The organism is Cereibacter sp. Soil_C_27, from assembly GCF_057657095.1.
Genome location: NZ_JBDGJD010000001.1, coordinates 1,319,978 through 1,407,813, shown reverse-complemented (window position 1 = coordinate 1,407,813; position 87,836 = coordinate 1,319,978). Strand labels below are relative to the sequence as shown.

Below are 87,836 nucleotides of genomic sequence, written 5' to 3'. Positions count from 1 at the left end.
TCCTCGGCATCAAGCACATTGCCATGCCTCTCCACCGGCAGCATCCGCCGCGCCATGTCGAGGGCCGTCTGCTTGGCGGTCTCCTCGGTGGCACTCTCGCGGGTCAACAGCGCGGCATGGGCGGTGGCATCGGCGACGATCTGCAGCTTGGTGCGCGCGCGCACCGCGTTGCCAACGTCGATGGCATAGCCCGAGAGCATCAGACAGGCGGTGAAGATGAAGAGCCCGAAGGCTGTCATCGATCCGGCCTCGTCGGCAAGGGCGGCCCTCATCGTCACGCCTCCGACAGATGTTCGGCAACGATGGAGAGCTGCAGCCCGGCGAAAGCCGGGATGAGCTGGGTCGCGCTGAGGTCGGAGGCGGGCAGGATCACCCGGCTGACGATCAGCCCATCGGTCACCGTCGTCTCGGCCGTCGCATTGGCGGTCAGCCCGCCGATCTGCTGCAGGATGAAGGCTTCGGTTTCCTCGGGCGTGCGGAAGCGGCCGATCGACAGCGAGCGGTTGGCATCCTGCACCACCCGCAGGATCCGCGCTTCGCCGCCGAAGATGATCGCCGCATCGGCCATCAGAAACAGCAGGAAGGCGAAGACGGGAATCCAGAGCACCGTTTCAACCGTCGCCGAACCATCCTCTTTGCGGACAAGCCGCCAGATCCTCGAGAAATCCATTCCTGCCATGCCCCTGCAGCCCCGAGTCTTCGGCTTAACTATGAAATTGGGGCACAAATGGGGCAGGCGCTCCAAGCAAGGCGCTGGAGCGGCGTTCGGCTTGACGCTGGGGAAGAGATACGCCCGGAGTGACAACGACCCGTCTGGAATGTAGGCAGCGGCGCTAGTCGGCGCTGAGGTTAGCGCTCCCCCTCCCCACGCGACCAGGCCGCGGCGAGCGGGCACATGTTGGCAAGCTCGGGGCTGTCGGAGAACAGGCGCTGCAGCGTGGCGCGGGTTACCGACATCGACACCTCGCTGCGCGGGTCAAAGGTGTAGAGCGCCTCGGAGATGCTGTTGATCGTCTTCAGCCGGGTCGCGTCATCCTTCAGGTCCCAGGCCCGCAGCGCGCCCGAGATGTTGCGGATCGCCGCCATCCCCTCCTGCATGATGTCGCAGCCCGTCTCGATCGTCCGACGGTCCAGCTCTTGCGTCATGGCCTTCTCCTCTGCCCTGCCCGCCCCGCGCGCGGGGCCTGCGGGAACAAGACCCGGCCCGCGCCGGAGTTCCCCCGCGACCGCCCGCGGAGGCGCGGCGGGCCCTGCGCAAAGCCCCCGAAGGCGTCCGGCGCAGCGAAGCCGGAGCCGCCAGACATCGAAAGGCTTGGCAAATCGGCGCAAATGCGCTACCTCCGCCTCATTCGTCTGGACCCGGGTGAGATCCCCGGGTGGCTCTTCCGGCCGCCGAACCGCCGGACCACCGTTCACGATCAACAAAAACATCTGCCGATCCCGCTTCCCTTCGCGAAGCCGTCGGTCAGGAACGGGACTTTCATGTTTTCACTCGCTACCTATCGTCAGGAGTGGCTCGGCAATGTCCGTGCCGACCTGCTCGCCGGGCTGGTCGTCGCTCTGGCGCTGATCCCCGAAGCCATCGCCTTCTCCATCATCGCCGGGGTCGACCCCAAGATCGGGCTCTACGCCTCCTTCTCGATCGCGGTGATCACCGCCATCGTGGGCGGGCGGCCCGGGATGATCTCGGCCGCGACCGCCGCGACCGCGGTGCTGATGGTCACCCTCGTGCGCGAGCACGGGCTCGACTACCTTCTGGCCGCCACCGTGCTGGCCGGGCTGATCCAGATCGTCCTGGGGCTGCTCAGGCTCGGCTTCGTCATGCGCTACGTCTCGAGATCGGTGATGACCGGCTTCGTCAACGCGCTCGCCATCCTGATCTTCATGGCGCAGCTGCCCGAGCTCGATCCGCGCAATGTCGGGCTTCTGACCTATGTGCTCGTCGCCGCGGGGCTCGCCATCATCTATCTCTTCCCGCTCCTGACCAAGGCGATCCCTTCGCCTTTGATCACCATCGTCGTGCTCACGGCGCTGACGCTCGGCCTCGGCCTCGACGTGCGCACGGTGGGCGACATGGGCGCGCTGCCCGATACGCTGCCGGTCTTCCTCATCCCCGACATCCCGCTGTCGCTCGAGACGCTGCTGATCATCCTGCCCTATTCCGTCGCCGTGGCTGTGGTCGGGCTGCTCGAAAGCCTGATGACGCAGAACATCGTCGACGACCTGACCGACACGAAATCGAACCGCAATCAGGAGTGCATCGGTCAGGGCGTGGCCAATGCTGCGACCGGCTTCATCGGCGGCATGGCGGGCTGCGCCATGATCGGTCAGTCGATGATCAACGTGAAATCGGGCGGGCGCGGGCGGCTCTCGTGCTTCGCCGCCGGGGTGATCCTGCTGTTCATGGTGGTGGTGCTGGGCGATCTGGTCAGCCGCATCCCGATGCCCGCGCTGGTCGCGATTATGATCATGGTCTCGATCGGCACCTTCAGCTGGTCATCGATCACGTCGCTGAAGACCCACCCCGCCTCCTCCTCGGCGGTGATGCTCGCCACCGTGGTGACGGTGGTCTACACCCATAACCTCGCCATCGGCGTGCTGGTTGGCGTGCTTCTGTCCGGCATCTTCTTCGCCGGCAAGATCGCACAACTCTTCCGCGTCACCTCGCATCTGTCGAAGGACGGGCGCGAGCGGACCTATGTGGTGGAAGGCCAGATGTTCTACGGCTCGGTCGAGGATTTCATGGGTGCCTTCGATTTCCGCGAGGCGCTGGACCGGGTGGTGATCGACGTGAGCCTTGCCCATATCTGGGATATCTCCTCGGTGCAGGCGCTGGACATGGCGGTGCTGAAGTTCCGCCGCGACGGGGCCGAAGTGCAGATCGTGGGGATGAACGCCGCCAGCGAGACGCTGGTCGACCGTCTGGCAGTCCATGACAAGCCGGGCGCGATGGACAAGCTGATGGCGCATTGAGGAGGATGACCATGACCAACCGCATACTCGCCCTCGTGGACGGCTCGGCCCATGCCCGCAGCGTCTGCCAGCACACCGCCTGGATCGCCGAGACGCTCGGCGCCTCGGTCGATCTGCTGCATGTGCTGGGGCGGCGCGAAGGAGGTGCCGTCACCGACCTCTCCGGCGCGCTGCGGCTGGGCGCGCGCAGTGCCCTTCTGGCCGAACTGGCCGACCTCGACGCGAAACGGTCCAAGCTCGCCCAGGCCAAGGGCCGCGCCATCCTCGACGATGCGCAGGCGCTTCTGACCGAGGGCGGCGTGGCCGACATCACGCCGCGGCTGAGACAGGGCGACCTGCTGGAAGCCCTGTCGGAGATCGAGCCGACGCTCCGCGCCCTGGTGATCGGCAAGCGCGGCGAGGCGGCGGGCTACGCTGCCGACCATCTGGGCTCGAATCTTGAACGCGTTCTGCGCGCCACCCGTGTCCCTGTCTTCGTCGCCGCCGAACGCTACCGCCCGATCCGTCGGGCGCTGGTGGCCTATGACGGCGGCGACAGCGCCCGGGTGGCGCTGGGGCGTATGGCGGGCAACCCGGTCTTCGCCGGGCTGGAGATCACCCTCGCCTGCGCCAGCGCCGGTGCCAGGGATTGCCAGAGCCGGCTCGACGAGGCGCAGGCCATCCTTGCGGCGGGCGGGATCACCGCGCAGACCGCCGTCGTCAGCGGCGAGCCGGACGTGGCGCTGCAGCGGATGGTCGACGAGGGCGGCTTCGATCTCCTGGTGATGGGCGCCTATGGCCACAGCCGCATCCGCAGCCTGATCATCGGCTCGACCACCACCGCGATGATCCGCTCGGCGCGGATCCCCGTTCTGCTCTACCGCTGAAACCGGCCGAGCCTACCCCCGCTTTCCGACAGAGCGGGCAACGCGGCCCGGGGCGCCTCATTCGCAGGCGCCCGACACAACCTATGGCAGTATCTTGACAAAATCGCCGTTCGCCGGTTGCCCCTTCGGGAAAATCCTCTACCTTCAAGATTAATCACCAGGACCCGGTGTGATTCCGGGTGGCTCTTCCGGCCGCCGATCCGCCGGACCACGTTCGACTTCTTGATGTAATCTGACGACGCGCAAGCGCTTTCCGATCGCTGTCAAAGCCGTAACGCCCTGATGACTCCGTCATTTGATCCCGATGGCTTTACACTCATGAAGCGTGAGGAAGGACCCTGCCGACGCATTTCGCATCACTGGTCGGGTCAGTTGGTTTATTTGTGAATTTTCATCAAGTTGACAGACGAATTTAATCTTGGACTGAATGAACGAACGTATTGAATCGCCTGACAAAGCCTCGGCATCGCCTCCCCCGCAGCCCGCATCGGAGCCTCCGGTGCAGCCACACCCGGTCTCGCCCGCCTTCGACGGCGACGAGGCTGCGCTGATACGGTCGATGGGCTTCCTGTCGATCATCCGCGAGGATTTCTGGCAGCACGAACGCCAACCCTTCCGGCCAGGGCTCCATGCGCTTTGGGTCCACAGGATCGGCGTGCATGCCGCCAACCTGCCCACGCCGCTGCGTCAAGTTGCGGGCGCGGTCTACCGTGTCGGGCAGGTGTTCTGCCGCAACGTCTACGGCATCGAGCTGGAGCGCAGCGTGCGCGTCGGGCGCCGGCTGCTGATCGGCCACCAGAGCGGCATCGTCATCCACCGCCACGCCACCATCGGCCATGACTGCGTCATCCGGCAGGGCGTGACCTTCGGCGCGGGCACTGACTGGGTCGAGGGCAAGGGCCCTGTGATCGGCAATGACGTGCGCTTCGGCGTCGGTGCGGTGGTGATGGGCAATGTCAGCATCGGCGACAACGTCACCGTCGGGCCGAACTGCGTCATCTCCAGCGACGTCGCCGCCAACTGCACCCTCTTCGTGCCGCCGCCGCGGGTTCTGCCCAAGGCCCGGCCCGAGACCGCGCTGCCAGCCTGACTGCCAGCAATTTTTATCAAGAAGAGAAGGATTTACCCCAATGTCTTATGATCAGGCCCAGATGCTGCAAGCGCTGCAGAACGCCGTCGCCGAGATGAACCTGACCCTGCCGGCCGAGCAGCGGATCTCCAGCGATCCCGACAGCGTGCTTTATGGCGAGGGCGGTCTTCTCGACTCGCTCGGCCTCGTGAACTTCGTCATGTCCGCCGAGCAGCACATCGGCGACGAGACCGGGCTCGACATCGTTCTGGCCTCCGAGGCCGCCATGTCGCGCCGCCGCAGCCCCTATCGCAGCCTGCGCAGCCTAGCCGACTACGCGACCGAACTGGCGACGCAGGCAAGCGCGGCATGAAGAAGGTCATCGCCATCACCGGCACCCGAAAGGGCATCGGCCGCTTTCTGGCCGAAGAATATCTCGATCGTGGCTGGTCGGTCGTCGGCTGTTCGCGCGACGCCAGCGACCTCAGCCACGACAGCTACACCCATTACGAGCTGGACGTGGCCGAGGAACGCGCCGTCGCGGGAATGATGCAGGATGTGCGCCGCAAGCACGGGCGGCTCGACGCGCTGTTGAACAACGCGGGCATCGCCTCGATGAACCATGTGCTCCTGACCCCGGCCAGCACGCTGCAGCGGGTCTTCGCCACCAATGTCATGGGCACCTTCCTGTTCTGCCGCGAGGGGGCCAAGCTGATGGGGCGGCACAAGACCGGGCGGATCGTCAACTTCGCCACGGTGGCGACGCCGCTGAAGCTGGAGGGCGAGGCGGTCTATGCCGCCTCCAAGGCCGCGGTCGTCTCGCTGACCGAGGTGCTGGCGCGCGAGCTGGCGCCGATGGGGATCACCGTCAATGCCGTTGGCCCGACCCCGGTGCCGACCGATCTGGTCGGCTCCGTGCCCGAGGCCAAGATGACCGCGCTGATCGCCCGGCAGGCCATCCCGCGCTACGGCACGATGCAGGACGTGCTGAACGTCTGCGACTTCTTCCTCCGCGACGAGTCGGATTTCGTGACCGGCCAGACCCTCTATCTGGGCGGCGTGTGATCGTGGCGGACTGCGTTCAGTTCCTGATCGACGGCTTCGCCGCCGCCGGTCAGAAGACCGCCTTCGTTGAGGCCGACGGGCGGGTCTCCAGCTATGCCGATCTGCTCGCGCAGATCGAAAGGGCCGAGGCGCGGCTGCTGGCCGCCGGTGTGGCGCCGGGCGCCTCGGTGCAGCTCGCCGGCGATTTCGGCTCGGCCTCCGCCGCATGGCTGCTGGCGCTCTGGCGCCAGCGGGCCATCGTCGCTCCGGTGGCGCCTTCCAGCGCCGAGAAGCAGGCCGAGTTTGCCAGTTTGGCCGATGCCGCATGGCGCATCGAGGCCGCGACGGGCGAGATCGCCCCCCTGCCCGGCAGCTCGGCCCATCCGCTGCTGACGCAACTGCGCGAGGAGGCGGCGCCGGGTCTGATCATCTTCACCTCGGGCACGACCGGCGCCTCCAAGGGCGCGGTGCATGACGTGCGGCGGCTGCTGTCGAAGTTCGCGAGACCCGGCAAGGATCTGGTCACGCTGGCCTTCCTGCTCTTCGACCATATCGCGGGCATCGACACGCTGCTCTACTCGCTCGCCAACCGCTCGACCCTCGTCTGTCTTCCCGACCGTTCGGCCGAGACGGTGATTGCCCGCATCGCCGCGCATGGGGTGGAGGTGCTGCCGACCGCGCCCTCCTTCCTCAACATGCTGCTCCTGAACCGCCTGCCGGAGCTGCCGAGCCTCAGGGTCATCACCTACGGCGCCGAGATGATGCCGCAGGGCCTTCTGGACCGGGTGGCCGATGCCTTCCCGGCGGCGCAGCTGATCCAGAAATACGGCACCTCCGAGCTTGGCGCCCTGCGCTCGCAATCTGCCGGGGCGCGGTCGCGCTGGCTGCGGCTCGATGGCGAGGGAGCCGCGTGGCGCGTGGTGGACGGGCTGCTGCAGATCCGCGCCACCACGGCGATGCTCGGCTATCTGAACGCGCCGAGCCCCTTCACCCCGGACGGCTGGTATCGCACCGGCGACCGGGTCGAGGTCGAAGGCGACCGGCTGCGCTTTCTGGGCCGCGACAGCGACATGATCAATGTCGGCGGCCAGAAGGTGTTTCCGGCCGAGGTCGAGAATGCGGTGATGCAGATCCCCGGCGTGGCCGAGGTCGCGGTCTTCGGCGCGCCGCATGCGCTGCTCGGCGCCGCGGTCTGCGCCCGAATCCGCATGGCCGATCCCCTCGCCCCGCCCGCCGCGATCCGCACTGCGATCCGGCGCGGGCTTGCCGGGGTGATCGAACCCTACAAGATCCCGCAGAAGATCGAGGTGGTGAGCGAGACGCTCGCCACCGCCCGATTCAAGCAGAAGCGGCTCTGAGCCTCGCCTCCGCGCCACGGGTGCGGAGGGGTTTTTCACAGATAGGGCGCGATCACCGCCCGCAGATCGACCCGCGCCTTCAGACGGCTCGCCAGCAGGAAGATCCCGCCGAACTTGCGCTGCAGGAACAGCGTGTCCATCGGCGGCAGCGGAAAGGCCCCGCGGTCCTCGGCGATTGCCATGCCCGCATCGCGCAGCCGCAGCGGCAGGTCCGAGGCGCCGAAGTCGAACGCCCCCTCGCGGCGCAGCGGCTGCATCGACAGGTCGAACATCGCCAGCATCGCCCGCTCCAGCCGCTCCGGCGTGGTCTCGGCCAGAAAGCCGATCTCCCGCGCCGCCGTCCGGATGCCATCGGCGTCCTCGGCCACCCCGGCCCGCAGCAGGCGGCGATAGCTCTCGGCCAGGTCCGGCGCAAAGGCCCGCGTCGCGCCGAAGTCGAGCAGGATCAGCTTGCCCGTCTCCGGCGCATAGCGGTAGTTGGCAAAATTCGGATCGGTCTGCATCAGACGGAACACGAAGAGCTCGCGAAACAGCAGATCCACGAGCAGCGTCACGATGCGGTCCCGCTCCGCCTGCGGCGCCTGCGCCAGATCGTCGACCGGCACGCCCTCCATGAAGCTCATGGCCAGCACGTCCTTCGTCGTCAGATCGGCCTGCAACACCGGCACGGCAAAGGCCGGATCGTCCTGCAGCAGGCCGCCGAACTCGGTCAGGCAGCGCCCCTCGCGCTGGTAATCCGCCTCCTCGTGCAGCTGCCGCTTGGCCTCCTCCAACAGCGGCGCAAGGTCGAGCCCGCTCGGCACCAGCCCCGACATCCGCATCAGCGCCGCCACATTCGTCACGTCGGAGTCGATGCTGCGCCGCACGCCCGGATATTGCACCTTGATCGCCACGTCCCGCCCGTCCCGCGTCAGCGCCCGGTGCACCTGCCCGATGGAAGCGGCCGCGATCGGGCGCACGTCGAACTTCTGGAACTGCCGCAGCCAGTCCGGGCCCCAGCTCGCCGCCAGCACCTTCTTCAACTGCCCGCCCGGCATGTGATGTGCATCGGCCCGCAGCCGCCCGAGGATCTGCGCCAGCTCCGGCGGCAGCATGTCGCCCGCGTCCATCGACAGAAGCTGGCCCACCTTCATCGCTGCACCGCGCATCTGTGCCAATTGGTCGGCCACCTTCATCGCATTGCCCGGCGTCAGCAGCAGGTCGCCCATCGAGGGCCGCTTGCCCTGCGCCATCTGCCGCACCCCCTGCACGGCCATGCCGCCCGCGATGCCCGAGGCGAGCCCGCCCAGCCGGGCGATCCGCGACAGGCGGGAACTGGGAACGGCGAGGGATTTCGGCTCGGGGCTGCGATGCGGCACGCGGTATTCCTTGCTGGAGGAGGATCGGGTTGCAGAAGGCAGATAGGCCGCGGCAGGCAAAGGGCGCCGCCGCGGCGCCTCGGTGACCGGAATGTGAAGCAGGGCTCAGTCCGCCAGACAGATCTCGTGCCGCCAGATGCCGAGCAGGGTGCGCAGGATCAGCCCCGCCACCACCAGCACGAGAAGCCCGAGCAGCCCCAGCCCGATCAACCGGTGCGGCGCCGACAGGGCGGCCCCGGCATAGGCGAAGCTCGCGATGCTCAGCGCCGCCAGCGGGAAGGACAGCGCCCACCAGGACATCGCAAACGGCATCCGCCGGAACTTCGCCGCCTGCATCGCCACGATCAGCGCGAAGACATAGGCGATGCTCAGCAGGATATGCCCGAAGGCGCCCACCTCACCCGTCAGCCGCAGCCAGGCGACGAAGGAGACGGCAGGCGGGGCGACGAGGATCATCAGCGTCGGCACCATCTTGCCCGGCAGCGGGTCGTGGAACATCAGCCGGTTGATGACCAGCGTCAGCAGCACGATCCAGAACACCAGCCCGCCCGAGAAGAACAGCCACGAAATCTCGGGATGGCCCAGCGGCACGCCCGCCAGCGGTACGATCACATTGCCCACCGCCGGGATGAACCAGGCGGGGGTCAGCTGGCCCTGCTGGAAGCTGCGATGTCCGATCCATGCCGCGATCACCGCCAGCGCCAGAAGCCCCTGCAGCGCCGTGCCGGCCATCCAGACCACCCGCGCCGCCTCGGGCCGCTCGCCGAGCAGCGCCACCGACAAAAGCAGCATGGAGATCGAGATCGCCGGGAAGAAGGCGATTCGCACCGGATGATGCCACTCCGCCGCCACCGCCGCCGGATGGCGCAGCGCCTTGGCCAGATAGCCGAGCGCCACCAGCCCCAGAAGCCCCAGCGCCCCCCCGAGCGCCGCGCGCGACACCTCGGGCTCCCGCCCGAAGGCGGTCTCGGCCGCATGAAGCGCGAGGGTCAGGCCCATCATCCCCATGCCGATGGCAAAGAAGGTGACCGGGTAATGCGCGAGACGGGCATCCCCGGCGGGGGCGGCGGATGGGAGGGAGGCGGAGGAACTGTGCATGGCGGAAACCCCGGCAAAGACAGCGGCAGATCGGCGCCGCCCGTCCCTCCTAGCGCGGCCCGCGCCGCCGCACCGTGACCTCGTCACACAGGGCCTACCGCGCGCGGCGCTTGACCTCACCAATCGGTGAGGCTAGGCAAGATCTGTCGGTTTCCACATGGAACTAACAGGGAATCCGCCACGGCCTCGGCCGTGAACCGGAACTGCCCCCGCAACTGTAGGCGGTTAGCTACGCTCGATTTTCGCCACTGGGGCCCACGCCCCGGGAAGGCCGGGCAAAGCGTCGATCCGCCAGTCAGGAGACCTGCCGACAGCAGAAACGTAACGCCGGGCGGGGTGTCCGGAGAAGGATGCGTATGACCTGTGTCTGGCTTTGCGGCCTGCCCTTGGCCGACCCGCGCTCTCCTGTGGAGGCGCCCCCGTCCGGTGAGCGATCTTCCCCTCATCGGAGACCCAATCCATGACCCTCAGCCGACTTCCGGGCGCCGTTGCCCTGTTCTGCCTCGCGGGCGGCGCGGCACAGGCCACGACCTATCCGCTGTCGATCGACAATTGCGGCCAGACCCTCGTCTTCGACGCGGCCCCGCAGCGCGTCGTGACCATCGGCCAGTCCACCACCGAAATGCTCTATGCCCTGGGCCTTGCCGACAAGGTGCAGGGCACCTCGGTCTGGTTCAACGAGGTCCAGCCCGCCTTCGCCGAGGCCAATGCCAAGGTGGAGCGGCTGGCCGACAACCATCCCGGCTTCGAGGCCGTGATGGCCAAGGAGCCGGAACTCGTCACCACGCAATTCGAATTCCACGTCGGCCCGCAGGGCGCCGTCGGCACCCGCGCCCAGTTCAACGAGCTGGGGACCGAGGTCTATGCCATGCCCGCCGATTGCGTCGGCAAGGACAACATGGTGGGCGGCGACGGGGCGCGGACGCAGGAATTCTCGATCGAGCTGATGTATCGCGCGGTGCGCGAACTGGCGCAGATCTTCGACGTGGAGCCGCGCGGCGCCGATCTCGAGGCCGAGCTGCGCGCCCGGGTCGACGCGGCGGCGGAGAAGGCCAAGGCTCTCGGCATCGAGGGCAAGACCGCCGTGGTCTGGTTCTCCAGCCCCGATCTGGCGCTCGACCCCTTCGTGGCCGGGCAGAACGGCATCGCGGGCTTCCTCCTCAAGACGCTCGGCCTGCGCAACGTGGTCGACTCGAACGAGGAATGGCCCGCGGTCGGCTGGGAGACCATCGCCAGCGCCGATCCCGACTACATCATCGTGGCCCGGATGGACCGCCGCCGCTTTGCCGCCGACGATTACGAGGTGAAGCTCGACCACCTCTCGACCGATCCGGTGACCAGCCGGATGCGGGCGGTGCGCGAGAACCGGGTGATCGTCATCGACGCGCACCAGATCCACGCCGGCATCCGCATTCCCTCGGGCATCGAGACGGTGGTGGAGGCCATCGCGGCCGAGGGCCCGGCCAAGTGATCTCCGCCGCGACAGGGTCGGTGCGGCTCGGATCGCGGAGCCTGTCGCGCGGTGCGCTGGGGCTGGCGGCGCTCATGGTGGCGCTGACCCTCGGCATCTCGGTGGGCGAGACCATCATCCCGCCCGCCGTCATCTGGCAGACGCTGGCCAACCGGCTCTTCGGCAGCGACTATCCGCTGCCGCCGATCCAGGAGGGCATCGTCTGGAACTACCGCCTGACGCGCGCCATCGTTGCCGCCGCCTGCGGCGCGGGGCTCGCCGTCTCGGGCGTGGTGCTGCAGGCGCTGCTGCGCAACGCGCTGGCCGATCCCTATATCCTCGGCATCTCGGCAGGCGCCTCCACCGGAGCGGTGCTGATCCTCGTGCTTGGCATCGGCGCGGGCACCCTGCCGCTCTCGGTCGGGGCCTTCGCGGGCGGGCTTCTGGCCTTCACGCTGGTCGTGCTGCTGGCGCGGGCGGCGGGCGGCAGCACCGGGCTGCCGCAGGCCGGGCTCATCATCCTGTCGGGCATCGCCGGAACCCAGCTCTTCAACGCCCTCACCTCCTTCGTCATCGCCCAGTCAGCCAGTGCCGAGCAGGTGCGCGGCGTCACCTTCTGGATGATGGGCAACATGAGCGGCGTGCGCTGGCCCGATGTCTGGCTGGCGGTGCCGGTCTCGGTCGCGGGCGTGCTGCTCTGCCTCGTGCAGACCCGCGCCCTCGACGCCTTCACCTTCGGCGCCGAATCCGCGCTCACCATGGGCATCCCGATCCGCCGCACCCAGGCGCTGCTGATCGCGGTGGTGACGATGATCACCGCCACCATGGTCAGCATCGTTGGCGCCATCGGCTTCGTCGGTCTGGTGATCCCGCATGCCGCGCGCTTTCTCGTCGGCGTGCGCCACGCCCGGCTGGTCCCTGCCTCGGCCCTGATCGGTGCGGTGTTTCTGGTGCTGGCCGATGTGGTCTCGCGGGTGATCGTGCCCAATCAGGTGCTGCCCATCGGCGTGGTGACCGCGCTCGTCGGCGCGCCGGGATTCGCCGTCATCCTGATCCGCGGCCGGAAGATGCGGTCATGATCCAGCTCTGCAACGTGGGCTGGCGCGCGGGCACGACCCCGATCGTCGAGGATGTCAGCCTCGAGGTGCGCCCGGGCGAGACCTTCGGGCTGATCGGCCCGAACGGCTCGGGCAAATCCACGCTGCTCAGGCTGACGGCGGGGGTGCTGACGCCTGCCAGCGGCGCGATCCGGCTCGACGGCAAGGATCAGGCCCGGCTCTCGCGGCGCGCCATGGCGCAGATGCTGGCCTTCGTCGCCCAGCAGTCCGAGACCGCCGACCGGGTCAGCGTGCGCGATGCCGTCGATCTCGGCCGCACCCCCTGGCTCTCGCTGCTCTCGCCCTTCGGCCCGGCGGACGACGAGATCGTCTCGCGCGCCATCGCCCGCGTCGGCATGACCGACAAGGCCGACCGGGTCTGGCAAAGCCTGTCGGGCGGCGAGCGGCAGCGGGTGCATCTGGCCCGCGCGTTGGCGCAGGAGCCCAAGATCCTGCTGCTCGACGAGCCGACCAACCACCTCGACATCCACCAGCAGCTGTCGATCCTGCGGCTGGTGCGTGGGCTCGGCGTGACGGCGCTGATCGCGCTGCACGACCTGAACCAGGCGCTCGACTGCGACCGGATCGGCGTGATGCAGGAGGGCCGGCTGGTGGCCTGCGGCACGCCCGAGGACATCCTGACCCCCGCGCTTCTGGCGCGCGTCTTCGACGTACGCGCCAGCGTGCTGACCGACCCCGCCGATGGCCATCGGCTGATCCGCTTCTCCCTGCCGGAGGTCTGAATGTCCCTGCCCCCTCGCCCCTCTGATCGCGACCCAGCCGCCGAGACACCGGCCATGAGCATCGCCCCCGAGACCGCCGCGGCGATGGCCGCGCATTGGGACGGGCGGGCGCAGCGCTTCGACGCCACAGCCTCGCACAACCGCCACCGCGACGCCTGGCGCACAGTGCTGGCCGCAGCCATCGGCCCCGCGCGGCGGCGGGTCGTCGATCTCGGCTGCGGCACCGGCGGCTGCGCGGTGCTCCTGGCCGGTCTCGGTCACCGCGTCACCGGGGTCGACGGCTCGGGCGCGATGCTGGCCGAGGCCCGCCGCGCCGCCGACCGCGAGGGCGTGCCGCTGCGGCTGATCCATGCCGACATGGACCGCTGCACCCTGCCGGAAGGCGCCGCCGATCTGGTGAGCCTGCGCAACGTGCTCTGGACGCTGGAACGCCCGAAAGAGGCGCTGCGGCTCGCCCGGCGGCTGCTGCGGCCCGGCGGCATGGTGCTGGTCTCCGACGGGATCTGGCGCCGCAGCCCCGACGCGCGGATGGCCGAGCTTGCGCCGCATCTGCCGCACGCCTGCGGCGTCACCGAGACCGAGGCGCGGGACTGGCTGGCGGAAGCGGGCTTTCACGGCATCGCGGCATGGCAGGACCGTTTCGGCGGTCACCCCTACGGGGGGCTCTACGACGAGCCCGAAACGCCGATCCCCTTCTTCCTCCTCACCGCGATGACCGACTGAAGCCGCGCAGGCCGGAGAGCATCCCCTCCCCGGCCCGCACGGCCCCTAGCCCGCCGCCATCAGCCGATCGATCAGGGCCAGCCGCGCGGCGTGGGCGGCGCCAATGACGCCTGCCCGGTTGCCGAGGCTGCTGATCCGGCACTCCGGCGGCATCGGCATACAGCGCGACAGGTGGTGCCGCGTCCGCTCCAGCACCTCGGTGCGCGAACCAATGCTGCCGCCGAAGATGACGAGGCTCGGGTCGAGCACCGAACTCACGGCAAGCACCGCCTGCGCCAGAAGCCGCGCCAGCCGCTCCACCGTCGCCTCGAAGGCCGGGTCGCGCTCGGTGGCAAGGAACAGCTCGCGCAGCGACCCGCCGCCTGTGCCGCCCCGCTGCAGGTAATCCGCCAGCAGTGCCCGGCTGGAGATCGCGGTCTCCAGCGCCCCTTCCTCGAAGGTCGCGGGGTCGAACGGGTCGGCGCCGAGAGGCAGCGCGGCGATCTCGCCCGCCGCGCCCTGCGCCCCGCGCAGAAGCGTGCCGCCCACCACCGACCCCATGCCGATCCCGGTGCCCATGGCGACGAAGACGAAGGTCTCGTGCCCCCGGCCATGCCCCAGCCAGCCTTCGCCCAGAGCCGCGAGATTGGCGTCGTTCTCGATGGCGACCGGCAGGCCCAGATCCTCGGCCAGGAGCGCCCGCAGGTCGCGCCCCGCGAGCCCCGCGACATTGGGCATCCGGTGGATCACCCCGGTCGCCGGATCCACGGCGCCCGGCAGGCCGATCCCCGCGGCCAGCAGCGGCAGCGGCTGCCCAAGCTCCGCCAGCAGCCGGTCGCGCTGCGCCCGGATCTGGCCCAGCACCGCATCGCCCCCCGCGGAGACGGTCGGCTCCTTCGTCTCGGCCAGCACCCGCCCCGCCAGATCGGTCAGCACCGACTGCGTCTTGGTGCCCCCCACATCGACCCCGAACAGCAGCCCCGCATCGGCGGCAAGCGCGCCTTCGGTCAGCCGCCAGCCGGCGGCGGCAAGCTCTTGCGCCTGCAGATCCGGGATCGCCGCGCCGGAGCGCAGCGCGCCGACAAGCGCCGCCCGGGCCGCGCCGGAGAGCGGCGGTTCAGTTTGAAGATCCCCCATCATCAGCGCCGCGGCAGGGCTTTTTGCGTGGTGGCGTCGAACAGATGCACCCTTCCCGGCTGGGCATGGGCCACGACCTCGGTGCCGATGCCGGGCACCAGACGCGGGGGCGCCGTGGCGATCACCGGCTTGCCCGCCACCTCGAAATGCACCAGCGTCTCGGGGCCGAGCGGCTCCACCGCCGTCACCCGCCCGGCAAGGCTCAGACTCGCCCCGGCCCCGGCCTCGCCCACCAGCAGATCATGCGGACGGATCCCAGCCAGCACCGTTCCCGGATCGGCGGGGCGCATCACGCCGCCCTCCTCGACCACCGGCAGGACGTTCATCGACGGCGTGCCGATGAAGCGCGCGGTGAAGACATCGACCGGGTTGTCGTAGATCTCCATCGGCGCGCCCGATTGCAGGATATGCCCGTCGCGCATCACCACGATCCGGTCGGCCATGGTCATCGCCTCGACCTGATCGTGGGTCACGTAGGCGATGGTGGTGCCGAGCCGCTGGTGCAGCGCCTTGATCTCGATCCGCATCTGCGCCCGCAGCTGCGCGTCGAGGTTCGACAGCGGCTCGTCGAACAGGAAGGCCGCCGGGTCGCGCACCATGGCGCGACCGATGGCCACCCGCTGCCGCTGCCCGCCCGAGAGGTCCGAGGGACGGCGGTCGAGCAGCGGCTCCAGCCCCAGCATCGCGCCGGCCTCGGACACTTTCGCGGCCTTCTGCTCCTTGGAGAGCGTCGAGGTGTAAAGCCCGAAGGCGATGTTCTGCCGGACGGTCAGATGCGGGTAGATCGCGTAGTTCTGGAACACCATGGCGATGTTGCGGGTCTTCGGGTCGAGCTCGTTCACCACCCGGTCGCCGATCAGGATCTCGCCGCCCGAGACCTCCTCGAGCCCCGCGATCATCCGAAGCGTGGTGGACTTGCCGCAGCCCGAGGGCCCGACGAAGACGACGAACTCGCCATCCGCCACGTCGAGGTTGATGCCGTGGATCACATCGGTCTTGCCGTAGGATTTGACCAGATTTCTCAGCGTAATGGTCGCCATCAGCCGGCCTCCACCAAAGAGTTGAAACAAGCGGCGAGCTCTTCCGCCGCGGCGCGCTCGCGGGCGGCGGCGGCGGATGCAGCCTCGGCAAAGCCTGCGGAGGCGGCCTTGTAGGCGGCCAGCGCCTCGGCCATCGGTTCGGGCGCCGGCCCGCCAAAGCGGGCGCGCACCGCGACGAAATACTCGGGCGAGACGATCTCGGCAAAGGCCTCGGCGCTCAGCACCGGTGCCGCCCCCGTCGCCGCCTCGAAGGCCGCGCGGAACGGGGCGTAGCCGCCGCTCGGCAGGTCGGTCCCGGCGGCCACCACAGCGCGGGCGACGCTGGCCGCGATCTCATGCGCCTGCCGGAACGACAGCCCCTCGCGCCGTACCAGCGTGTCGGCAAGCTCGGTGATGGTGATGCAGGAGCGGCGGATGTTCTCGGCCACCCGCGCCGGATCGACCTTGATCGCGCCGATGAAGGCGGCCAGCAGCTCCAGCACCCGGCCCGCCGAATGGAAGGCCTGATAGCCCGCCTCCTGGCTCTCGCCCTCGCTGTCGTTCATGTCGGTGAAGGGCGTGTTGTGCACGATGTCGAGCATCATCCGCGCCCGCCCGACCGTCTGGCTCGACAGGTGGCGCATATGCTCGATCGGCACCGGATTGCGCTTCTGCGGCATGATCGACGAGATCTGCACGAAGGCATTGGGCACATAGATCTGCCCGACCTCGAAAGCGGTCCAGAACTGGAAATCCTGGATGAGCCGCCCGAGGTGCAGGAAGGTCAGCTCCAGCGCGCTGTAGCTCGCGGTGATGTAATCCACCGCCGCGATGCAGCTGTAGGAATTGCGCTGCGGGCCACTGAAACCCAGCAGCTGCGCCACCCGCGCCCGGTCGATCGGGAAGCCTGAGGTGGTGATCGCCGCCGCCCCCATCGAGGACAGATCGACAACGGCCCGCGCCGCCTCGAGCCGCTCGATATCGCGGATCAGGATCTCGATCGCCGCCGACAGGTAATGCCCCAGCGTGGTCGGCTGCGCCGGCTGGCCGTGGGTATAGGCCACGATCAACGTGGCAGCCTCGCGCTCCGCCGTGGCGATCATCGCCTCCAAGAGCGCCAGCGCCTGCGCCAGCACCGTGTCGAGCCGCGCCTTCAGCGAAAGCTTGAACAGCGTGTGGTCGATGTCGTTGCGCGAACGCGCCGTGTGCAGCCGCCCCGCGTCATCGGGACCGAGGCGCGCTTTCAGCTCCTTCTCGATCAGGAAGAAGAAATCCTCGACCTCGCCGGTATAGGTCAGCGCGGCGGGATCGACCTCGGCCGCGATGGCCTCCAGCGCCCGGGCGATGCGCCCCGCCACGTCGCGCGGCAGGATGCCGGTCTCGGCCAGCATCACCAGATGCGCCCGGTCGATGCGCTGGAAGCCCTCGACATGATGGGTCTTGGCGCCATCGAACAGCGGGCGCAGCACGGTCTCCTTGTAGACCAGGTTCGGAAACACCGAGCTGTCGCTCTGGCGGGGATCGTTGGTCATCGTCATCCTTTCAGCCCCGCCAGCATGACGCCGCGCACGATGTAGCGTTGCAGCAGCAGGAACACGAGGAGGGTCGGCAGCGTCGCCAGTGCGGCGCCTGTCATGATCATTTCCCACTGGATCGCCTGTTCGACGGCAAAGCTCGAAAGGCCGATGGGCAAAGTGTAGAGCTCCTGGCTGGTGGTGACGATCAGCGGCCAGAAGAACGCCGTCCAGTTGCCGAGGAAGGTGAAGATGGCCAGCGCCGAGAGCGCCGGGGTGACCAGCGGCATCGCCACGCGCCACCAGATGGTGAACTCGTTCAGCCCGTCGATCCGCGCCGCCTCGAGGAAGTCGTCGGGGATCGTCTCGAAGAACTGCTTCATCAGGAAGGTGCCGAAGGCGGTCATCATGCCGGGGAACATGATGCCCCAGTAGCTGTCGAGCCAGCCAAGGTTCGCCGACATCAGATACCACGGGATCACCAGCATCTCGGTCGGGATCATCAGCGTCGAGAGGATCGCGATGAAGATCAGGTAGCGGCCGCGGAAGCGGAACTTGGCCAGCGTGTAGCCGACGAGGCTGTCGAAGAAGACGTTCGACAGCGTCACCGTGATGGCGATGAAGCTGGAGTTCAGGAACCAGCGCAGGAAGCGCCCGTCCGACAGCACGCGGATGTAGTTGTCCAGCGTCGGCGCGGCGGGGATCAGCCGCAGGTCGTAGACCTGCGCCGCCGTCTTGAACGAGGTGGAGAACATGAAGAGCAAGGGCGTGACCATCAAGAGGCCGCCTATGAACAGGATCGTCCAGATCACGATGCGCCCGGGGCGGATGCGCTTCATGGCAAGGCTGCGGGACGTGGTGGGGGATGCGGTGGGGGTCATCTCAACGCTCCCTCAGAAGCCAGAGTTGCAGGAGCGAGACGCAGAGCAGGATGGTGAACAGCACCACCGTCTGGGCCGCGGCATAGCCCATCTCGTAGGAGGAGAAGGCGGTCTGGTAGATCATCAGCACGAGGGGCTTCGTCGAGCCGAGCGGCCCGCCCGGATCGTTCGTGGTCATGTTGTAGACCTGATCGAAGATCCGCAGGAACCCGATGGAGGAGAAGACGACGAGGAAGACGGTGGTCGGTTTCAGCAGCGGCAGGGTGATGCGCCGCAGGATCGACGCCTCCCCCAGCCCGTCGATCCGCGCCGCCTCGTAATAGGTGGTGGGGATCGCCCGCAGCCCGGCCATGAAGATGATGATCTGGAACCCGAGCCCCGCCCAGATCGCCGTCACCATGATCGAGGGCAAGGCCCAGGTGGTCGAGTTCAGGAAAGCCATCTGCGGGATGCCGACGCGCCCCAGCAGATCGTTGATGAAGCCGATCGGCGCGGGCTGGTAGAACCAGCGCCAGACCCAGGCCATCGCCGAGGCGGTGGTGATGTAGGGCAGGAAGTAGAGCGCCCGCAGGAAGGTGTGGCCGAAGCGGATACGGTCCAGCGCGAAGGCGATGAGGAAGGACAGCACGAGGCTGATCGGCGTGCCGACGATCAGATAGGTGAAGGTGTTCCTGAACACCTTCCAGAACTCGGGGTCCGAGAACATGCGGGTGTAGTTGTCGAAGCCGATGAACTCCGGCTCCGACATCAGGTCCCAGTCGGTGAGCGACAGCCAGAAGGCGTTGAGTGTTGGGTAGAAGCGGATCACCCCGTAGAACAGCACCGGCAGGGCCAGAAAGCCCCAGACCCAGAAGAGCTGCCGGGTGCGCATCGACAGGCCCCGCCCGCGCGGCTGTCCTCCCGGCGAGCCGGGGATGCCGGGGCGCCGCTCGGGCGCCCCCTGATTTGCCATGCTGGCCATGCCTGTCGTGCTCCGCCCGTTACTTCGCCGTCACTTCGCCGTCACTTCGCCTTGTCGATGATCGCCTGCTCGGCCTCGGCGGCCTGCGCGAGCGACTCCTCGACCGACTGGCCGTCGATCAGGATGCGGTTGGCCATGTCGATGGCGTTCTGCCGCTGCGCCGCCTCGTCGACGAAGAGCGTGGTCTTGGCGTAGTCCAGCCCCTTGAGGAACGGCGCATAGATCGGGTCCGCGAGGTTCTCCTCGGTCAGCGCCACGTCGCGCCGCGCCGGAAGCTCGCCCACCACGTCGAGCCAGATCTTCATCGCCTCGGGCGAGCTGATATAGGCGAGGAACTTCTCCGCCGCCGCCAGCTCCTCACCCTCGGCACCGATGCCGATGCCATTGGCGAAATAGCTGGCATAGTTCGAGCGCACCCCCTCGGCATTGGCCGGAAGCTCGGTCACGCCCCATTCGAAATCCTCGATGCTGCTGAACGAGCCGAGCCGGAAGGTGCCGTCGATGGTCAGACCGGCCCGCCCGGCGCGGAAGGCCGCCTGGCCCTCGTCCATGAAGCCGCGCTGGCCGACCTTCTCGACCAGCTGCAGGTCGGTGTAGAACTTCAGCGCCGCCGACCCGGCGGCATCGTTGTAGGTCACCTGGCTGTAATCGGCGTTGTAGGGCTCGCCGCCGAACTGGCGCACCAGAACCTCGCGCCACCACTGGTGATCCTGCCCGCCCATGTCGAGCGTCATGCCTGCGGTCGACAGGTTGCCGCCCGCATCCATCTCGGTCATCGCCTTGGCGGCTGCGACCATCTCGTCCAGCGTCTTCGGCGGGTTCTCCGGGTCGAGCCCGGCCTTGGTCATCAGGTCCTTGTTGTAGAACAGCGCCAGCGAGCGCACGGCGGTCGGCAGGCCGTAGTAGTCGTCGCCGCGCTTCATCGCCGTGACGATCGGGAAGAACTCGGCCTCGATCTCGTCATGCGGGAAGACCTCGGGCGACAGCGGCTGGATCACCTTGCCGCCGACGAACTGGTCGGTCCAGCCATAGAACATCTGCAGCACGTCCGGCCCCTTGCGCGCCATGTTCGCGGCGACGACCCGGGTCTGGTAATCGGCATAGGGGAAGGTGACCTGCTTGACGGTGATGTCGGGGTTCGCCGCCTCGAAGGCGTCGATCAGCTGGTCCATCGCGGTGACGCGCGTCTCGTAGACATACTGCCAGTATTCGATCTCGACCGCCTGGGCAGCCGTTCCAGCCACGAGGCTGGTGCCAGCCAGAAGGCCGGCCATCAGGATTTGCGTGCGCATTCTAACCTCCGTTGCGCCCGTGCGTTCGTGGCGACGGGCCTTTTTTCAGTTCCCGCGGCAGGCCACTCGCTTTCGCGACGCGCCCTCTCTTCCCGGCGCGTCAGCCCTCCACTCCGGCAAGCGTGGCGCGTCGGGGGGCGGGCTGTCAATAAAATAATTTACTTGTCTTATTCTTATTGCCCCGGCAGTCTTGACCTCGCAAGACCGGGCGCGGATCGTGAGCCAGCGCCAAGGTGGAGATGAACGTGCCGATTTCGATGACCCCTGCAGCCAGAGACCGGCTGGTCATAGCCCTTGGCCGCAACCCCGGTCGCAGCCGCAGCCACAACCGGCGCGTCGTGCTCGATCTCTTGCGCTCGCACGGCCAGCTCGGCCGCAAGGAGCTGGCCGACATGACCCAGCTCACCACGCAGGCGGTGGCCAACATCATCGACGAGCTGATGGCCGAGAACCTGCTGGTCGATCTGGGCCGCCGCCGCTCGGGCCGGGGCCAGCCGCCGATCCAGTTCGCGGTGAACCCCGACGGCGCGATCACCATCGGCATCGAGGTCTCGGTCTCGCATCTGGTGGCGACCGTGCTCGATCTCGGCGGCAACCTGCGGCACGAAAGCCGGCTCGATATCGACGACACCCGTCCCGAGGCACTGCTGCCGATGATCGCCCGGCAGGTCGAAACGCTGCGGGCGAAATTTCCGGTGCTGCTGATGGGCGTCGGCGTCGTCATGCCCGGCCCCTTCGAGATCGAGGGCCTGTCCGGCGTCGGCCCCACCACCCTGCCCGGCTGGGCCGGCATCGACGCGGCAGGGCGGCTGTCGGAACTGGTCGGCATGCCGGTGCTGGTGGAGAATGACGCCAACGCTGCCGCCGTGGGCGAGACGCTGTTCGGCGCCGGTCAGGCGCTGTCGAACTTCTGCCTGATCTATTTCGGCGGCGGCATCGGCCTCGGCATCATCGCCGACAACCTGCCGATGCGCGGCGCCTTCGGCAACGCGGGCGAGATCGGCCATGTCGTCGTGCAGCCCGGCGGGCGCGCCTGTCTCTGCGGCCAGTCGGGCTGTCTCGAACGCTACGCCTCGCTGCACGCGCTGCGCGAACATCTGGAGGGCCACGGCCATTCCGCCGATTTCGCCACGATCGAGGCGCTGCATCAGGAGGGCGACCCGCTGCTGACTGGCTGGATCGCCGAGGCAGCGGCGCATCTTTCCACCATGATCGGGTTTCTGGAAAACATCCTCGATCCGCAGACCGTCATCCTGGGCGGTATGCTGCCGGATTCGGTGATCGACGCGCTGATCGCCGGGCTGCGCCTCGGCCCCTCGGTCGCCAACCGGCAGGACCGCAGCGAGCCGCGCGTGACCCGCGGCCAGACCGGGCAGCTGACGGCGGCCCTCGGCGCAGCCGCCCTGCCCTTCTTCAACGCGATGACGCCGCGCCTCGACCTCTCGGAGGGTCCGGGGCGCAGCAGCGAGCCTGCCGCACAGGCTCTGGAAAAAGGAACCGTTGCATGAACGATCACGCCCGTCTCGCCGCCCGCGAGGCCTCGCCCGCCCTGATGCGCCTGCACCGCGCCCTGTCGCGGCTCGGCTCGGTGGTGACGGTGATGAACACCGGCGCCCATCCCGACGACGAGCAGAACGGCATGCTGGCCTGGTTCCGGCTGGGGCTCGGGATGCGGGTGATCGTCGCCTGCTCGACGCGCGGCGAGGGCGGGCAGAACATCCTCGGGCCTGAGCGGGGCGGATTGCTTGGCGTGCTGCGCAGCCGCGAGATGGAGGAATCGGCGCGGGTGATCGACGCCGACGTGATCTGGCTCGGCCACGGCCCCGCCGACCCGGTGCATGACTTCGGCTTTTCCAAGGACGGCGACGCGACCTTCCTGCGCTGGGGCGAGGAGCGAACGCTCGAGCGGCTGGTGCGCGCCTATCGCAGCGCGCGGCCCGACATCGTGATCCCGACCTTCCTCGACGTACCGGGCCAGCACGGCCACCACCGCGCCATGACCCGCGCCGCAGAGACCGCGCTGGCGCTGGCCGCCGATCCCGCGGCCTTCCCCGAACATGCCGCCGAGGGGCTGGCGCCCTGGCAGGTGGCGAAGTTCTACCTTCCGGCCTGGTCCGGCGGCGGCGCCACCTATGACGATGCGCTTCCCCCGCCCCCCGCCACGCTGACCGTGCGGATGCCCGGCCGCGAGCCCTTCACCGGCGCGCCCTATGCCGAGATCGGCGAGTGGTCGCGCAAGCGCCACGCCTCGCAGGGCATGGGCCGCTGGCGCGATGCCCCGGCCACCGAGATCGCGCTGCATCTGCTCGGCGGCGCTGCAGAGGAAACCATCCTCGACGCCCTGCCCGCCACACTGGCCGCCCTCGCCGCGATGGAGGGCGCGCCGGCGCCACTGGCCAAGGCCGCCGCCGCCATCGACGCCGCCACGGCAGCTTTCCCCGACCGCGCCGCGATCCTCGTGGCCCTCGCCGACGCCGACCGCCTGCTCGAAGCCGCCGAGGCGGCCAGCGACCCCGCCTTCCGCACTGCCCACGGCCACCGCCTGTCCCGCAAGCGCCGCGAGGTGCAGGCGGCGATGGCCGAGGCGGCGGGCCTCGGCCTCATGGCCCGCGCCACCCCCGCCGAGCTTGCTCCCGGCCAGTCGGGCGAGATCCGCGTCATCCTCCCCGAGCCTTTCACCCTGACCTTCCCGCTGCGCCTCGTGCCGCATCTGCCCGAAGGCGTTACTGCGGAACCCGTCGAGGCGCAGGCGCCCGGCGCGCTCACCCTGCCGGTGACAGCCGCCGCCGATGCCCCCTTCTCGTCTCAGTTCTTCGCCGATTGGCAGCCAACCGGCGGCAATGGCCAAAGCTGGCTGGAGCTTTCCACCACCCTCGCAGGCCGCGCGATCCGCTGGTCGGTCGATCTGGAGGAACCGCTCCGCATCCTGCCCGCCGCCAGTGTCGAGCCGCGCCCCGATGCCTTCCTGCTGCCGCTCGACCGCATAGCCCCGCTGCACGCCACCCTCTCCGACCCCGAGGGCGCCGTGGGCTTCACCCCGCCCGAGGGCTGGCAACTGACCCGCGACGGCGCGAAGCTGACGCTGACGCCCCCCGCCGCTCCCGCGCCCGGCCTGACCCGCATCCCCGCGACCCTCTCCGGCCGCCCCGCCGCCCGCATCCGCCGCGCCAGCCTGCCGCATGTCGGCGGGATCGCCTTCCGCGAACCGGCGGAGCTGCGGGTGCTGGCGCTGGACCTGAAGCTGCCCGAAGGCGCCCGCGTCGCCTATGTCGGCAGCGGCGACAGCGTCGGGCTCTGGCTGCAGCGCATGGGCGTCGATGTGACGATCCTCGACCGGATCGAACCCGGGATGGAGTTCCAGCGCTTCACCACCGTGCTGATCGGCGTCGTGGCCTTCGCCCGCCCCGACCTCGCCGCCGCCGTGCCCGCGCTGCACCGCTTCGTCGAGGCAGGCGGGCATCTGGTGACGCTCTACCAGCGCCCCGATCAGGGCTGGCTGCCCGGTGTTCCGCCGCGTCCGCTCACCGTCGGCACCCCCTCGCTGCGCTGGCGCGTCACCGATCCCGAGGCGCCGGTGACGCTGCTCGAGCCGGAGCATCCGCTGCTCGCCGGGCCGAACCGCATCGGCCCCGCCGATTTCGCCGGCTGGAACAAGGAGCGCGGCATCTACTTCGCCGCCGATTGGGATGCCGCCTATCTGCCGCTGCTGTCGATGGCCGACCCGGGCGAGGCGCAACTGACCGGGGCGCTGGTCTCGGGGCGGATCGGCGCCGGGCGGCACAGCCATGTGGCGCTCGTGCTGCACCACCAGCTCGACGCGCTGGTCCCGGGCGCCTTCCGGCTGATGGCCAATCTCGTCCAGCCCGCGGGCTGAGCCGCCGATGACCGAAACTCCCGAGCGCCCGCGCAGCGACATGGCGGCGGGGGTGGTCTGGCTCCTGTCGGACATGACGCTGGTCACCGGCATGACGGTGCTGGTCAAGCTGCAAGGTCAGACCTATCCGGCGCTGCAGATGGTCTTCATCCGGGCGCTGATCGGGCTGGTCGTCATCCTGCCGCTGCTCTGGCGCCACCGGGCCGATCTGGTCGCCATGCGCCAGCCCGGGCGCAACCTGCTGCGCGTCTCCTGCAATGCGGTGGCGCTCAGCGGCAACTTCCTCGCCATCGCTTCCCTGCCGCTGGCCTTGGTGAACGGCATCGGCTTCACCCGCCCGCTCGTCACCATGCTGCTGGCGATCCTGCTGCTGGGTGAACGTGTTGTCGCCCGCCGCTGGTTCGCCGCAGCGCTCTGCTTTGCCGGGGCGATGGTCATGCTGATCCCGGCGGGCTTCGAGGGCCGCCTCTCGCTCACCGGCCTTGCCGCGGCGCTGGTGTCGGTGATCTTCGGCGCGCTCGCGCTGGTGCAGACCCGCGCCCTGCGGACCGAGAGCCGCACGGTGATGATGCTGTTCTACACGCTGGGGCTGGTGGTGCTGACCGCCGCTCCGGCGCTCTGGGTCTGGCAGCCGGTTGCGCGGCAGGACTGGCCGGCGCTGCTCGCCATCGGCTGCCTCGCGCAGGCCGGTCAATACTGCTTCCTCTGCGCCTACCGGCTCTGCGAGGCGAGCCGGCTCGCGCCCGTCTCCTATCTCTCGGTGCTCTTCGCCACCGCCGCGGGCTGGCTGTTCTTCGACGAGCAGCCGACACTTGCCGTGGGCCTCGGCGCGCTGCTGATCGCGGTCTCGGTCGCCGTGCCGATGCTCGGGCCGCGGAAATGATCACATCGAGACGTGACTAGATCACAGACCGGCGGCCGCCCCCGGCCTAGGCTTGCGGTGACGTTACCTCCAGCGTTGCACAGAAAGGCAAAGCCATGTTCAAGACCAATGTCGGCGGCATCGACCGCGTTCTCCGCATCGTGGTGGGCCTTGGCCTGCTCGCGGCCTTCTTCCTCTTCCCCGCCTCGAACCTGCACTGGCTGTTCCTGATCGGCATCGTGCCGCTGGCCACCGGGCTCATTTCCACCTGCCCGCTCTACACGCTGCTCGGGGTGAACACATGCCCGATGAAGGACAGCACCCGCTGACCCGAGGCCGGACGACCGGAAGGGGCGCAGCACTGCGCCCCTTTTTGCTGCGCGAAGGTCGCGACTCCCGCCCGGATGCCTGCTGCAGCACATCTCCTCCGAAGGGCGCAGCGGCCGAAGCCCCCTTCGCAGGCGGAGAATGAAATATTCTCCCACCCGAAACGGGAGTTAACTCTCGTCGCAACGCAAGGTTGCGTCACTTTCGCAGAATTTCCACCCATGCGAGTGCCCGCATGACAGGCCGCCAGCGCATCGCCCTTCTGCCAATCCCCTGATTTCGCTGCCTCCGCAGCCGCTTTTCACCGCCTTCGCGCTCCCGGGACGGCCGGCAAAGCCCCGTTTTCCCGCCCCTCGCTTTTCTGGCGTCACCCTCCCCCACGGGCCGGGGTCCGTTACAAAACTGTCATGCAACTGTTGTAAATGGTTCCCACACGCGGCGTAGGACGACCGCGAGGACGCCGAAGCGCCCTGTTCTGAAGTCAAGGAGTCAACCATGTCCCTTCTCAAAGTCACCGTCTCGACGCTGGCGATCGCCGCCGTCTCCGCCGGCGCCGCCGCTGCGCGCGACAACATTCAGACCGCCGGGTCGTCCACCGTTCTGCCTTACGCCACCATCGTGGCCGAAGCCTTCGGCGAGAACTTCGACTTCCCGACCCCGGTCGTCGAATCGGGCGGTTCGGGTGCCGGCCGCAAGAAGCTCTGCGAAGGCGTGGGCGAGAACACCATCGACATCGCCAACTCCTCCAGCCGCATCAGCCAGTCCGACATCGACCTCTGCACCGCCAACGGCGTGACCGAGATCATGGAAGTCCGCTTCGGCTATGACGGCATCGTCTTCGCCTCCGACATCAACGGCGAAGCCTTCGCCTTCACCCCGGCCGACTGGTTCAAGGCTCTGGCTGCCCAGGTCGTCGTCGACGGCGCCGTCGTGGCCAACACGAACACCAGCTGGAACCAGGTGAACCCGGAGCTGCCCGATCAGCAGATCCTCGCCTTCGTCCCGGGCACCAAGCACGGCACCCGCGAAGTGTTCGACGAGAAGGTGATCCTCACCGGCTGTGAAGAGTCGGGCGCCATGGAAGTCTTCGCGGCCCAGAACGGCGGCGACGAGGACAAGGCCGAAGAAATGTGCATGGCCCTGCGCACCGACGGCGTGTCGGTCGACATCGACGGCGACTACACCGAGACCCTGTCGCGCATCGCCGCCAACCCGAACGCGATCGGCGTCTTCGGCCTGTCGTTCTACCAGAACAACACCGACAAGCTGCAAGTCGCCACCATGTCCGGCGTGACCCCCTCGGTCGACACCGTGGCTTCGGGCGAGTACCCGGTTTCGCGTCCGCTCTACTTCTACGTGAAGAAGGCGCATCTCGGCGTGATCCCGGGCCTGCAGGAGTACATCGACTTCTTCGTGTCCGATGACATCGCCGGCCCGAACGGCCCGCTGGCCGAATACGGCCTCGTTGCCGACCCGGAACTGGCCGCGACCCAGGAAGCCGTCGCCGCCGGCACCGCGATGGGCCCGCTGAGCAACTGATCTCCCTGCGGGTGGCGCTCCGGCGCCACCCGTTTCCCGATTGCCCCGGATGGCGCCGCCGCGGCATCCATCCCTCCTGACACGGACCTTTCATGAGCATCGGCATCCTCGTCCTCATCGTTCTGGCGCTCGCGGGGGTCGGATACGTCCTTGGCCGCAAGCGTGCGCTCGCCGCCGCCGGGGGTGACCCGCGCAAGCTGCACTCCCTGCCCGCCTATTACGGTCGGACGGTCGCGCTCTTCGCCGCCGTGCCGGCCTTCGCGCTGATGGCGCTCTGGCTCGTCGTGCAACCCGAGTTGATCGAGAGCCGCGTCGCCGGCCAGATCGCCGAGACCGACATCGCCGAGGGCACCTCGCGCAACCTCCTGATGAGCGACGTTCGCCGGATCAGCGACGCGCTCGACCGGGTGAGCATCCTCGACGGCATGAGCGAGAGCGATCTCGCCGCCCTCACCCCCGAGAACGAGACGCTGCGCACCCGCCTTGCCGAGACCGGCATCACCTCGACCACCGCCATCACGCCCTCGGTCTTCACCGCCGCGCAGTCCTACCGCACCCTGACCGACGGCGCGCAGTTCTGGCGCGGCATCGCCGTGCTGGCCGCCGCCGTGGCAGGCTTCGCCTTCGCCCTGTCGCGCATCCATGTCGATTTCCGCGCCCGCAACGTGTTCGAGCGCTTCGTCATGGTGCTGCTGATCGCCTCGTCGCTGGTCGCGGTCCTGACCACGCTCGGCATCGTGCTCTCGCTCCTGTTCGAGACGATCCACTTCTTCAGCATCTACCCCTTCGAGGACTTCTTCTTCAGCACCACCTGGAACCCGCAGTTCCGCGGCGGCTCCGACCTCGGCATCTGGCCGCTGCTCTGGGGCACGATGTATGTCTCGCTGATCGCCCTCCTTGTGGCGGTGCCGCTGGGGCTGCTCTCCGCGATCTACCTGTCGGAATATGCCGGTCCCCGGATGCGCGCCTACGCCAAACCCGCGATCGAGGTGCTGGCCGGGATCCCGACCATCGTCTACGGCCTCTTCGCCCTGATCACCGTGGGCCCCCTGCTGCGCGACTACTTCGCCCAGCCGCTGGGCTTGGGCAACTCCTCCTCCTCGGTGATGACCGCCGGTCTGGTGATGGGGGTCATGCTGATCCCCTTTGTTTCCTCGCTCAGCGACGATATCATCAACGCCGTGCCGCAGTCGCTGCGCGACGGCTCCTACGGGCTCGGCGCCACGCAATCCGAGACGATCAAGCAGGTCGTGCTGCCCGCGGCCCTGCCCGGCATCGTCGGCGCCATCCTTCTGGCCGCCAGCCGCGCCATCGGCGAGACAATGATCGTGGTGCTCGGGGCCGGTGCCGCCGCCCGGATGGACGTGAACCCCTTCGAGGCGATGACCACCGTCACCGTGAAGATTGTGAGCCAGCTCACCGGCGATACCGAATTCGCCTCGCCGGAAACGCTGGTAGCCTTTGCCCTCGGTCTGACGCTCTTCGTCATGACCCTCATCCTGAATGTGCTGGCGCTCTATGTGGTGCGCAAATACCGGGAGCAGTACGAATGACCGACGCGTCGATCCCCATGAAAGCCGCTGGCGTCTCGCTGATCGCCCCCGACGAGCGCACCCGCAAGCGCAACGCCGCCGAACGCCGCTTCCGCGCCTACGGGCTCATGGCAGTGGGCATAGGCCTCTTGGCGCTCGTCGTGCTGATGACCTCGATCCTCGGCAACGGCGCCAGCGCCTTCCGCCAGACCTTCGTCACCGTCGAGGCGACGCTCGATCCGGCGATCCTCGACCCCAAGGGCCAGCGCAACCCGGACGATCTCGCCAAGGTCACCACCATCGGCTACGGCAAGCAGATCGACACCGCGGTGACCGCGGCCATCGCCCGGGCGGGCATCCCGACCGACGGGCTGACGGCCAGGCAGATGTCGGGCATCCTCTCCAAGGAGGCCCCGGCCCAGCTGCGCAATCAGGTGCTGGCAGACCCTTCGCTGATCGGCCAGACCGTGCCGCTGCGCCTCCTCGCCAACGGCCGGGTCGACGGCTACTTCAAGGGCCGCGTCAGCCTGGCCTCGGCCGAGCTCGACAGCAACACCTCGCCCGAGCAGCTCGAGCTTGCCGGCGCGATGCGCGCCGCAGGTCTGATGGAGGTCGGCTTCAACCTCGGCTTCATCACCTGGCCCGACGCCTCCGAGCTGCGGCCCGAGGCAGCCGGTCTCGGCGTCGCCATGCTCGGCTCGGCCTACATGATGATCATCGTGCTGGTACTGTCGCTGCCCATCGGCGTGGCCGCCTCGATCTACCTGCAGGAATTCGCGCCGAAGAACCGCTGGACCGACCTGATCGAGGTGAACATCGCCAACCTCGCCGCGGTGCCCTCCATCGTCTACGGTATCCTCGGCCTTGCGATCTTCATCAACTTTGCCGGTCTGCCGCAATCGGCCCCCGTGGTCGGTGGCCTGATCCTGACGCTGATGACCCTGCCCACCATCATCATCGCCACCCGCGCCAGCCTCGACGCGGTGCCGCCCTCGATCCGCGACGCGGCCCTCGGCGTCGGTGCCTCCAAGATGCAGTCGGTCTTCCACCACGTCCTGCCGCTGGCCCTGCCCGGCATCATGACCGGCACCATCATCGGCATGGCCCGCGCCCTCGGCGAGACCGCGCCGCTCCTGCTGATCGGCATGGTCGCCTTCGTGCGCGACTATCCCGCTGCCCCGCCGGAGGGCTTCTTCGACCCGGCTTCTGCCCTGCCGGTGCAGGTCTATCAGTGGACCCAGCGCGCCGACCCGTCCTTCGTCGAACGCGCATCGGGAGCCATCATCGTGCTGCTGGTCGTGCTGATGCTGATGAACACCGCGGCGATCATTCTGCGCCGCCGCTTCGAACGCCGCTGGTAAGGGGTCATAGCCATGAACGACATGAGAATTTCGGAGAGAACCGTGGACACTACCAAGGCCAAGATCGCGGCGCGCAAGGTGCAGGTGCATTACGGCGCCAACCACGCGCTGAAGGATGTCGATGTCGATATCCTCGACAAGACCGTGACGGCCTTCATCGGCCCCTCGGGCTGCGGCAAGTCCACCTTCCTGCGCTGCCTGAACCGGATGAACGACACCATTCCGGGCTGCAAGGTCACCGGCAAGATCACCCTCGACGCCGAGGACATCTACGATCCCAAGGTCGACCCGGTGCAGCTGCGCGCCAAGGTCGGCATGGTGTTCCAGAAGCCGAACCCCTTCCCCAAGTCGATCTACGACAACGTGGCCTACGGCCCCAAGATCCACGGCCTGACCCGCAACAAGGCCGAACTGGACGAGGTGGTGGAGAAATCCCTGCGCCGCGCCGCCCTCTGGGGCGAGGTGAAGGACCGTCTGTCGAGCCCCGGCACCGGCCTCTCCGGCGGCCAGCAGCAGCGGCTCTGCATAGCCCGCGCCATCGCCACCTCGCCCGAGGTGCTCCTGATGGACGAGCCCTGCTCGGCGCTCGACCCGATCGCCACCGCGCAGGTGGAAGAGCTGATCGACGAGCTGCGCAGCCAGTTCTCGGTCGTCATCGTCACCCACTCGATGCAGCAGGCCGCCCGCGTCAGCCAGAAGACCGCGTTCTTCCACCTCGGCTATCTCGTGGAATACGGCGAGACGGGGCACATCTTCACCAACCCCAGCGACCCGCGCACCGAAAGCTACATCAGCGGAAGAATCGGCTAAGAGCATGAGCATGAACAACGAACGCCACATCGCCACCGCTTTCGATCGCGATCTCGAAGCGATCCAGGCCATGATCATGAAGATGGGCGGGCTGGTGGAAGCCGCGATCTCGCAATCCGCGATGGCGCTGGAAACCCGCGACGAGGAATTGTCGGAACAGGTGCGCAGCGCCGACAAGGCCATCGACGCGCTGGAAGACCTGATCAACACCGAAAGCGCCCGGCTCATCGCCCTGCGCTCGCCCACCGCGAGCGACCTGCGCACCGTGCTCACCGTGATGAAGATCGCGGCCTCGCTCGAGCGCTGCGGCGACTATGCCAAGAACCTCGCCAAACGCTCCACCGTCCTCGCGCAGATCCCGCCGATCGGCGGCGCGGCCGGCTCCATCCGCCGGATGGCCAAGGAGGTCGAGCTGATGCTGAAGGATTCGCTCGACGCCTATATCCAGCGCGACGCGCAGCTGGCCAGCGACGTGCGCCAGCGCGACCGCGACGTGGACCAGATGTACAACGCCCTCTTCCGCGAATTCCTGACCCACATGATGGAAGACCCGCGCAAGATCACCGCCTGCATGCATCTGCATTTCATCGCCAAGAACATCGAGCGCATGGGCGACCATGCCACCGGCATCGCCGAACAGGTGATCTACCTCGTCACCGGCACCCTGCCCGAAGAGGCGCGGCCCAAGGGCGACACGACCTCCTTCGAACTGCCGGTGAAGTGATGGCAGGCAACGCTCAGCCAGTGGTGCTGCTGGTCGAGGACGAACCGGCACAGCGCGAGGTCCTGGCCTACAATCTCGAGGCCGAGGGCTTCCGCGTCACCACCGCCTCGAACGGCGAGGAGGCGCTGCTTCTGGTGGACGAGGTCTCGCCCGACGTGATCGTGCTCGACTGGATGATGCCCAATGTCTCGGGCATCGAGGTCTGCCGCCAGCTCAAGACCCGTCCCGACACGCGCAACGTGCCGATCATCATGCTCTCGGCCCGCTCCGAAGAGGTGGACCGGGTGCGCGGGCTGGAGACCGGGGCGGACGACTACGTGATCAAGCCCTATTCCGTGGTGGAGCTGATGGCCCGCGTCCGCGCCCAGCTGCGCCGCAGCCGCCCCTCCACCGTCGGCGTGGTGCTCGACTATGACGACATACGGCTCGATCCCGAAAGCCACAAGGTGTTCCGCGCCGACAAGGTGCTGAAACTCGGCCCCACCGAGTTCCGCCTGCTGACCACCTTCATGGAAAAGCCCGGCCGGGTCTGGAGCCGCGAGCAGCTTCTCGACCGGGTCTGGGGCCGCGACATCTATGTCGACACCCGAACCGTCGACGTGCATATCGGCCGACTCCGCAAGGCGCTCTGCCAGTTCGGCGGCGAAGATCCATTGCGCACGGTGCGCGGCGCGGGCTACGCTCTGGGCTAGTCTCCCCCTAAAGTCGGATTGCCGCCCCGGCGGAAATCCGGCAAGCCAAAGGGGTTAGCGCCTCAGGGGGGTTCGGTGACAACGCCTGTGACACAGCCGCAGCGGCCTGCCCCGCCCCGGCGGGGTGCCGCGCCATGATCCCGGCGCTGCGCCTCGGCTTTCTCGGGTTGCTGCTCCTGCTCTGGGCCTGGGCGGCACAGACCATGCCGCGCAACCTGATCCCCAGCCCCGCCGCCACCGTCGATGCGGGCCTCAGGCTTTGGGCCGAGGGGCGGCTGCAGACCGCGCTCATCGACAGCCTCTCGATCTACCTCTCCGGCCTCGCCGCCGCCGTGCTCGTCGGCATCCCGCTCGGCGCGCTGATGGGCGGCATCCGGCTCTTCGGGCGCACCGTCGATGTCTTCGTCTTCGCGCTGGCCGCCACGCCGCGTGTCGCCTTCATCCCGCTGATCATCGTCATCCTCGGCCTCGGCTTCGAGGCCAAGACCTTCATCGTCTTCCTCGGAGCGGTGATGCCGATCATCCTCAACACCTATGCCGGGGTGCTGAACCGCGACGAGGAGCTGATCGAGATGGCGCGCTCCACCGGCGCCGGCCTGCCGCGGATCTACCGCCACATCATCCTGCCCGGCGCCGTGCCCTTCCTCGTGGTCGGGCTGCGGCTCGGCGCGACCATCGGGCTGATCAACACCGTGGTGGCCGAACTCTACACCGCCGTGAAGGGGCTGGGCGGATTGCTCGCGCTCTACGGCAACACCTTCCGCATGGCCGAATATTTCGTCATCGTGCTGATGCTGGCGCTGATCGGCGTCATCGTCACCGAGGGCCTGCGCCTGATCGAGCTGCGGCTGTCGCGCTGGCGGCTGCACGACCGTCTGTAAACGTCTGGGAGGACATCATGAAAGAGTATTTCGCGCCGCTGGTTCTGGCCGCCGCCCTCGCCGCTCAGCCCGCGCTGGCCGAGCCGTTCCGCCTGATCGTCTCCGATCTGGAAACCCCGCTGGTGCCGAATTCGGTGATGGATCTGGCGCTGGCCAACGGCTATTTCGACCGCGCCGGTGTCGAGGTGGAGCTGGTCCGCGTGCAGCAGACCCCGATGGCCATGGCCGCGCTGCAGGCCGGCGAGGGCGAGATGGCCAATGTCTCCACCGACGCCCTGCTGCAGCTCGTGGCGCGCGGCGCCACCGATCTCCGCGCCGTCACCTCGCCCAACAAGGCCCTGCCCTTCCTGATCGCCGCTGCCCCCGGCATCGCCTCGCCCGCCGATCTGGCCGGCAAGAGCTTCGGCGTCGGCCGCGTCGGCAGTCTCGACCATTCGCTCAGCATGAAGGTGCTGGCCGCTGCGGGCGTGGCGACCGACGGGCTGGAAATCGTCTCGCTCGGCCAGCCCGCCGTGCGGGCGCAGGCGCTGATGGCGGGGCAGGTCGATGCCACCACCATGTCCGTCGGCACGCTGATGTCGCTGCCCGAGCGCGACAGCGTCAACGTGCTGATCGACGCCGACGCCTATTACAAGGCCGCCCCCGTGGTGACAAAGGTGAACGCCGTCACCACCGAAACGCTCGAAACCCGCGGCGCCGAGGTGCAGGCGGTGATCGAGGCGCTGACGCTCGCCTCGCGCGATTTCGCCGCCGATCCGGCGCTCTGGGTCGACAGGATGGCCGTCGCCCGCCCCGACATGGCCCGCGCCGATCTGGAAAACCTCGCCGAAGCCTACCGCCAGAGCTGGAGCGTGAACGGCGGCCTGCAGGAGGCCGAGCTTCAGGCGACGACCGAGTGGATGTATCAGGGCGAGGATTTCACCGGCCTGCGTCCGGTCGCGCTGGAGGAATGGACGGATTTCGCCCCGCTCGGTGCGGTGCTGGCCAAGATCGGCCCGGCGACAGGGATGGACACGCCATCCCAGTAACGCCGCTCCCCCCGCATGTCCGCCTCGACAGGGTCTCGCGCAGCTTCGGCCCCGGCGCGGGGCCCGTCTTGGCACTGGACGGCATCAGCCTCGACATCGCCCGGCAGGAGTTCGTGGTGCTGCTCGGCCCCTCGGGCTGCGGCAAGACCACGCTCCTGCGGCTGATCGCCGGGCTGATCGCGCCCGACAGCGGCAGCGTGCAGGTCGGCGGCCAGCCGCCCCGGCCGGGGCGCGACGCGGCGATGGTATTCCAGTCCTTCCGCCTCCTGCCCTGGAAGACCGCTGCCGAGAACATCGCCTTCGCCCTCCCCAGCCTGCCCGCCGCCGAAGCCCGCGCCCGCGCCGCGACCTATCTCGACCTCGTTGGCCTCGCCCGCTTCGCCCAGCGCTACCCGGCGGAGCTTTCCGGCGGCATGCGCCAGCGGCTGGCGCTGGCCCGCGCCCTCGCCGCCGAGCCGCAGATCCTCCTGATGGACGAACCCTTCGCCAGCCTCGACGCCCAGTCGCGCGAGCTGATGCAGGGCGAGCTGATGCGGCTCACTGCCGTCCGCCCGGCGACCGTGGTCTTCGTCACCCATTCCGTCGATGAGGCGCTGCTGCTTGCCGACCGGATCGTGCTGCTTTCACCCCGTCCCGGCCGCCTCGTCGAGACGCTCGACGTGCCCTTCCCGCGCCCGCGCTGGCAGACCGACCTGCGCGCTGAGCCGCTCTTTGCCGAGCTGCGCCGCCATCTCTGGGACCGGCTGCGCGACATGGTGCTGACCGACCCGCAGTCGGATTTCTACGGGCGCCAGATCCTCTGATCCCTCAGTAACAGGTGATCTCCGCCTCGGCCTGCGCCCGGCGCAGCTCGGCCACATCCGCCGTCGCCACCGACATGCCGCGGAACATCGCCCCGCGCTCGCCCCCCGCCAGCCTGAGGCTCAGCACCGTCTCGGCCTTCACGTAATCCTCATAGGGCAGGATCGAGGCGATCACATCCACCGAACAGGCGCAGCGCGCCATGCTGTCCGGCCCTTGCCCGTTGGTCGCCATGCAGCCGAAGATGTAATCCGCCCGCGCCAGCGTCGGATAATCGTTCACCTGCTGCGCCACGCCGACCGAAGGCAGCAGCGCCAGCGCCAGCCAGAGCCCGCGCATCACGACCCCTCCAGCGTCAGCGTCTCGCGATAGGCGCCACCCGCCGCCGTGGTATCCGCCGACAGCAGCCGCAGCGGCACCGGCGCCCCCGGCGTCAGCTCGAAGCGCAGCACCAGATCGGCGAAGGCACCCATCCGCTCGCGGTTCGGATCATCGGCAAAGGGTTTCACCTCGGCCACCACCGGCTCTCCGGCCACCGCCGTCTCGGCGCTGACCAGCGCATCGCGCACCCGGTTGCGGATGTAGAACGGGCTGCCCCCGGTCAGCGCCGCCATGCTGCGCACCGTGTTCTCGAGGAAATAGAGCAGCACCGGATCGCTGGAACTGGCGGCGAAGGCCGCCACCGGGATCGTCTTGCCCGCATCCTCATGGGTCAGCACCAGCCGGCTCTTGCCCTCGGCCTGCTCCGGCGTCACCACCAGCACCCCGTCCACCACGGGCCGGAACTCCGGCCCCTCGGGCCCGCTCCGCTCGTGGTCATAGCGCGTCACCGCCCCCGGCTCGGTCGCCGTGAAGGCCCCCGGCGCAAAGATCGCATCCGCCAGCGCCCCCGCCTGCACCGCCGTCCCCGTCAGCAGCGAGATCGCCACCGCGCGCCAGATCATCCGCATCAGATCGTCCTCCCCTTCATTCCGCCGCGGTCCGCCCGCGCAACCGCCGCCTGTCCAACAGCCGCAACAGCGTCGCCCGCAAATCCGCCTCCGCCACCGGCTTCTCCAGCAGCGCCGCATCCAGCCGTTGCGCCTCCGCCGCCAGAAACGGCTCGCGTTCCGCCGTCACCAGAAGCGCCGGCAGCCGTGGCCCCAGCCTGCGCCGCAGCGCCGCGATGGTCTGCACCCCGGTATCGCCGCGCTCCAGACGGTAATCCGTCACCAGCACCTCGGGCAGCACGCTCGCCTCGCGCAGCACGGCCACCGCCGCCTCCGTGCCCTCGGCCTGCATCACCTGCATGCCCCAGCGCCGCAGCAGCAGCACATAGGCGTCGCGCATGGCGGGATCGTTCTCCACAACCATCACCCGCCGCCCGGCCAGCGCCTGCGCCGTCTCCATCACCCGCACCGCATCGGCCACCAGCATCGGCTCATGCGCCCCGGCCAGCCGCTGCACCGCCCCGCTGGTCGCCGCCGGCTCCGCCCCGCAGGCCAGCGCGCCGGGCGCCTCCACTGCCAAAGGCAGCCGCACGCGGAAGAGCGCCCCCTCACCGGGGGCCGAGCGCACCTCGACCTCGTGATCGAGCCGCAGACAGGCACGCCGCACGATCGAGAGCCCGAGCCCGGTGCCCTGCGTCTCGCCCTCGGGCGACAGCCGCTCGAACTCGTTGAAGATCCGCTCCTGATCCTCCTCGGCGATCCCCGGCCCGGTGTCATGCACTTCCAGCCAGATATCCGTCCCCTCGCGCCGCGCCCCCACCAGCACGCGGCCCCGGGCGGTATATTTGATCGCGTTCGACAGCAGGTTCTGCGCGATCCGCCGCAGGAAAACCGGGTTCGACATCACCGTGGCCGAGGAGATGACAAAGCGCAGGTCCAGCCCCTTCGCCTCCGCCGCGCCCTGGAAATCACCGGCAAGCTTCTGGAACAGCCGCCCCAGCGACACCCGCTCCGACGCCACGTCGAGCCGCACCGAATCGAGCCGCGAGATCTCCAGCAGCGCCTTGATCAGCTCCTCCGTCGAATCAAAGGCATTGCCGATCCGCCCCACCAGATCGGCCTGCAGCGGCTCGGTCGCGACCTCGGCCAGATGCGACAGGAACAGCTTCGCCGCACTCAGCGGCTGCAGCAGGTCATGGCTCGCCGCCCGCAAGAAGCGTGACTTCGACCGGTTGGCCTCGTCTGCCGTCTCGCGTGCCAGCGCCAGCTCGCGGTTGATCTCGCCCAGATGCGCCAGCGCCGCCTCCAGATCGCGGTTGCGCGCCAGCACCTCCTGCTCCAGCACCGCCGCGGTCTGGAACAGCATGTAGGTGGAGCCGCGCGCCGCATCGGCCCGGTCGATCCGCTCGATCAGCGCCTCGTTGATCCGCGTCAGCTTCTCGATCCGCCGCTCGGGGCTGTCGCTGTCACGCAGCATGCACCGCCTCCGGCTCGAGGAAGGCGAGGCCGACGAAGGTCTGGTTCACATGCACCCCGCCATGCTGCTCGCCATAGGTGTTGAACCCGGCGATGCGATACTGACCGAAGATCCGCGCCACCGCCGCCTCCAGCCCGGCCTGCTCCAGCGCCAGACGCCGCAGGATGCAGTCGAAGGTCAGGATCAGCGCCGGCTGCCCCGCCAGGGCCCTCAGCCGCGCCTCGAACCCATGCGTCAGGTCATCGGCCCGGCCCAGCGTCATCATCACGCCGGTCTCGATCGACGACATCAGCGTCAGCCCGCCCTGCGGCGTCACCTCGCGGATCGCCCGCACGTAATACTGCCCGCCCATCCGCACCAGCAGCGGGTTCTCGGCAAAGGTGCGCGGGTTCAGCGCCGCCACGGGCACGCCGATCAGCCGCGCATATTCCTCCGCCGCAGGCTCGGCATTGATCTCGAGGATCAGCCGCTCCTCTGGGATCGCCTGCGTCACCACCATCCGCGTGGCCGAGGGGCTGAAATGGTCGAAGATCACCTCCTCAATCGCGAAATCGGTCTCGATCAGGCAGAAGATCGCGCTTTCGGCATGGCTTTCGCCATCCAGCACCAGCGAGGTCTGCTCGAAGCGCAGCCCGTCACCCGCCGAGCCGCCCAGCACCGGCAGCCGGTGCGAGACCGCATCCACCGTCGCTGCCACCAGCTCCTCCTGCTGGCTCAGCCCGTCGATCAGCAACAGCCCGAACCGCGCCCGCTGCGGGCTGGCCTCGAACCGCGCCATCTGCGCCCTGAGGTCCATCATCCAGTCCGAGACTCCCAGCCCCGGCAGGTTGCGCAGCCAGATCGCATCGGCGCGAAACCGCGCCGCAGGCAGGCCGATCGCCACCACCGTTCCGGTGCGATAGCCGCCGCAGGCGAACTCCCCGGCCGAGGAACAGCCGATCACCCGGCACCCGCGCGGCAGGCCCTGACCCAGCGCCCGGGCGATCTCCGGCAGGGCCGCACTCGGCGAGGCGAACAGCATCACCGCCGCCGGAGCGGCAGGCGCCAGGGCGGCCAGCAGCCGCTCCACCACATCCGGCGCGTCGCTCGGGGCCCACGCAACGACAGGCGCCCCGGCGCTTGCGGGCGCGGGGCGGTCAAGGTCCGGCATCAGGCTCTCGCTCACCAATCGGTCCTCGTTACATCCCGCCCTCACCGGACGAAGATACGCGCCTTGCTGGCCAGAAGCGCCGCCTGCGTCCGGTTGCGCACGTTGATCTTCGACATGATCGCGGCGATGTGGGTCTTCACCGTGGCCTCGGCGATGGACAGCTCATAGGAGATCAGCTTGTTGGGCCGCCCCTGACAGATCAGCCGCAGGATGTTCATCTGCTGCGGCGTCAGCGTGGCGAAGCTGCGGGTCAGCTCGCGCATCTGCTCGCCAGTCTCTTCCGAAGGCCGCTCGCTCTCGTATTCCTCCGGCGTCACCGCCTCCCCGGCCCACATCCGCTCGAAGGCATCGATCATCTGCAGCCGCGGCAGGCTTTTCGACACATAGCCCTGCGCCCCCGCCGCCATCACCGCCGAGACCATCTCGGAATCGAGATCGGCCGAGATCACCGTCAGCGGCACATCGGGCGCCAGTTTCTGCAGGGCCATGACCCCCTCGATGCCGCAGACATCCGGCAGGTTGAGGTCGAGCACGATGGCATCGGGCATCGTCGCCTCGCGCATCAGCTTCTGCGCGGCGGCAAGGCTGGCGGCAGTGCGCACTCGGCGCAGGCCGAAGGCATGTGTCAGCGTCATAGCCAAGGCATCGCAGATCAGCGGATGGTCGTCGACGATCAGGATATCGGCAACGGATCGCGGCTGACTGCGCTGAGCCGGAACGCAGACGCCCGCGCCCCAGTTCGGAACATGTCCCATGTTTTCCTCCCATTCCCCGCGCGGGCTTCCTCCTCCCGGCGCGAGTCCTCAAACTCTACGGACAACCTGTGCGATTGGGAAAGGATTAAACGCCCCCACCCATCCCCCTTTGGTATCCGTCGGCATACAAACGCCTGCCGCCCCCGACGCCCCTGTGCTCATCCCGCCTCCACGGCGAAGCTCTGCTGGAAGATCGCGCCATCGGTGTCCACCGCCCGCACGCTCAGCTCTCCAGCACCATTGTCGAGATAGTGGAACAGGATGACCGGATCTTCCGAGATCGAGATGCCCCCGGTCAGCGAGAACAGCAGCTCGTCCCCCTGCCGCACCTCCAGCACGTCGATGAACTCCGCCGGGATGGTCAGCAGCGAAACCTGATCGCGCTGCAGCCCGGAATAGTTCGGATGCCGCAGCATCAGCTTGGCCAGCCGCCGCACCCCCTCGGGCCGCTGCTCCGCCGCGATCTGCTGCACCCGCATCTGGCCTTTCTGCGCCAGCGCCGCCGCCGGGTCCTTGCCCGCCGGGGCCGAACAGCCGCCCGCCGCGCGCACATAGCGCCCGGCCATGACGTAGTCGTCCCCGACCTTCGCCACGGCCCGGATGTTGGAATAGGCGTTCACCCGCACCCGGATCTCCATGTCGAGGGGATGCATCGCCTTGCCCATGGTGAACACCGCCGCCACCGGCGAAGGGTTCTCGTCGATGACCAGAGTCAGCTCCTCGATCACGTCGGCTGCCCCCGCGGGCTGGCGCAGCTGCACCGGCACCACCGCCGGATCGTGCGAGCGGAACGGCGCCTCCAGCGTCAGCCGGGCTTCATCCTCCACCGGCGTCACATCGCCCAGAACGTCGAACCGCATCGCCTCCCAGCTTTCGCTCGGCTGCATCGGGTTGCTCTGGCTCGTATCCTCCGCATGGGCGGGAGAGAGGGCGGCCAGACAGGCCGCAAGCGACAGGGACAGCATCTTCAACCGGACGATGCGCATGGCGATCTCCTGTGTTGTCACCCGCATGAAACCACGGAGCCGCGCCGAACGCCTATGCGACTTTCGGATGAGTATCTCCCCGGCCCCCCTCTGGCGCAGGGTCGGGCGCGGAGGACCGCGATGTTCCACCTGATGCTGACCGCCTGCCTAGCCGCCGCGCCCGACAGCTGCGCCGAGCGGCTGCTGCCCACGCCCGAGCCGCTGACCGAGGCCGCCTGCGCCGCCAGCGCCGACACCCGTGCCTCGCTCTGGCTCGCCGCCCATCCCGGGCTCACCCCCGGCCCCACCCGCTGCGCCGAGACCGCCAGCCTCCCCGCCCTGCCGCTCACCGATCTCGGCGACGGGCTCTGGCTGCACCCCGGCATCACCGCCATGCCCGCGCCCGAGAACGGCGGCGAGATCGCCAACCTCGGCGTCATCATCGGCCCGCAGGCCGTCGCGGTGATCGACGCGGGTGCGACCCGGTCGGAGGGCGAAAGGCTCTACGCCGCCATCCGCCAGAAGACCGGCCTGCCCATCACGCTGATCCTCACCCACATGCACCCCGACCACAGCCTCGGCGCCGAGGTCTTCCGCGAGGCCGGGGCCAAGATCGTCGCCTCCGCCCGGCTCGGCCCCGCATTGGAAGCACGCGAGGAGACCTATCTCACCAGCTACGCGGCCCAGCTCGGGGCGGAGGCACTGCTCGGCAGCCGGTTCGTCCAGCCCGACGTAAAGCTGACCAGCGAGACCGAGTTGACCCTCGGCCCCGGCCACACCCTGCAGCTGACCCCCGTTGCCACCGCCCATACCGACAACGACCTCACGGTGCTGCATGTCGAGACCAACACCCTCTTCTCTGGCGATCTGGTGTTCAACGGCCTCTTGCCGACGCTCGACGGCTCGCTCACCGGCTGGCTCGACTGGCTCGGGCAGGACCGTGCGCTGCGTCTGATCCCCGGCCACGGCGCCGCCCCGACCGACTGGCCGCAAGGCAGCGCCGCCACCCGCCGCTACCTCACTGCGCTGCGTGACAGCATCCGCGCCGCCATCGCCGCCAACATCCCGATGAGCGCGGCCATCACCCGGCGCGACGAGTCCGAGGCCGCGCGCTGGGTCGGCTATGACGCCAGCCACCCGCGGAACGCCTCCGCCGCCTATGCCGAGCTGGAATGGGAGTGAGCTACTCCGGCAGATGCGCCGCCACCGCCCGCCCCAGCGCGAAGGCGCGCTGTTCGAGGATCACCGGCGTTTCGCAGACATAGGTCAGCGACTGCTGCCTGTCGCGGAACACCCGCGTGTCCCAGTCGAGCTGTTCCTCCAGCGCGTCGATCCGGTCGAAGTCCGGGCTCTCCGCCGCCTCCAGCTTCGACATCTCGGCACGCCGCTCGTCGATCTGCGCGTCGAGCGCCTCCTGCTTGTGGGCATAGCGGGCGATGCCGTTCATCACCCGCGACCGCAGCGCATCGATCCGCTCGAAGGTTGCAAGGTAAAGCGCCGCCATCTGCTGCGCGTCCTTGCCTTGCGCAAATTCCGCGATCAGCGCCTCGGCCTCCTCCACCGGCAGGCGCCGCTGCTCCAGCCGCTGCGCCAGGGCCTGCACCTCGGGCGCCTTCGCAAGTTCCTCCACCGCCGCATCCGGCAAGGGGCCGGACCAGACGCTGCCCAGCGACAGATGCGGCTGCTTGCGCTGGATGCAGGGCCAGTCGGGGTCGGAGAAATCCGCCGCTCCCGCAGTCCCCGCCATCAGCATCGCCATGAGTGCCAGCCGTTTCATCCTCATCCTCCCTTGCGTCTGCCCCAGAGGCCCTTCGACGGATCATACATGAAAACCGAGGCCGCGAAAAAACCCACCGCGCAGCCCGCGACCACCAGCAGCGCCACCGGCTCGACCTGACGGTAAAGCGCGAAGCGGATCAGCTCCACCGCATGGGTGAAGGGGTTCGCCAGCGCAATGTCATGCAACAGCGTGCTCGACTCCTGCAGCCGCCACAGCGGGTAGAGCGCGCTCGAGGCGAAGAACATCGGAAAGATCACGAAGTTCATCACGCCCGCAAAATTCTCCAGCTGCCGGATGGCGGAAGAGATGAACAGCCCCATCGCCCCCAGCATGATCCCCGACAGGATCAGCGCGGGCAGCACTGTCAGATAGCCCAGCACCGGCGGCTCGATCCCCCAGAAATACGCGATCAGCAGGAAGGCATAGACCTGCAGCACCGACACCAGCACCCCCGCCACCAGCTTCGATCCCAACAGGAACCAGCGCGGGTATGGGCTGACCAGCAGCGTCCGCATCGCCCCGGTCTCGCGGTCATAGACCATCGACAGCGAAGACTGCATGCCGTTGAACAGCTGGATCATCGCGCAAAGGCCGGGGGTCACATAGACCTCGTAAAGCACATAGGTCTCGTAGGGCGGCACGATCGACAGACCCAGCACCGACCGGAACCCGGCGGCGAAGATGAAAAGCCACACCAAGGGGCGCACCAGCGCCGCCAGAAACCGCTCGCGCTGCCGGGCAAAGCGCAAGACCTCGCGCCAGGCGATGCCCATGAAGGCAATGCCGTAGCCCGTCATGCCTCGCCCCCGGTCAGCGCGAGGAAGCCTTCGGTCAGGCTCGAACCCAGCTCCGATGCACGGCCCTGCGCCTTCACCTCGCCCTTGTGCAGCACCACCACCAGATCCTCGGGCGCGATCTCGTCCATCGCATGCGTCGCCCAGAGCGCCGAGACGCCGCCCGCGATCAGCCGCCGCACCAGCGCCTGCACATCCGCCCGCGCCCGCACATCGAGCCCCGCCGTCGCCTCGTCCAGCAAGAGCAGCTCCGGCCGATGCAGCAAGGCCCGCGCGATCTCCGCCCGCCGCTGCTGCCCGCCCGAGAGGGTCGAGACCCGCGCCCCCGCCTTCTCGGTCAGGTTCACTTCCTCCAGCACCTCGGCGATCCTGAGCTTCGCCGCCCGCCGCCCGATCCCGTGCAGCGCCGCGTGATAGGCCAGGTTCTGCGCCAGCGTCAGGTCGCCGTCCAGCGCCTTGCTCTGGAACACCACGCCCAGCCGCTTCAGCGCCTCGCCGGGGGCACGGCGGGCGTCATGCCCGCCGACCAACACCCTGCCGCTGGTGGAATCGTAAAGCCGGGTGATCAGCGAGAAGAGCGTCGTCTTCCCCGCCCCGTTCACCCCCAGCAAGGCCACGAAAGCCCCGCGCGGCACGGTGAAGCTCACGTCATCCAGCGCCCGCACCGCCCCGAAGGCATGGCTGACCCCCGCGATTTCCAGTGCGGGGGTCGCATCGCTGTGGGTCATTCCTTGCGTTTTTCCGTCACGTTCATCTCGGCATCCAGATCGATGTCATACTGGCCATCGGCGCAGAACACGTCGTCCAGCTCGTAGCCGCCGTCATCGGTCTCGATGTTGCTCGGGTCGACCTCGCATTGCATGCCGCTCAGCAGGGTGTTGATCTGCTCGATCACCGCCGGGTCGGTCACGTCATCGGCAAAGGCGGGGGCGGCGACCAGCGCCAGAGCTACGGCAAGTTTCTTCATGGTCTTCTCCTTGAACTTCAGCGGATGTTGAACACGGCCTTCTGGGTATCGCCCGACGAGCCCGGAATGCTGAGCGTGAAACTGCCCGGCACCACGGCGACGAAAGTCATCTCGATCTCCCCCGCCTCGTCGAATTCGATGCTGTGCACCCCCATCGGCCTGATCTCGATCGAGTTGATGACGATCTCGTTGATCCAGATCGCCCGGAAGAAATCCCCGCCGGACAGCGCAAGTTCCGCAGAACCGTCGGCCACGATCTTGATCCGGTAGAAAGTCCCCGATTTCAGCTCATAGGGCGCCTCCGCCACCGGCTTGCCCGAGGCCAGCGTCAACGGCGCCAGATCCTCGCGGTTGCTCGACGACATCAGCCCGGCAAAGCCGAACTCATGCGCCACCGCCGGCGCCGCCATTCCCAGCGCCGCCACCACGGCCATCGTTCTCCAGATCATCCTCGTCCTCCCCTTCATTCCGCCACCACCACGACGCCCCAGGGCTGCTGCCCCACCTGCACCGACTTGATGACCTCGTTCGTCGCCACGTCGATCACCGACACGTCGTTGGAATTGCCGTTGGTCGTGAAAAGATACTTGTCGTCCGGCGAGAAGGCCAATTGCCAGACCCGCTGCCCGACCAGCAGGTAATCCGTCACCTCCCACGTCGCCGGATCAATCACCGCCACCCGGTTCGCCGGCCCCAGCGCCACGAAAACCTTGGAGCCGTCCTGCGTTACCCGCACCCCCACCGGCTGCAGCGCCTCGGGCAGCACGCCCGGCACCTCGAACTCGATCTTGTGGGTCACCTGCGCCGTTGCCGGGTCGATCACCGACACTGTCCCGCCGATCTCCGACGACACCAGCAGCGCCGAGCCGTCAGCCATGAACTGCGCGAAGCGCGGGCGCTGATCGACCAGCACGTTCTGCACGATCTCGAAGGTCTCGGTATCGATGAAATGCGCCATGTTGGTCGTTTCGGAGGTGTTGATGACGATCTTGCCATCGGGCGACACGCCCATCCCCTCCGGCTCCACCCCTACCGGCACCTCGGCCAGCACCTGCCGCGTCTCGACATCGACCACGGTCACGATGTTGTCGTCCTCGTTGGCGATATACAGCGGATTGCCCGAGGGATGCAGCACGAAGAGCTCGGGGTCCGGCCCCGAGGGCAGCGAGGGCAGCTCCTCATAGGTATGCGCGTCGAACACCCGCACGAGGTTGTCGTCCGAGGCGCAGACATAGATCACCTTGCCATCCGGCGAGGCGGTGATGCCGCGCGGGCGCTGGCCGCCGTTGAAGGTGTGGATCACCTCGAAGGTCGTGCCGTCGAGCACGGTGATGTCATTGCCCTTCTCGTTGCTGACGAAGACCCGGTCAGCCAGGGCCGGGGTTGCCCCCAGCAGCGAACAGGCAAGCAGGGCGGAAAAGCGGGCCATCGGTATCCTCCTCATTTCGTCAGCATGCATTTGCTCTCGGCCCGGTCATGGCCCAGCGTGTCGAGTTGCGTCACCTGATGCAGATATTCCGCCTGCGGCGAGACCGAGGTGGTGATCGGCCCCGAGGTGAGCAGGATCGGCTGGCGCAGCTGGCCGTCCCAGTCGCGGAACGACAGATCCTGCCCCTTGTAGGCCGCGAGCTTCAGCTCCGGCCCGCGGATATAGGCGGCGAGCGTGGCGAACTCCCCCGACTGGCTGCGCGTCGCCGCCTCGCCCAGAGCGCGCATCGCCTCCCAGACCTGATAATCCTCTTCCCGCGCCGGGCGCCCGGCAGACTTCTCGAACCGGGTCTGGAACTGCGTACCGCCCCAGGCTTCCGAAGCCGGGTGCCAGGTCTGCGGCCGGAGGCCCGCCGATCCGGCAACGGGCCGCGCCTCCCAGGTGTGATAGGGCAGATAGGCCGCAAACCAGCCGGTCGCATCGGCGGCCACCACCACGTCGTGATCCTCGGCGCGCTGGGTGAAGACCGGGATCTGCGCCTGAATCTGCACATGCCCGCTGTCGGTGGACCGCGCCCCGCCGGTATCCTCGAACACCCGGCTCTCGGTGATCTCGGCGCCGAACTTCGCTGCAGCCCGGCGATAGGCATCGGCCAGCGCGGTATCCTCGGGGCGGCTGCCCTCGACCAGGAACCACTCGTCCCATTTCTTCCACATCAGGAACTGCGCCAGCGCATCGGTCAGCTGCGCGTCGCTCGCCGCGGTGTGCAAGAGGTTCGCCCGGCACTCCTCGTTGCGCAGCCGGTCCTCGGTGGCGCGGGCGTTGAACAGCAGCGCGGTATCGCCCGCCGCATCTGCAAGCTGCAGCGTGGTCGCGGCATCGGCCAGCGTGACGATGAACTGCGTGCCGCCCTCGATCAGCTTCTGCAGCTCGGCCACGGCGGTCTCGGGCGTGGCAATCACCTCGGCGGTGGTGAAGCTCTGGCCCATGAACTGCCCGGTGGTGGCATTGTCGGCGGTGCCGACCCGCCCTCCCGCGATGCCCAGATCCTCCGGCGGCAGATCGAGGCGCGATACCGGCGGCAGCCCCGCCACATCGACGCGCAGCACCGCCGCGCGGATCTCCACCTGTGCCAGCGCCACGCAAGGCACAAAGGCGGCGGCTCCGCAAACTGCGGTCCAGATCAGCTTCATGCGACCCCTCCCCTGGTCTCGATTGTGCATCCGCCCGCGCCCTCCCGACACGGACAGTCCCGGTTTACGGACCGGGCGCCGGCTTCGCCTCCTGCAACTCCTCGCCCAAAGCCTGCCACGCTTCCGTGCCTCCGGGAAACCATTTTATTCCGGAATATCCCATCGAGATCGCGCGCTTGGCGGCATTCCACGACATCCAGCAATCGGTCCGGCAGAACAGCACCAGCGGCGCGGCCTTGTCGCCGCCCGAGACCTGCTCCAGCCCGGCCCGGAAATAGGCCTCGTCGGGCGCGGCCAGCGCCTCGTAGCCGACATTGGGCAGCCAGACCGCGCCCGGAATGCTCATATGCGGCTTCTCGCGCCAGATCGTGCCCTCGGGCAGCCCCTCGGGCTTGCCCTGCCGTGGCATCACATCGACGAAGGGCACCCCCTGCCCGTGCAACGCCCGGGCCTCCTCGGCACCGATGCCGGGCTGGCCCAGTACCGTCTCCGGCACCGGGGCGCGGTAGGGCTCGCCGCGATAGGCCGCAGGCTCCGCCACCCCTTCCGCCAGCGCCGGAAGCGCGAAGCAGATCAGCAGGGCGGCGGCGGCTCTCATGGGATCTCCTTCAACGCCTTGCCATAATCGTCGACCAGAGGCACCCCCGCCTCGCGCAGGATGGCGTCGATCTGCGCCTGCTCGCGCCGGATCAGCGAGTTCAGCTCGCGTTTCCAGACATCCTCACCGGCGCGCACGCCCATGGTGATGCGGTAGAACAGCCGCGGCGGCTTGGTCTCCTGCAAGAGCGGAATGACTTTCAGCCCGCCCCGCTCCTTGGCCAGCGGCCCACCGACCGGCCCCCAGAGCACCGCCGCGTCGATCACCCCCGCCGCCAGATCGTCCAGCATCGTCCCCGCCGGGTTCTCCACCCGCCGGTCCACCACCAGATTGTAGCCCTTGGCCTTGCCGATCAGCCCGGCCCGCGCCAGATGCGTCGCGGGCGGCGCCCCGGCGATCACCCCCAGCCGCTTGTCCTTCAGCGCCGGATCGGCCAGCGTCTCGACACCGGCCAAGGCGCTGCCCTCCGGCACGATCAGCACATGGGTGGAGGTGTAGTAATGGTTGGTGTTCAGCACCAGCTCGTCGCCTTGGGCGTAGCCGATCACCACATCGCATTTCCCCGCCGTCAGCGTCTGGCGCACGAAGCCCGTGACCATGGGAAACCAGCTGTATTCCAGCGGCCGCTCCATCTTGGCGGCGAAAAGCTCGGCGATCCGGTTCTCGAACCCCTGCCCGTTCTCGCCCGACAGCGGCAGGTTGGCCGGGTCGGCGCAGACCCGGAAGGCCTGATCCGACACCAGATCGGCCACCTGTGCCGAGGCCGGCCCCGCCAGCCCCAGCACCAGCGCCACGGCCAGCCTCACTCCATGCACGACTTTTCCACTTCGGCATATTCCTCGGGCTTCTCCGCCCGCTTGGCCGGACGCCCCCGGTCCAGATCGCCGGTGCCGCGCGCGCGCAGATAGGTCCAGATGTCGTCGGTGTAGCACATCACGTTCGGGTTGGTCCCGAAGGCCGGCATCACCAGGTTCTGGGCCGCGCCCACTTCCTGCTTGCCGCCCGCGATGACCTCGAGAAACTCGTAGTAATCCAGCCGCATCACCGAGTCCTTCAGCGCCGGCGCATAGCTCGAGCCCTGCCCGTCCGGCCCGTGGCAGACGTGGCACTCGGCATGGTAGCGACGGTAGCCCGAGAAGGTCGGCCAATCCACCGTGCCGTCCTCGGCGATCGCATAGGTCGGGATGTCCTCGGCGTTGAACGACCGGATCCCGTCCGACGACGCGACAGCGACATCCACGCCCTGCGCGGCAGCGGTCTGGGCCGTCGCCAGCGACGAGGCGCCTGTCACGACGCAGAGCGCCGCAGCGGTCATCGCAATCGCACGAAGTGGCGTAGTGATAGTCATTCTGATCTCCTCCCGGGTGAAAAAGCCGCCCCCGACATAACGCGCAAGGGCGGCTTCCGTTGCTTCTTCTGGGCTCAGACTTTGGTACCGGCCGGCGTCCTCCCGCCAGCCGGAGTCCGGATCAGTCCGGCACCGCGAAGACGGTCAGCTGGCCGCCGAGCTCGGTGTAGTCGGACAGCGCCGAATAGCCGCCCACCGCGCCGAGACCTTCGTTCGGGTTGGTCAGGCCGGCCGCGAGGCCGATCCCGGCCCAGCCACCGATCCCCGAGAGGATGCCGATGTACTGCTTGCCGTCCAACTCGTAGGTCATCACGTTGCCGATGATCCCCGAGGGCGTCTTGAACTTGTAGAGTTCCTCGCCGGTGGTCGAGTCGACCGCCTTCAGATAGCCCTCAAGCGTGCCGTAGAACACCACGTCACCCGCGGTGGCCAGAGCCCCCGACCAGACCGAGAAGGCTTCGGGCAGCGACCACTTGATCTCGCCCTTCACGGCGTCCCAAGCGATGAAGTTGCCCAGACCCCCGTGGCTTTCCGGCGCCGGATACATCGACAGCGTCGCCCCGACATAGGGCTGACCGGCGGCGTAGCTCACGCGGAACGGCTCGTAATCCATGCAGACGTGGTTCGTCGGCACATAGAAGAGCCCGGTCTTGGGCGAGAACGACGCCGGCTGCTGGTCCTTCGACCCCAGCGCCGCCGGGCAGATGCCGGTGGAGTTGGTGTCTTCGCCGTTCTGCTCGGTCGAGTATTCGGCCACGACCTGCGGACGACCGTACTGATCCGAGTTCGGGTCCATGACGACTTCCGTCGCCCAGTTCACCGCCGGATCGTATTTCTTGGCTACCAGAAGCTCGCCCGTCTCGCGGTCCAGCGTGTAGGCAAAGCCGTTCCGGTCGAAGTTCACCAGCAGCTTGCGCATCGTGCCGTCGATCTCCTGATCGACGAGGATGTTCTCGTTCACGCCGTCGAAGTCCCACTCGTCATGCGGGGTCTTCTGGTAGACCCATTTGGCCACGCCGGTATCGGCATCGCGGGCCATGATGGTCATCGACCACTTGTTGTCGCCCGGACGCTGCGACGGGTTCCAGGTGGAGGGGTTGCCGGTGCCGTAGTAGATCAGGTTCAGATCCGGGTCATAGGAATACCAGCCCCAGGTCGTGCCGCCGCCGATCTGCCACTGGTCGCCTTCCCAGCTCTTCAGCGAGCTGTCGGCGCCGACCGGCTTGCCCAGCTCCATGGTGTTTTCCGGGTCGAACAGCATCTCGGCGTCCGGGCCGGTGGAATAGGCGCGCCAGGCCTGCTCGCCGGTCTTCATGTCATAGGCGGTGATATGGCCGCGCACGCCGAATTCGCCGCCGGAGATGCCGACGATCAGCTTGTCCTTCACCGGCATGACGGTGGCGGTGTTGGTCTCGCCCTTGGCCGCGTCGCCGTTGACCACCGACCACTTCACTTCGCCGGACTTGGAGTCGAGCGCGACGACGGTGGTATCGGCCTGATGCAGGAAGATCATGCCGTCGGCATAGGCCACGCCGCGGTTGACCGTGTCGCAGCACATCACGCCGATCACGTCGGGGTTCTGCTGCGGGGTGTAGCGCCACAGGATCTTGCCGTCATTGGCCAGATCGAGCGCGTAGACGTTGTTGGGGAACGGGGTATGGACATACATGATCCCGTCCACCACCAGAGGCGAGCCCTCGTGACCGCGCAGCACGCCGGTCGAGAAGGTCCAGGCAACCTGAAGATCCTTCACGTTGTCCTTGTTGATCTGGCTGAGTTCGGAATAGCGGGTGTTGGCGTAATCGCCGGTCTGGATCGCCCATTGCTTGGCGTCAGCCGTCGCAGTGAGCACGGAGTCATTGGCAAAAATTGGTGATGCCGCACCCAGCATCAGACTTGCACATAAGCCCAGCTTGAACTGTTTCATTAGGCTCTCCTCCCGAGGTTTAGTTGGCTCGATTTCAGCTGAAAACAGAGACTTTTGCGCATCGCAGGACGCGGGTAGCCCTCTTGATGTTTATTTCTAAGTCGCGGCGAAACGCCACGTCAACGCTGCTGGCAATCCTCTAAGCCCAAAGTATGAGCAGCCTGCAAATGCTGTCTTTCCAAGAAAAACATTTGCATTTGCAGGCATTTGCAAGGTCAGCCCTCGACAGCGGGCGCAGCCGGCGTCTCGGCTTCGGCGGCATCGGCCGCGCCTTCCGAAACCGAGGCCAGGAAGGCGATGATATCGGCGCGTTCCTCGGGCTTCTTGATGCCCGCAAAGGACATCTTGGTGCCGGGGATCGCCTTCTTCGGGTTCTCGAGGAATCCGTCCAGCGTCTCCGCCGTCCAGACCAAACCGCCCTCGGCCTGCTCGGTCATCGCCGGGGAATATTTGAAGTCGGGCGCCGAGCCCGCCGGCCGGCCGACCACGTCGTTCAGCACCGGCCCGACCCTGTTCTTCGCCTCTTCGCCGACCTGATGGCAGGCCATGCACTTGCGGAACGATTTCTCGCCCGCGGCAACATCGCCTTGGGCAGAGGCCGCGAAGGGGGCCGCAGCCATGGTCAGCGCCGCAAGCATCGTGGTGAACTTCATTCGGTAGTCTCCCAGAGAGGGCAGGCCAAGCCTGCCGCAAGTTTGAAGCCGGCTGCCGCAGGGGGCAGACCGCCGGCAAAGGCGTTTCGCGCGCACCCTGCCTGGCCTGCCCGCAGCGCGGACAGACCTTGCCGAAAGGTTAACAAAAAGGGGAACCTATAACGAAATCAGCGCCTTGAGCCGATTTTCACGCGTGAAACGCTGTCAGAATACCACGACAGAGCGGATGCTTTCACCCGATTTCATCAGGTCGAAGCCTTTATTGATGTCTTCCAGTTTCAGGATGTGGGTGATCATCGGGTCGATCTGGATCTTTCCATCCATGTACCAGTCGACGATCCGCGGCACATCCGTCCGCCCCCGCGCGCCCCCGAAGGCCGAGCCCTTCCAGATCCGCCCGGTCACCAGCTGGAACGGCCGCGTCTGGATCTCCGCCCCCGCCGGCGCCACCCCGATCACGATCGACTGCCCCCAACCCCGGTGGCAAGCCTCCAGCGCCTGACGCATGACCTTCACATTGCCCGTGCAATCGAAGGTGTAATCCGCCCCGCCGATCTGATCGAAGGGCGTCTTCGTCATGTTCACGAGATAGGGCACGATGTCGCCCTCGATCTCGGACGGGTTGACGAAATGGGTCATGCCGAACCGCTCGCCCCACTCCTTCTTCGAGTTGTTCAGATCCACCCCGATGATCATGTCCGCGCCCGCGAGCTTCAGCCCCTGGATCACGTTGAGACCGATGCCGCCGAGCCCGAAGACGATGGCCTTCGCCCCGATCTCCACCTTGGCGGTGTTGATGACCGCCCCGATCCCGGTCGTCACCCCGCAGCCGATGTAGCAGATCTTGTCGAAAGGCGCGTCGTCCCGCACCTTCGCCAGCGCGATCTCCGGCAGGACGGTGTAGTTCGAGAAAGTCGAGCAGCCCATGTAATGCAGGATCGGCGTGCCATCCAGCATCGAGAACCGGCTGGTCCCGTCCGGCATCAACCCCTGCCCTTGGGTCGCCCGGATCGACGTGCAGAGATTGGTCTTCTGGCTGAGGCAGGAGGGGCAGTTGCGGCATTCCGGCGTGTAGAGCGGGATGACGTGATCGCCCGGCTTCAGCGAGGTGACCCCGGGGCCGACCTCGACCACCACGCCGGCACCCTCATGGCCGAGGATGGCGGGGAACATGCCTTCCGGGTCGGCGCCCGAGAGGGTGAATTCGTCGGTGTGGCAGATGCCGGTGGCCTTGATCTCGACCAGAACCTCGCCGAACTTCGGCCCTTCCAGGTTCACTTCCATGATCTCGAGCGGTTTGCCGGCCTCGACGGCCACGGCGGCGCGGGTGCGCATGTCTGTCCCTCCTTCTGGGCCGGAGAGCGAGCCTCGGGCCATCTGTTCCCGCCAAGTGTAGGCACAAACGCGCGGCGCGGCAGATCGGAAAAAAGGATGAGACGCAGGGGCTTGTGCGCCCAAGCGAAAGCGCCCCCCGGCGGGACCGGAGGGCGCGGTGCATGGGGCTTCGGAGGTCAGGCCGCCAGAGCGCCCGACTTCTTGGCGACGTGGGTGGCGATCGCATCCATCAGCGCCGGCGAGAGCGCGTCATAGGGTGGCAGGCCGAGCTCGGTCAGCCGGGCGCGGATATCGCCCATCCGGTCGGGCGAGACGCCGCTCTCGATGACCGAGGAGACGAAGGCCGCAAAGCCGGGGGCCGACCAGCCCTCCTCGCCCGAGAGCTCGGTGTGGATGAAATCGAGCCCGTAGAACGGATGCTCGGTGTTCTCGATGCGGCCATACATATGCGTGCCGCATCCGGTGCAGGCATGGCGCTGGATCGACATCTTCTCGTCGACGATCTTCAGCTTGTCGCCATTGGCCACCACCTCGACCGCGCCGCGCGGCACGACGGCGACCATCGAGAAGGTCGCCCCGTCCGGCTTCCAGCATTTGGTGCAGCCGCAGACGTGGTTGTGCGCCGACTGCGCGTTGATCCGCACCTCGACCGGGCGGTCGGTGCAGTGGCAGCGCAGCGTGCCGCCCTGAAACCCGTCCTGCCCCTGCTTCACTCCCCCGTCGACCGACGGATGAATCTTCACGCTGCCATGAGACATCTCTGCCATTGGTCAATCCTCCCTGAATTGCAGCCCGAGTGTCGCAGGTGGGAGGGCGTCCCGCTACTCAGCCAAAGGGGGGAGAAACCGGGCCTGTCAGCCTTTGGTGCCGGTTGCGGGAACCCGCTTGCCGCCGCAGGGTCGGCGGATGAAACAGCTCTTTCCCCTCATCGCCGCCCTCTGCCTCGCCCTGCCCGCCAGCGCGCAGGAGTGGCAGGGCAGGACCGCCGCCTTCTTCGGGGTCACCTTCCTCGATACCTCGACCGAGGGCAGCATCAACGGCGTGCGCGCCGATGAGACGGCGCGGGTCGCGCTGATCGAGGATTACATCACCAAGGCGCTGGAGGCGGAGGGGCTGACGGTGCTCGACCTCGCCCCGGTGCAGGAAGAGCTGGACCGCACCGCGAACCCGGCCAAGTGCAACGGCTGCGACCTGCGCATGGCCGAACGGCTCGGCGCCGACTACACGGTGGTGTCGGAGGTGCAGAAGGTGTCGAACCTGATCCTGTCGATGAACCTCTACATCAAGGATACCGCGACCGGCAGGCAGCTGCGCGGTCAGGCGGTGGACATCCGCGGCAACACCGATGACAGCTGGACGCGCGGCATCCGCTATATCCTGAAGCGGAACGTCTTCAAGTAGCTCAGCCGTGCTGGGCCACGCGCCGCCGCCGCTCCTGTCGCGGCATCACCTCGACCAGCGTCGAGCGCATGTCGGCCATCTCCTCCAGCGCGGCAAGATCGCAGAGCTCGATGGCCGAGCCCTCGTGCAGCGCGATCAGCCCCTGCCCCTCTAGCGCCAGCTTGGCCTCCTCCAGCGCCGCCACCGTGGTGCCGAGCAGCACGGCGATGTCGTCGCGGCGGCAGGCCAGCGTCAGCCGCAGCCGGCCCAGCGCGTCGCGCTCGGCGATGCAGCCCGCCAGCGCGACGAAGAGCTTGGCCAGACGCTCGGGCACGCTGCCGACAGTGCGCAGCCGCGTGAAGCTCTGCCGCGCCTCGCTCGAATTGCTGGAGGCGTCGAGCAACGCGCAGGACAGACGCCTGTCGCGCAGCGCCGCGGCCTCGACATCGTGGATGTCGAACCAGCAGACCCGCGAGGGCACGACCGCCGTCACCCGCATGTCGCAGTTCGGACGGAAAGCCTCGGTCAAGGGTTCGCCGGGCAGGACAAGCTCCATCCCGCCCGCCTCGCCGCCGCAGCGCAGGAGGAGACCGGAATGCAACATGCCAAAACGCCCCCCGCGCAGACTGACGTCAACGGGCCCCTCGCCGGGCATCAGCGTCTCGTTCAGCGGCAGCAGCGGCAGCACCGAGGCCGCCCGCTGGCGGATGGCGGAACACAACCGGCCTTCACGCATCTTGCAATGCTGACAATCCGCCATGAGGGTTTTTGCGACATCGGCCAATTGGTAAAGCGCCATTCTGTCAGTTCCTCCGGGGCTCGCTCGGGGCGATCTGATAATTTGATTGCACATCACAGGGTGATGCCGATCCGGGACGCAATGGACCGGCTTCTTCTTGTTAATAGATGAGTAACAGCCTCGCGTTGACCTGCGTCAATTTGACGGGCCTTCTACGACAAGAGACTCAGGCCCGCCGCAGCATTGCCAGAAGCGCCTCTGAATCGAAGTCGTCGTTTGTTGACAATAAGTGCCGGCAAATCGAGTATCTCGAACTGCAGGGGCGTGAGAATGCGGATCAGCCCCTCGCGTGAGAAGTTTTGCACCGTGCGGCTGATCGATTCCACGGTGGTGCCAAGATAATGCGCCAGATCGCTGCGACCGACCGGAAGGCGTACGACGATTCGCTGCGCATCCGAGGTCAATTCGCTGGTCTGGTGCGGCCAGCGGCGGCAGAGGATCAGGAGATAGGTGGCAAGCCGCGCCGCCACCGTCTGCACCGCCAGAAGGCTGATCCATTCGCGCGCCGCATCCAATTCGTCGAGCACGGCCAGAAGCACGGTATGCTCCAGATCCGGGCAGCTTGCCATCAGCGCCTCGAAGGCGTGGCGCTCGAAACAGCAGAGCGTGACTTCGGTCGCGGCCTCGATGGAAAACTCCGACCGCTCGGTGAAGACCCGGCCGAAGAGATCGCTCGGGATCAGCAAGCCGACGATATGCGAGCGGCCGTCGCTTTGCAGCCGCTCCATCCGCAACACGCCGCGCACCACGTTGCCGACAAATTCCAGCGGGCCGCCCTGCTCCACCACCACCGCATCGCGCGGGAAGACCCGGAGGCGGGCGATGGCGTCGAGCTTGCGCAACGTGGCAGGCGAGAGGCCCCGGCGCAGGCCGGCATGGTGGAACTTCGCCTCCACGGCCAGCCGCATCACATCCTTCTGCGCCGAGACTCGTTCCACGGGCATCCTCCCCTCCACGGACGGGCCACCGGAACCGGGCGGTGCGCCCGTGGATGCTGCACCTGCGAAAGGCTTAGCAGATCTCGCTGCCGGAGCCTATCGCGGAACGGGGAAAGCGGCAATCAGCGCAGGGGCCTCAGGCGGCGAGGATTTCCCGCACCATCGGCATGACCCTGGTGCCGTAGAGCTCGACCGAGCGCATCAGCGCCTCGTGCTCCAGCGGGCCCACCGAGTATTTCATCTGGAAGCGCCCGAGACCCAGCGTCTGCACCGTGGCAGAGATCTTGCGCGCCACGGTCTCGGGGCTGCCGACATACATCGAGCCGTGATCGACCTCGCGGTCGAAATCGGCGCGGGTCAGGGCGGGCCAGCCGCGCTCGCGCCCGATGCGGTCGTGCAGGCGCTTGTAGGCCGGGAAGGCCTCGTCGCGCGCCTGCGCATCGGTCGCGGCGACATGGCCGGGGGAATGGACGCCCAGCGGCTTGGGGTCTCCACCGATCTGTTCGTAGGCGCGCTTGTAGAGATCGACGAAAGGCAGGAAGCGCTGCGGCGCGCCGCCGATGATGGCGAGGATCATCGGCAGGTCATGCCGCACCGCGCGCACCACCGATTCCGGGCTGCCGCCGACGCCGATCCAGGTCTTCAGCCCGGCAGGCGAGAGCGGCGGATGGACCCGCTGCTGCTTCAGGGGCGCGCGGGTCTCGCCGCTCCAGCTCACCTTCGGCTCGCGGATCAGCCGGGCGAAGAGATCGAGCTTCTCCTCGAAAAGCTGCTCGTAGTCGCGCATGTCATAGCCGAAGAGCGCGTAGGACTCGGAGAACGACCCCCGCCCCAGCGTCACTTCGGCCCGACCGTTCGACACGGCATCCAGCGTCGAGAAGCGCTGGAACAGCCGCACCGGATCGTCGGAGCTCAGCACCGTCACCGAAGTGGCGAGCCGGATGCGCATCGTGCGCCCGGCGATGGTGCCGAGGATGACCTCGGGCGCGGAGATGGCGAAATCGTCACGGTGATGCTCGCCGAGGCCGATCACGTCGACGCCCACGCTGTCGGCAAGCACCGCCTGCTCCACCACGTCGCGCAGCACCTGCGCCTGCGGCATGGGCTTGCCATCCGCGCCGAAGGGCACGTCGCCGAAAGTGTCGAGGCCGAGTTCGATGTCCTGTGCCATGGGGGCTCCTGCTTTGCTTGCCCCCTACCTAGGCAGTTTTGCCGCGGATGTCGCTGCCGATGGCGGCACAGACACCTCTCCACCGCCGCACAAAGAGCCTGTCATTCGTGCTTCCTGAACGAAATCTCATCCCTAAGTCTGAGGCCGGGATGGTGGCGCAGCGCCCGTTCCTCTGCCAGTCTGGCGCCAGACACGTTGATCGGGGAGGAGAAACGTGGACACGATGGACCACACGCAGGGCACCGCCATCAGCCGGCTCGCCGGGCAGATCAGCGCCGGACTGATCGGGCATGAGGTGCTGGTGGAACGGCTGATGACGGCGCTGCTTACTGGCGGGCATGTGCTGATCGAGGGCCCGCCCGGCCTTGCCAAGACCCGCGCTGTGAAACGTCTGGCCGAGGGGCTGGATGGCAGCTTTGCCCGCATCCAGTGCACGCCCGACCTGATGCCCTCGGACCTGACCGGCACGCAGGTGTTCCGCCGCGACAGCGAAAGCTTCGATTTCGCGCCCGGCCCGATCTTCCATTCGCTGGTGCTGGTCGACGAGATCAACCGCGCCCCGCCCAAGGTGCAATCGGCGCTCCTGGAGGCGATGGCGGAAAATCAGGTGACGGCCGGCGGCGTCACCCGCAAGCTGCCCGACCCCTTCATGGTGGTGGCGACGCAGAACTCCATCGAACACGAGGGCACCTTCCCGCTGCCCGAGGCGCAGCTCGACCGCTTTCTTCTGCATGTCGATCTGGCGCTGCCGGGGGCGGAGGCGGAGCGGGCGATCCTCGATCTGGTCGAGGGCGAGGCGCGGCATCTGCCGCAGGCGGCGCCGTTGCTGCTGAGCCATGCCGATCTGAGCGCCGCCAAGGCGCAGGTGGCGGGCATCCATCTGGCCCCGGCGCTGAAGGATTTCATCGTGCGGCTGGTGATCGCCACCCGCGAGACCCCCGGCACCCCGCTGGAGGGGCTGGTGGACCATGCCGTCTCGCCGCGCGGCACGCTGGCGCTGGCGGCCTCGGCCCGGGCGCGGGCGATGCTGCTGGGGCGCGACCATGCCCTGCCCGAGGATGTCGAGGCGCTGGCCGCCGACACGCTGGCGCACCGGCTCATCCCTTCATGGCGCGCGACCTCCGAAGGGGTGAGCGCGCGCGAGATCGTCGCCCGGCTTCTCGGGCATGTCCGGCCCTGGTGATGCCGGGGTCGCCGCATGAGGTGAGCGTCGAGGCGCTCCTGGCACTCGGGCCGATGGCGGGCCGCCTGCCCCATGCCGCGCCCGAGCTCGCCCGTCGCCCCGGCGTCACCGCGACGCGGCCGCGCGGTCAGGGCCACGAGATCCGCGAGGTGCGGCCCTATGCCGAGGGCGACGACCTGCGCCATCTCGATGCGGCGGCCACCGCGCGGACCGGGGCGCTGCAGGTGCGCTCCTTCCACGAGGACCGCGACCGCACCGTGCTGCTGATCGCCGATTTCCGCCGGCCGATGCTCTGGGGCACCGTCCGCTTCCGCTCGGTCGCCTGTGCCGAGGCGCTGGCGATCGCCGGGTGGCAGGCGGTGGGCGATGGCGGCTCGGCCGGGGTTGCGGCCTTGACCGATGCGGGCATCCAGTCGGAGAAGCCCGCGAGCCGGGTGCGCGGCATGGCGCGGGTGGCGGGGTGTCTGGCGCGGGCGCATCTGATCGCCGGGCGGGCGGTGCATCATCCGGTGCGCGATCTGGCACCCGATCTGATGCGCGCGGCCCGGCTGGCGCCGCGCGGGGCGACGGTTGTGCTGGCCTCGGCGCTCGACCAGCCCGGGTCGGGGCTGGAGGCGGCACTCGGCGCGATCCAGCGGCGCGGGCCGCTGCGGCTCATGCTGCCGGTGGACCCGTTCGAGGCCGCGCCACCGCGCGAGGCGCTGCCCTTCCTCACCGCGGCGGGTCAGACCGCGCGCGGGGCCTTCGACGCCCTGCCCGAGGCCCGCGCGGCGCTGCTGGCCCGGCTTGCCCTTCTGGGCATCGGGGTGGAGATCCTCGCCACCGACCGGCCGGCGGAGGCGGCATGAGCCTCGATCCGTTCCGCGACCTGCATCCGCCCCGCCTGCCGCTCGATGTGGCGGCGCTCGGCTGGCCCGAGGTGCTGGCGGGCTTCGGTCTCGGCCTCTTGCTGGCGCTCGGGATCTTCGAGCTCTTGCGCCCCGCCTTCACCCGCAAGGCGCGGCCCGATCTGGAGGCGGAGCTGGTGCGGCTGAGGTCGCTGCCCGCCGCCGAGCGGCTGCTCGCCGAGGCGCGGCTGCTTGACCGGCTGGGTGCGCCCTTGCCTGACGAAGCGCGCGCGCAGCTTTACGCGCCGGAGGCGACGGCGCCCGATCTGGAGCCGCTGATCCGCCGCGCCTGGCGGGCGAAGGGCGGCGCGCATGTTTGATTTCGCGACGCCGCTCGCCTTCCTGCTGCTGCCCCTGCCCTTCCTTGCCCGCTGGCTGCTGCCGCCCCGCGCGCCGGGCGATGGCGCGGTCTACCTGCCCGACCGCATCGCCCGCGCCGCCGCCCCGGGCCGGGCCAGCGCCACGGCGCGCCGGCTCTCGACCCTGCTCTTGGCGCTGCTCTGGGTCGGGCTGGTCACCGCGCTGGCCGGGCCGCAGCGGTTGGTGCCAACGCGCGACCTCACCGCCTCGGGGCGCGAGATCCTGCTGGCGCTGGACATGTCGGGCTCAATGCTGATCGAGGATTTCGACATCGACGGAGTGCAGAGCACCCGGCTCGACGCGGTGAAGCAGGTGGCGCAGCGCTTCGTCGAGGAGCGGACCGGCGACCGGATCGGGCTTGTGCTCTTTGCCGATCGCGCCTATGTCGCCGCGCCGCCAACCTTCGACCTGCCCGCCGTATCGCGCGCCATCGAGGAGGCAACCATCGGCATCACCGGGCGCTCCACCGCCATCGCCGACGGGCTGGGGCTGGCGCTGAAACGCTCTGCGGCCTCCGACGCGACCTCGCGGGTCATCGTGCTGATGTCGGACGGGCGAGACACGGCGAAGCGCCTCGACGCGGTGCAGGTGGCGCGGCTGGCGGCGGAGCATGGGGTGCGGGTGCATACCATCGCGCTGGGGCCGGAGGATCTGGAGACCCGGCCCGCCTCGCGCGATGCGGTGGATACGGTGACGCTGAGGGCGATTGCCGAGGCCAGCGGCGGCAAGAGCTACCGGGTGCGCGGGATGGAGGATCTGACGGCGATGGCCGAAGATCTGGACCGGCTGGAGCCGAACCCCTCCTCCCGCCCGCCGGTGATCGTGCCGCAGCCGGTCTGGATCTGGCCCGCGCTGCTGGCGCTGCTGGCGGCTCTGGGCATCGGCATGAACCGGAGGGCCGAGGCATGATCCTGCTGCGCCCGTGGTGGCTGCTTGCCCTCCTGCCGCTGGCGCTGCTGGCGCTCTGGGTCTGGCGGCGGCAGTCGGCGGGGGCGTGGGAGGCGATCATCTCCCCGGCGCTGCTGGTGCGGATGCGGGCGCTCGGCTTCGTCTCGCCCGCCGCGCGGCGCGGGCTGGTGCTGCTGCCCTTCGTTGCCGCCGGGATCGTGGTGGTCGGGCTTTCGGGCCCGGCGCGGCTGAAGGAGGGGATGGGGCAGGACCGGATGGACCCGATCATCCTGATGCTCGACATGTCGCCCTCGGTCGCGCGTGCGGGCCAACTCGCCGATGCGCAAGCGGCGGCGGGGCTGGTTTTGCAGAACGCTGCCGGTCGGCCTGTCGGCATGATGGTCTATGCCGCCGATGCCTATGTCGCCAGCGCGCCGACCTCGGATGCGGCCTCGCTGCAGAGCCTCGTCGCGGTGCTGGGGCCCGAGACCATGCCGATCACCGGCAGCCGCCCCGACATCGCGCTCGGGGCGGCGCGCGACCTTTTCGCCAGCCCCGAGCGGCCGGATATCGGCGGGGCCGACCTGATCCTGATCTCCGACGGCGGCGGCGCCGGGCCGCGGGCGATGCAGGAGGCCGGGCGGCTGCGCGAGGCGGGCGCGCGGCTCTGGACGCTGGGACTTTCGGGCGATGCCGCCGAGGGCGCGCCGCCGCCCGATGTCGAGGCGCTGGTGCGACTGGCCGAGGCCGGCGGCGGGGCCTTTGCCCCGGCCCGCTCGCCCCGCCCGGTGCTGGAGCGGATCGCCGCGGCGCAGACCGGGCGGCTGGCGCGGAGCAGCTTCGCGCCGCTGGTCTTCGACGATCTCGGGCGGTGGCTTATGGCGCTGGCGCTGCTGCCGGCGCTTCTGCTCTTTCGCCGCCGCGCGACGGGGGTGCGGTGATGCGCAGGCTCGGGCTCCTTCTGCTGGCCTTGGGCGCCATCGGTCTCGCCGGCCCGGCGGCCTGGGCGAAGCTCGCCCTGGTGGCGGGGTTGCCTGGCCTCGCGGTGCCTTTTGCCAGCGACCCGGCGGTGCGAGGCGTGGCGCTCTATCGCGCCGGGCGCTTCGCCGAGGCTGACGACGCCTTTGCCGAGGCCGGGCGCTCCGTGACCTACAACCGCGGGCTCAGCCTTGCCGCCATCGGCAACTATCCCCTGTCGCGCGCCTATTTCGATGCCGTGCTCTTCGCCAATCCTGCCGACAGCCAGGCACGCGACAATCGCGGCGTGGTGGCAGCGCTGATCGACCCGGTGGTGGGCGACGGCAACGAGACCGGGCGCACCGCGGTCCGCGTCATCACCCCGCCCGACGGCCCGCCGGTGGAGCGCTTCTCGGCGGATAGCCCGCCGCTCGACACCGGCGGGCGGGTGGCCGATGACACCTGGCTCGCGACTCTCGCCGACGATCCGGGCGAGTTCCTGCGGCTGCGCATCGCCGACGAATACACCCGCCGCCTCTCGCTCGGCCTGACCCCGCCGCAGGAGGGCGACCCATGGTGATCCTGCGCGCCGCCCTGCTCTGCCTTTTCGCTTCATCCGCCATGGCAGAACTGCCGGACAAGTCATTGGAGATCATCGCATCTCCGACAGCGCGCAGCATCGTCATGGGCGAGATGATCCCGGTCACGGTGCGCGGCATTTACGCCAAGCGCGCGCGGCTGGAGGAGATGACGCTCCAGCCCTCCGACGCTTTCGACTGGCTGCCTCTGGCCAAGGACGACTGGCACGAGGAGCGGATCGAGGGGCGCAGCTTCATCGTGGTGGAGCGCAAGATGGCGCTCTTTGCCAAACACTCCGGCTTCAGCCGCTTCGGCCCGGCCGAACATCGCATCACCTTCGTCGGCGAGGACGAGCAGGTGCTGGTCTCGCATCCGCTGGAGCTGACCATCGCGCCGATGCCGGACGATCCGCCCTTCCACAATCCGCATGGCTGGCGCTTTGCCGCCGGGAAGCTGACGATCCGCGACGAGCTGAGCACCGATCCCGCGCATCTGGCCGATGGCGAGACGGTGACGCGCCGCGTCACGCTGCGGGCGGAAGGCGCGCTGCCCGAGATGCTGCCGCCGCGGCCGGTCGTGTCGCAACCGTGGCTCATCACCTTCGCGGCGCCGGTGAAGCGCGAGTTGGAGCTGACGCCGGACGGGCCGGTGGCCAGCGTGATCTGGGAGTGGCAGTTCCGTCCCGAGACCGGCGAGCCCGGCGTTCTGCCGCCGGTGCCGATCCCATATTTCAACACGGTGAGCCGCAAGGTCGAGCAGATCGAGATCCCCGCCCTGCCGATCGGCTATGCCAGCTTTGCCGCCTCGCAATCGGCGGGTGGAGCACTGACCCCGGGCAGCCGCTGGGGGATCGCGCTGGCGCTGGTGGCGGGGCTGACGCTGGGCCTCGGGGCGCTGGTGGCCGGGCATCGGACGAGTGCGGCGGCGGCGAGTGGGCTCTGGCGGCGCTGGTCGCCGCTGCCCTGGCTCGCGATGCGCCGGGCGGCGCGGGACGGCGATCTTCTGGCGCTGCGCCGCGCGGCGGCGGAGCTGGAGGGTGACCGGAGTGCGGCGCTCGGCCTGCTGGACCGGGCGATCTACGGCCCCGCGCCTGGGCCCTTCGACAGACACCGTTTCTTCCGTGCCTTGCGCCGCAAGGCGGACGGCTGAGCGAAATCCGGCGTCACCACCCGAAGCCCGGTGACCCCAAATCGGCAAGGGCTTGCCGAGTGTTGCCAAATATTCATTCGACGGATTGTGTGAAACCTTTTAGGCAGCAATTTGTTACAGCACGCGGCATGAGCCGCGACAGGCGATGGAACGTCTGGTTCCCGAAGGAGGCTTCATGCGGATCGCAATTCTGGGCGGAGACGGCTTTGTTGGCTGGCCAACCGCGCTTCATCTGTCGGCACTGGGTCACGAGATCCATATCGTCGACAACCTGTCGCGCCGCTGGATCGACACCGAGCTGGGCGTCCAGTCGCTGACCCCCATGGATTCGATTCAGGAGCGGTGCCGGATCTGGCATCAGGAGACCGGCCACAAGCTGCACTTCCACCTGCTGAACCTCGCCACCGAATATGACCGCCTGCGCGGCTGGCTGGCCGATCATCATCCCGATGCGATCATCCACTTCGCCGAACAGCGCGCCGCGCCCTATTCGATGAAGACCGACCGTCACAAGGTCTACACCGTCAACAACAACGTCAACGCGACGCATAACCTCCTGGCGGCACTGGTCGAGACCGGGATCGACGCACATCTGGTGCATCTGGGAACCATGGGCGTCTACGGCTATTCGACCGTCGGCGCGCCGATCCCCGAGGGGTATCTCGACGTGTCGGTGGAAACGCCCACCGGCCCGCGCGGGCTGGAGATCCTTTACCCGACCCGTCCCGGCTCGGTCTATCACATGACCAAGAGCCTCGATCAGATCCTGTTCCAGTTCTACGCCCAGAACGACGGGCTGCGGATCACCGACCTGCATCAGGGCATCGTCTGGGGCACCCATACCGACCAGACCCGGCGGCACGAACAGCTGATCAACCGCTTCGACTATGACGGCGACTACGGCACGGTGCTGAACCGTTTCCTCATCCAAGCCGCCATCGGCTATCCGCTGACCGTGCATGGCACCGGCGGCCAGACCCGCGCCTTCATCCACCTGCAGGACTCGGTGCGCTGCGTCGAGCTGGCGCTGTCGGATGCGCCGAAGCGCGGCGAGCGGGTGAAGATCTTCAACCAGATGACCGAGACGCACCGCGTCCGCGACCTGGCCGAGATGATCGCCAAGATGACCGGCGCCCGGGTTGCCTATCTGCCGAACCCGCGCAAGGAGGCCGACGAGAACGAGCTTCTGGTGAAGAACGACCAGTTCCTCGGCCTCGGGCTGAAGCCGATCACGCTGGCCGAGGGGCTTCTGGCCGAGGTGGTGGATGTGGCAAAGAAATACGCCCACCGCATCGACCGCAGCCGCGTGCCCGCCGTGTCGGCCTGGACCAAGGACATCGCGCAGCGGGTCGAGCATGACCCGGAAGGCAAGCGCCTGCGCTCCGTGTCCTGAGTGCTGGCCGCCGACCGACCGGCGCGGGGCGACCGCGCCTATGTCACGCTGGTGACGAACCCCGACTATGCGCTGGGGGCGCGGGCGCTGCTGCGCTCGCTGACTCTTAGCGGCACGACGGCAGATCTGGTGGTGCTGCACACTGACGTGGCCGCCGAGGCGCTGGCGCCACTGTCGGCGCTCGGGGCGCGTCTGGTGCAGGTGGATCTGCTGCCCACCTCGCCCGCCTTCAACGAGGTGCATGCCCGCGACGCGCTGCACGCCCGCGCCGCCTTCACCAAAGGCACGAAGCCACCGTTCCACACCCCACTCGACAATTTCGCCAAGCTGCGGCTCTGGCAGCTCGACTATGCTTCGGTGGTCTTCATCGACGCCGATGCGCTGGTGCTGCGCAATGTCGACAAGCTGTTCGCCTATCCGGAGTTCTGCGCGGCACCGAATGTCTACGAGGGACTGGGCGACTTCCACCGGATGAACTCCGGCGTCTTCACCGCGAAGCCCTCCGAGGCGACCTTCAACGACATGCTGGAGAAGCTCGACCGCCCCGGCGTCTTCTGGCGGCGCACCGACCAAAGCTTCCTGCAGGCCTATTTCCCCGACTGGCACGGGCTCCCCGTGGTCTGCAACATGCTGCAATACGTCTGGTTCGCGATGCCCGAGCTGTGGAGCTGGGACGAAATCCGCATCCTGCACTTTCAGTATGAGAAACCCTGGCAGCAGCATGACAAGGCGGACCGGCTGCGGGTGCTGATCGACCTGTGGCAGGCCTATGCCGGCGACGGGCCGGTTCCGGATCTGGCGAGCCTGCCCGCACCATGAGGCTCGCCATCACCGGGGCGACGGGGCTTGTCGGGCGCTTCCTCACCGAAGCCGCGCTGCGCGAGGGCTTCGAGGTGACGACGCTGGGGCGGCGGCGCGGGCAGTTCTCGGCCCCGGTCGCGCATCTGCCCTACGATCTGCGGGAGGCACCGCCCGCGCTCGACGGCTTCGATGCGCTGATCCACGCAGCCTTCCTGCACGAACCCGGGCGCTATCGCGGTGGCGAGGGCGACGACCCGGAGGGGTTCCTCGCCGCCAATCTCGAGGGCACGCAGCGGCTGTTTCGGGCGGCGCAGGGGCTTGACCGGGTGCTGTTTCTCTCCTCCCGCGCCGTCTACGGCGATCACCCGCCCGGCACGGTTCTGACCGAGACAACGCCGCTGCGGCCCGACACGCTCTATGGCCGGGTGAAGGCCGACGCCGAAGCCGCGCTGGCTGCCCTGCCCGTCGCGGGCGCAAGCCTGCGGGCGACGGGTGTCTATGGCCCGCCGGGCCCCGGCCAACGGCACAAATGGGCCGATCTCTTTGAGAAGTTTCTGTCGGGTGGGCCCGTGACCCCGCGCGTTGCGACCGAGGTGCATGGCGCCGATCTCGCATCTGCAGCAATCCTGCTGCTGCGCAGCGAAAGGGGAGCGATCCGCGGCCCCTGGAACGTCTCGGATCTGCTGCTCGACCGGCACGACCTGCTGACCGAAGTTGCCGCGCTGACCGGCGGGCCGATGCCGCCGCCGCGCGCCGATGCCACGAAGGTCAGCGCGATGGACTGCAGCCGTTTGCAATCCTTTGGCTGGCAGCCGGGCGGCTGGGAGCGGCTGCACGAGACGATTCCCGCACTGCTGTAATCGGCGCAGGCGAAAAAATGCGAGACATTCGTCCCATTGCCCAAGGATCGCTTTGACCCCGGGCGAAAGATCGCCTACGAATCAGAAAGTCTTTAGTAAATCGGCAAAAAACAGCTTAAGATTGCATCCGTGATTGATAAAACACGCTAAATCCGTTCCCGACCCGGAATCCTCTCTCTCAGAACACAGAAATTTCACGATTCAGCACTGGTGATTTCACGGACGTTCAGCATTCTGAAGAGAGTGCAGTTCTGCCGATGTGCCTGGTTCCGCCGACGACCCGCTACGCTTTCCGAACGCACCTTTGCAGGTGCAGCATTTCATGAAACATTGACTTAGGCACGTGAGGCTTACCTTGCGCGATATTGACACCAAAAGAGGTCGCAAATGACATCGAAAGTTACCACTGCGATATTTCCGATTGCCGGTCTCGGGACCCGTTTCCTGCCCGCCACGAAATCCGTTCCGAAAGAAATCCTTACCCTCGTCGACAAGCCGCTGATCCAGTATGCTGTCGAAGAGGCACGTGCTGCCGGTATCGAAGATTTCATCTTTGTCACCTCGCGGGGCAAAGGCGCTCTGGAAGACTTCTTCGACGTCCACCCGTCGCTGGAGACCTCGCTGCGCAACTCGGGCAAGACCGACCTGCTGGCGACGCTGCAGGAAACCAACATGGACAGCGGCCATGTCGCCTATGTGCGTCAGCACAATGCGATGGGGCTCGGCCATGCCGTCTGGTGCGCGCATCGTCTGGTGGGCGACAAGCCCTTCGCGGTTATCCTGCCCGACGATCTGGTGGTCAGCGACAAGCCCTGCCTCGCCCAGATGATCGAGGCGCATAACGAGGTCGGCGGCAGCATCGTCGCCGCCATGGAAGTGGCCCCCGAGCGCGCCTCCTCCTATGGCATCCTCGACGTGGAATCGACCAACGGCGCGATCATCCGCCCGCGCGACTTCGTCGAGAAGCCCAAGGCCGGCACGGCGCCCTCGAACCTCGCGGTGATCGGCCGCTACATCCTGACGCCCGAGATCATGAGCCATCTGCAGAAGAAGCAGGTCGGTGCGGGCGGCGAGATCCAGCTGACCGACGCCATCGCGCAGGAACTGCGCGCGAACCCGGGCTCCGTCCACGGCTTCCGCTTCAGCGGCGAGCGCTACGATTGCGGCTCCAAGGCGGGCTTCTTGCAGGCGACGGTCGCGCTGGCGCTGCGCCGCCCGGACCTGCGCGACGAATTCGGTGCCTTCCTCGATGCGGTGGCGCCGCGCAACAGCGTGGTCCAGCCGAGTGTGGTCCCGCTGCGGTCGGTGGCGGCGGGCTGATCCGCAGATTTGCGAAAGGACAGCGTACAGAGTGCAACTGCTCTACCTTGCGCACGACCTTGACGATTCCGCGGTCTGGCGGCGCGTGGCAATGCTGCGCGCCGGCGGGGCGGAGGTGCGTGTCGCAGGGTTCCGCCGTCGCACCGGCGCTCTTCCGGGCGAGGCGATCTGCCTCGGCCGGACCGCTGACGCACAGATGCTGCAGCGCGCGGGCTCCGTCCTGCGCACGCTGCTGACGCTGGACGCGCATCTCAAGGATGTGCCCGCCCCCGAGGTGATCGTGGCGCGCAATCTCGAGATGCTGACCCTGGCGGCCCGCGCCCGCAAGCGCTGGCCCTCTGCCGCGCTGGTCTACGAGGTGCTCGACATCCACCGCATGATGCTGGGCGACGGCCCCAAGCCCCGGGCGATGCGGGCGCTGGAACGTCATCTGCTGCGCGATGCGGCGATGGTGCTGACCTCCTCGCCGGGCTTCATCGCCGAATATTTCGAACCCTACCGTCAGACCCGGGCGCCGATCCGGCTGGTGGAGAACAAATGCTTCTTTCCCGGCGTCGCCGCCCCTGCCCCCGCAGCCGCCGTGGCGCGGACCGGCCCGCTGCGCATCGGCTGGTTCGGCATCCTGCGCTGCGCCTGGACGCTGGATTGCCTCGACCGGATCACCCGCGCCGCGCCGGGGCGCTACCATATCGTGCTGCGCGGCAAGCCTGCCGCGGATCAGCTGCCGAATTTCGCCGAGGTCGTCGCCGCCAATCCCGATCTGCATTTCGAAGGGCCCTACCGCAGCCCGGACGATCTGCCCGCGATCTATGCCGATGTCGATCTGGCCTTCCTGATCGACCGCTACGATGCCGGACAGAACTCCGACTGGCTGCTGCCGAACCGGCTCTACGAAGGCTGCCGCCATGGCGCCGTACCGATCGTGCTGACCGGCACGCAGGTGGCGCGGACCCTGGCGGAACGGGGCCTTGGTGTCGCCGTCCCCGCCCCCAAGGCCGAGGAGGTCGCCCGCGTGCTCGAAACTCTCGACCGCTCCACCATCGCCCGGATGAAGGCCGCCGTCGCCGCGGTGCCTGCCGCCGTCTGGACCACCGACGGCGCCGAATGCGCCGATCTCGTTGCCGCGCTGCGGGACCGCCTGCCGGATCGCGCCGCGTCGCAACGCAGGGAGGCCGCGGAATGACCGTGCTCATCATCATCCCCACCCTGAACGAGGCGCTGCACATCGACGGGCTGCTCGACAGCCTGCTGCCCTTCGCCCGGCACTGGCCCGCTCAGATCGTCGTGGCCGATGGCGGCTCCAGCGATGGCACCGACCGGATCGTGGCGCGGCGCGCGGCGGCGGACCCGTCGATCATGCTGCTGCACAATGCCCGCAAGCTGCAGAGTGCGGCCGTCAACCTCGCGGTCGAGACGCATGGCGCCGAGGCCGAATGGCTGATCCGCATCGACGCGCATTCGGCCTATCCCGCCGACTACTGCGAGACGCTCCTGCGCGAAGCCGAGGCGACGGGCGCGGATTCGGTGGTGGTGGGCATGCGGGCCGTCGGCTCGGGCTTCTGGCAGGGGCTGATCGCCGCCGCACAGAACTCACGGTTGGGCAATGGTGGCTCGGCGCATCGCGTGGCACCGCAGGGCCGCTTCGTCGAGCATGGCCATCACGCGCTGATGCGGGTCTCGGCCTTCCGCGCGGTCGGCGGCTATGACGAGAGCTTCAGCCACAACGAGGATGCCGAGCTGGACCTGCGGCTGACCGCGGCGGGCTATCGCATCTGGCTGACGCCGAAGACCCGGGTGGATTACTTCCCCCGCCGCAGCATCCCCGCGCTGGTCCGGCAATATTTCCATTTCGGCAAGGGCCGGGCGCGCAACTTGCTCAAGCACCGCAACCGCCCGGGGATGCGGCAGGTGGTGCTGGTCGCGCTGATGCCCGCGCTGCTGGCGGCGCTGCTGACGCCGCTGAGCCTCGTCTTCGCGCTGCCGCTGCTGCTCTGGCTGGTCGGCTGTGCCGTGGGCGGTCTTGTCATCGCCGGGCAGACCCGCGACCTGCGGGCGCTGTTCTCGGGGCTGGCCGCAGGAGTGATGCATGCCGCCTGGTCGGCGGGGTTCTGGAGCCAGCTGCTCGGCCATCTTGGCGGGCGGAGGGCGCGGGCATGACGCGCATCGCCATAGGCGTCTGCACCTTCCGCCGCCCCGGCCTTGCCGACACGCTGGCCTCGCTCTCGGCGCTGGACTGGCCGGAGGGGCTGAGCGGGGTGATCCTCGTCGCCGACAACGACGACACGCCCTCGGCCAAGGCGCTGGTGGAGAGCTACGCGGCCACGGCGCCGCTGCCGGTGCACTATGTTCATGCGCCCGCCCGCAACATCTCGATCGCGCGCAATGCTGTGCTGGATGCGGCGGCGGAGCGGGGCGTGGGCGCGCTGGCCTTCCTCGACGATGACGAGACCGTGGCGCCGAACTGGATCGCGGCGCTCTGTGCGGCACGGCAGGAGACTGCGGCCGAGGCAGTGCTGGGCCCGGTGCGCGCACATCATGCGCCCGACGCCCCGGCCTGGATGCGCGAGGGTGCCATCCACGACACCCGCCCGGTCTTCCTGCCCGGTGGCGCCATCAAGTCGGGCTACACCTGCAACGTGCTGCTCGACCTCTCTGCCCCCGCGGTGAGCGGGCTGCGCTTCGACCCGTCACGCGGCGTCTCGGGTGGCGAGGACACTGCCTTCTTCGAGACGGTGCTGCGCCGGGGCGGCAGGCTCGGCTATGCCGCCGAAGCCTGGGCGACCGAGGTGGTTCCGGCAAGCCGCGCGCGGCTGTCGTGGCTCCTGAAGCGGCGTTTCCGCATGGGCCAGACCCACGGCAGCCTGATCGGCGAAGGCGCCGGATACGCGCAAAGGCTGAAGCTGGCGGTCGTGGCACTCGCCAAGGCGGCATTCTGTGGTTTTTCAGCCCTTACACGGCTCTTCAACCCTCTGTTACGCAACACGTCGCTGTTGCGTGGGGCCCTGCATGTAGGCACAATGGCTGCGCTCCTCGGAGCTCGGTCCATCTCTATTTATGGTCAAACCGATAATTTCTTGTCTGCCCCCGCTGCGAAGTCCCGCCGCACGTTCTTTCCAAGGAGCCCATTTTGAAGCAGTTCGGATTTCGCATTGCCGACAGTGACAGCCGTCTCGACCAGCCGAGCGCGCCGCCCTCGGGCGATACCATCGACCTGAGCCGTCTGCTGAGCGCCGCGCGCCGTCAGCGCAAGGTCGTGTTCCTTTCCATGGGCGTGGCGCTCTGCCTCGGCCTCGTCTACCTCGCGACCACGCCGAAGACCTATCAGGCCGGCTCGACCGTGCTGCTGGCCGGCAAGGTGAACCGCAGCATCGAGGAAGTCTCGGCGCTCGACACCAGCGCCGTGTCCGACAACGCGCTGGAGAGCGCGCAGGAGGTGATCCGTTCGCAAGCGGTGGCGCTGTCGGTGGTCAAGATGCTCAATCTCGACACCAACGAGTCCTTCCTCTCGCCGCCCTCGTCGCTGTTCTCGCAGGTGACCGGCACGATCCGCTCGGCGATCCGTGCGCCGATCCAGCTGCTGACCCCAGCGGCCCCGGCCGTCGACGGCCCGCCGCCCACCGAGGAAGAACTGGCGGCCCGCCGTCAGGAAGAGGTGGCGCAGACCCTGCAGCAGCAGGTCCGGGTGCAACGCGTCGGACGCAGCAGCGTCTTCGGCATCTCCTTTGCCTCGCATGACCCGGCGCTCGCCGCATCGATCGCCAACGCCTATTCCGAAGCCTATGTCGCCGACCTGCTGAACGCAAACTACGAGGCGACCGAGCGGACGACCGAATGGCTGCAGCAGCGGCTCGAAGAGCTGCAGGAAGCCTCGCGCGAGGCCGCCGTGGCCGCCGAGATCTTCCGCGCCGAAAACGGCCTCGTCTCCTCCCGCGGGGCGCTGATCACCGAAGAGAACGTGGCCCAGCTGAACGCCGATCTGGCCGATGCCGTGACCGCCAGCGCCCGTGCCGGCGCGCTGATGCGCACCTACGAGGCCATCCTCGCCCGCGGCTCCGAAGCCTTCCTCGACGACAGCACCAGCTTCAGCCTGCAGGGCAACGAGCGGCTGATCGAGATGCAGGACCAGCTTTCGGCGCTGAACTCGCGCCTCGAGCGGATCGAGCGCGACTTCGGCGAGGATCACCCGCAGGCGGTGCGTCTGCGCGATCAGGTCACCGAACAGTCGAACCTGCTGTTCAGCGAGCTGCGCCGTCTGCTGGAAGAGGCCCGCGGTGCCTTCGACGTGGCACAGGCGCAGGTGAACGCGCTGCGCGACAGCCTCGGGCTGGCGGTGGACGTGAACTCCGAAGCCGGGCAGAAGCAGGTGCAGCTGAAGTCGCTGGAACAGCGCGCCGACACGCTGACCACGCTCTACCAGACCTTCCTGACCCGCTTCCAGGAAATCGACCAGCAGAAGACCTTCCCGATCTCCAACGTCCGCATCCTCTCGGCCGCCGACGTGCCGCGCGATGCCGCGGCTCCGGGCACCACCTCGGTTCTGGCGCTGATGCTGGTGCTGGGTGCGCTGGCCGGCTCGGGCATCGGTGTGCTGCGCGAATGGCGCGACCGCTTCCTGCGGACCTCGGAAGACGTGCAGATCGACGCGGGCCAGCGGTTCCTCGGCTACCTGCCGACCTTCGAATCCGCCACCTCCGCACCGCAGATCAGCCGCCAGTCCCGCGCCGCCGCGCTGAAGCTCACGGCGCCCGTCCCCGGCATGCCGGTGATCCGCCAGCCGATCTACGCGCTGCAGAACATGCGCTCGCATTACGCCGAGACGCTGCGCAACATCCGCTTCGCCTCCGAGGTCAGCCTTGCCGGCAAGTCGCAGATCGTGATCGGCGTCACCTCGATCCGCCCGGCGGAGGGCAAGTCGTCCGTCGCGCTGAACCTCGCGGGTGTCATGGCGGCCTCGGGCCATTCGGTGCTGCTGATCGACACCGACCCGCGCAACCCCGGTCTCAGCCGTCGCCTCGGCCTGTCGCGCGGTATCGGCCTCGTCGAAGCCGCACTCGGCAAGAGCGACTGGACCAAGGCGCTGCGGGTGATCAGCGACACCGGCGTGCATGTGCTGCCCTGCATCACCCCCGGCTCGATGACCCATTCGAGCGAGCTTCTTGGCTCCAAGGGCATGCGGCAGCTTCTGGCCGCTGCCCGGGCGCGCTACAGCCATGTGATCCTCGACCTCGCGCCGCTCGGCCCGGTGGTCGACGCCCGAGTGGCCCTGCCGCTGCTGGATCAGATCATCATGGTCGCCGAATGGGGCAAAACCCCCAAGGCCCTGATGCGCGAGACGCTGATGCATGAGCCTGCCCTGCAGGAGAAGATGCTGGGCGTCGTGCTGAACAAGGTCGACATGGATGTGCTTCGCGAATACGTGCCCGTCAGCTCGGGCGAGCAGTTCTACGAAGAGTATGGCGACTACATCAGCGGCCGCGCATAATCGCAACAGTTGAGTGACGTTGCGCCGCAGGTTGTAACGGGCCCTTTCCTTTCGGCAGTTTCACGCCTATCTTCCTCCGTAGATGCAATTCAAAGTTGCATTTCTTCGGGGGGAGAACGGTATGAAGCTTGCGACCTTTCTCGCGGGAATGGTGGCTTCGACAGCGCTGGTTACCGGCGTTGCTCTAGCGGCAGAACTGCCGATGGCTGCGGTCATCGGTCTTGCCGTGGCGACGGTGGTGCTGGCTCAGGTTCTCTATCTTGCCCTGATCCTCTTGCTCACCCGGAGCGAGCGCCAGCGGCGCGTGGCAGAGGAGAGCACGGATGCGCAAAACGCGCCCACAGCGGTCGAGTTGGTCATCGCCGGCCGGCACCGTGAGTCCCGCCGGGGTTAGTCCCCTTGCTCCCTGACTGACGCAAGTTCCTCGCCGTCGTCACGGACGCCCATGCGACCCGGTCGGCCGTGCACCCCGGCGCTCAAATCGTCGGTCGAGGCACGATCACCCATCCTACCCTGTCGCTATTCAGACCGAGGTATGGCCCTCAACGTCACGCCGGACTCCTCCGGTCGCTGAGGCTGCGGCCCGGGGTTTCGCGCCGCTCCAGCCATTCCGCCAGCCAGAGCGCCGCCCAGACTTGCCGCAGTGTCGCGCCATCGGCCTCGCCCTTCCGCAGCGCCGATACCCCGCTGCGGAAGGCTTCCATGTCCACATGATCGGCCATCGGCCCGGGCGAGGCGCTGCAGAGTTCGGCCAGACGGTCGCCCGAGGCATCCAGCATGGCGCGGCGGGCGCTGGTCGTGAAGTCGGTCTTGTCGCGCCGCAGCCGCACCTTGTCGGGAAGCACACCTTCCATCGCATGGCGCAGCAGGGCACGGGTCATGCCGTCGTGGAACTTGGCCGAGGGCGGTTGCGCCACGCAAAGCTCCACCACTCTGCGGTCGAAGAACGGATAGCGCGGGTCCACCCCCTGCCGCGCCGCGGCCCGGTCCAGCACCTCAAAGGCGGTCGCGATGCCGGGATTGGTCAAAAGGCTGATGTGATGCTGCTGATCCGGCGTGCGCCCCGTGGCCACGCCATGGGCAGAGCGTACCCGGTCCACCAACGAGGTGCGCCGGGCCAGATCGGACCGCACCATGCGCCGCCACTGGCTGTCGTCCTCCACCCCGCTGCCGCCGAGCCGCCGCGCAAGGCCGCGCAGCATGCGGCTGCGGGCATTCCCCGCCACGAGATCGCAGAACACGTCGAACTTCGGCTCGTCATGGACCGCCGCCAGCCCGTCGGACTGCCGCCAGAGGTCACGCCACCGCCCCTCGCGCGCCAGTTCCTGCAGCCGGGTGACGCCGGAGGAGATGACCTCGTCACCGCCATGCCCGTCCAGCAGGACCCGCACCCCGGCCTGACGTGCCGCCGCGTAAAGCCGACGCTGGGTCGGCAGACCGATCCCGGGAAAGGGCTGCTCCTGCTCGGCCAGCAGGGCGGCGTTGTCGACAGGCCCACCCGTCGCCGCGCCGACCCAGTGCAGGTCGAAATGGCCGAGCGCATGGCTCGCCGCGATATAGGGCCGCTCGTCCAGTTCGGGGCGGTCGTTGAACAGCAGCGAGAAGACCGGCAGCGGCTGCGGCAGATGCCGCGCCGCCAGCAGCGCAAGCGAACTCGAATCGAGCCCGCCGCTGAGCATCGCCCCGACGGGCGCGCCCCGCAGACGGCAGGCCACGGCCCGATCGAGCGCGGCGCGCAGGGCTTCGGGGCCCGAGGGCGCGGCGAAGGGTTCGGGTTCCAGCTTCCACCAGCGCCGCGTCTCGGCCCGCCCCGCCTGCACCATCAGCAGATGGCCAGGTGCCAGACGGCTGATGCCGCGCCAGGCGGTGCGGCTGTTGCAGGTGGGCTGGCCCGCGAGGAACTCCGCGATCCAGACCTCGTCGGGTGTCTCGCGGCCCTTGCCGAAGATGCCGAGCAGCGGGGTGATCTCGCTCGCCACGGCGATGCCCTGCGGTGTCACGCGGAAGACGAAGGGCTTCACGCCGAAACGGTCGCGGGCGCAGAAGAGCCGCTGCAGCGCCGGGTCCCAGAGCGCGAAGGCAAAATCGCCCTCGATCCGCGCCAGAGCGTCGATGCCCCAGCGGTCATAGGCCGCGAGCACCAGCGCGGCATCCCCCGCCAGCGGCTGGCCCAGCTGCCGCGCCAGATCCTCCGGCGCATCGAGCCGGATTTCGCCGGTCAGCACCGGCCCACCGGCACGCAGTTGCCAAGGCCCGGCGCTGTCGCCCAGATCGAGCCAGGCATGACCAAGCGCGACACCCCGCCCCTCGTGCAGATGCAGCCCCTGCGGCCCGCGATGGCGCAGCGCCGTGAGTATGGTCTGGGTGCGTGCTCTGGCGACCGAAGGATCGCCCGCAAAGGCAACATAGCCGGCGAAACCGCTCATGCCGTCGGGCCCTGCGACGGGGAGGCAAAGCGCGGCGGGGCGGCTTTCATGCTCGGAGGGCTGGGGGTCGTGTCGAGGAGGGCGATCTTGTCCGCAGAGGCGCAGTCGACGCAGCCGGGCGCGGTCAGGACGGTGTCGATCCGGAAATTCTTCATGGGAAGCCTGCAAATTCAAATTCAAAGGGTCGGGCCAGGCGCGGAATGAGCGAGGAAGCTCTATGCAGATCTGTCAATTCAGAAGCTGCGGATCAGGAGGTGGTCAGCTTGCCGCCACGCGGCTGCCGGTCGGCAAGGTCAATCTCTTGGAGTCAAGCAGGGCACGGAGCAGCGGAGATGATCTGCACTTCAATGATCCTCGTTACATCACTTGGCGGGCATGTCGTTCAGCGTTGTCGCGTCTCGAGGACCTGTCAACTTGTCCGGAAGACCAAAGATCCGCGCGACCTCGCCGATCCGGGCTTTCCTCGCTCCGAACTGCGGCTTTTTCCTGTTCGCCGGGCATGGGAACCAAGGGTGGTTAAAAGAGCCTTTCACATGTCGCTTAATTAATGCGCATTCGTCGCGCGCCCCGGTAAAGCCCTTCAATTGAAAGTTGCATCGCCCATTTTGCTTTCGCTTTTGAACTGCATGACGCTTCCAATTCGAATCGTATCGTCCGGATGTCTTCTTTCGCAGAGGTCTGTCACCAGTTGCGCCCTCGCCAGAAGGTCCGGCCGCCCCTGCGTCATCGCCAGCTCGCCCCCGCCGCATCCCCGCTGAAATCCCGCCGCGGCTGCTGGTCTCGCCCCGGGCAGGGCAGGATAGACTGCCCGCGCCCCCGGTCCCTGCTCCGGCCATTGCGCGGCAGAGGGCCGATGCGCTATGCCGGGGCCGGGCCTGCGCCCTCCGAAGCCCATCGCCGCAGCATGAGCCTTGCGCTGCCCCGGCACAGCGGCCCCGCCGCGGAAGGAAGCCCTCCATGACCCAAGCCACGATCTGCGTCATCATCGCCGCCCGCAACGCCGCCGACACCATCGGCCGCGCCGTCGCCTCGGCGCTGGCCCAGCCCGAGGTGGCCGAGGTGCTGGTCGTGGATGACGCCTCCACCGATGCGACCGGCGCCGCTGCCGGGGCGGTGAGCGATGGCAGCGGGCGCCTGCGCGTGATCCGGCTGGCGGAGAACGGCGGACCTTCGGTCGCGCGCAACCGCGCCATCGCCGAGTCGCAAGCACCGTTGATCGCCATCCTCGACGCCGACGACTTCCTGCTGCCGGGTCGTTTCGCCGCCATCGCGGGCAGCGATCTGGATCTGGCTGCCGACAACATGGTCTTCGTCTCGCCCGAACGGGCCGAGACGATCTCGCCCGCCGATCTGCCCGCGTTCCCCGCGGGCTTCCGACCGGTCGATGCCATCGGCTTCGTGCTGGGCAACATCTCCAGCGGCAAGGTGCGGCGCGGCGAGCTCGGCTTTCTCAAGCCGGTGATGGCACGCGCCTTCCTCGACCATCACGGGCTCCGCTATGACGAGAGCATGTGGCTCGGCGAGGATTACGACCTTTACGTGCAGATGCTCCTGCGCGGGGCGCGTTTCGGTCTGACGCGGCACGTCGGCTATGTCGCGGTGGAGCGGGGCGGCTCTCTCAGCGGGCGGCATCGCACTTCGGATCTGGTGGCGCTGGAGGCGGCCTGCCGGCGCCATGCGGCGACGCCGGGGCTCGCGCCGGATCTGCGCGCCGCCATCGCAGCGCACCTGCGGCAGGTGACGGGCAAGCGGCTGCTGCGCGAGTTCCTCGACACCAAGCGCGCCACGGGCTTCGGCGGGGCACTGGCCTATGCGCTGTCGCCGCCCTCGCGCTTCCTGCCCATCGCCCGGGGTGTGGCGCGCGACAAGCTGGCGGCGCTGCGCCCTGCCCCCCCGGCCCCAGAGACCGACCGGCTGCTTCTGACCGAGTGATCAGCCCCGCGTCGCCCCCGGCGGCAGCACCCCCTCGGCGCCGGTGACCCGGGCCGAGGCGAAACGTGGCACCATCCAGAGCAGATGCAGCGCCTCCGCCCCGCGCACCTCGAGCCTGAGGTCATGCCGGGCAGCAAGGTCGGAGAGCCGCGACAGCAGCGGCGCGGGCGGCACCGCCACCGGCGTCTCGGGCGGCAACAGCGGGGGCACCGACTCGCCGCCCTCGCCCAGCACCAGATCGAGCGGCGTGCGCGCCACCGACACCGCAGCCTTGCGCTGCATCCGCTCCTTCACCGAACGCGCGAGCTCCAGCGACAGACCCGGTCGCGCCGCCAGAGCGCCGAGCGAGGCCCCTGCCTGCCGGCCCTTCATCGCCGCCACCAGCCGCTCGAAGGCCAGCATCCGGTCGAGCGCCGCCCGCCGCCGCGCCATCGCCGCGGCCAGCGCCGGATCTGAGAGCCCCAGTGCCGATCGGTCGTGCGCCGCGATCAGCGGCTCCAGCGCCGCCACCGACAGCCGGTGCGAGATCGAGGCCGAGTGGCGTCGATAGAGATAGAGCGCCTCGGGCAGCAGGAAGACCCGCGCCCCGCGCAGGATCAGCCGGAGATAGACGTCGTAATCCTCGCCGATCCGCACCGCCTCGTCATAGCGCAGATCCCCCCAGGCCGAGCGCCGCACCAGAGGCTTCAGATAGCCCAGCGGCGGCAGGTCGGCCCGCCCGCTGTTGGCCTCGACGAAAAGCCTCGCATCGACCGGCTTCGGCGCGGTCAGCGCCAGGGAGCCGAGCAGCGTGCGCCCGCTCGCATCCACCGTCTCGCCGAAGAACAGCATGTCATCGGCCACCGCATCGGCCCCGAGCGCCGTCGCCGCCGCCAGCAGACGCTCCAGCCGGGCCGGGTGCATCAGATCGTCCGAATCCATGATCGCCAGCCACTCGCCCGTCGCGGCCTCCACCGCCCGGTTGCGCGCGGCGGAGGGGCCGGCGTTCACCGGCTGCTCGATCAGCCGCACGCGCGGGTCTTGGGCCATCGCCTGCCGCACCAGCGCGGCACTGCCGTCGCCCGAGGCATCGTCGACCACGATCAGCTCCAGATCGGCATGGCTCTGCCGCAGCACCGAGGCCATGGCCTCGGGCAGATAGGCGGCGCCCCGGTAGTTCGCCATCAGCACAGAAATCCGCATCCGTCCTCCGTCATTTCGTTCCGCCTAGCACATCGCGCGGCGGATGTGGCGGGGCGATCTTCGCCCGGCTCCTTCTTGCTCACCTTTGCGTCAATGCTTGCCGCAGGCGCGAAATTCCTGCCGGCGAGGGGTGCAATGCCTGAGGCTTTGGGCTAGTCTCGCGGGAGTTTGCATTACATTCGACCAAACGGATTATATGGAGAAGACTTCGGGATGATCTTCAACCCGCGTACACCGCTTTCCGGTGCAGCCCTCGCAACGCTCCTTCTGGCCCTTCCCGCCGCGGCAGCCGAGCCCACCAGCTTCTTCGACCCCTTCGACCAGATCAGCGAAGACCGCTGGTTCATCTCCGACGGCTGGAGCAACGGCCCGCACCAGAACTGCACCTGGGGCCGCCGCGCCATCGGGCTGACCGACGGGGTGATGCAGTTGTCCTTCCTCCCCGACCCGAGCGGCAACAACGCCAATGTCTGCTCCGAAGTCCAGACCCATGCCGTCTTCGGCCATGGCGTCTACGAGGCGCGGATGAAGACCGACCACAGTCAGTCCGGCATCAACGCGGCCTTCTTCACCTATATCGGCCCGGTGCACAAACAGCCGCATGACGAGATCGACTTCGAGATCCTGACCCGCGACACTGCTTCGGTGGATGTGAACACCTATGTCTCGGGCGAGCCGAAAAACGGCGGCAAGGTCGCACTGCCCTCGCCCGCCAACGAGGAGTTCCACGTCTATTCCTTTCACTGGCAGCCCGACCGTCTGCGCTGGTATGTCGACGGCAAGCTGATGCACGAGGCGACCGAGAACCTGCCGACGACGCCGCAGAAGATCTTCTTCAGCCACTGGAGCACCGATACCCTGACCGACTGGATGGGCCCCTTCGCTGTGCCGGAAGCGCCGGTAACGCTTGAGGTGGACTGGGTGGGCTTCACCAAGGAGGGGGAGCCCTGCCAGTTCCCCGAGTCCGTGCTCTGCACCGCCGCCGACTGAGCAGAGAGGCCAGACCATGACCGCCCGGCCTCTGGCTCTGCCCTACAACCGCGATCTCAAGCTGATCGACGTCTGCCCGACCAGCGTCCTCGCCTTCATGGTGGTGATGTCGCTTCTGCTGGTGCCGTGGATCGGCACTCTGGCAGCGCTCGTCTTCCTTCTGTCGGGCCTCGTCCTCGTGGTGCGACGGCCGCAGACCATGCTGATCGAGATTCGCCAGTACTGGACGGTGCTGGCGATCGCCTTCTGGTGCCTGCTGACGGTGCTCTGGTCGAACTACGGCACGATCACCCTGCGGGCGGCGATCCAGCTTCTGATCACCTTCGGCATCGCGATCTCGATGGCGAACCGGCTCTCGCCACGCGCCTTCCTGCGGATGATCTTCCTCTCGCACCTCGCGGCCGCGGTGTTGAGCGTGCTCTTCGGCGAGATCCGCTCGGACGGGGGCGGCTGGATCGGCATCTTCGGCTCGAAGAATGCGCTCGCGGGCGTCATGTCGCTTCTGGTGCTCGCCGCCTTCGCCGTGTCGATCGACAAGCGGCAGTCGATGTTCTGGCGGCTTCTGGGGCTGGTCGGGCTGGCGGCGGGGTCGTTCATCCTGGTGCAGGCGCAGTCCAGCGGCGCGCTGCTCACCACGATCATCGCGGTGATGTTCGGCATGCTGCTGCTTGCCGCCCGCTGGATGAGCCCCCTGCAACGGATCGTCATCATCGGGCTTGGCCTCATCGCCGCGCTGGCGGCGGCGATCCTGATGTACACCCTGCAGGACATGCTCTTCGACCTCCTGCTGGAAACCACCGGCAAGGATGCCACCCTCACCGGGCGCACCGAGCTCTGGCAGCGCGCCTTCGACGAGATTTCGCTGAACCCGCTGTTCGGGCAGGGCTTCCAGGCGGTCTGGGTCGTCGGCAATCCGGTGGCCGAGGCGATGTGGGCCGAATTCGGCATCGAGAGCAAGACCGGCTTCCACTTCCACAACACCTTCATCTCGAACGCGGTGGAGATCGGCCTGATCGGGGTCGCGCTGCAGGCGGCGGGTCTGATCGGCGGTGGCATTCTCACGCTGCTCTGGGCGCTGCGCGAGCCGCGGGCCGACACGATCTTCCTCGCCATCGTCATGCTCCGGGTGCTGATCTTGAGCATCACCGAGGTGGTGGGCTATCTGCAGTTCGACCTGAGCACGGTGATTGCGCTCTGCGCGCTGGTCTTCGGGACCAGGGCGCAGCGGGCCTACCGGATGAGCCAGCAGCCGCCACGGCCCACGCCCGTGCCGCTGCGGCCCGCCGATCCCTGGCCGATGGCCGAGGACGGATCGGAGCCGACCCCAGCCTGAGCCCCCGCAGCAGACAGCAAAAGGCCCCGCCTGTGGCGGGGCCTTTTGTCTGGCTAGTCGTCTGTCAGTTTGTCGATGGCGGGCGCAGCGTCATCTCGATCAGGTCACCCGGCTTTAGCTCGACATCCATCGCATCCGGGATCTCCTCGGCACCGTCGCCTTGATGCCGGATGATCGTCACCTCGACCTGCGCCGCCAGTGCACCGGAATCCACCGCCAGATCCTGTCCCTGCGCCTGCGTCATCAGGCTGATGGCAAGGCTGCGCTCGGTATCCACCCGGCGCTCGGCTTCCAGCACAGAGGCCTCGACCTCCTGCAGCTGCTCGGCCACCTCGGAGGAGCGCGTGTCGATCAGCGCGATCCGGTCGCGCTCGGCATTGGCGACACCCTGACGCGCCCGCAGCACCGCGGTGGAGACGTCGAGCAGCGAAGCCTCGATCGAGGCCAGCGTGCGCTGTGACTCGAAGAGCCGCGCATTGGCCACCAGTCCACGTTCCGACAGGTTGGTCGCGTTCTCGACCTCGCGTTGGCCGAGCTCGATCTGGGTCTCCAGCGCCGTGCCCTTGGCGGTCAGCGACTCGATCTCGGCCTCGAGCAGTTCCTTCTGGCTCTGGATCGCCGCCAGTCCGCGCGCCAGCTGGTCGCGGCGCAGCGCCATGAAGGCGACTTCTTCCTGCACCAGCGCCTGACTGCGCGGCGTATCTTCCAAGAGCGGCACCGGGGTGAACTCGGTCTCCCCGTCCCGCTCCGCCTCGAGCCGTGCCCTGCGCACCCGCAGGGCATCGAGTTGGTCGAGATAGATCCGCAGCGTGCCCTGCCCCGAGATCAGCTCGCGCAGCGTGGCCGGGGTGCGACGGATCTCGTCGCTTGGCCCGCCCGCCATGGCGATGGCCTGACGCGCGGTCAGCCCGGGGCGGTAGACCACCTCGCCGGGCGTCTGCACATGTCCGGAAACAATGATCGGCTGATATTTGGCGATTTCCACCGTCGCGTCCGGCAGGTCGGCCAGCGCCAGACGCTGCTTCAGCCCGTCGGAAATCTCGGCTCCCACCTCGAACGGCGCCTTGCCCGCGGCCAGCACCGGCCCGAGAAACGGCACCGAGATCGAACCGTCCGGCCCGACCTCGTATTCACCGGCCAGCGCTTCCCATTCGCGCATCGTGCCATCGACCGGCAGCCACTCCAGCACGCGCAGCCGCAGCACGTCGCTGACCGAGATCTTATAGGGTTCGGCGGCGAGAGCGCCGGGCATAATCCCGATGATCATCGCCGCCAGAAGAGGGAACTTCATCCCTGCCATTGTCGTACCTCGTCTACTCTGCAACTGCCACGCATAGGGCGCCAATAGGCCCTCAGCACGAGCCGCGCGATTTCAGCACAGCCGGGATGGTGCGCAGGATGATGGAAAGATCGGCAAGAAGATTCCAGCGCATCACGTAGAAACGGTCGAGCTGGACGCGCTTGCGATAGCTCAGATCGCTGCGCCCGCTCACCTGCCACATGCCGGTCAGGCCCGGGCGGGTCCGCAGGTAGTGGCCGGCCGAGGCATTGTAGCGGCGCAGCTCGGCAGCAACAACCGGGCGCGGGCCAACGACGCTCATTTCACCCATCAGGATGTTGAACAGCTGCGGCAGTTCGTCGATCGACAGCATGCGGATCACCGCACCGATCGGCGTCACCCGCGGATCGTTGCGCAGCTTGCGGTCATTGGCCCATTCGCGCTGCGCCTCGAGATTGCCGCGCAGATGGCGCTCGAGCACGGTGTCGCCGTCCACGACCATCGAGCGGAACTTCCAGCAGCGGAAGGTCCGCCCGCCGAAGCCGACGCGCTGGTGACCGTAGAGGATCGGTCCGTTGCTGCTGGCCCAGATGATCAGCGCCACGCCGATCATCAGCGGGGCGAGAGCGATCAGCGCGTTTACCGCGATGAAAATATCAAGAGCGCGTTTGGCGATACCCCCGACCGGACGGGTCTGGGGATCGTTGATCGCGGGAAGGGTGGCGGCGAAAATATGGTCCGGATTGTATTGGTCCGGCGTCAAAGAAGACTGCGGGTTGAATTTCATGAAACACCTTTTCGTTCGAGCGTCGCCGCTCATCACATAGCGAAGTTAACCGTAATTTATGACGAACTCCCGCAACATTCAGAGCGACAGGCGAGAACCTGCAAATGGCCGCTCCGAAAAGGACGGAATTCGCCAATAAGGCGAGTTAAGCACAAATTTTAAGCATAATGTAGGCGAAAATGCTGCACCTGCGTTGCTGCGGCCGCGAAGCCAGTTGGGGTCGAAAACTCGAATCACTGTCGAATGCCACTCGTGATTCTTGCAAGAATGATTCGTGGAAACGACCGTACACTTCTGTAGAACCAATGCAGGCTGCCCGAAAGGAGTAGTTTCGCAGGCAAAATCCTGCCGAGCCGCCGGGTCTCTCGCGTGAGCGCCCGCCGCCAAGCTTCTGCAATCGTGGCCCAAATGAGGCGCAGCGCCGGTTTTCCGGCGGCCGATCGATGAAATTTCCCGAAAGCGACGGCCAAGCCACGCCGTAACGTGATACAACTTATAGGTGCGCGGCGCCGCTTCTCCAGTCACCTCAGGCTGCAGGGCAGCATGCCCCGCCGAGGGGGCGACAGGCAGCCGCGATGCCGCAGCTGCATCCTGCAGGGGAGCCACGCTCCAAAGGCGCGCCGAAAGATGCGCGCCTTGATCTGCAACCGGAGGTTCTTGATGGGTCATGGACTGCCTTCTGCCTTGGGTCACCGTCTTCGCGGCGTTCAGCACGTTTCAACCCGAAGCGCCACGGAAGGTTCCCTTCTAAGGGGCTGACTCTGCGTCATTGGCAAAGAGGTCGCGGTCGCGGCCCAAGTCGGGCCGCCTGCCCGTCTCTCGCTTTACCACCGGGCTGGCCTCGTCTAATCAGGGGATGACCCAACACAGGCGGCCCCATGCGCATTCTGATCACCAACGACGACGGCATCAACGCACCGGGCCTGGAGGCTTTGACTGAAATCGCGACCGAACTCGCCGGGCCGGAGGGCGAGGTCTGGATCGTCGCCCCTGCCTTCGAGCAGTCGGGGGTCGCGCATTGCATCAGCTACACCCACCCGATGATGATCGCCAAGCTCGGCGAGCGCCGCTATGCCGCCGAGGGCAGCCCCGCCGATTGCGTGCTGGCGGCGCTTTACGACGTGCTGCAGGGCGCCAAGCCCGATCTGGTGCTCTCGGGCGTGAACCGGGGCAACAACTCGGCCGAGAACGTGCTCTATTCCGGCACCATCGGCGGCGCGATGGAGGCGGCGCTGCAGGGCCTGCCCGCCATCGCCCTGTCGCAGTTCCTCGGCCCGCGCACCGAAGGTCTGGCCGACCCGTTCGAGACCGCCCGCACCCATGGCGTCGCGGTGATCCGGGCGCTGCTCGACCGCGGGCTCTGGGATGGCGAAGATTACCGGCTGTTCTACAACGTCAACTTCCCCCCCGTTCCCGCCGCCGAGGTGAAGGGCCACCGCGTCGCGGCGCAGGGCTTCCGCCGCGATACCTCCTTCGGGGTGGAGCCGCATATCTCGCCCTCGGGCCGGAAATTCCTCTGGATCAAGGGCGGCGCCCAGCAGTCGCCCACCCTGCCCGGCACCGACGCCGCGGTGAACCTCGAAGGCTACATCTCGATCACCCCGATGCGCGCCGACCTGACCGCCCATGACCGGCTGGCCGAGCTCGAGGCCCTGCTCGGATGACAGCGGACGCGCCCGGCGACGATACCCCGGCCGAGCGCCAGATGCGCTTCCTCTTCGCCCTTCGCTCGCGCGGGGTGACGGATGGGCGCGTGCTGACGGCGATGGAGCGCATCGACCGCGGTGCCTTCGTCAAGGGCCTCTTCGCCGACCGCGCCTACGAGGACATGCCGCTGCCCATCGCCTGCGGCCAGACCATCAGCCAGCCCTCGGTGGTCGGGCTCATGAGCCAGGCGCTGTCGGTCAGCCCCCGCGACAAGGTGCTGGAGGTCGGGACGGGCTCGGGCTATCAGGCCGCGGTCCTGAGCCAGCTCGCCCGCCGCGTCTACACCGTCGACCGGCACCGGCGGCTGGTGCGCGAGGCCTCCGAGATCTTCCGCCAGCTGCATCTGACCAACATCACCGCCTTTGCCGCCGACGGCAGCTTCGGCCTGCCCGATCAGGCACCCTTCGACCGCATTCTTGTGACCGCTGCGGCAGAAGACCCGCCCGGCCCCCTATTGGCGCAACTCAAGATCGGGGGTATCATGGTGGTCCCGGTCGGGCAGACTGACGCCGTGCAGAACCTGATCAAGGTGACCCGCCTCGAACAGGGGTTCGACTACGAAGAGCTGCGGCCGGTGCGTTTCGTGCCGCTGGTCGAGGGGCTCGGGTCCGACTAGAGACGCCCCGGGATCAACCCGGGCCTGACGAGAGGCAGAGCCATGATGAACCGCCCCCCGCTGAAGCACGCCCTCGGCCTGACCACAGCGCTCGCGCTGCTGGCCGGCTGCAGCACCAACGGCTCCGATCTGGACTGGGACCTGCGCAGCAGCGTCGGCGCGGTCAATACCGCCGAAGCCGCGCGGCAGGCCACGGCGCAGCGCCCGCAGGCCGATGCGCGCGGCGTGCTGTCCTACCCCGGCTATCAGGTCGCGGTGGCGCAGCGCGGCGACACGGTGACGACGCTGGCCACCCGCGTCGGCGTCAACGTCAACGAGATCGCGAGCTTCAACGCGCTCCAGCCCGGCGATCCGCTGCGCCCGGGCGAGGTGCTGGCCCTGCCAACCCGCGTCGCCGCCGCGCCGACACCGATGACCCCGGTTGTCTCCGGCACCGCCTCCCCGGGAGCCATCGACGTGAGCGCCATCGCCACCACCGCGCTCGACCGCGCCGGCAGCGCGACGCCCGCCGCCGCCCCTGCCCCGGTCGCCGCCGCCCCGGTCGGCGCCGAGCCCGCGCGCCACAAGGTCGTGCGCGGCGAGACCGCCTATTCCATCGCCCGCACCTACAATGTTTCGGCCAAGGCACTGGCGGAATGGAACGGCCTCGGCCCGGATCTGGCGGTGCGCGAGGGCCAGTTCCTCATCATCCCGACGGCGATCCCCGGCCAGCGCGCGCCCTCGCCCGTGGCGATTACCACCGCCCCCGGCAGCGGCTCGCCCACGCCGGAGCCGCCCTCGGCGGCGAAGCCCCTGCCCGACGAGAAGCCGCTGCCCGCCAATGCGCCGACCCCGGGCACGCCCAGCTCGCCCGACCTCGGCAGCCAGCGCAGCGCCGCCTCGGCCTCGCGTCTGGGCTTCCCGGTGCAGGGTTCGATCATCCGCGGCTATGTGAAGAAGAAGAACGACGGCATCGACATCGCCGCCGCCGCGGGCACCAGCGTCAGCGCCGCCGCCGACGGCACGGTGGCCGCGATCACTGCCGACACCGATCAGGTGCCGATCCTCGTGATCCGCCACCCCGACAACTTGCTGACAGTCTATGCCAATATCGACGGCATCAAGGTGCAGAAGGGCGCATCGGTGAAGCGCGGCCAGCCCATTGCCGTGGTGCGTCGGGCCGATCCGGCCTTCCTGCATTTCGAGGTGCGCAAGGGGTTCGAGTCGGTGGATCCGATGCCTTACCTGCAATAGGCCCGTCCGGCCCCGGCCCCGGGGGCTGTCTGCCCCCGGACCCCCGAGGATATTTTTCGACAGAAAATGGGGGTGGGAGGCGCTGCGCCTCAGATCCTCACGCCGTGCCGGGCGGCGAGGTCGGTGAAGAACTGCCAGGCGACGCGGCCCGAACGGGCGCCGCGGGTCGCCTGCCATTCGATGGCCTCGGCCCGCAGCACGTCTTCGGCCACTTCGACGCCATGCGCCGCGCAATACCCGCGGATCATCTCGAGATATTCGTCCTGCGAGCAGGGGTGGAAGCCGAGCCAAAGGCCGAAACGGTCGGAAAGCGAGACCTTTTCCTCCACCGCTTCCGAGGGGCTGATCGCGGTGGAGCGCTCGTTCTCGATCATGTCGCGCGGCATCAGGTGGCGGCGGTTCGAGGTGGCGTAGAGGATCACGTTATCGGGCCGCCCCTCGATTCCGCCGTCGAGGATCGCCTTCAGCGACTTGTAATGCTGGTCGTCATGGCTGAACGACAGGTCGTCGCAGAACAGGATGAACCGCGCCTCCGAGGCCCGCAGATGCTTCAGGAGCCGCTGCACCGAGGGCAGATCCTCGCGGCTCAGCTCGACGATCTTCAGGGGCAGGCCCTTGGCCACCACGGCGGCATGCACCGCCTTGACGAGGCTCGACTTGCCCATCCCCCGCGCGCCCCAGAGGAGCGCGTTGTTGGCGGGCAGGCCGCGGGCAAAATGCTCGGTGTTCTCCAAGAGGATGTCCCGCGCCCGGTTCACCCCGATCAGCAGCGCCAGATCGACGCGCGAGACCCGCGCCACCGGCTCCAGCCGGTCGGGCGCGGTGTGCCAGGCGAAGGCCTCGGCGCCGGAGAAGTCCGGGGCGGCGGCGGGGGCCGGGCTCAGGCGCTCCAGAGCCTCAGCGATGCGCAGGAGCGTATCGGTCATGCCTTGTCGTCAGCCTCTTCCTCGTCATCCTCGAACCACAGGCCCTCCGCACGCAGCTTGGCCTCGCGCTTCTTCTCGATGCGGCGGATCAGGAGGATGGAGATCTCGTAGAGCGGGTAGATCGCGCCGAACAGGATGGCTTGCGACATCATGTCGGGCGGCGTCACCACGGCGGAGAGGATCAGGATCAGCACGATGGCGTATTTGCGCATGCCGACCAGGCTCGCGGCCGAGATCAGCCCGGCCTTGCCCATCAGCGTCAGCAGAACCGGCAGCTGGAAGCAGAGGCCGAAGGCCATGATGAAATTGGTGGTCAGCGCCAGATACTGCTCCATCGAGCCCTGGAACAGGATGCCCGCCGTCCCCGGCGCCGCCGTCACCACGCCCTCGATGGCGGTGGGGTTGGCGGCGTTGGTCATCTGGAAGCCGAGGAAGAAACTGAACGCGATCGGCAGCACGATGTAGAAGGAGAAGGCCGCGCCCAGCAGGAACATCAGCGGTGAGGCCACGAGGAACGGCAGGAACGCGTTCTTCTCGTTCTTGTAGAGCCCGGGCGCCACGAAGCGCCACATCTGATAGGCGATCAGCGGGAAGGACAGCATCAGCCCGCCCATCACCGAGATCCGGATGGCGACGAAGAAGCCCTCCTGCAGCTTGATGAGGATGAGCGAGCAGGCCTGATCGCGGGCCGCCAGCGCATCGCACATCGGCTCGGTGAGGAAGTTGAAGATCGGGCTCCAGACCGTGAAGGCGATGCACATGCCGACGAGGAAGGCGCCGAGCGAATAGATGATCCGGTTGCGCAGTTCGGCCAGATGCTCGATGAGCGGAGCGGCGCTGCTGTCGATGTCGTCGGCGCTCATGCGTCACCCTTCGGCGGTTCGGCAGGCTGCGGCGCAGCCGGGGTCTCGGGGGCGGCAGCCTCGGGTGTCGGGACCGACGCCGGAACCGGCGGCTTCGGCGCCGTGCCTGCATTGGCGGCGGC

At 68.2% G+C, this 87,836-nt stretch carries 88 protein-coding genes, 1 riboswitch and 2 other annotated features (1 of these 91 cut by a window edge); of the genes, 47 read left to right on the top strand and 41 right to left on the bottom strand.

Annotated elements, in window-relative coordinates:
- The 3 genes from AC3A5Z_RS06935 to AC3A5Z_RS06925 form a co-directional block, all read right to left on the bottom strand.
- A partial coding sequence (locus AC3A5Z_RS06935; RefSeq protein ID WP_487518599.1) for a TadE/TadG family type IV pilus assembly protein occupies positions 1-272 on the bottom strand: 272 nt, incomplete at its 3' end.
- A 2-nt stretch (positions 273-274) separates the two neighbouring features.
- Positions 275-670, bottom strand: a complete 396-nt coding sequence (locus AC3A5Z_RS06930; protein WP_487518598.1) for a TadE/TadG family type IV pilus assembly protein — start codon at positions 668-670, stop codon at positions 275-277.
- A gap of 179 nt (positions 671-849) precedes the next feature.
- Positions 850-1,146: a hypothetical protein gene (locus tag AC3A5Z_RS06925; protein ID WP_487518597.1), complete on the bottom strand. Its 297-nt coding sequence runs from the start codon at positions 1,144-1,146 to the stop codon at positions 850-852.
- 206 nt (positions 1,147-1,352) lie between these two features.
- Positions 1,353-1,410 (top strand) — a sequence feature (sul1 is cis-regulatory element that is thought to sense ions involved in sulfur or methionine metabolism; They are found in Alphaproteobacteria).
- Positions 1,411-1,482: 72 nt separating this feature from the next.
- Between AC3A5Z_RS06925 and AC3A5Z_RS06920 the strand changes: the two genes are divergently transcribed.
- The 6 genes from AC3A5Z_RS06920 (at position 1,483) to AC3A5Z_RS06895 (ending at position 7,310) form a co-directional block, all read left to right on the top strand.
- Positions 1,483-2,973 carry a SulP family inorganic anion transporter gene (locus tag AC3A5Z_RS06920; RefSeq protein WP_487518596.1) on the top strand — a complete coding sequence of 497 codons (1,491 nt, stop codon included), beginning with the start codon at positions 1,483-1,485 and terminating at the stop codon, positions 2,971-2,973.
- Between the two features lie 11 nt (positions 2,974-2,984).
- Entirely contained in the window at positions 2,985-3,839 is an 855-nt protein-coding gene (locus tag AC3A5Z_RS06915) for a universal stress protein (RefSeq protein WP_487518595.1), read from the top strand.
- 157 nt (positions 3,840-3,996) lie between these two features.
- Positions 3,997-4,052 (top strand) — a sequence feature (sul1 is cis-regulatory element that is thought to sense ions involved in sulfur or methionine metabolism; They are found in Alphaproteobacteria).
- Positions 4,053-4,338: 286 nt separating this feature from the next.
- Complete coding sequence (locus AC3A5Z_RS06910) at positions 4,339-4,929, top strand: serine O-acetyltransferase (RefSeq protein ID WP_487518594.1); 591 nt, start codon at positions 4,339-4,341, stop codon at positions 4,927-4,929.
- 40 nt (positions 4,930-4,969) lie between these two features.
- Positions 4,970-5,281: a hypothetical protein gene (locus AC3A5Z_RS06905; RefSeq protein WP_487518593.1), complete on the top strand. Its 312-nt coding sequence runs from the start codon at positions 4,970-4,972 to the stop codon at positions 5,279-5,281.
- Positions 5,278-5,973: an SDR family NAD(P)-dependent oxidoreductase gene (locus tag AC3A5Z_RS06900; RefSeq protein ID WP_487518592.1), complete on the top strand. Its 696-nt coding sequence runs from the start codon at positions 5,278-5,280 to the stop codon at positions 5,971-5,973. The genes AC3A5Z_RS06905 and AC3A5Z_RS06900 overlap by 4 nt, the downstream gene beginning before the upstream one ends.
- Positions 5,974-5,975: 2 nt before the next feature.
- Positions 5,976-7,310: a class I adenylate-forming enzyme family protein gene (locus AC3A5Z_RS06895; protein ID WP_487518591.1), complete on the top strand. Its 1,335-nt coding sequence runs from the start codon at positions 5,976-5,978 to the stop codon at positions 7,308-7,310.
- Positions 7,311-7,345: 35 nt separating this feature from the next.
- On the opposite strand, the gene AC3A5Z_RS06890 is transcribed toward AC3A5Z_RS06895, so the two are convergent.
- A complete protein-coding gene (locus AC3A5Z_RS06890; RefSeq protein WP_487518590.1) occupies positions 7,346-8,668 on the bottom strand; it encodes an ABC1 kinase family protein in 1,323 nt (440 codons plus the stop codon).
- 105 nt (positions 8,669-8,773) lie between these two features.
- Positions 8,774-9,766, bottom strand: coding sequence for an SLAC1 anion channel family protein (locus AC3A5Z_RS06885; RefSeq protein WP_487518589.1), 993 nt, complete (start codon positions 9,764-9,766; stop codon positions 8,774-8,776).
- Between the two features lie 130 nt (positions 9,767-9,896).
- A riboswitch (cobalamin riboswitch) is annotated at positions 9,897-10,092 on the top strand.
- 134 nt (positions 10,093-10,226) lie between these two features.
- Here AC3A5Z_RS06885 and AC3A5Z_RS06880 point away from each other — a divergent pair.
- From AC3A5Z_RS06880 to AC3A5Z_RS06865, 4 genes are read left to right on the top strand one after another with little or no spacing between them, the layout of a single operon-like run.
- Positions 10,227-11,237, top strand: coding sequence for an ABC transporter substrate-binding protein (locus AC3A5Z_RS06880; protein WP_487518588.1), 1,011 nt, complete (start codon positions 10,227-10,229; stop codon positions 11,235-11,237).
- Positions 11,237-12,295 (top strand): FecCD family ABC transporter permease, encoded by a 1,059-nt coding sequence (locus AC3A5Z_RS06875; protein WP_487518654.1) that lies wholly within the window; start codon positions 11,237-11,239, stop codon positions 12,293-12,295. The genes AC3A5Z_RS06880 and AC3A5Z_RS06875 overlap by 1 nt, the downstream gene beginning before the upstream one ends.
- Entirely contained in the window at positions 12,292-13,056 is a 765-nt protein-coding gene (locus AC3A5Z_RS06870) for an ABC transporter ATP-binding protein (RefSeq protein ID WP_487518587.1), read from the top strand. Before AC3A5Z_RS06875 ends, AC3A5Z_RS06870 begins: the two co-directional genes overlap by 4 nt.
- Positions 13,057-13,110: 54 nt before the next feature.
- A complete protein-coding gene (locus tag AC3A5Z_RS06865) occupies positions 13,111-13,779 on the top strand; it encodes a class I SAM-dependent DNA methyltransferase (RefSeq protein WP_487518586.1) in 669 nt (222 codons plus the stop codon).
- Between the two features lie 45 nt (positions 13,780-13,824).
- On the opposite strand, the gene AC3A5Z_RS06860 is transcribed toward AC3A5Z_RS06865, so the two are convergent.
- From AC3A5Z_RS06860 to AC3A5Z_RS06835, 6 genes are read right to left on the bottom strand one after another with little or no spacing between them, the layout of a single operon-like run.
- Complete coding sequence (locus tag AC3A5Z_RS06860; RefSeq protein ID WP_487518585.1) at positions 13,825-14,895, bottom strand: ROK family protein; 1,071 nt, start codon at positions 14,893-14,895, stop codon at positions 13,825-13,827.
- 2 nt (positions 14,896-14,897) lie between these two features.
- Positions 14,898-15,935: an ABC transporter ATP-binding protein gene (locus tag AC3A5Z_RS06855; RefSeq protein WP_487518584.1), complete on the bottom strand. Its 1,038-nt coding sequence runs from the start codon at positions 15,933-15,935 to the stop codon at positions 14,898-14,900.
- The gene (gene argH / locus AC3A5Z_RS06850; RefSeq protein WP_487518583.1) at positions 15,935-17,446 is read right to left on the bottom strand and encodes an argininosuccinate lyase; all 1,512 of its coding nucleotides are present in this window, start codon (positions 17,444-17,446) and stop codon (positions 15,935-15,937) included. The genes AC3A5Z_RS06855 and argH overlap by 1 nt, the downstream gene beginning before the upstream one ends.
- 2 nt (positions 17,447-17,448) lie before the next feature.
- Positions 17,449-18,309 (bottom strand): carbohydrate ABC transporter permease, encoded by an 861-nt coding sequence (locus AC3A5Z_RS06845; RefSeq protein WP_487518582.1) that lies wholly within the window; start codon positions 18,307-18,309, stop codon positions 17,449-17,451.
- Between the two features lies 1 nt (position 18,310).
- The gene (locus tag AC3A5Z_RS06840; protein WP_428830147.1) at positions 18,311-19,261 is read right to left on the bottom strand and encodes a carbohydrate ABC transporter permease; all 951 of its coding nucleotides are present in this window, start codon (positions 19,259-19,261) and stop codon (positions 18,311-18,313) included.
- A 50-nt stretch (positions 19,262-19,311) separates the two neighbouring features.
- Positions 19,312-20,562 (bottom strand): sugar ABC transporter substrate-binding protein, encoded by a 1,251-nt coding sequence (locus AC3A5Z_RS06835; RefSeq protein WP_487518581.1) that lies wholly within the window; start codon positions 20,560-20,562, stop codon positions 19,312-19,314.
- Positions 20,563-20,807: 245 nt separating this feature from the next.
- Between AC3A5Z_RS06835 and AC3A5Z_RS06830 the strand changes: the two genes are divergently transcribed.
- The 13 genes from AC3A5Z_RS06830 to AC3A5Z_RS06770 all read left to right on the top strand — a co-directional run bounded on the left by AC3A5Z_RS06830 (position 20,808) and on the right by AC3A5Z_RS06770 (position 34,995).
- A complete protein-coding gene (locus AC3A5Z_RS06830) occupies positions 20,808-22,070 on the top strand; it encodes an ROK family protein (protein ID WP_487518580.1) in 1,263 nt (420 codons plus the stop codon).
- Positions 22,067-24,436 carry a PIG-L family deacetylase gene (locus AC3A5Z_RS06825; protein ID WP_487518579.1) on the top strand — a complete coding sequence of 790 codons (2,370 nt, stop codon included), beginning with the start codon at positions 22,067-22,069 and terminating at the stop codon, positions 24,434-24,436. The genes AC3A5Z_RS06830 and AC3A5Z_RS06825 overlap by 4 nt, the downstream gene beginning before the upstream one ends.
- Before the next feature lie 7 nt (positions 24,437-24,443).
- Positions 24,444-25,319 carry a DMT family transporter gene (locus AC3A5Z_RS06820; RefSeq protein WP_487518578.1) on the top strand — a complete coding sequence of 292 codons (876 nt, stop codon included), beginning with the start codon at positions 24,444-24,446 and terminating at the stop codon, positions 25,317-25,319.
- Positions 25,320-25,414: 95 nt separating this feature from the next.
- Positions 25,415-25,627, top strand: coding sequence for a YgaP family membrane protein (locus AC3A5Z_RS06815; protein ID WP_487518577.1), 213 nt, complete (start codon positions 25,415-25,417; stop codon positions 25,625-25,627).
- Positions 25,628-26,120: 493 nt separating this feature from the next.
- A complete protein-coding gene (locus tag AC3A5Z_RS06810; RefSeq protein ID WP_487518576.1) occupies positions 26,121-27,164 on the top strand; it encodes a substrate-binding domain-containing protein in 1,044 nt (347 codons plus the stop codon).
- A gap of 92 nt (positions 27,165-27,256) precedes the next feature.
- Positions 27,257-28,717, top strand: a complete 1,461-nt coding sequence (pstC, locus tag AC3A5Z_RS06805; protein ID WP_487518575.1) for a phosphate ABC transporter permease subunit PstC — start codon at positions 27,257-27,259, stop codon at positions 28,715-28,717.
- Entirely contained in the window at positions 28,714-30,057 is a 1,344-nt protein-coding gene (pstA, locus tag AC3A5Z_RS06800; RefSeq protein ID WP_487518574.1) for a phosphate ABC transporter permease PstA, read from the top strand. Before pstC ends, pstA begins: the two co-directional genes overlap by 4 nt.
- Before the next feature lie 12 nt (positions 30,058-30,069).
- On the top strand, positions 30,070-30,867 hold the full coding sequence (gene pstB / locus AC3A5Z_RS06795; RefSeq protein ID WP_487518573.1) for a phosphate ABC transporter ATP-binding protein PstB: 798 nt from the start codon (positions 30,070-30,072) through the stop codon (positions 30,865-30,867).
- Positions 30,868-30,877: 10 nt separating this feature from the next.
- Positions 30,878-31,591, top strand: a complete 714-nt coding sequence (gene phoU, locus AC3A5Z_RS06790; RefSeq protein WP_487518572.1) for a phosphate signaling complex protein PhoU — start codon at positions 30,878-30,880, stop codon at positions 31,589-31,591.
- Positions 31,591-32,283 carry a phosphate regulon transcriptional regulator PhoB gene (gene phoB, locus AC3A5Z_RS06785; RefSeq protein WP_487518571.1) on the top strand — a complete coding sequence of 231 codons (693 nt, stop codon included), beginning with the start codon at positions 31,591-31,593 and terminating at the stop codon, positions 32,281-32,283. The genes phoU and phoB overlap by 1 nt, the downstream gene beginning before the upstream one ends.
- Positions 32,284-32,417: 134 nt before the next feature.
- Positions 32,418-33,164, top strand: a complete 747-nt coding sequence (locus AC3A5Z_RS06780; RefSeq protein ID WP_487518570.1) for an ABC transporter permease — start codon at positions 32,418-32,420, stop codon at positions 33,162-33,164.
- A gap of 17 nt (positions 33,165-33,181) precedes the next feature.
- Positions 33,182-34,192 (top strand): ABC transporter substrate-binding protein, encoded by a 1,011-nt coding sequence (locus tag AC3A5Z_RS06775; protein WP_487518569.1) that lies wholly within the window; start codon positions 33,182-33,184, stop codon positions 34,190-34,192.
- 68 nt (positions 34,193-34,260) lie between these two features.
- On the top strand, positions 34,261-34,995 hold the full coding sequence (locus AC3A5Z_RS06770) for an ABC transporter ATP-binding protein (protein WP_487518568.1): 735 nt from the start codon (positions 34,261-34,263) through the stop codon (positions 34,993-34,995).
- Positions 34,996-34,999: 4 nt separating this feature from the next.
- Here the strand turns inward: AC3A5Z_RS06770 and AC3A5Z_RS06765 are convergent, their stop codons facing one another.
- From AC3A5Z_RS06765 to AC3A5Z_RS06740, 6 genes are all read right to left on the bottom strand, one after another.
- Positions 35,000-35,332 (bottom strand): hypothetical protein, encoded by a 333-nt coding sequence (locus tag AC3A5Z_RS06765; RefSeq protein WP_487518567.1) that lies wholly within the window; start codon positions 35,330-35,332, stop codon positions 35,000-35,002.
- Positions 35,332-35,943: a hypothetical protein gene (locus AC3A5Z_RS06760; RefSeq protein ID WP_487518566.1), complete on the bottom strand. Its 612-nt coding sequence runs from the start codon at positions 35,941-35,943 to the stop codon at positions 35,332-35,334. Before AC3A5Z_RS06760 ends, AC3A5Z_RS06765 begins: the two co-directional genes overlap by 1 nt.
- Before the next feature lie 16 nt (positions 35,944-35,959).
- Positions 35,960-37,399, bottom strand: a complete 1,440-nt coding sequence (locus AC3A5Z_RS06755) for an ATP-binding response regulator (protein ID WP_487518565.1) — start codon at positions 37,397-37,399, stop codon at positions 35,960-35,962.
- Positions 37,389-38,549: an FIST N-terminal domain-containing protein gene (locus AC3A5Z_RS06750; protein ID WP_487518653.1), complete on the bottom strand. Its 1,161-nt coding sequence runs from the start codon at positions 38,547-38,549 to the stop codon at positions 37,389-37,391. The genes AC3A5Z_RS06755 and AC3A5Z_RS06750 overlap by 11 nt, the downstream gene beginning before the upstream one ends.
- 41 nt (positions 38,550-38,590) lie before the next feature.
- Positions 38,591-39,304: a response regulator gene (locus tag AC3A5Z_RS06745; RefSeq protein WP_487518564.1), complete on the bottom strand. Its 714-nt coding sequence runs from the start codon at positions 39,302-39,304 to the stop codon at positions 38,591-38,593.
- A gap of 158 nt (positions 39,305-39,462) precedes the next feature.
- Positions 39,463-40,290, bottom strand: a complete 828-nt coding sequence (locus AC3A5Z_RS06740; protein WP_487518563.1) for a quinoprotein dehydrogenase-associated SoxYZ-like carrier — start codon at positions 40,288-40,290, stop codon at positions 39,463-39,465.
- A gap of 120 nt (positions 40,291-40,410) precedes the next feature.
- Here AC3A5Z_RS06740 and AC3A5Z_RS06735 point away from each other — a divergent pair, with 120 nt between their 5' ends.
- Positions 40,411-41,451, top strand: a complete 1,041-nt coding sequence (locus tag AC3A5Z_RS06735) for a quinoprotein relay system zinc metallohydrolase 2 (protein WP_487518562.1) — start codon at positions 40,411-40,413, stop codon at positions 41,449-41,451.
- Position 41,452: 1 nt separating this feature from the next.
- On the opposite strand, the gene AC3A5Z_RS06730 is transcribed toward AC3A5Z_RS06735, so the two are convergent.
- The 14 genes from AC3A5Z_RS06730 to gfa all read right to left on the bottom strand — a co-directional run bounded on the left by AC3A5Z_RS06730 (position 41,453) and on the right by gfa (position 53,060).
- Complete coding sequence (locus tag AC3A5Z_RS06730; RefSeq protein WP_107664161.1) at positions 41,453-42,046, bottom strand: hypothetical protein; 594 nt, start codon at positions 42,044-42,046, stop codon at positions 41,453-41,455.
- Positions 42,047-42,048: 2 nt separating this feature from the next.
- Entirely contained in the window at positions 42,049-42,846 is a 798-nt protein-coding gene (locus tag AC3A5Z_RS06725) for an ABC transporter permease (protein ID WP_107664162.1), read from the bottom strand.
- A complete protein-coding gene (locus AC3A5Z_RS06720) occupies positions 42,843-43,571 on the bottom strand; it encodes an ATP-binding cassette domain-containing protein (protein WP_136792180.1) in 729 nt (242 codons plus the stop codon). The genes AC3A5Z_RS06725 and AC3A5Z_RS06720 overlap by 4 nt, the downstream gene beginning before the upstream one ends.
- Positions 43,568-43,810: a PepSY domain-containing protein gene (locus AC3A5Z_RS06715; RefSeq protein WP_444665671.1), complete on the bottom strand. Its 243-nt coding sequence runs from the start codon at positions 43,808-43,810 to the stop codon at positions 43,568-43,570. The genes AC3A5Z_RS06720 and AC3A5Z_RS06715 overlap by 4 nt, the downstream gene beginning before the upstream one ends.
- A 17-nt stretch (positions 43,811-43,827) precedes the next feature.
- Positions 43,828-44,259, bottom strand: coding sequence for a cupredoxin domain-containing protein (locus AC3A5Z_RS06710; RefSeq protein WP_107664165.1), 432 nt, complete (start codon positions 44,257-44,259; stop codon positions 43,828-43,830).
- 14 nt (positions 44,260-44,273) lie between these two features.
- The gene (locus AC3A5Z_RS06705) at positions 44,274-45,239 is read right to left on the bottom strand and encodes a YVTN family beta-propeller repeat protein (RefSeq protein WP_444665669.1); all 966 of its coding nucleotides are present in this window, start codon (positions 45,237-45,239) and stop codon (positions 44,274-44,276) included.
- 11 nt (positions 45,240-45,250) lie between these two features.
- Positions 45,251-46,432, bottom strand: a complete 1,182-nt coding sequence (locus AC3A5Z_RS06700; protein ID WP_487518561.1) for an ABC transporter substrate-binding protein — start codon at positions 46,430-46,432, stop codon at positions 45,251-45,253.
- 64 nt (positions 46,433-46,496) lie between these two features.
- Positions 46,497-47,030, bottom strand: coding sequence for a PQQ-dependent catabolism-associated CXXCW motif protein (locus tag AC3A5Z_RS06695; RefSeq protein WP_487518560.1), 534 nt, complete (start codon positions 47,028-47,030; stop codon positions 46,497-46,499).
- A complete protein-coding gene (locus AC3A5Z_RS06690) occupies positions 47,027-47,845 on the bottom strand; it encodes a substrate-binding domain-containing protein (RefSeq protein ID WP_487518559.1) in 819 nt (272 codons plus the stop codon). Before AC3A5Z_RS06690 ends, AC3A5Z_RS06695 begins: the two co-directional genes overlap by 4 nt.
- Positions 47,833-48,378, bottom strand: a complete 546-nt coding sequence (locus AC3A5Z_RS06685; protein ID WP_487518558.1) for a c-type cytochrome, methanol metabolism-related — start codon at positions 48,376-48,378, stop codon at positions 47,833-47,835. Before AC3A5Z_RS06685 ends, AC3A5Z_RS06690 begins: the two co-directional genes overlap by 13 nt.
- A 121-nt stretch (positions 48,379-48,499) precedes the next feature.
- Positions 48,500-50,305, bottom strand: a complete 1,806-nt coding sequence (locus AC3A5Z_RS06680) for a methanol/ethanol family PQQ-dependent dehydrogenase (protein WP_487518557.1) — start codon at positions 50,303-50,305, stop codon at positions 48,500-48,502.
- A 215-nt stretch (positions 50,306-50,520) separates the two neighbouring features.
- Entirely contained in the window at positions 50,521-50,958 is a 438-nt protein-coding gene (locus tag AC3A5Z_RS06675) for a c-type cytochrome (RefSeq protein ID WP_487518556.1), read from the bottom strand.
- Positions 50,959-51,162: 204 nt separating this feature from the next.
- Complete coding sequence (locus AC3A5Z_RS06670; protein WP_487518555.1) at positions 51,163-52,293, bottom strand: S-(hydroxymethyl)glutathione dehydrogenase/class III alcohol dehydrogenase; 1,131 nt, start codon at positions 52,291-52,293, stop codon at positions 51,163-51,165.
- Positions 52,294-52,469: 176 nt separating this feature from the next.
- Entirely contained in the window at positions 52,470-53,060 is a 591-nt protein-coding gene (gene gfa / locus AC3A5Z_RS06665) for an S-(hydroxymethyl)glutathione synthase (protein WP_487518554.1), read from the bottom strand.
- 139 nt (positions 53,061-53,199) lie between these two features.
- Here gfa and AC3A5Z_RS06660 point away from each other — a divergent pair, with 139 nt between their 5' ends.
- Positions 53,200-53,694: a DUF3280 domain-containing protein gene (locus tag AC3A5Z_RS06660; RefSeq protein ID WP_487518553.1), complete on the top strand. Its 495-nt coding sequence runs from the start codon at positions 53,200-53,202 to the stop codon at positions 53,692-53,694.
- Between the two features lies 1 nt (position 53,695).
- On the opposite strand, the gene AC3A5Z_RS06655 is transcribed toward AC3A5Z_RS06660, so the two are convergent.
- The 3 genes from AC3A5Z_RS06655 to AC3A5Z_RS06645 form a co-directional block, all read right to left on the bottom strand.
- Positions 53,696-54,472 (bottom strand): Crp/Fnr family transcriptional regulator, encoded by a 777-nt coding sequence (locus tag AC3A5Z_RS06655; RefSeq protein ID WP_487518552.1) that lies wholly within the window; start codon positions 54,470-54,472, stop codon positions 53,696-53,698.
- A 152-nt stretch (positions 54,473-54,624) separates the two neighbouring features.
- A complete protein-coding gene (locus AC3A5Z_RS06650) occupies positions 54,625-55,416 on the bottom strand; it encodes a Crp/Fnr family transcriptional regulator (RefSeq protein WP_487518551.1) in 792 nt (263 codons plus the stop codon).
- A 130-nt stretch (positions 55,417-55,546) separates the two neighbouring features.
- Positions 55,547-56,581, bottom strand: a complete 1,035-nt coding sequence (locus tag AC3A5Z_RS06645) for an LLM class flavin-dependent oxidoreductase (protein ID WP_487518550.1) — start codon at positions 56,579-56,581, stop codon at positions 55,547-55,549.
- 214 nt (positions 56,582-56,795) lie between these two features.
- Between AC3A5Z_RS06645 and AC3A5Z_RS06640 the strand changes: the two genes are divergently transcribed.
- The 16 genes from AC3A5Z_RS06640 (at position 56,796) to AC3A5Z_RS06565 (ending at position 72,834) form a co-directional block, all read left to right on the top strand.
- The gene (locus AC3A5Z_RS06640) at positions 56,796-57,764 is read left to right on the top strand and encodes an AAA family ATPase (RefSeq protein WP_487518549.1); all 969 of its coding nucleotides are present in this window, start codon (positions 56,796-56,798) and stop codon (positions 57,762-57,764) included.
- On the top strand, positions 57,764-58,612 hold the full coding sequence (locus AC3A5Z_RS06635; RefSeq protein ID WP_487518548.1) for a DUF58 domain-containing protein: 849 nt from the start codon (positions 57,764-57,766) through the stop codon (positions 58,610-58,612). The genes AC3A5Z_RS06640 and AC3A5Z_RS06635 overlap by 1 nt, the downstream gene beginning before the upstream one ends.
- Positions 58,609-58,971 (top strand): hypothetical protein, encoded by a 363-nt coding sequence (locus tag AC3A5Z_RS06630; protein ID WP_487518547.1) that lies wholly within the window; start codon positions 58,609-58,611, stop codon positions 58,969-58,971. The genes AC3A5Z_RS06635 and AC3A5Z_RS06630 overlap by 4 nt, the downstream gene beginning before the upstream one ends.
- Entirely contained in the window at positions 58,964-59,920 is a 957-nt protein-coding gene (locus AC3A5Z_RS06625; protein ID WP_487518546.1) for a VWA domain-containing protein, read from the top strand. Before AC3A5Z_RS06630 ends, AC3A5Z_RS06625 begins: the two co-directional genes overlap by 8 nt.
- Entirely contained in the window at positions 59,917-60,840 is a 924-nt protein-coding gene (locus tag AC3A5Z_RS06620; RefSeq protein ID WP_487518545.1) for a vWA domain-containing protein, read from the top strand. Before AC3A5Z_RS06625 ends, AC3A5Z_RS06620 begins: the two co-directional genes overlap by 4 nt.
- A complete protein-coding gene (locus AC3A5Z_RS06615) occupies positions 60,840-61,436 on the top strand; it encodes a hypothetical protein (protein WP_487518544.1) in 597 nt (198 codons plus the stop codon). The genes AC3A5Z_RS06620 and AC3A5Z_RS06615 overlap by 1 nt, the downstream gene beginning before the upstream one ends.
- On the top strand, positions 61,430-62,584 hold the full coding sequence (locus tag AC3A5Z_RS06610; protein WP_487518543.1) for a hypothetical protein: 1,155 nt from the start codon (positions 61,430-61,432) through the stop codon (positions 62,582-62,584). Before AC3A5Z_RS06615 ends, AC3A5Z_RS06610 begins: the two co-directional genes overlap by 7 nt.
- Positions 62,585-62,759: 175 nt before the next feature.
- Complete coding sequence (locus tag AC3A5Z_RS06605; RefSeq protein ID WP_487518542.1) at positions 62,760-63,977, top strand: NAD-dependent epimerase/dehydratase family protein; 1,218 nt, start codon at positions 62,760-62,762, stop codon at positions 63,975-63,977.
- Between the two features lie 3 nt (positions 63,978-63,980).
- On the top strand, positions 63,981-64,796 hold the full coding sequence (locus AC3A5Z_RS06600; protein WP_487518652.1) for a glycosyltransferase: 816 nt from the start codon (positions 63,981-63,983) through the stop codon (positions 64,794-64,796).
- Positions 64,793-65,638, top strand: coding sequence for an NAD-dependent epimerase/dehydratase family protein (locus AC3A5Z_RS06595; RefSeq protein WP_487518541.1), 846 nt, complete (start codon positions 64,793-64,795; stop codon positions 65,636-65,638). Before AC3A5Z_RS06600 ends, AC3A5Z_RS06595 begins: the two co-directional genes overlap by 4 nt.
- A 387-nt stretch (positions 65,639-66,025) precedes the next feature.
- Positions 66,026-66,958, top strand: coding sequence for a UTP--glucose-1-phosphate uridylyltransferase GalU (galU, locus tag AC3A5Z_RS06590; RefSeq protein WP_487518540.1), 933 nt, complete (start codon positions 66,026-66,028; stop codon positions 66,956-66,958).
- 31 nt (positions 66,959-66,989) lie between these two features.
- Positions 66,990-68,141 carry a glycosyltransferase gene (locus AC3A5Z_RS06585; RefSeq protein WP_487518539.1) on the top strand — a complete coding sequence of 384 codons (1,152 nt, stop codon included), beginning with the start codon at positions 66,990-66,992 and terminating at the stop codon, positions 68,139-68,141.
- Positions 68,138-69,115, top strand: a complete 978-nt coding sequence (locus AC3A5Z_RS06580; protein ID WP_487518538.1) for a glycosyltransferase family 2 protein — start codon at positions 68,138-68,140, stop codon at positions 69,113-69,115. The genes AC3A5Z_RS06585 and AC3A5Z_RS06580 overlap by 4 nt, the downstream gene beginning before the upstream one ends.
- On the top strand, positions 69,112-70,089 hold the full coding sequence (locus tag AC3A5Z_RS06575; protein ID WP_487518537.1) for a glycosyltransferase family 2 protein: 978 nt from the start codon (positions 69,112-69,114) through the stop codon (positions 70,087-70,089). The genes AC3A5Z_RS06580 and AC3A5Z_RS06575 overlap by 4 nt, the downstream gene beginning before the upstream one ends.
- Entirely contained in the window at positions 70,086-72,440 is a 2,355-nt protein-coding gene (locus AC3A5Z_RS06570) for a Wzz/FepE/Etk N-terminal domain-containing protein (protein ID WP_487518536.1), read from the top strand. Before AC3A5Z_RS06575 ends, AC3A5Z_RS06570 begins: the two co-directional genes overlap by 4 nt.
- Positions 72,441-72,561: 121 nt before the next feature.
- The gene (locus AC3A5Z_RS06565; RefSeq protein WP_487518535.1) at positions 72,562-72,834 is read left to right on the top strand and encodes a hypothetical protein; all 273 of its coding nucleotides are present in this window, start codon (positions 72,562-72,564) and stop codon (positions 72,832-72,834) included.
- Positions 72,835-72,988: 154 nt separating this feature from the next.
- Here the strand turns inward: AC3A5Z_RS06565 and AC3A5Z_RS06560 are convergent, their stop codons facing one another.
- Positions 72,989-74,866, bottom strand: a complete 1,878-nt coding sequence (locus AC3A5Z_RS06560; RefSeq protein WP_487518534.1) for an asparagine synthase-related protein — start codon at positions 74,864-74,866, stop codon at positions 72,989-72,991.
- Between the two features lie 957 nt (positions 74,867-75,823).
- On the opposite strand from AC3A5Z_RS06560, the gene AC3A5Z_RS06555 reads away from it, so the two are divergent.
- Positions 75,824-76,798 carry a glycosyltransferase family 2 protein gene (locus tag AC3A5Z_RS06555; RefSeq protein WP_487518533.1) on the top strand — a complete coding sequence of 325 codons (975 nt, stop codon included), beginning with the start codon at positions 75,824-75,826 and terminating at the stop codon, positions 76,796-76,798.
- Here AC3A5Z_RS06555 and AC3A5Z_RS06550 read toward each other — a convergent pair whose 3' ends face one another.
- Positions 76,799-77,980, bottom strand: coding sequence for a glycosyltransferase family 2 protein (locus AC3A5Z_RS06550; RefSeq protein WP_487518532.1), 1,182 nt, complete (start codon positions 77,978-77,980; stop codon positions 76,799-76,801).
- Positions 77,981-78,193: 213 nt separating this feature from the next.
- Here AC3A5Z_RS06550 and AC3A5Z_RS06545 point away from each other — a divergent pair, with 213 nt between their 5' ends.
- Together AC3A5Z_RS06545 and AC3A5Z_RS06540 are read left to right on the top strand one after the other, a co-directional pair.
- Positions 78,194-78,970 (top strand): family 16 glycosylhydrolase, encoded by a 777-nt coding sequence (locus tag AC3A5Z_RS06545; RefSeq protein ID WP_487518531.1) that lies wholly within the window; start codon positions 78,194-78,196, stop codon positions 78,968-78,970.
- A 16-nt stretch (positions 78,971-78,986) separates the two neighbouring features.
- Positions 78,987-80,303 carry an O-antigen ligase family protein gene (locus AC3A5Z_RS06540; RefSeq protein WP_487518530.1) on the top strand — a complete coding sequence of 439 codons (1,317 nt, stop codon included), beginning with the start codon at positions 78,987-78,989 and terminating at the stop codon, positions 80,301-80,303.
- Positions 80,304-80,367: 64 nt separating this feature from the next.
- On the opposite strand, the gene AC3A5Z_RS06535 is transcribed toward AC3A5Z_RS06540, so the two are convergent.
- Together AC3A5Z_RS06535 and AC3A5Z_RS06530 are read right to left on the bottom strand one after the other, a co-directional pair.
- Complete coding sequence (locus AC3A5Z_RS06535) at positions 80,368-81,594, bottom strand: polysaccharide biosynthesis/export family protein (RefSeq protein WP_487518529.1); 1,227 nt, start codon at positions 81,592-81,594, stop codon at positions 80,368-80,370.
- Positions 81,595-81,655: 61 nt separating this feature from the next.
- Complete coding sequence (locus tag AC3A5Z_RS06530; RefSeq protein WP_487518528.1) at positions 81,656-82,369, bottom strand: sugar transferase; 714 nt, start codon at positions 82,367-82,369, stop codon at positions 81,656-81,658.
- A gap of 878 nt (positions 82,370-83,247) precedes the next feature.
- Between AC3A5Z_RS06530 and surE the strand changes: the two genes are divergently transcribed.
- The 3 genes from surE to AC3A5Z_RS06515 are packed head-to-tail and all read left to right on the top strand — an operon-like array spanning position 83,248 to position 85,925.
- Positions 83,248-84,033 (top strand): 5'/3'-nucleotidase SurE, encoded by a 786-nt coding sequence (surE, locus tag AC3A5Z_RS06525; RefSeq protein ID WP_487518527.1) that lies wholly within the window; start codon positions 83,248-83,250, stop codon positions 84,031-84,033.
- Positions 84,030-84,692 (top strand): protein-L-isoaspartate(D-aspartate) O-methyltransferase, encoded by a 663-nt coding sequence (locus AC3A5Z_RS06520; RefSeq protein ID WP_487518526.1) that lies wholly within the window; start codon positions 84,030-84,032, stop codon positions 84,690-84,692. The genes surE and AC3A5Z_RS06520 overlap by 4 nt, the downstream gene beginning before the upstream one ends.
- 42 nt (positions 84,693-84,734) lie before the next feature.
- Positions 84,735-85,925 (top strand): LysM peptidoglycan-binding domain-containing protein, encoded by a 1,191-nt coding sequence (locus tag AC3A5Z_RS06515; protein ID WP_487518525.1) that lies wholly within the window; start codon positions 84,735-84,737, stop codon positions 85,923-85,925.
- An 89-nt stretch (positions 85,926-86,014) separates the two neighbouring features.
- Here AC3A5Z_RS06515 and AC3A5Z_RS06510 read toward each other — a convergent pair whose 3' ends face one another.
- The 3 genes in view from AC3A5Z_RS06510 to tatB are tightly spaced (each overlapping or abutting the next) and all read right to left on the bottom strand, a layout consistent with a single transcriptional unit that may run on beyond the window.
- Positions 86,015-86,851: an ATP-binding protein gene (locus AC3A5Z_RS06510; RefSeq protein WP_444665604.1), complete on the bottom strand. Its 837-nt coding sequence runs from the start codon at positions 86,849-86,851 to the stop codon at positions 86,015-86,017.
- Positions 86,848-87,714, bottom strand: a complete 867-nt coding sequence (tatC, locus tag AC3A5Z_RS06505) for a twin-arginine translocase subunit TatC (protein WP_444665602.1) — start codon at positions 87,712-87,714, stop codon at positions 86,848-86,850. The genes AC3A5Z_RS06510 and tatC overlap by 4 nt, the downstream gene beginning before the upstream one ends.
- Positions 87,711-87,836, bottom strand: partial view of a Sec-independent protein translocase protein TatB gene (gene tatB / locus AC3A5Z_RS06500; RefSeq protein ID WP_487518524.1) — the 3' end only. Its footprint extends 360 nt past the window's final position; 126 of the gene's 486 nt are visible here — the last part of the coding sequence; the start codon falls outside the window, past its right edge; its stop codon occupies positions 87,711-87,713. Before tatB ends, tatC begins: the two co-directional genes overlap by 4 nt.

Bases quoted from the DNA above. Each gene is read 5' to 3' on its own strand.
- AC3A5Z_RS06930 (WP_487518598.1), bottom strand. From the start codon at position 670: ATGGATTTCTCGAGGATCTGGCGGCTTGTCCGCAAAGAGGATGGTTCG.
- AC3A5Z_RS06925 (WP_487518597.1), bottom strand. From the start codon at position 1,146: ATGACGCAAGAGCTGGACCGTCGGACGATCGAGACGGGCTGCGACATC.
- AC3A5Z_RS06920 (WP_487518596.1), top strand. From the start codon at position 1,483: ATGTTTTCACTCGCTACCTATCGTCAGGAGTGGCTCGGCAATGTCCGT.
- AC3A5Z_RS06915 (WP_487518595.1), top strand. From the start codon at position 2,985: ATGACCAACCGCATACTCGCCCTCGTGGACGGCTCGGCCCATGCCCGC.
- AC3A5Z_RS06905 (WP_487518593.1), top strand. From the start codon at position 4,970: ATGTCTTATGATCAGGCCCAGATGCTGCAAGCGCTGCAGAACGCCGTC.
- AC3A5Z_RS06900 (WP_487518592.1), top strand. From the start codon at position 5,278: ATGAAGAAGGTCATCGCCATCACCGGCACCCGAAAGGGCATCGGCCGC.
- AC3A5Z_RS06885 (WP_487518589.1), bottom strand. From the start codon at position 9,766: ATGCACAGTTCCTCCGCCTCCCTCCCATCCGCCGCCCCCGCCGGGGAT.
- AC3A5Z_RS06880 (WP_487518588.1), top strand. From the start codon at position 10,227: ATGACCCTCAGCCGACTTCCGGGCGCCGTTGCCCTGTTCTGCCTCGCG.
- AC3A5Z_RS06870 (WP_487518587.1), top strand. From the start codon at position 12,292: ATGATCCAGCTCTGCAACGTGGGCTGGCGCGCGGGCACGACCCCGATC.
- AC3A5Z_RS06865 (WP_487518586.1), top strand. From the start codon at position 13,111: ATGAGCATCGCCCCCGAGACCGCCGCGGCGATGGCCGCGCATTGGGAC.
- AC3A5Z_RS06860 (WP_487518585.1), bottom strand. From the start codon at position 14,895: ATGGGGGATCTTCAAACTGAACCGCCGCTCTCCGGCGCGGCCCGGGCG.
- AC3A5Z_RS06855 (WP_487518584.1), bottom strand. From the start codon at position 15,935: ATGGCGACCATTACGCTGAGAAATCTGGTCAAATCCTACGGCAAGACC.
- argH (WP_487518583.1), bottom strand. From the start codon at position 17,446: ATGACCAACGATCCCCGCCAGAGCGACAGCTCGGTGTTTCCGAACCTG.
- AC3A5Z_RS06845 (WP_487518582.1), bottom strand. From the start codon at position 18,309: ATGACCCCCACCGCATCCCCCACCACGTCCCGCAGCCTTGCCATGAAG.
- AC3A5Z_RS06840 (WP_428830147.1), bottom strand. From the start codon at position 19,261: ATGGCAAATCAGGGGGCGCCCGAGCGGCGCCCCGGCATCCCCGGCTCG.
- AC3A5Z_RS06835 (WP_487518581.1), bottom strand. From the start codon at position 20,562: ATGCGCACGCAAATCCTGATGGCCGGCCTTCTGGCTGGCACCAGCCTC.
- AC3A5Z_RS06825 (WP_487518579.1), top strand. From the start codon at position 22,067: ATGAACGATCACGCCCGTCTCGCCGCCCGCGAGGCCTCGCCCGCCCTG.
- AC3A5Z_RS06820 (WP_487518578.1), top strand. From the start codon at position 24,444: ATGACCGAAACTCCCGAGCGCCCGCGCAGCGACATGGCGGCGGGGGTG.
- AC3A5Z_RS06815 (WP_487518577.1), top strand. From the start codon at position 25,415: ATGTTCAAGACCAATGTCGGCGGCATCGACCGCGTTCTCCGCATCGTG.
- AC3A5Z_RS06810 (WP_487518576.1), top strand. From the start codon at position 26,121: ATGTCCCTTCTCAAAGTCACCGTCTCGACGCTGGCGATCGCCGCCGTC.
- pstC (WP_487518575.1), top strand. From the start codon at position 27,257: ATGAGCATCGGCATCCTCGTCCTCATCGTTCTGGCGCTCGCGGGGGTC.
- pstA (WP_487518574.1), top strand. From the start codon at position 28,714: ATGACCGACGCGTCGATCCCCATGAAAGCCGCTGGCGTCTCGCTGATC.
- pstB (WP_487518573.1), top strand. From the start codon at position 30,070: ATGAACGACATGAGAATTTCGGAGAGAACCGTGGACACTACCAAGGCC.
- phoU (WP_487518572.1), top strand. From the start codon at position 30,878: ATGAACAACGAACGCCACATCGCCACCGCTTTCGATCGCGATCTCGAA.
- phoB (WP_487518571.1), top strand. From the start codon at position 31,591: ATGGCAGGCAACGCTCAGCCAGTGGTGCTGCTGGTCGAGGACGAACCG.
- AC3A5Z_RS06780 (WP_487518570.1), top strand. From the start codon at position 32,418: ATGATCCCGGCGCTGCGCCTCGGCTTTCTCGGGTTGCTGCTCCTGCTC.
- AC3A5Z_RS06775 (WP_487518569.1), top strand. From the start codon at position 33,182: ATGAAAGAGTATTTCGCGCCGCTGGTTCTGGCCGCCGCCCTCGCCGCT.
- AC3A5Z_RS06765 (WP_487518567.1), bottom strand. From the start codon at position 35,332: ATGCGCGGGCTCTGGCTGGCGCTGGCGCTGCTGCCTTCGGTCGGCGTG.
- AC3A5Z_RS06760 (WP_487518566.1), bottom strand. From the start codon at position 35,943: ATGCGGATGATCTGGCGCGCGGTGGCGATCTCGCTGCTGACGGGGACG.
- AC3A5Z_RS06755 (WP_487518565.1), bottom strand. From the start codon at position 37,399: ATGCTGCGTGACAGCGACAGCCCCGAGCGGCGGATCGAGAAGCTGACG.
- AC3A5Z_RS06750 (WP_487518653.1), bottom strand. From the start codon at position 38,549: ATGCCGGACCTTGACCGCCCCGCGCCCGCAAGCGCCGGGGCGCCTGTC.
- AC3A5Z_RS06745 (WP_487518564.1), bottom strand. From the start codon at position 39,304: ATGGGACATGTTCCGAACTGGGGCGCGGGCGTCTGCGTTCCGGCTCAG.
- AC3A5Z_RS06740 (WP_487518563.1), bottom strand. From the start codon at position 40,290: ATGCGCATCGTCCGGTTGAAGATGCTGTCCCTGTCGCTTGCGGCCTGT.
- AC3A5Z_RS06735 (WP_487518562.1), top strand. From the start codon at position 40,411: ATGTTCCACCTGATGCTGACCGCCTGCCTAGCCGCCGCGCCCGACAGC.
- AC3A5Z_RS06730 (WP_107664161.1), bottom strand. From the start codon at position 42,046: ATGAAACGGCTGGCACTCATGGCGATGCTGATGGCGGGGACTGCGGGA.
- AC3A5Z_RS06725 (WP_107664162.1), bottom strand. From the start codon at position 42,846: ATGACGGGCTACGGCATTGCCTTCATGGGCATCGCCTGGCGCGAGGTC.
- AC3A5Z_RS06720 (WP_136792180.1), bottom strand. From the start codon at position 43,571: ATGACCCACAGCGATGCGACCCCCGCACTGGAAATCGCGGGGGTCAGC.
- AC3A5Z_RS06715 (WP_444665671.1), bottom strand. From the start codon at position 43,810: ATGAAGAAACTTGCCGTAGCTCTGGCGCTGGTCGCCGCCCCCGCCTTT.
- AC3A5Z_RS06710 (WP_107664165.1), bottom strand. From the start codon at position 44,259: ATGATCTGGAGAACGATGGCCGTGGTGGCGGCGCTGGGAATGGCGGCG.
- AC3A5Z_RS06705 (WP_444665669.1), bottom strand. From the start codon at position 45,239: ATGGCCCGCTTTTCCGCCCTGCTTGCCTGTTCGCTGCTGGGGGCAACC.
- AC3A5Z_RS06700 (WP_487518561.1), bottom strand. From the start codon at position 46,432: ATGAAGCTGATCTGGACCGCAGTTTGCGGAGCCGCCGCCTTTGTGCCT.
- AC3A5Z_RS06695 (WP_487518560.1), bottom strand. From the start codon at position 47,030: ATGAGAGCCGCCGCCGCCCTGCTGATCTGCTTCGCGCTTCCGGCGCTG.
- AC3A5Z_RS06685 (WP_487518558.1), bottom strand. From the start codon at position 48,378: ATGACTATCACTACGCCACTTCGTGCGATTGCGATGACCGCTGCGGCG.
- AC3A5Z_RS06680 (WP_487518557.1), bottom strand. From the start codon at position 50,305: ATGAAACAGTTCAAGCTGGGCTTATGTGCAAGTCTGATGCTGGGTGCG.
- AC3A5Z_RS06675 (WP_487518556.1), bottom strand. From the start codon at position 50,958: ATGAAGTTCACCACGATGCTTGCGGCGCTGACCATGGCTGCGGCCCCC.
- AC3A5Z_RS06670 (WP_487518555.1), bottom strand. From the start codon at position 52,293: ATGCGCACCCGCGCCGCCGTGGCCGTCGAGGCCGGCAAACCGCTCGAG.
- gfa (WP_487518554.1), bottom strand. From the start codon at position 53,060: ATGGCAGAGATGTCTCATGGCAGCGTGAAGATTCATCCGTCGGTCGAC.
- AC3A5Z_RS06660 (WP_487518553.1), top strand. From the start codon at position 53,200: ATGAAACAGCTCTTTCCCCTCATCGCCGCCCTCTGCCTCGCCCTGCCC.
- AC3A5Z_RS06655 (WP_487518552.1), bottom strand. From the start codon at position 54,472: ATGGCGCTTTACCAATTGGCCGATGTCGCAAAAACCCTCATGGCGGAT.
- AC3A5Z_RS06650 (WP_487518551.1), bottom strand. From the start codon at position 55,416: ATGCCCGTGGAACGAGTCTCGGCGCAGAAGGATGTGATGCGGCTGGCC.
- AC3A5Z_RS06645 (WP_487518550.1), bottom strand. From the start codon at position 56,581: ATGGCACAGGACATCGAACTCGGCCTCGACACTTTCGGCGACGTGCCC.
- AC3A5Z_RS06635 (WP_487518548.1), top strand. From the start codon at position 57,764: ATGCCGGGGTCGCCGCATGAGGTGAGCGTCGAGGCGCTCCTGGCACTC.
- AC3A5Z_RS06630 (WP_487518547.1), top strand. From the start codon at position 58,609: ATGAGCCTCGATCCGTTCCGCGACCTGCATCCGCCCCGCCTGCCGCTC.
- AC3A5Z_RS06625 (WP_487518546.1), top strand. From the start codon at position 58,964: ATGTTTGATTTCGCGACGCCGCTCGCCTTCCTGCTGCTGCCCCTGCCC.
- AC3A5Z_RS06620 (WP_487518545.1), top strand. From the start codon at position 59,917: ATGATCCTGCTGCGCCCGTGGTGGCTGCTTGCCCTCCTGCCGCTGGCG.
- AC3A5Z_RS06615 (WP_487518544.1), top strand. From the start codon at position 60,840: ATGCGCAGGCTCGGGCTCCTTCTGCTGGCCTTGGGCGCCATCGGTCTC.
- AC3A5Z_RS06610 (WP_487518543.1), top strand. From the start codon at position 61,430: ATGGTGATCCTGCGCGCCGCCCTGCTCTGCCTTTTCGCTTCATCCGCC.
- AC3A5Z_RS06605 (WP_487518542.1), top strand. From the start codon at position 62,760: ATGCGGATCGCAATTCTGGGCGGAGACGGCTTTGTTGGCTGGCCAACC.
- AC3A5Z_RS06595 (WP_487518541.1), top strand. From the start codon at position 64,793: ATGAGGCTCGCCATCACCGGGGCGACGGGGCTTGTCGGGCGCTTCCTC.
- galU (WP_487518540.1), top strand. From the start codon at position 66,026: ATGACATCGAAAGTTACCACTGCGATATTTCCGATTGCCGGTCTCGGG.
- AC3A5Z_RS06580 (WP_487518538.1), top strand. From the start codon at position 68,138: ATGACCGTGCTCATCATCATCCCCACCCTGAACGAGGCGCTGCACATC.
- AC3A5Z_RS06575 (WP_487518537.1), top strand. From the start codon at position 69,112: ATGACGCGCATCGCCATAGGCGTCTGCACCTTCCGCCGCCCCGGCCTT.
- AC3A5Z_RS06565 (WP_487518535.1), top strand. From the start codon at position 72,562: ATGAAGCTTGCGACCTTTCTCGCGGGAATGGTGGCTTCGACAGCGCTG.
- AC3A5Z_RS06560 (WP_487518534.1), bottom strand. From the start codon at position 74,866: ATGAGCGGTTTCGCCGGCTATGTTGCCTTTGCGGGCGATCCTTCGGTC.
- AC3A5Z_RS06555 (WP_487518533.1), top strand. From the start codon at position 75,824: ATGACCCAAGCCACGATCTGCGTCATCATCGCCGCCCGCAACGCCGCC.
- AC3A5Z_RS06550 (WP_487518532.1), bottom strand. From the start codon at position 77,980: ATGCGGATTTCTGTGCTGATGGCGAACTACCGGGGCGCCGCCTATCTG.
- AC3A5Z_RS06545 (WP_487518531.1), top strand. From the start codon at position 78,194: ATGATCTTCAACCCGCGTACACCGCTTTCCGGTGCAGCCCTCGCAACG.
- AC3A5Z_RS06540 (WP_487518530.1), top strand. From the start codon at position 78,987: ATGACCGCCCGGCCTCTGGCTCTGCCCTACAACCGCGATCTCAAGCTG.
- AC3A5Z_RS06535 (WP_487518529.1), bottom strand. From the start codon at position 81,594: ATGAAGTTCCCTCTTCTGGCGGCGATGATCATCGGGATTATGCCCGGC.
- AC3A5Z_RS06530 (WP_487518528.1), bottom strand. From the start codon at position 82,369: ATGAAATTCAACCCGCAGTCTTCTTTGACGCCGGACCAATACAATCCG.
- surE (WP_487518527.1), top strand. From the start codon at position 83,248: ATGCGCATTCTGATCACCAACGACGACGGCATCAACGCACCGGGCCTG.
- AC3A5Z_RS06520 (WP_487518526.1), top strand. From the start codon at position 84,030: ATGACAGCGGACGCGCCCGGCGACGATACCCCGGCCGAGCGCCAGATG.
- AC3A5Z_RS06515 (WP_487518525.1), top strand. From the start codon at position 84,735: ATGATGAACCGCCCCCCGCTGAAGCACGCCCTCGGCCTGACCACAGCG.
- AC3A5Z_RS06510 (WP_444665604.1), bottom strand. From the start codon at position 86,851: ATGACCGATACGCTCCTGCGCATCGCTGAGGCTCTGGAGCGCCTGAGC.
- tatC (WP_444665602.1), bottom strand. From the start codon at position 87,714: ATGAGCGCCGACGACATCGACAGCAGCGCCGCTCCGCTCATCGAGCAT.